Origin of the sequence: Psychrobacter sp. UBA5136 (assembly GCF_002414005.1) — a bacterium.
Taxonomy (GTDB): domain Bacteria; phylum Pseudomonadota; class Gammaproteobacteria; order Pseudomonadales; family Moraxellaceae; genus Psychrobacter.
In genome coordinates this window covers 1-115,343 of record NZ_DHYG01000066.1, presented here as the reverse complement: position 1 = coordinate 115,343, position 115,343 = coordinate 1, and the positions used below count along the sequence as shown (strand labels likewise).

The 115,343-nt window shown below is 45.0% G+C and carries 89 protein-coding genes, 1 tRNA gene and 1 other RNA gene (1 of these 91 running past the window's edge); 37 read left to right on the top strand and 54 right to left on the bottom strand.

Annotated elements, in window-relative coordinates:
* Positions 1-361, top strand: the 3' end of a protein-coding gene (locus B4240_RS11010) for a rhodanese-related sulfurtransferase (RefSeq protein WP_296239195.1). It extends 695 nt beyond the left edge of the window; the window shows 361 of its 1,056 coding nt (coding positions 696-1,056); its start codon lies beyond the left edge, outside the window; its stop codon occupies positions 359-361.
* Positions 362-453: 92 nt separating this feature from the next.
* Here B4240_RS11010 and B4240_RS11005 read toward each other — a convergent pair whose 3' ends face one another.
* Positions 454-987, bottom strand: coding sequence for a DUF488 family protein (locus B4240_RS11005; RefSeq protein WP_296239194.1), 534 nt, complete (start codon positions 985-987; stop codon positions 454-456).
* Between the two features lie 333 nt (positions 988-1,320).
* Positions 1,321-2,547 carry a phosphoglycerate dehydrogenase gene (serA, locus tag B4240_RS11000; protein ID WP_296239192.1) on the bottom strand — a complete coding sequence of 409 codons (1,227 nt, stop codon included), beginning with the start codon at positions 2,545-2,547 and terminating at the stop codon, positions 1,321-1,323.
* A 443-nt stretch (positions 2,548-2,990) separates the two neighbouring features.
* Between serA and B4240_RS10995 the strand changes: the two genes are divergently transcribed.
* The 6 genes from B4240_RS10995 to B4240_RS10970 all read left to right on the top strand — a co-directional run bounded on the left by B4240_RS10995 (position 2,991) and on the right by B4240_RS10970 (position 12,332).
* On the top strand, positions 2,991-4,451 hold the full coding sequence (locus B4240_RS10995) for an FAD-binding oxidoreductase (RefSeq protein ID WP_296239191.1): 1,461 nt from the start codon (positions 2,991-2,993) through the stop codon (positions 4,449-4,451).
* Between the two features lie 706 nt (positions 4,452-5,157).
* Complete coding sequence (locus tag B4240_RS10990; protein WP_296239190.1) at positions 5,158-6,795, top strand: carbon-nitrogen hydrolase family protein; 1,638 nt, start codon at positions 5,158-5,160, stop codon at positions 6,793-6,795.
* Between the two features lie 151 nt (positions 6,796-6,946).
* Complete coding sequence (locus B4240_RS10985; protein ID WP_296239189.1) at positions 6,947-7,516, top strand: protein disulfide oxidoreductase; 570 nt, start codon at positions 6,947-6,949, stop codon at positions 7,514-7,516.
* Positions 7,517-7,946: 430 nt separating this feature from the next.
* A complete protein-coding gene (ileS, locus tag B4240_RS10980; RefSeq protein WP_296239187.1) occupies positions 7,947-10,805 on the top strand; it encodes an isoleucine--tRNA ligase in 2,859 nt (952 codons plus the stop codon).
* Positions 10,798-11,418 (top strand): signal peptidase II, encoded by a 621-nt coding sequence (lspA, locus tag B4240_RS10975; protein ID WP_296239186.1) that lies wholly within the window; start codon positions 10,798-10,800, stop codon positions 11,416-11,418. The genes ileS and lspA overlap by 8 nt, the downstream gene beginning before the upstream one ends.
* A gap of 302 nt (positions 11,419-11,720) precedes the next feature.
* Positions 11,721-12,332 (top strand): O-acetyl-ADP-ribose deacetylase, encoded by a 612-nt coding sequence (locus tag B4240_RS10970; RefSeq protein ID WP_296239185.1) that lies wholly within the window; start codon positions 11,721-11,723, stop codon positions 12,330-12,332.
* A 29-nt stretch (positions 12,333-12,361) separates the two neighbouring features.
* Here B4240_RS10970 and B4240_RS10965 read toward each other — a convergent pair whose 3' ends face one another.
* A complete protein-coding gene (locus B4240_RS10965; protein WP_296239184.1) occupies positions 12,362-13,033 on the bottom strand; it encodes a DUF1294 domain-containing protein in 672 nt (223 codons plus the stop codon).
* A gap of 155 nt (positions 13,034-13,188) precedes the next feature.
* Between B4240_RS10965 and B4240_RS10960 the strand changes: the two genes are divergently transcribed.
* Together B4240_RS10960 and B4240_RS10955 are read left to right on the top strand one after the other, a co-directional pair.
* On the top strand, positions 13,189-13,686 hold the full coding sequence (locus B4240_RS10960) for an FKBP-type peptidyl-prolyl cis-trans isomerase (protein ID WP_296239182.1): 498 nt from the start codon (positions 13,189-13,191) through the stop codon (positions 13,684-13,686).
* 41 nt (positions 13,687-13,727) lie between these two features.
* Positions 13,728-14,768, top strand: coding sequence for an aldo/keto reductase (locus B4240_RS10955; protein WP_296239181.1), 1,041 nt, complete (start codon positions 13,728-13,730; stop codon positions 14,766-14,768).
* A gap of 157 nt (positions 14,769-14,925) precedes the next feature.
* Here B4240_RS10955 and B4240_RS10950 read toward each other — a convergent pair whose 3' ends face one another.
* Positions 14,926-15,726, bottom strand: a complete 801-nt coding sequence (locus tag B4240_RS10950) for a lysophospholipid acyltransferase family protein (protein WP_296239179.1) — start codon at positions 15,724-15,726, stop codon at positions 14,926-14,928.
* 421 nt (positions 15,727-16,147) lie between these two features.
* On the opposite strand from B4240_RS10950, the gene hflX reads away from it, so the two are divergent.
* The 4 genes from hflX (at position 16,148) to B4240_RS10930 (ending at position 20,319) form a co-directional block, all read left to right on the top strand.
* The gene (gene hflX, locus B4240_RS10945; protein ID WP_296239178.1) at positions 16,148-17,593 is read left to right on the top strand and encodes a ribosome rescue GTPase HflX; all 1,446 of its coding nucleotides are present in this window, start codon (positions 16,148-16,150) and stop codon (positions 17,591-17,593) included.
* A 307-nt stretch (positions 17,594-17,900) separates the two neighbouring features.
* A complete protein-coding gene (locus B4240_RS10940; protein WP_296239176.1) occupies positions 17,901-18,353 on the top strand; it encodes a CidA/LrgA family protein in 453 nt (150 codons plus the stop codon).
* Between the two features lie 22 nt (positions 18,354-18,375).
* On the top strand, positions 18,376-19,065 hold the full coding sequence (locus B4240_RS10935; RefSeq protein ID WP_296239174.1) for an LrgB family protein: 690 nt from the start codon (positions 18,376-18,378) through the stop codon (positions 19,063-19,065).
* 444 nt (positions 19,066-19,509) lie between these two features.
* The gene (locus B4240_RS10930; protein ID WP_296239172.1) at positions 19,510-20,319 is read left to right on the top strand and encodes a lytic transglycosylase domain-containing protein; all 810 of its coding nucleotides are present in this window, start codon (positions 19,510-19,512) and stop codon (positions 20,317-20,319) included.
* Between the two features lie 129 nt (positions 20,320-20,448).
* Here B4240_RS10930 and tsf read toward each other — a convergent pair whose 3' ends face one another.
* The 5 genes from tsf to B4240_RS10905 all read right to left on the bottom strand — a co-directional run bounded on the left by tsf (position 20,449) and on the right by B4240_RS10905 (position 28,673).
* Positions 20,449-21,330, bottom strand: coding sequence for a translation elongation factor Ts (gene tsf, locus B4240_RS10925; protein WP_296239170.1), 882 nt, complete (start codon positions 21,328-21,330; stop codon positions 20,449-20,451).
* Positions 21,331-21,579: 249 nt separating this feature from the next.
* Positions 21,580-22,392: a 30S ribosomal protein S2 gene (gene rpsB, locus B4240_RS10920; protein ID WP_296239168.1), complete on the bottom strand. Its 813-nt coding sequence runs from the start codon at positions 22,390-22,392 to the stop codon at positions 21,580-21,582.
* A gap of 314 nt (positions 22,393-22,706) precedes the next feature.
* Complete coding sequence (locus tag B4240_RS10915) at positions 22,707-23,966, bottom strand: multidrug effflux MFS transporter (protein ID WP_296239167.1); 1,260 nt, start codon at positions 23,964-23,966, stop codon at positions 22,707-22,709.
* Positions 23,967-24,236: 270 nt separating this feature from the next.
* The gene (locus B4240_RS10910) at positions 24,237-25,049 is read right to left on the bottom strand and encodes a crotonase/enoyl-CoA hydratase family protein (RefSeq protein ID WP_296239165.1); all 813 of its coding nucleotides are present in this window, start codon (positions 25,047-25,049) and stop codon (positions 24,237-24,239) included.
* Positions 25,050-25,199: 150 nt separating this feature from the next.
* Positions 25,200-28,673, bottom strand: coding sequence for an ATP-binding protein (locus B4240_RS10905; RefSeq protein ID WP_296239163.1), 3,474 nt, complete (start codon positions 28,671-28,673; stop codon positions 25,200-25,202).
* Between the two features lie 525 nt (positions 28,674-29,198).
* On the opposite strand from B4240_RS10905, the gene cysM reads away from it, so the two are divergent.
* From cysM to B4240_RS10875, 6 genes are all read left to right on the top strand, one after another.
* Positions 29,199-30,167 carry a cysteine synthase CysM gene (gene cysM / locus B4240_RS10900; protein ID WP_296239161.1) on the top strand — a complete coding sequence of 323 codons (969 nt, stop codon included), beginning with the start codon at positions 29,199-29,201 and terminating at the stop codon, positions 30,165-30,167.
* Positions 30,168-30,191: 24 nt separating this feature from the next.
* Positions 30,192-31,016: a 3'-5' exonuclease gene (locus B4240_RS10895; RefSeq protein WP_296239159.1), complete on the top strand. Its 825-nt coding sequence runs from the start codon at positions 30,192-30,194 to the stop codon at positions 31,014-31,016.
* 70 nt (positions 31,017-31,086) lie between these two features.
* The gene (gene rlmD / locus B4240_RS10890; RefSeq protein ID WP_296239157.1) at positions 31,087-32,628 is read left to right on the top strand and encodes a 23S rRNA (uracil(1939)-C(5))-methyltransferase RlmD; all 1,542 of its coding nucleotides are present in this window, start codon (positions 31,087-31,089) and stop codon (positions 32,626-32,628) included.
* Between the two features lie 390 nt (positions 32,629-33,018).
* Positions 33,019-35,571 (top strand): RelA/SpoT family protein, encoded by a 2,553-nt coding sequence (locus B4240_RS10885; protein ID WP_296239154.1) that lies wholly within the window; start codon positions 33,019-33,021, stop codon positions 35,569-35,571.
* A gap of 62 nt (positions 35,572-35,633) precedes the next feature.
* The gene (gene mutM, locus B4240_RS10880) at positions 35,634-36,572 is read left to right on the top strand and encodes a bifunctional DNA-formamidopyrimidine glycosylase/DNA-(apurinic or apyrimidinic site) lyase (RefSeq protein ID WP_296239153.1); all 939 of its coding nucleotides are present in this window, start codon (positions 35,634-35,636) and stop codon (positions 36,570-36,572) included.
* A gap of 326 nt (positions 36,573-36,898) precedes the next feature.
* Positions 36,899-37,339 carry a hypothetical protein gene (locus tag B4240_RS10875; RefSeq protein ID WP_296239152.1) on the top strand — a complete coding sequence of 147 codons (441 nt, stop codon included), beginning with the start codon at positions 36,899-36,901 and terminating at the stop codon, positions 37,337-37,339.
* A 310-nt stretch (positions 37,340-37,649) separates the two neighbouring features.
* Here B4240_RS10875 and typA read toward each other — a convergent pair whose 3' ends face one another.
* Together typA and B4240_RS10865 are read right to left on the bottom strand one after the other, a co-directional pair.
* Complete coding sequence (gene typA / locus B4240_RS10870; protein WP_296239150.1) at positions 37,650-39,497, bottom strand: translational GTPase TypA; 1,848 nt, start codon at positions 39,495-39,497, stop codon at positions 37,650-37,652.
* Positions 39,498-39,843: 346 nt separating this feature from the next.
* Positions 39,844-41,025 carry an OmpA family protein gene (locus B4240_RS10865; protein WP_296239148.1) on the bottom strand — a complete coding sequence of 394 codons (1,182 nt, stop codon included), beginning with the start codon at positions 41,023-41,025 and terminating at the stop codon, positions 39,844-39,846.
* 598 nt (positions 41,026-41,623) lie between these two features.
* Between B4240_RS10865 and B4240_RS10860 the strand changes: the two genes are divergently transcribed.
* Positions 41,624-42,211: a pilus assembly FimT family protein gene (locus B4240_RS10860; RefSeq protein WP_296239146.1), complete on the top strand. Its 588-nt coding sequence runs from the start codon at positions 41,624-41,626 to the stop codon at positions 42,209-42,211.
* A 19-nt stretch (positions 42,212-42,230) separates the two neighbouring features.
* On the opposite strand, the gene B4240_RS10855 is transcribed toward B4240_RS10860, so the two are convergent.
* The 13 genes from B4240_RS10855 to coaD form a co-directional block, all read right to left on the bottom strand.
* Positions 42,231-43,028, bottom strand: a complete 798-nt coding sequence (locus B4240_RS10855; RefSeq protein WP_296239145.1) for a pyridoxine 5'-phosphate synthase — start codon at positions 43,026-43,028, stop codon at positions 42,231-42,233.
* Positions 43,029-43,099: 71 nt separating this feature from the next.
* A complete protein-coding gene (gene recO, locus B4240_RS10850; RefSeq protein ID WP_296239143.1) occupies positions 43,100-43,888 on the bottom strand; it encodes a DNA repair protein RecO in 789 nt (262 codons plus the stop codon).
* 74 nt (positions 43,889-43,962) lie between these two features.
* A complete protein-coding gene (gene era / locus B4240_RS10845; protein ID WP_296239141.1) occupies positions 43,963-45,171 on the bottom strand; it encodes a GTPase Era in 1,209 nt (402 codons plus the stop codon).
* A 170-nt stretch (positions 45,172-45,341) separates the two neighbouring features.
* Positions 45,342-46,139, bottom strand: a complete 798-nt coding sequence (gene rnc, locus B4240_RS10840; protein WP_296239139.1) for a ribonuclease III — start codon at positions 46,137-46,139, stop codon at positions 45,342-45,344.
* A gap of 134 nt (positions 46,140-46,273) precedes the next feature.
* Positions 46,274-46,669, bottom strand: a complete 396-nt coding sequence (locus tag B4240_RS10835; RefSeq protein WP_296239137.1) for a DUF4845 domain-containing protein — start codon at positions 46,667-46,669, stop codon at positions 46,274-46,276.
* Between the two features lie 234 nt (positions 46,670-46,903).
* Positions 46,904-47,806, bottom strand: a complete 903-nt coding sequence (lepB, locus tag B4240_RS10830) for a signal peptidase I (RefSeq protein ID WP_296239135.1) — start codon at positions 47,804-47,806, stop codon at positions 46,904-46,906.
* A gap of 117 nt (positions 47,807-47,923) precedes the next feature.
* Positions 47,924-49,723 carry a translation elongation factor 4 gene (gene lepA, locus B4240_RS10825; RefSeq protein WP_296239133.1) on the bottom strand — a complete coding sequence of 600 codons (1,800 nt, stop codon included), beginning with the start codon at positions 49,721-49,723 and terminating at the stop codon, positions 47,924-47,926.
* A gap of 462 nt (positions 49,724-50,185) precedes the next feature.
* A tRNA-Met gene (locus B4240_RS10820) sits at positions 50,186-50,262 on the bottom strand.
* 133 nt (positions 50,263-50,395) lie between these two features.
* Positions 50,396-50,753, bottom strand: an RNA gene (rnpB, locus tag B4240_RS10815) — RNase P RNA component class A.
* A gap of 49 nt (positions 50,754-50,802) precedes the next feature.
* Positions 50,803-51,537, bottom strand: coding sequence for a dethiobiotin synthase (bioD, locus tag B4240_RS10810; protein WP_296239131.1), 735 nt, complete (start codon positions 51,535-51,537; stop codon positions 50,803-50,805).
* Positions 51,538-51,557: 20 nt separating this feature from the next.
* Complete coding sequence (gene bioA, locus B4240_RS10805; protein ID WP_296239130.1) at positions 51,558-52,880, bottom strand: adenosylmethionine--8-amino-7-oxononanoate transaminase; 1,323 nt, start codon at positions 52,878-52,880, stop codon at positions 51,558-51,560.
* 3 nt (positions 52,881-52,883) lie between these two features.
* Complete coding sequence (locus B4240_RS10800; RefSeq protein WP_296239129.1) at positions 52,884-53,132, bottom strand: YfhL family 4Fe-4S dicluster ferredoxin; 249 nt, start codon at positions 53,130-53,132, stop codon at positions 52,884-52,886.
* Between the two features lie 83 nt (positions 53,133-53,215).
* Positions 53,216-53,725: a pantetheine-phosphate adenylyltransferase gene (gene coaD / locus B4240_RS10795; RefSeq protein WP_296239127.1), complete on the bottom strand. Its 510-nt coding sequence runs from the start codon at positions 53,723-53,725 to the stop codon at positions 53,216-53,218.
* A gap of 247 nt (positions 53,726-53,972) precedes the next feature.
* Between coaD and smpB the strand changes: the two genes are divergently transcribed.
* Positions 53,973-54,449 carry an SsrA-binding protein SmpB gene (smpB, locus tag B4240_RS10790; protein WP_296239124.1) on the top strand — a complete coding sequence of 159 codons (477 nt, stop codon included), beginning with the start codon at positions 53,973-53,975 and terminating at the stop codon, positions 54,447-54,449.
* Between the two features lie 117 nt (positions 54,450-54,566).
* On the opposite strand, the gene rarD is transcribed toward smpB, so the two are convergent.
* Positions 54,567-55,589 carry an EamA family transporter RarD gene (rarD, locus tag B4240_RS10785; protein ID WP_296239122.1) on the bottom strand — a complete coding sequence of 341 codons (1,023 nt, stop codon included), beginning with the start codon at positions 55,587-55,589 and terminating at the stop codon, positions 54,567-54,569.
* Between the two features lie 290 nt (positions 55,590-55,879).
* Here rarD and B4240_RS10780 point away from each other — a divergent pair, with 290 nt between their 5' ends.
* The 5 genes from B4240_RS10780 (at position 55,880) to B4240_RS10760 (ending at position 61,335) form a co-directional block, all read left to right on the top strand.
* Positions 55,880-56,347, top strand: a complete 468-nt coding sequence (locus tag B4240_RS10780) for an Lrp/AsnC family transcriptional regulator (protein ID WP_296239120.1) — start codon at positions 55,880-55,882, stop codon at positions 56,345-56,347.
* Between the two features lie 170 nt (positions 56,348-56,517).
* Complete coding sequence (locus tag B4240_RS10775; protein WP_296239119.1) at positions 56,518-59,013, top strand: YgiQ family radical SAM protein; 2,496 nt, start codon at positions 56,518-56,520, stop codon at positions 59,011-59,013.
* A gap of 366 nt (positions 59,014-59,379) precedes the next feature.
* The gene (locus B4240_RS10770) at positions 59,380-59,793 is read left to right on the top strand and encodes a hypothetical protein (RefSeq protein WP_296239117.1); all 414 of its coding nucleotides are present in this window, start codon (positions 59,380-59,382) and stop codon (positions 59,791-59,793) included.
* A 266-nt stretch (positions 59,794-60,059) separates the two neighbouring features.
* Positions 60,060-60,593: a hypothetical protein gene (locus tag B4240_RS10765; protein WP_296239115.1), complete on the top strand. Its 534-nt coding sequence runs from the start codon at positions 60,060-60,062 to the stop codon at positions 60,591-60,593.
* A gap of 34 nt (positions 60,594-60,627) precedes the next feature.
* The gene (locus B4240_RS10760) at positions 60,628-61,335 is read left to right on the top strand and encodes a hypothetical protein (RefSeq protein ID WP_296239113.1); all 708 of its coding nucleotides are present in this window, start codon (positions 60,628-60,630) and stop codon (positions 61,333-61,335) included.
* A 335-nt stretch (positions 61,336-61,670) separates the two neighbouring features.
* Here the strand turns inward: B4240_RS10760 and ligA are convergent, their stop codons facing one another.
* The 3 genes from ligA to B4240_RS10745 form a co-directional block, all read right to left on the bottom strand.
* Positions 61,671-63,764 (bottom strand): NAD-dependent DNA ligase LigA, encoded by a 2,094-nt coding sequence (ligA, locus tag B4240_RS10755; RefSeq protein WP_296239111.1) that lies wholly within the window; start codon positions 63,762-63,764, stop codon positions 61,671-61,673.
* Between the two features lie 187 nt (positions 63,765-63,951).
* A complete protein-coding gene (locus B4240_RS10750) occupies positions 63,952-64,968 on the bottom strand; it encodes a cell division protein ZipA C-terminal FtsZ-binding domain-containing protein (protein ID WP_296239110.1) in 1,017 nt (338 codons plus the stop codon).
* 236 nt (positions 64,969-65,204) lie between these two features.
* Positions 65,205-69,149, bottom strand: a complete 3,945-nt coding sequence (locus tag B4240_RS10745; RefSeq protein WP_296239109.1) for an AAA family ATPase — start codon at positions 69,147-69,149, stop codon at positions 65,205-65,207.
* Between the two features lie 139 nt (positions 69,150-69,288).
* On the opposite strand from B4240_RS10745, the gene B4240_RS10740 reads away from it, so the two are divergent.
* Positions 69,289-69,603, top strand: coding sequence for a DUF4298 domain-containing protein (locus B4240_RS10740; RefSeq protein WP_296239107.1), 315 nt, complete (start codon positions 69,289-69,291; stop codon positions 69,601-69,603).
* Positions 69,604-69,605: 2 nt separating this feature from the next.
* Here the strand turns inward: B4240_RS10740 and B4240_RS10735 are convergent, their stop codons facing one another.
* Positions 69,606-70,409, bottom strand: a complete 804-nt coding sequence (locus B4240_RS10735) for a sulfite exporter TauE/SafE family protein (protein WP_296239214.1) — start codon at positions 70,407-70,409, stop codon at positions 69,606-69,608.
* A 204-nt stretch (positions 70,410-70,613) separates the two neighbouring features.
* On the opposite strand from B4240_RS10735, the gene B4240_RS10730 reads away from it, so the two are divergent.
* Together B4240_RS10730 and B4240_RS10725 are read left to right on the top strand one after the other, a co-directional pair.
* On the top strand, positions 70,614-71,609 hold the full coding sequence (locus B4240_RS10730) for a biotin--[acetyl-CoA-carboxylase] ligase (RefSeq protein WP_414707126.1): 996 nt from the start codon (positions 70,614-70,616) through the stop codon (positions 71,607-71,609).
* 80 nt (positions 71,610-71,689) lie between these two features.
* The gene (locus tag B4240_RS10725; protein ID WP_296239103.1) at positions 71,690-72,421 is read left to right on the top strand and encodes a pantothenate kinase; all 732 of its coding nucleotides are present in this window, start codon (positions 71,690-71,692) and stop codon (positions 72,419-72,421) included.
* 99 nt (positions 72,422-72,520) lie between these two features.
* Here B4240_RS10725 and B4240_RS10720 read toward each other — a convergent pair whose 3' ends face one another.
* From B4240_RS10720 to B4240_RS10670, 11 genes are all read right to left on the bottom strand, one after another.
* Positions 72,521-73,708, bottom strand: coding sequence for an isovaleryl-CoA dehydrogenase (locus B4240_RS10720; protein ID WP_296239102.1), 1,188 nt, complete (start codon positions 73,706-73,708; stop codon positions 72,521-72,523).
* A gap of 210 nt (positions 73,709-73,918) precedes the next feature.
* Positions 73,919-74,839: a hydroxymethylglutaryl-CoA lyase gene (locus tag B4240_RS10715; RefSeq protein WP_296239100.1), complete on the bottom strand. Its 921-nt coding sequence runs from the start codon at positions 74,837-74,839 to the stop codon at positions 73,919-73,921.
* A 52-nt stretch (positions 74,840-74,891) separates the two neighbouring features.
* Positions 74,892-76,994 carry an acetyl-CoA carboxylase biotin carboxylase subunit gene (locus B4240_RS10710; protein ID WP_296239098.1) on the bottom strand — a complete coding sequence of 701 codons (2,103 nt, stop codon included), beginning with the start codon at positions 76,992-76,994 and terminating at the stop codon, positions 74,892-74,894.
* Positions 76,995-77,051: 57 nt separating this feature from the next.
* Positions 77,052-77,870 carry an enoyl-CoA hydratase/isomerase family protein gene (locus tag B4240_RS10705; RefSeq protein ID WP_296239095.1) on the bottom strand — a complete coding sequence of 273 codons (819 nt, stop codon included), beginning with the start codon at positions 77,868-77,870 and terminating at the stop codon, positions 77,052-77,054.
* 45 nt (positions 77,871-77,915) lie between these two features.
* Positions 77,916-79,526 carry a carboxyl transferase domain-containing protein gene (locus B4240_RS10700; protein ID WP_296239093.1) on the bottom strand — a complete coding sequence of 537 codons (1,611 nt, stop codon included), beginning with the start codon at positions 79,524-79,526 and terminating at the stop codon, positions 77,916-77,918.
* A 115-nt stretch (positions 79,527-79,641) separates the two neighbouring features.
* Complete coding sequence (locus B4240_RS10695) at positions 79,642-81,396, bottom strand: AMP-binding protein (protein ID WP_296239091.1); 1,755 nt, start codon at positions 81,394-81,396, stop codon at positions 79,642-79,644.
* A 442-nt stretch (positions 81,397-81,838) separates the two neighbouring features.
* Entirely contained in the window at positions 81,839-83,047 is a 1,209-nt protein-coding gene (locus B4240_RS10690; RefSeq protein WP_296239089.1) for an FAD-dependent oxidoreductase, read from the bottom strand.
* A 210-nt stretch (positions 83,048-83,257) separates the two neighbouring features.
* On the bottom strand, positions 83,258-83,977 hold the full coding sequence (locus B4240_RS10685) for an amino acid ABC transporter ATP-binding protein (RefSeq protein WP_296239212.1): 720 nt from the start codon (positions 83,975-83,977) through the stop codon (positions 83,258-83,260).
* 188 nt (positions 83,978-84,165) lie between these two features.
* Positions 84,166-84,837: an ABC transporter permease subunit gene (locus B4240_RS10680; RefSeq protein ID WP_296239087.1), complete on the bottom strand. Its 672-nt coding sequence runs from the start codon at positions 84,835-84,837 to the stop codon at positions 84,166-84,168.
* Positions 84,834-85,580 (bottom strand): amino acid ABC transporter permease, encoded by a 747-nt coding sequence (locus B4240_RS10675; RefSeq protein ID WP_296239085.1) that lies wholly within the window; start codon positions 85,578-85,580, stop codon positions 84,834-84,836. Before B4240_RS10675 ends, B4240_RS10680 begins: the two co-directional genes overlap by 4 nt.
* Positions 85,581-85,671: 91 nt before the next feature.
* Positions 85,672-86,664: a glutamate/aspartate ABC transporter substrate-binding protein gene (locus B4240_RS10670; protein ID WP_296239083.1), complete on the bottom strand. Its 993-nt coding sequence runs from the start codon at positions 86,662-86,664 to the stop codon at positions 85,672-85,674.
* Between the two features lie 328 nt (positions 86,665-86,992).
* Between B4240_RS10670 and B4240_RS10665 the strand changes: the two genes are divergently transcribed.
* The gene (locus B4240_RS10665; RefSeq protein ID WP_296239081.1) at positions 86,993-87,973 is read left to right on the top strand and encodes an Hsp33 family molecular chaperone HslO; all 981 of its coding nucleotides are present in this window, start codon (positions 86,993-86,995) and stop codon (positions 87,971-87,973) included.
* Between the two features lie 68 nt (positions 87,974-88,041).
* Here the strand turns inward: B4240_RS10665 and B4240_RS10660 are convergent, their stop codons facing one another.
* From B4240_RS10660 to B4240_RS10620, 9 genes are all read right to left on the bottom strand, one after another.
* Entirely contained in the window at positions 88,042-89,526 is a 1,485-nt protein-coding gene (locus B4240_RS10660; RefSeq protein ID WP_296239079.1) for an esterase/lipase family protein, read from the bottom strand.
* 255 nt (positions 89,527-89,781) lie between these two features.
* Complete coding sequence (locus B4240_RS10655; protein ID WP_414707125.1) at positions 89,782-90,411, bottom strand: fumarylacetoacetate hydrolase family protein; 630 nt, start codon at positions 90,409-90,411, stop codon at positions 89,782-89,784.
* A gap of 180 nt (positions 90,412-90,591) precedes the next feature.
* A complete protein-coding gene (locus B4240_RS10650) occupies positions 90,592-91,317 on the bottom strand; it encodes an ABC transporter permease (RefSeq protein ID WP_296239075.1) in 726 nt (241 codons plus the stop codon).
* Positions 91,318-91,329: 12 nt separating this feature from the next.
* On the bottom strand, positions 91,330-92,079 hold the full coding sequence (locus tag B4240_RS10645; RefSeq protein WP_296239073.1) for an ABC transporter permease: 750 nt from the start codon (positions 92,077-92,079) through the stop codon (positions 91,330-91,332).
* Positions 92,080-92,523: 444 nt separating this feature from the next.
* On the bottom strand, positions 92,524-93,483 hold the full coding sequence (locus B4240_RS10640) for an ABC transporter substrate-binding protein (protein ID WP_296239072.1): 960 nt from the start codon (positions 93,481-93,483) through the stop codon (positions 92,524-92,526).
* A gap of 198 nt (positions 93,484-93,681) precedes the next feature.
* Entirely contained in the window at positions 93,682-94,620 is a 939-nt protein-coding gene (locus tag B4240_RS10635; protein ID WP_296239069.1) for a transporter substrate-binding domain-containing protein, read from the bottom strand.
* 138 nt (positions 94,621-94,758) lie between these two features.
* A complete protein-coding gene (locus tag B4240_RS10630; RefSeq protein WP_296239067.1) occupies positions 94,759-95,559 on the bottom strand; it encodes a transporter substrate-binding domain-containing protein in 801 nt (266 codons plus the stop codon).
* Positions 95,560-95,885: 326 nt separating this feature from the next.
* Positions 95,886-96,686: an ABC transporter ATP-binding protein gene (locus B4240_RS10625; protein WP_296239065.1), complete on the bottom strand. Its 801-nt coding sequence runs from the start codon at positions 96,684-96,686 to the stop codon at positions 95,886-95,888.
* Between the two features lie 266 nt (positions 96,687-96,952).
* Positions 96,953-97,357, bottom strand: coding sequence for a hypothetical protein (locus B4240_RS10620; protein WP_296239064.1), 405 nt, complete (start codon positions 97,355-97,357; stop codon positions 96,953-96,955).
* Between the two features lie 424 nt (positions 97,358-97,781).
* On the opposite strand from B4240_RS10620, the gene B4240_RS10615 reads away from it, so the two are divergent.
* Positions 97,782-99,083 (top strand): glutamate-5-semialdehyde dehydrogenase, encoded by a 1,302-nt coding sequence (locus B4240_RS10615; RefSeq protein ID WP_296239062.1) that lies wholly within the window; start codon positions 97,782-97,784, stop codon positions 99,081-99,083.
* Between the two features lie 256 nt (positions 99,084-99,339).
* Positions 99,340-100,611 (top strand): sodium/glutamate symporter, encoded by a 1,272-nt coding sequence (gene gltS / locus B4240_RS10610; RefSeq protein ID WP_296239061.1) that lies wholly within the window; start codon positions 99,340-99,342, stop codon positions 100,609-100,611.
* Positions 100,612-100,702: 91 nt separating this feature from the next.
* On the opposite strand, the gene glyA is transcribed toward gltS, so the two are convergent.
* From glyA to B4240_RS10595, 3 genes are all read right to left on the bottom strand, one after another.
* Positions 100,703-101,959, bottom strand: a complete 1,257-nt coding sequence (gene glyA, locus B4240_RS10605; protein ID WP_296239059.1) for a serine hydroxymethyltransferase — start codon at positions 101,957-101,959, stop codon at positions 100,703-100,705.
* 309 nt (positions 101,960-102,268) lie between these two features.
* Positions 102,269-102,769 carry a chorismate--pyruvate lyase family protein gene (locus tag B4240_RS10600; protein ID WP_296239057.1) on the bottom strand — a complete coding sequence of 167 codons (501 nt, stop codon included), beginning with the start codon at positions 102,767-102,769 and terminating at the stop codon, positions 102,269-102,271.
* Between the two features lie 71 nt (positions 102,770-102,840).
* The gene (locus B4240_RS10595; protein ID WP_296239211.1) at positions 102,841-104,205 is read right to left on the bottom strand and encodes a GNAT family N-acetyltransferase; all 1,365 of its coding nucleotides are present in this window, start codon (positions 104,203-104,205) and stop codon (positions 102,841-102,843) included.
* Between the two features lie 913 nt (positions 104,206-105,118).
* Between B4240_RS10595 and B4240_RS10590 the strand changes: the two genes are divergently transcribed.
* On the top strand, positions 105,119-107,338 hold the full coding sequence (locus tag B4240_RS10590) for an NADP-dependent isocitrate dehydrogenase (RefSeq protein WP_296239055.1): 2,220 nt from the start codon (positions 105,119-105,121) through the stop codon (positions 107,336-107,338).
* Between the two features lie 368 nt (positions 107,339-107,706).
* The gene (locus B4240_RS10585; RefSeq protein WP_296239053.1) at positions 107,707-108,237 is read left to right on the top strand and encodes a potassium channel family protein; all 531 of its coding nucleotides are present in this window, start codon (positions 107,707-107,709) and stop codon (positions 108,235-108,237) included.
* A gap of 100 nt (positions 108,238-108,337) precedes the next feature.
* Here B4240_RS10585 and icd read toward each other — a convergent pair whose 3' ends face one another.
* A complete protein-coding gene (gene icd / locus B4240_RS10580) occupies positions 108,338-109,597 on the bottom strand; it encodes an NADP-dependent isocitrate dehydrogenase (protein WP_296239051.1) in 1,260 nt (419 codons plus the stop codon).
* A 656-nt stretch (positions 109,598-110,253) separates the two neighbouring features.
* On the opposite strand from icd, the gene B4240_RS10575 reads away from it, so the two are divergent.
* Positions 110,254-110,880, top strand: coding sequence for a pseudouridine synthase (locus B4240_RS10575; protein WP_296239049.1), 627 nt, complete (start codon positions 110,254-110,256; stop codon positions 110,878-110,880).
* Positions 110,881-111,143: 263 nt separating this feature from the next.
* Positions 111,144-111,986 (top strand): CopM family metallochaperone, encoded by an 843-nt coding sequence (gene copM, locus B4240_RS10570; RefSeq protein ID WP_296239047.1) that lies wholly within the window; start codon positions 111,144-111,146, stop codon positions 111,984-111,986.
* Positions 111,987-112,110: 124 nt separating this feature from the next.
* Here copM and B4240_RS10565 read toward each other — a convergent pair whose 3' ends face one another.
* Positions 112,111-114,078, bottom strand: a complete 1,968-nt coding sequence (locus B4240_RS10565; RefSeq protein ID WP_296239046.1) for a M61 family metallopeptidase — start codon at positions 114,076-114,078, stop codon at positions 112,111-112,113.
* Between the two features lie 327 nt (positions 114,079-114,405).
* On the opposite strand from B4240_RS10565, the gene B4240_RS10560 reads away from it, so the two are divergent.
* The gene (locus B4240_RS10560; protein WP_296239043.1) at positions 114,406-114,891 is read left to right on the top strand and encodes an FKBP-type peptidyl-prolyl cis-trans isomerase; all 486 of its coding nucleotides are present in this window, start codon (positions 114,406-114,408) and stop codon (positions 114,889-114,891) included.
* The last annotated feature ends 452 nt before the right edge of the window (positions 114,892-115,343 follow it).

Here is a 115,343-nt window from a genome sequence, read left to right as displayed (position 1 = left end):
AATCCCAGCCAGCGAGTCTATGTGGCAGGGCGATTGCTTTGTCTTTGACAACCGTGTGTCAGTCAATCATAACTTAGAAAAAGGCAACTATGAGCAATGCTTTGCTTGCCGTATGCCGATTACTCAAAATGATATGCAAAGCGCCGCCTATGTCAAAGGCGAGTCGTGCCCGCATTGTATCGATAAAGCCAGCGAAGAGCAAAAAGCGCGTTTTCGTGAGCGCGAGCATCAAATGCAGCTAGCCAAGAAACGCGGCGAAGCGCATATTGGTAGCGATGTGATTGACGTGATTGAAAAGCGTAAAGCAGCTAAGATTGAAGCCCGTCGTCAGGCAGAAGCCGCCAATAAAGCCAAAGCTTAACGGCATTGAGATTTATTAAATAAGGCTTATTAAATAAGAATTGTCAAAAAAGAGGTCACTAGCGCCTCTTTTTTTTGTCTCTTTTAATTATATTATACTGCTGGATAAACCACTTGTCCTTGACTATTAAGCTCAGCTCCGGGTGTTGGCTTGGCAGGATCTAAGCGACCAACGCCCATAATATGCTCTACCCTATCGCCTCTCAGCAGTAAATAATCGGTAATGATGCGCCGATGGCAACGCCACCATACTGCTTCAGAACACATAAGGGTAAGACGCTGTTTTTCTCCCAGTTGAATGAGTTGGTCGAGAGCTGCCTGAAAAGTATCACTTAACGCATAATCTGCATAATTATGAAAAGCTTGCACGCGCCATAGATTATTGATGTCTTCATCGACTTGCTTTTGCTTCGGACGTCGCCCGCCAAGGTCGGGGCAGTGCTGATAACTGATGCCAAATTGACTAAGCGCTTCTGGAAAAGTATCGATATTAAAATCAGGGTTGGTACGAGAACGAGGAAAACTGCGCACATCAATGAGCAGTTCGATATTGGCTGCTTGAAGCATCTCAATCAGCTCAGCAAGGCTACGGGTCGAATGTCCAATCGTATAAAATGTGGTGGTCATGAGTTAAGCCGTTATAGAGTTGTCGCATTGTCGCGTTGAGGTTTTGAATTTTATTGTTTTTAAATTTTATTGTTGTCGTCTTATTTTGCATAGTCTGGTCTTAAATTGTTCAATGGTTTTGCTCACTCAATATTAACCAGCTTGAACTTGCTCAATCATTAGGACTTTTGTAGCACTATTATGGTCGAAGGTCGCTAACACAGAAAAATTGATCAAAGCAAAATAATCTAAACCTTTACTACTTATAGTGATACCTAACATAAAAAAATAGCAGACAACCACAAGGATCATCTGCTATCGATAGGCAAATACTTCGTTTTAAATTAGGGATATCTAAAATAAAATACGTACGCGAATGGTTTCTTCAACGTCTTTTAGCTGATCTAAAGCGGCGCGAGAATCGTTATAATCCACATCCATCACCAGGTAACCAACATCACCTTCGGTCATGAGACTCTGCGCTAAAATGTTGATATTTGCTTCAGCGAACAAACGGTTAATCTGTGACAGTACGCCTGGAACGTTTTTGTGGATATGCAGCAGACGATGCGAGCCTTCTTTAAACGGCACAGAAACTTCTGGGAAGTTGACGGCAGTCGCGGTATCACCTTGATCAGAGTAGCGAACAAACTTATCGGCGACTTCAAGACCAATATTGGCCTGCGCTTCTTGCGTAGAACCACCGATATGCGGCGTCAAGATAACGTTGTCAAATTTACGCAGTGGTGATTCAAACTCTTCGTCAGCAGATTTTGGCTCTTTTGGGAACACGTCAATCGCTGCGCCCAAGATTTTACCGGACTCAAGTGCTGCTGCCAAATCATCAATCTCAACGCAGGTACCGCGCGCCGCATTGATAAAGTAGCTGCCATCTTTCATGTGTGCAAATTGTGCCGCGCCCATCATATAGCGAGTGCTTGGCACATCAGGCACATGCAAGGTGACGATATCAGCCGTTGATAGTAGCTCTTCTAAGCTACCGACTTGCACAGCGTTACCCAGTGGCAATTTGGTCACAACATCATGATAAATGACTTTCATGCCGAAGCTTTCCGCCAATACCGACAATTGCGAGCCGATAGAGCCGTAACCGACGATACCAATCGTCTTACCACGAACTTCATGCGAGTTAGTGGCAGATTTGCCCCAGCCGCCGCGATGGACAGTGGCATTTTTTTCAGGGATACCGCGGTATAACATGATAGCTTCGGCCAATACCAGCTCAGCGACCGAGCGGGTGTTTGAATATGGCGCGTTAAAGACAGGAATACCCAAATCACGAGCGGCGTCCAAGTCGACTTGGTTGGTACCGATACAAAAGCAGCCAATACCGATAAGCTTGTGGGCGTGCTCAAGCACTTCACGTGTCAATTGCGTGCGCGAGCGAATACCGATGAAGTGAGCGTCTTTAATCTTTTCGATCAGCTCATCTTGATCTAGGGCGTGACTGATGTTTTCGATGTTATGATAACCCGCCGCTTCCAATACTTTTAACGCATTGTCGTGTAGCCCTTCAAGCAATAAAAACCGGATCTTGTCTTTTTGTAGTGATAACGCCATGTGGGAACTGTCCTATAATTGTCTTATAAAAATCATCAGTGGGATAAGTCTGATGGATGAAACGAAAAACAGTCTGGATATCTTACACAAAATTTGGCGGCGATGTTAGGAGATTAGATGAATTATTGCTTATCAAGCCTGAAAACTTTTTATGCTATAGTGAATCGCTGTACATAGCCTTAGGGTATCAACATTGTACTCAAAACTTTTATGCAAACGTTTTGCCAAAACAGCGTATCCAAACCTTATTAGAGGTTTTTTAATTATTGCTGCTACTTACTCTATAGGTAGGCGCGTGATAGCATATCTCTCTATCATTGCTCCGCGCGCTCACTTATACTTAATATTTATATAAACACAGTTATCATCGCTTAGTTATATCCATTTGGCGATATGATAATCCCTTTTATGCATAGCGCTTACGTTTATACCGAGATTTGACCATGACTTCTTTAGCCAGCCAAAGCAACTCTAACGCCCAAAACAATTCTACAGCCAATACAGACGCCGTTCAAAGCATCTTAAACACCTTGCTTGATGTACATCAGTTTGACGCCAGCCAAATCAAAACCGATAGTGAAAGCCTCGAGCATTGGGGCAAAGACTGGACCAAGCATTTCGCCCCTGCCGCTGCTGCCATCGTCTTTCCAAAGACCACCGAGCAAGTTCAAGCGATTGTCCTCCTTGCCAATGAGCACAATGTGGTTTTAACGCCAAGTGGCGGTCGTACCGGTTTGTCTGCTGGCGCCGTTGCCGCCAATGGCGAGATTGTCGTTAGCATGGATAAAATGAATCATATCGGACAATTTTATCCTGCTGACCGTATGGTTGAGATTGAAGCCGGCGTGGTCACTGAGCAGTTGCAACAATTCGCCGAATCAAAAGACCTTTACTACCCTGTCGACTTTGCTTCAGCAGGTTCCAGTCAAATTGGCGGCAATATCGGCACTAATGCCGGCGGTATTAAAGTCATTCGTTATGGCATGACCCGTCAATGGATTATGGGTTTAACGGTTGTCACGGGTAAAGGTGATATCTTGCAGCTGAACCGCGGCATGATTAAAAACGCCACCGGTTATGATTTGCGCCAATTGTTTATCGGTAGCGAAGGCACGCTTGGCCTTGTCACGCATGCACAAATCAAGCTTGAGCGTCAGCCGCAAGACTTAAACGTTATAGTGCTTGGCATGGACAGCTTTAATGATGTCATGAATGTACTCTCTGCCTTTCAAGCGCAAATCGATTTAACGGCGTTTGAGTTCTTTGATGAGGTGGCCATTGATAAACTCATGGCGCATGGTCAAGTGCAAGAGCCGTTTGAATCGCGTACCAAGTTTTATACCCTACTCGAGTTTGAAGCGCCTTATGAGCCTATCATGGATAAAGCCATGGCAATCTTTGAGCATTGCATGGAGCAAGGCTGGGTGGTTGACGGCGTGATGAGCCAAAGTCTGGCGCAAGCAGAAGAGCTTTGGAAGCTGCGCGAATATATTTCTGAAACCATCTCGGTATTTACCCCTTATAAAAACGATGTTTCGGTACTCATCAGCTACGTACCAGAGTTTATCGCGGAGATTGACCATATCGTTAGCAGCAACTACCCTGACTTTGAGGTTTGCTGGTTTGGTCATATCGGCGATGGCAATTTGCATCTCAACATTTTAAAGCCTGAAAATATGAGTAAAGACGACTTCTTTTCTGAGTGTCAGATTGTTAATAAATACGTCTTTGAAACGGTACAAAAATATGGCGGCTCGGTATCTGCAGAGCACGGCGTTGGCATGACGAAAAAGCCGTATCTAAACTATAGCCGCAGCGAAACTGAGATTGAGTATTTACGCGACATTAAAAAGGTCTTTGACCCAAATAATATTATGAATCGTGGCAAGATTTTTGATATGTGATGGATTATTTATTAAGATAATAGCTGCTCTGCCATAAAAAATGACGCTAAACATTAAATGTTAGCGTCATTTTTATATTGTTGTTTTAACTACATCGACTGGTTTTATCCTAACCGCATGGCTTATAAATATCAGCGTACCAAACTAATAGCCCACTCAAAAAATGTAGCTCGCGACCAAAACCAACTCACAAAAACTTAGCAAAACGTTACGCCGCTTGACTGTGATGGAAAGCTTGGGCTGCTATCATAACCTGCGTATTGCTAAGCCTAGCACTACTAATTGCTCGCGACAGTAAGCCAAAAACAGGCGTCCCAGCTCCGCGCCATTTAAAAATAAGCACTTGTAAATAGCCTCAGACCCCTCATTAAAACAAATGACAGCAGAGACTATGCTTAAGAAACCATGCTTAAGAGATTATGCTTAAGAAACTATACTTAAGAGACTGTGCTTAAGAAACTATGCTTATAATTTACTTATAACTTATTGTAAAAGCAAAGGACAATGATCGTAGTCAATCTTAAATAAGGTGGGACAAAACGCTGCGCTGGCGTTTACCTTTAGTCATGTTTACCTTTAGCCATTGTTTCATTGCAGACATTCATATCACAAGCTTTTACCATCTTCTTATTAGCAGAAATTTATCAGCAAATTTTATAACTAACTTTATTAACAGCCGTATATTTTAGCGACAGACAGGTACTTTATGAGCAAGATAGAAAAATTAGACGACTTTCACCTAACCATTGCCGAGATTAAGAAAAAAGATTACCCGCAACTCAAAGCCTTGATGGACCGCGTTTATGTCAATTTAGGCGGCGCATGGTCAAAGAACACCATTCATACCTTGATTGACGCCTTTCCTGAAGGGCAGATTGCCTTATTTGACCATGACCAGCTGATTGGTATGGTACTGTCCATGCGGGTTGACTATGCCAAATTTTCTAACCCGCACACCTATGATGATTTGATTGGTCACAAAGAAATCATCAAAGACAACCCTGAGGGTGACGCTATTTATGGGCTTGATGCGCTGATTGATCCCGATTATCGCGGTTATCGTTTAGGTCGCAGGCTCTATGATGCACGTAAAGAGCTGTGTCGCCAGTTAAACTTCCGCGCTATTTTGGCTGGTGGTCGTATCCCCAATTATCACAATCACCAAGATTTGACCCCTGGTGAATATATCGAAGCCGTTGAATCGCGTGAAATTCACGATCCCGCGCTGTCGTTTCAGTTATCAAATGGCTTTATCGTAAAGCGTATCTTGACCGCCTATTTGCCTGATGATGCCCAGTCAAAAGGTTTTGCGACCTTGCTTGAGTGGGCAAACATTTATTACGAGCCAAAAGAGTACAAACCCAACACCCGCAAATCTGAGGTACGCATCGGCGGTATTCAGTGGCAAATGCGTGAAGTAGAATCGCCTGAAGAGCTGTTACAGCAGGTCGAGTTTTTTGTCGATATCATGGCCGATTACAACTCTGATTTTGCTTGCTTGCCAGAGTTTTTTAATGCGCCGCTGATGGGTCTGTGTGAATCAACCGATCAAAACGTTGCCATCCGTTTCTTGGCGGATTATACCGAGTGGTTTAAAAACGAGATATCGCACTTGGCGGTCAGTTATAACGTCAACGTCATCACAGGCTCAATGCCATTATTAGACGAGGATGATACCCTCTATAACGTCAGCTATTTGTGCCGTCGCGATGGAACGGTCGAAGAGCAGCGCAAAATCCATATTACCCCGCATGAGCGTAGCGCGTGGGTGATTGAAGGCGGCGATGAGGTCAAAGTGTTTGACACCGACGCTGGTCGAATCGGTATTTTGATCTGCTACGACGTTGAGTTCCCAGAGCTTGCACGCTTAATGGCGCTTGATGACATGGATATTTTATTCGTTCCATTTTGGACAGATACACAAAACGGCTATCTGCGCGTACGCCACTGTGCGCATGCGCGGGCGATTGAAAACGAGTGTTATGTGATGATTTGCGGCTCAGTTGGTAACTTGCCGCAAGTAGAAAGCTTAGATATTCAATACGCGCAGTCGTCTATTTTCTCGCCATCAGATTTTGCCTTCCCGCACGATGCAATTATGGCAGAAACGACAGCCAATACCGAAATGGTATTTTTCTCTGATGTAAACTTAGATAAGCTCACTCACGTGCGTCACGAAGGCTCGGTACATAATCTGCTTGACCGCCGCGATGATTTATTTAGCTTAAAATGGAAGAGAAAAGCCAAAGTGCCCGCGAGTAAATTATCGGACGCCGAGCGCCGTGAAAACTCAGGCAGCGTGCTTATTGGTGATCCACTGCAAGACCGTGCCAAAAAACCTTAAGCGCTTATAGGCAGTTCGAAATAAAACCGCTACGTGAATAGCGGCGTGCGATTTTTTAAAAGTATCCTAAAGAATTTATGAATAGTACGGCTGACCATTCAGCCGTTTATTTTTATCTATTAAAAATTTGAGAGCAAGAAAAGCAGCCATTATGACGACTGATACTGATAAAAGTACTGAGAGCAATCAGACAATTGCGAAACCAAAAAAAACCACGCAGCAAAAAGTGCTGTCTGTCGTCAAAATGGTGCTTATATATGGATTGATATTTGCGGTCATTTATACGGCTGTTAATTGGTGGCGCCAGCCAATTATGCCTGCCAATCCGCAATTACAATTGACCGATTATCAAGGGCAAAGCGTTGACTTAGCAGCACTGAGCCAAGACAAACCAACGCTGGTATATTTTTGGGGCACCTGGTGTCCGGTTTGTCGGGTGACCTCGCCGACGATAGACAAGCTTGCCGCTGCAAATGATTATCCTGTCGTCACCATTGCCATTAAATCAGGCTCTAATCAAGAATTGCGTCGCTATCTTGGTGAAAATAACTACCGTTTTACCGCGGTTAATGACCAAGAAGGTGAGATATTCGCCGACTGGCAAGGACAAGTAACACCGTCTTATGTTGTTTTAAAAGATGGTGAGATGATGCAAGGCTTGACCGGTATTCAGCCGCTTTGGTCGCTTAGATTGCGTTTGTGGTTGTCAGAAATTTTTTGACAGCCAGTTAATTTTATAAAATCTAATAAATAGGCAATCAAACATGCCAGACCTATGATTTAATAGGCGACGTATTGCTGATATAAACGATGGGTTATGGTCAAAAATAGGACGATACTGGTCAGCTCTTTTTACCCTACCCATTTTGTCATATAATAGCTGCCGTTATCTTCGCCACTATTCTAATTACTCTGCTGTCTGTTAAAGATATTTTGGGTTGCAATCGTCTCATTAGTATTTATTATTGACGTAACCATTTATAAGTGAGTTAAATGAGTTATAAGCAGCCTATTTTGTGCCATGTGTTCTAAGCCAATTTTTCTAAGTAAAAACTAGTATCGATTATCCAATATTTGACCCCATATTATATTTAATGTTAAGCCTAAATCTTAAACGCAACTTCTAACCCCCATTTAATAAGACACCTTCTATGACTGATAAAAGCACCGATACGCCAAGCCACGATTATAAAGACACTCTTAACCTTGCCGATACGCCATTTGCGATGCGTGCAAACCTTGCCAAACGTGAGCCAGATTGGCTGGCGGCTTGGGAAGCGGACGACGTGTACGGCAAAATTCGGCAGGCGCGTGCGGGCGCGACCAAATATATTTTGCACGACGGCCCTCCATACGCCAACGGGCAGATTCATTTGGGTCACGCGGTCAATAAAGTGTTGAAAGACATTATTGTGAAGTCAAAAACCTTGTCAGGCTTTGATGCGCCCTATGTGCCAGGCTGGGACTGTCATGGTCTGCCTATCGAGCAAAAGGTCGAAGCCAAAGTTGGTAAAGTTGGGCAAAAAGTCTCGGCAACTGAATTTCGTGGCCTGTGCCGCGAATATGCAAGTACCCAGATTGAGCTACAAAAGGCTGACTTTAAACGTCTGGGCGTGTTTGGTGATTGGGACAACCCTTATCTCACCATGAATTTTCATCAGGAAGCCAACATCGTACGCGCGCTTGCCAAGATTTATGACAACGGCCATGTGACCCGCGGTATGAAGCCTGTGAACTGGTGCTTGGACTGTAGCTCTGCGCTAGCTGAAGCCGAAGTTGAATACCAAGATAAAGTTTCAGACGCCATTTATGTGAGCTTTGATATTTTAGACACCGACAAGGTTGCAGCATTAAATAACATCGAAGGTAATATCGCTGCTGTTATCTGGACGACGACGCCTTGGACCTTGCCTGCGAACCAAGCCATCTCGGTACATCCTGAGCATGATTATAGTGTGGTGGCAACTGCTAAAGGTAATTTCTTATTAGCCACGGACTTGGTTGAAAGCGCATTAAGCGAGTTTAAATTGAGTAATGATGGCATCCTAGCTACCGTTTCAGGATGCGAACTTGAAGGTTTGCGTGTCCAGCATCCATTGATTAACGATCGTCAAGTGCCGCTTATCCTAGGTGAGCACGTGACCACTGATAGCGGTACGGGCCTCGTCCATACGGCGCCCGGTCACGGTCTTGATGATTATATCGTTGGTCTTAAATATAATCTGCCCGTTGAAAACCCCGTCAGTGGCACGGGCGTTTATTTGGACAGCGCGGCGGTATTTGCCGGTGAGCACATTTATAAAGCCAATCCACAAATCATTGCTGCCTTGCATGATAACAGCCATTTAATCAGCCATACCAAAATTGAGCACAGCTATCCGCATTGCTGGCGTCATAAGTCGCCGATTATTTTCCGCGCCACGCCGCAGTGGTTTATCAATATGGAAGTCAAGGGCTTACGGGAGCGTGCGCTTGCCGATATTCCTTCGGTTAATTGGACGCCTGCTTGGGGGCAAAACCGTATTGAAGCCATGATGACAGGTCGCCCCGATTGGTGTATCTCACGCCAGCGTACATGGGGCGTGCCAATTACCTTTTTCACTCATAAAGAAACCGGCGAGCTGCATCCAAACACGCTAGAATTAATGGAAGTGGCAGCGCAAAAAATCGCTGCAGGCGGCGTTGAAGCTTGGTTTGATGCCAGCTGTGAAGACTTTTTAGGGGCAGAAGCTGCTGATTATGATAAAGCGACCGATACCTTAGACGTTTGGTTTGACTCAGGAACGACGCATTTTACCGTTCTTGAGCAGCGCGATGAATTGACCAATCCCGCTGATATGTATTTAGAAGGCTCGGATCAACACCGCGGTTGGTTCCAGACTTCTCTGCTAACGTCAGAGGCAATGTACGAGCGCCCACCGTTTAAGCAAGTATTAACCCATGGTTTTGTGGTTGATGAAAACGGTCGCAAGATGAGTAAGTCACTTGGCAATATCATCACGCCGCAGGACGAGATTAATAAAACCGGCGCGGACATGCTGCGTCTGTGGATTGCCTCAAGCGATTATCGCTACGAGATGAGCGCGGGTAAAACGGTGTTTAAAGGCGCCATCGATATGTACCGCCGTATTCGTAACACCTTACGCTTCTTACTTGCTAATACCGATGACTTTGATCCAGCAACCAACAGCGTGGACATTAATGAGCTGGTTAGCCTTGATAAATTTATCATTGAACGCGCCCAAAGCGTACAAGCGCAAATCATCAGCGCTTATGATGCGATGGACTTTCACCAAGTCACCCAGCATGTTACCGCGTTTTGCTCGCAGGACTTGGGCAGTTTTTATTTAGATATTATTAAAGACCGTCAGTACACCACCCAAACTGATGGACAGCCGCGCCGCTCAGCGCAAACGGCGATTTATCATATCGCTCATGCGCTGATTCGCTGGATTACGCCGATTTTATCATTCACCGCGCAAGAAGCGTGGGAAGTATTGGAAGGTAAAAACGGCAAGGATGCAGGCTACGTGTTTACCCAAGAGTGGTATGAATTCCCAGCGTTTGAGCTTAGCGCCATCACCAGCGACGACTGGCAACGTATCATGCAAGCAAAAGATAGCGTCAATAAGCATATCGAAACCGCGCGCGGTGAAAAAATCATCAATGCTAACTTGTCTGCAGGCGTTGATTTATATGCCGATGGCGCGATGTATGACAGCTTAGCGAAACTTGGCGAAGAGCTGCGTTTTGTTTTAATTACCAGCAGCGCGACATTACAGCCGATGAGTAAAGCACCTACTGATAAAGCCAATGTAAAAGCGCAAACTGACAATAGTGCGGATGAATCAGGTGAGTTAGTCGTTGATGTCAGTGCGGCGACTGGCACCAAATGCGTACGCTGCTGGCATATCCGTGATGATATCGGTACAGATGCGGCGCATCCTGAATTATGCGCACGCTGCGTGACCAACGTCAGCGGCGATGGCGAGGTGCGCCATTATGCCTAACTCACCTGAAAATAAGCAGTCGCAGGTTGAGGTCGATCATTCGCCCAAACCTGCGCACGCGACCACGGGTAGCTCAACCACGCCTAAAGGTCGTCTGAGTAAGACACCAAAAATGGTGACTAATGGCAGCCACGCCTTTATGTGGTACTTGCTGTCGCTTGCTGTGCTTATTATTGATCAGTGGACGAAATGGTTGGCGCAAACCAAGCTAAATTTCCTTGAGCCTGTGTCCGTCATTGAGCCTGTTTTAAATTGGACGCTTGCTTATAACTATGGCGCGGCGTTTAGTTTTTTGGCAGACCAGGCGGGTTGGCAAAAATGGTTTTTTGCGGGATTGGCGCTCGTAATGTCGCTATTTTTAATCGGCTATCTGGTCAAAGCGCCGCGTAAAGCCAAGCTATTATCCTTTGGCTTAGCTCTGGTGCTTGGCGGTGCTCTTGGTAACCTGATTGACCGCTTGTTACATGGTCACGTGATTGACTTTATTCATGTACATTATGCCGACGTTTGGCATTATCCCATTTTTAACATTGCCGATATTGCTATTTGTATTGGCGTGGCGCTGATTGTGATTGATATGCTGTTTTTAGAAAAGAAGCGCACGTTTAAATAATACTTACAGAATGACTTTGCAAATAGGCTACCAAATGGATAGCCTATTTTTTTGCGTCTTTATTAAGAGTTAACATATAGTGGAGCCACTTTAAAACAGTTACAGTGAGACTGGGATAAATTTTTCGTAGCCTCTGTGATAGCAGCAAGCAAGAAAAATTTATCCCAGTCGCGCACAACTATTAACGTATCGATTTTATCTTGAACTGATTATACTAAAGCTTAGCGATAACGTAAGCCACATAGTTGATTTACCTTAAAAGCGCTAAAGTATCATTGGTTCAATATAAAAAGGGTGCTGCTATGTCTCATAATCAAAGGTCTAATAATCAAATAAAACCTATTGCTCAAAAGCAAATTTCTGCTGCTAATGATAACAATAAGCACGTTGTTACTTTGTCAGTACTACAAGCCGATATCACCACGTTAAATGTCGATGCCATTGTCAATGCTGCCAACTCAAGCTTACTTGGTGGTGGCGGCGTTGATGGTGCGATTCATCGAGCGGCGGGACCTGAGTTACTTGAGTACTGCCGTACACTAAACGGTTGCCAAACAGGCGATGCTAAAATCAGTCCAGCATTTAAGCTACCCTGCCAGCACGTCATTCATACGGTCGGTCCTGTTTGGCATGGTGGCAATCGTCATGAGCCAGAGCTACTCGCCAGCTGTTATAAAAAATCACTGGATTTAGCGGTTCAACATAGTATAAGTAGCATTGCTTTTCCGTCCATTAGCACAGGGGTTTATGGTTATCCAATCGAAAAAGCGGCGCAAATTGCTATCAATACGGTGCAAGATTATCTACAAAACAGTTTAGAGCAAACGGCTGAGCTCTCAATTCATGAAGTCATTTTTTGCTGTTTTTCGGCTGCCGATGCGGCGATTTATAAGCGCATGTTAGAGCAGAATTAAGAACAGGAGAAAAGAGGAACAAAGCGTGCTTATAATAATCCTTTTAATCCAGTTAACCCATCCCCTACCATAATAAATAACAACCCTGCTAAATTAATAATAACGGTTAAATAATAGGTAATACGAAATTCAGGCTTTTGTGATTTATGCCGCAAATAGGTCTGTGCGACCATTGCACCGACCCAACCACCCAGCGCGCTTAACAGATGCAAGGTTGATTCAGGCGTGCGCCAGTCGCCATTTTGAGCAGCGGCTTTGTCTTTAGCATACATACTGTAGGTGATGACGCCTAATAGCGCATACCAAGCAACCACTAACCAGCTTAGCTTGTCGGTTAGCGCCAATAAAATTAAAACGCCATAAAAGCCAATGCCAAGAAATAAACGTTTCTTTTGGCCTGCTTCAAATTCTGCTTGGGCGCTGCGTTTATGATTGCGCCGCCGTATTTGGCTGTTTTTTTGCGCCATTTTTTGTTGCACAAAGCTGAGTTCTTGCACCTCTCTTGCTTGCAAGCGCCCCTGATTGTCTTTCGCCACGGTAAAAACCACGTGCTCGCCAACTTCAGGACGGCGCTGGGCTTTAAACGCGCTGACATGAAAAAATACCGACTCGCCCGCAGCAGTTTCAATAAAACCAAAACCTTTATCGTTCTGCCATTTTTTAATGTGACCTTGCTGTTTATGTGCCATCGGTTTTGCCATAAATAATGCGCTCTCTCTTAGATTCGTCAAATATATTACACTATTTGCGTTACACTATTTAGGCTTACAACCTATCCCAGATGACTTATCATTTCTGACATTATTTTTAACCATATTTATAATTACTTTATAACTCGCAATAGGTGGCTTTTACCATGACCGACTCCCAATTTATCACTCCCAATGAAGACACACGTATCACTCACGGCAGCCTTGTGAAGCTGCATTTTGAAGTATCGCTAGAAAACGGTACCGTGATTGATTCAACCTTTAACCGCGACGAACCAGTGACGCTGACCGTTGGCGATGAGAGCTTTTTACCGGGTTTTGAGCAAGTACTGATGAATCTACGCGCTGGCGATACGCGCACGGCTCACCTTGAGCCTGAGCAAGCGTTTGGCGAGTGGAACCCTGATAACATTCAGCATTTTAGCCGAACCCAATTTGCCTTGGTCGCTGACAATCCTGAAATCGGTATGTTGGTCGAGTTTGAAGACAAAGGCAAAAACACCTTACCCGGTACCATTAGCGCCATTGATGACGACGAAGTAGAAGTCGATTTTAACCATCCGCTTGCCGGTCAACCCGTGCTATTTAAAGTGCAGATATTTCAAGTCACCCCGCCGGGCGTCGCGGGAATCAAGATTATTTAGGATAAAAATAACTCTATATTAAAATAAAAAAGGATAAACAGATGCAATATCAAACACTGCCGCAGCTCAATGAAAAAGTCTCAAAAATTTGCTTAGGGACGATGACGTGGGGACAGCAAAATAGCGAAAGCGATGCCCATGCACAGATGGATTTGGCGCTTAGCAACGGGGTGAACTTTTGGGATACCGCTGAGATGTATCCGTCGCCGCCTGACAAAGACAAGCAAGGTGACACCGAACGCTTTATGGGCACGTGGTTTCATAAGACCAAACAGCGCGACAAGGTCATTCTTGCCAGCAAAATGTCGCCGATGGATTTTTTACGCGATGGGCAGACGCGTTATACCGCTGAGCACATCAGCAGCGCTATCGATGGCAATCTTGAGCGTTTGCAGACTGATTATATCGATATTTATCAGCTGCATTGGCCTGAGCGGCAAGCGAACTTTTTTAGTCAGCGTGGTTATAGCGAAGAGATGGCAGCGCAGTCGCTTGAGGATTTAACGCCGTTTTTAGAAACCATCCAAGCACTAAATGACGAGATTAAAAAAGGCCGTATTCGTGCTTATGGACTATCAAATGAAACCGCTTGGGGCCTGATGCGCTATCTGTGGGAAGCAGATAAAAATGGCTTAATTGCCCCTATCACGGTGCAAAATCCTTATAGTTTGCTCAACCGCTTATATGAAGTTGGCATGGCAGAGATTGCCCATCGTGAAAATATCGGTTTACTGGCCTACTCGCCGCTTGGCTTTGGCGTTTTGTCTGGTAAATACCTTGACGGCAAACGTCCTGCGGGCGCGCGCCTGACGATGTATGACCGCTTTGCCCGTTATACTAATGAAGAAGCAAAAGCCGCCACCGCTCAATACGCCAAAATTGCTGCCGATGCGGGTTTGGATATGGCACAAATGGCACTGGCCTTTGTCAATTCGCGCTCGTTTGTGACCAGTAATATCATTGGCGCAACCACCACTGAGCAGCTACAATCGAACATTGATAGCATTAACTTAACCTTAAGCGCTGATGTCCTAGAAGCGATTGAGGCGGTACATACCCAGCATCCCAATCCGTCGCCATAACTTTACGGCGTGACAGATGTTTTTCAGATTTAATATACTGAACTGCCAGTATTTGATAACAATAAAAAAGGCGCAAATCGTTAGTATGACTACTAAGATTTGCGCCTTTTTTATTGAGCTTTTTATGGTTGTTAATTTGAAACCGTTTTATGCCTACTTATGCTTTAGCTGCTTTTGTTAAAACCCGCGAATGCAGTTCAGCCAAGCCTTCTTGCATATGCGCTTGTAACAAATCGGTCAGCTGACTTTTGCTCAAGCCTTTAGGATCTATCGGCTCAAGCGGTAAGACAAAAGCCGTCACGTCTTTGCTATCAAGCACCTTTTTTAGGCTATCTTTCATCGTCATTTTGCCATAGTAAGGTAGCGCTTCACTTAAAGTGCCGTCTTTATTGACATAAGCAATCACTAGCGGGCGTATCGGTACATCAGCATCTATCGCCGCTTGCAGCAAAGTTCCGTGGATACGTTTGATTTTTTTGCCATCGGTGGTGGTCGCTTCTGGGAAAAAGATAACCGAAAAGCCTTTGGTTAAAAAATTGGCAATTTGCGTTGCGACCGTGCCAGCATCACCGGAACCGCGCTCGATAAATACCGTACCTGCCGCATGAGCAAGCTTACCAAAGACTGGCCAGTCGCCGATTTCAGCTTTTGATAAGAAAAAGGCTGGGCTCAGCGTCCCCACTACCGGAATATCCATCCACGACACATGGTTAGAAACCCACAGACCGTGGTGCTGCTCGACCCGCTCGACCGCCACCACCTGTACGCCAAACGAGCCGGCCATTTTGCGGCAAAAGGCTTGAATATAGCGTGGCAATTTTTCGCGCGGTGGCTGTTTAAATGCGCCAATACGCTGGGCGGCGCGCAGTCCGCCAGCGATGGTGGTGGTCATGCCAGCGATTTGTTTACCGCGGCCTAACTGCTGTTTGAGTGAAAAGCCTGACTTAGATTGGCTCATCTTTGTCCCTCGTGGTTAAAAACTTATGGGTTAAAAAATTCTTTATTAAAAGCTTAGTGTTTTAAAAACTTAATGATTTAAAAGCTTAGTGGTGAAAAAATCATTGGTCAAAGAGAGTGCTGCTTAAAAAACGTATGATTATATCTCGTAAACAAGCGCCATGAGTATAACAAAATTTATTTAGTCAGTGACGACTTGTGCACTGAATTATGAGTGGCTTTTGTTAATAAAGTCAGCTCGAAATCTTTACCGCTAAATGTTATTTACCAATAAACGCTGTAACATAAAGACATGGCTAATTTCTTTCATACGCTTTAATATCAAGTGATAAGACCACATATAGAAGGTTATATAAAGCTATATCAACGGACATTAACCCGATAATAGCGATTTATCTACTTTAATAAATAGGTGATACTCTTTGGAATATTTTGAAAGACACGAAGGTGGCGAGCGCGCCATTATCGTCCATTTAGACATCCGCCAAATTCAAGATCCCGATGATCTAAATGAATTTGAGCTACTTGCAGACTCAGCAGGCGCTAACCGCTTGGCACTGGTTACAGGCTCGCGTGCGCGTCCTGATGCTAAGTATTTCGTTGGTAGTGGCAAAGCTGAGGAAATAGCAGAATTGGTGCGCGAATACGACGCTGATATCGTCCTTTTCAATCACAATTTATCGCCATCGCAAGAGCGTAATATCGAAGCTTTGGTACAATGCCGCGTGCTTGACCGTACGGGCTTAATTTTGGATATTTTTGCCCAGCGCGCCCGTACTTACGAAGGTAAGCTACAGGTTGAGCTTGCGCAGCTAAACCACTTGTCAACGCGATTGGTGCGAGGTTGGACGCATTTGGAGCGCCAAAAAGGCGGTATCGGTCTGCGTGGACCCGGTGAAACTCAGCTGGAAACGGATCGCCGCTTATTACAAGTGCGTGTGACTCAGCTGAAAAACAAACTGGAGAAAGTACGCCAAACCCGCGCCCAAGGTCGAGCACGTCGGCAAAAATCAGACGTCCCGACCATCTCACTGGTCGGTTATACCAACGCTGGTAAGTCTACCCTATTTAATCGCTTGGTCGATGAAAATATTTACGCGGCTGACCAGTTATTTGCTACGCTCGACCCGACACTGCGCCGCCTTGATTGGCAAGGGGTTGGTCGCGTGGTGTTGGTCGATACCGTTGGTTTCGTCCGTCATTTGCCGCATGAATTGGTTGAGTCGTTTCATGCAACCCTAGAAGAGACGTTAGAAGCAGATTTATTGCTACACGTTATCGACTCTTCCAGTGAAGACATGCACGAACAGATTCAAGCGGTCAAAAACGTTTTGGCAGAGATTGATAACGATGTGCCTGTGCTCAATGTTTATAATAAGATAGACTTGACCGATGAGCCTGTGCACATTGGCTATGCGAGTGAAGGACAGCCAAACCGCGTTTATGTTTCTTCACGTGAAAACTTAGGCATGGAAGAGCTAACACTTGCCGTCCAGCAGCTATTAACGGGCACTTTGACCACCTTTAATTTAACCCTACCTTATAATGCGGGGCAATTTAAAAATACCCTGTACGAGCTTGGCGTGATTTTAGAAGAAAGCTATGATGATAATGGTCATGAATGCTTAACCATTCGCCTGCCAAGTGACAGACTCAAGCAGCTACTGGGTCAAGCCAATCTAAAGCCATTAGATGTGTTGCCGTTGGCACAAGCAACGTTGCTAATGCCGATTCTTGAACCGTTTGAACAGAGCGACGAAGAGGAGAGTATTGATGAAGCCGCTTCTTTAACGCCAGAGGAAGAAAATGCTTTTGCTGAGTTTGAAGCAATAAATTCTGCGACAGAAGCATCTGATTCGCAGAGTTAAATAAAATTGCTCTTAACCATTTACACTCAACCATTTCAGAACAGGACGCTATCAAATGATGGCGTCCTTTTTATATGGCCTACGCTTAGCATTTTTAGGTGTAATGGACATTTTTATATAAACCATTTAAAAAATACACCGTATTCTTTTCGCATCCGCAGTCCATAGCTAGACTTTATTAGTTTGCCTACTCTCTATATAATCAGCCTCTATGCTTGCGTTAAAATGCATCCGTTACAACATCTTCGTTAAAGTGCGTCTCTTTTTATATCTGATCGTTTTATATCTGACTTGGCTAGGTTTTCTTATGAGGTCTACTTCTACCTCCAACACACCCTTATGGATGGCGCTCATATTAACGCTGATAATGGTCGTGGTGGTTCGTGAGTCCGCAGTCGTTGTTTGCCAATGGGCGGGAATCGAAAAAGCGGCCAACATCGTCGGCCTCTTAACGATGTTTGTTATTTTGATGGTTTGGCGAGTTATAAAAGGGCTGCCCCACTGGCTAACCCAAGCAAGCAATACGTTACTGGTCGATAGTGGTTTTGCCTTTTTGCCCGTTTCTGCTGGAGCAGGTTTATTGCTATTTGCGTTAGGTGATGAGTTTTGGGGTGTGATGCTAACTATGATTATCAGTACACTTATCCCGCTTTGGGGCCTGGCCATCCTAGCCAATCGCTCCTTAAGTAACGGCAATGAGACAAATAACATCGTTACCGACAATGTAAAAAAGAACAATAAGCAAAGGGAACAGCATTAAGCTGTAGAAACAAGGCAACGTTATGAGTTTTAATAGTGTGTTTACAGCGACCCTTGCTGCGATATTATTGACCTTGGCCGCTCACGTTATCGCCCGCATTCTTGCGCGCAAGCTGTCGTGGTTGCCGATGGTCATCACCGCTTTGGTCTTAGTACTGCTGTTTTTGTTTATATTGCAGTGGGATTACAACCATTATTACAGCGTAGCAAAACCTGTGTTTGACCACTTGCTAGGCTATGTGACGGTATTGCTGGCGGTGCCATTGGCCGCGATGAACTTTAAAGGTTTGCCAGTTAAAAAGCTGACCATGATTGTGGCGTTGGCAAGCGTGGTTGGTGCTTTGCTACCCATGTCATTGGCCTATTTATTTTCCCTTAGTCACGAGACCATTTTGGCATTTGCCACCCGTTCAGTAACCACGCCGATTGGTCTTAGCGTGGCAGGTTTGATTAAAGCGCCGCTGGCCTTAGCAAACTTAATCATTATTGTTTCAGGCCTGATTGGCGGTACCTTAGCACGTTTTTTATTTCGCGGTATTGATGATGACCGCGCCAAAGGCCTCGCGCTTGGCCTTGCGGCGCATGCGTTTGGCACCGTAGAAGCGTGGCAAATGAGCCATACTGCTGGACGCTATGCCGCCTTTGGTTTAGCCGTCAACGGTTTGGTCACCGCCGTCTGGGTACCCATTTTTATTAGTGCTTTATCGGCATAAAATGATTTAAGTTAATTGTACACACCTTAAAGCCTATCTCCTTGATGGGCTTTATTTTTCTCCTAAATCCATTTCATTTGTTAGAATTTCTAACAGCCGCTCTTACTTAATTTTACCTCAAAGATAAAGGTAAAAACCTTGCTGTTATAAGCTGCTCAATAACTCTGGCTCTATTACCATATTGATTTTGTTCAGCTTTTTTACAAAATAAAAGGGCTTTTTCGGGCGCGTGCACGCATTCAGATATGGCAAAAACTTATTTTGTGTTATAGTAAGCAACTATTATTTTTTGTAGCTTTTGCAAGTGGTTTTGTTAGACGTGTATGGGTAGCGCCACATTGGCTCGCTATAAAATCCTACAGACGCGATAACCGCTTTGACGCGCGGCCTCATGCGCTTATCAGCAAAGCAATTTGCTCTTACTCGATAAAAAGTGATAACCCTATGATAAATATTGCTCCTTTACTGACGCGCTACTTGTCACCCATTTTACTCTCTGCCGTTGCTTTAACTAGCCTACCTATCGCCGCTCAAGCGGGAAACATGTATATCTACAAAGATAAAAGCGGACAAGTACTGCTCACCAACGTCAATCCTAGCGGTAATTTTGATAAATTTAATAAAAAAGTAAAAACTACCTACTATAAAGATTCAAGCGCCTACAATGCTGGTAGCAATTATAGCTATGATTACGGTAGCAGTGCGGCAAGTAGTAGCGGCAGTCGTAATTCTTATGACAGTTATATCCGTGCCTCAGCCGCCCGTCATGGTGTCGATCCAGCGCTGATGAAAGCCATGATGCACACAGAATCGGCGTTTAATCCTAATGCGCGCTCACCTGTTGGTGCCCAAGGTTTGATGCAGCTGATGCCAGCAACGGCGCGCCGCTTTGATGTCAGTAATCCGTGGAATCCTGCTGATAATATCGAAGGCTCTGCCAAATACATTGCTTGGCTGATGCGCCGCTTTAATAACAATGTTGAGTTTGCGGTAGCGGGTTATAACGCGGGCGAAGGTAACGTTGATAAATACAACGGCATCCCGCCGTTTAAAGAAACGCGCAATTACGTCAAAAACGTCATGAGTCGCTATCACAGCTTATATAAAAATGATGCAGCTCTATTGGGTAATAGCATGAACGCCAATAATTCTAGTGGCACTACGAATGGTGGTCTGCAAAACGTCAGTTATGGCACCAGTAATAATAGCAACAGTGCCAGCTATGCTAACTCCGCTTATTTAGCCCTACGCTAATACCTGCGTTTGACTTCAAAATAAATAGCTCATCTTTTAAATTTTTAAAATGCACAGACATAAAAAAGCCCGTTAAATGAATAACGGGCTTTTTAATATCTATACTATGTGCTTTATATGATTTAAAGCTTACTTGTTCGCCGCTTGCGTGGCAGCAACTTCAGCAGCAAAGTCTTCTTGCTTCTTCTCGATGCCTTCACCAACTTCAAGGCGTTTAAAACCAAGCACTTTTACGCCCTCAGCTTTTAATACGTCACCAACTTTTTTCTCATTGTCCATGACATATGGCTGACGTAGTAACGTTACTTCGTCTAGGTATTTACGTAAGCCACCTTCGATCATTTTTTCAACGATGTTGTCAGGCTTGCCAGACTCTTTTGCTTTGGCTTCGATGATGTCTTTTTCGCGTGCTAGTACGTCAGCCGCTACGTCTTCGTCATCTACTGCAACAGGGTTGAACGCTGCAATGTGCATTGCAAGGTTTTTGCCCGTCTCTTCGCTGCCGCCTTCATAAGATACGACCACACCGATACGTAGACCGTGACGGTATGAAGCGATGTTTGCGCCTTCAAGTACTTCAACGCGGCGAATTTGGATGTTTTCACCGATTTTTTGTACCAAAGATACGCGTGCTTCTTCAACGGTTTGACCATCGCCATAAGGCAATTCAGAGATAGCAGCAACGTCAGTGACGTTGTTTTCTAGCGCAAGATTGGCCACTTTTTCTGCAAATGCCGTGAAGCTTTCATCTTTTGCAACGAAGTCAGTTTGGCAGTTTACTTCTAACAAGAATGCTTTGTTGTCACCTTGAGCGATGATGATAGCGCCGTCAGCTGCGATGTTACCCGCTTTTTTAGCCGCTTTCGCTTGACCAGATTTACGTAGGTTATCAATAGCAACTTCAACATCGCCGTTTGCTTCTTCTAACGCTTTTTTACATTCCATCATGCCAAGACCAGTACGGTCACGCAATTCTTTTACCATTTTGGCAGATATTTTTACTTCTGACATAAGAGTTACCTTTTATTATGTAGGTGAGTATTGTTATGTATGGGGGTGCACGATAGCTAAACGCGCTCACATTTTATCAAATAAGTCAGTGATGCTCGGCGCGTTAATAATAAGGCATGACGAGTAAAACTACATCATGCCTATTATAAACTTTACGTATAAACTTTATGTGATTAATAACTTTATATGGCTGCTCATAGATAAACTATCAAGGCAACCTTACAAAGTGAAACCTAATCACTCAGCGATTTACTCTGCTGGCGTAGCAGTTTCTTCAGTTTTAGTATCGGCTGCTTCTTCAGTAGCAGGTGCTTGCTCTGCGTCTTGTGCTTGGTCAGCAGCTTTACCGCCTGCTTGAGTTTGTGCGTACTCTTTACCAGCGATAATCGCATCAGCAATAGAAGTCACATACAAATTCACAGCACGGATAGCATCATCGTTTGCTGGAATGATGTAATCAACGTTATCTGGGTTTGAGTTGGTATCAACGATACCGATAACTGGGATACCTAGATTTTTAGCTTCTTTGATAGCGATTGCTTCGTGATCAACGTCTACAACGAAGATAGCGTCGGGTAGGCCGCCCATGTCTTTGATACCGCCTAGTGAGCGCTCAAGTTTTTCCATATCACGAGTACGCTCTAATGCTTCACGCTTAGTCAGCTTAGCAAAAGTACCGTCTTCAGATTGTTTTTCAAGCTCTTTTAGGCGAATGATTGACTGGCGTAAGGTTTTCCAGTTAGTCAACATACCACCTAACCAGCGATGGTCAACGTATGGCATGCCAGCGCGTTGTGCTTGCTCGCGGATAACGCCGCTTGCTGCGCGCTTAGTACCGACAAATAATACTTTGTTTTTCTTAGCAGCTAGGCCGTTTACGTAAGTCAATGCTTCGTTAAACGCTTTTACTGTGTGCTCTAAGTTGATGATATGAATCTTGTTACGGGCGCCAAAGATGTATGGACCCATTTTTGGATTCCAAAAACGTGTTTGGTGACCAAAGTGAGCGCCGGCTTGTAATAAGTCGCGCATTTCGATTTTGGTTGGATTGTTTGAAGCCATGTGAAATTCCTATTGGTTGGGTTATGCCTCCACATCACAAAAACTGCCTATCTAGCAACACGCATTTGCTAACCGTTAATGTTTAACGTTTATTGAAACGGCACTAACTTCTTTGCAAATTAATCAAGTCGCCAAACACCCAGCAATTTTTTGCCATGATGTGTGTGTCATTGTTTGATGGGTTGGTTTAAAAATTGAGCTAAACTTTAAATTTAAACAACATGCCTAAACCTAAATGATAAAAATAGCTGCGCTGTATTTTACCATATAACGCTTAGCGACTGCTAGCGCTATTATGCACAGCTCCTGCTTAATCACTCCGCAGTATCCAAATCCAAATTACGATCTATTTGCCAAATTAAATAAGCGCCAAGGCTCATCAGTACAAAGAGCGCAATGCCCATTTTCAGGACTGGATTGAGGGGAAATAAGTTTAATAATAAACCGCCAAAAATACCCACCGAAAACATCAACGAGCCTTGTAAAGCACTGGCCATACCCGCACGACGTTTTTGAAAAGCGAGTGCAATCGCCGACGCGTTCGGCTGCGTCAGACCCAAGCCAGCAATACAAAAGAAAATACACGCCAAAACCAGCGGCAACCAAGCATCCGTACCAAAAATAATACCGGTTGCAAACAGCGCCGCAGCCGAGATGACCTGCATCATCGCGCCAAATCGTAGAATGCTTAAGATACGAAAACGATTGGTCAACCATTGATTCAGCTGCGTTAATCCTACAAATCCTGCCGCATTCATGCCAAATAGCCAACCAAAATGGGTGGCTGACACGCCATAGGTATCCATGATCAATTCAGAAGCGGAGCTGATATAGACAAACATGGCGCCCATTAATAAGCCGCCACCAATCGCTGGATAATTAAAGGTTGGGTCTTTTAATAAATCCCAATATTGGCTGAGCACTTCTTTGGCTGGACGGACGTTACGATTTTCTTCAGTCAGGGTTTCAAAGAAAAAAAACTTTGTCAGTAATAAATTCAGCGCTCCAAAAGCCGCTAAGAACCAAAAGATAGAATGCCAGCTAAAGAATTGTAAAAACATAGCACCAAGTGATGGCGCCAATATCGGCGCTAAACCCATGACCAATATCATAATCGAAAAGGCTTTGGCGGTTTGCTTGGCCGTTAGGCGATCACGTATTGCCGCACGGGTGACAACCGCCCCAACGCACGCGCCCAGCGCTTGAAAGGTACGACCGACAAACAATACGTATTCATTATCGGTCGTCGCGCAAACAATCGAGGCAATCACATATAAAGTCATGCCCATATATAACGGTTTGACGCGACCGACGCGATCACTAAAGGGGCCGTAAAATAGCTGACCAAACACCAAACCAAGAAAATACGCTGGTACAGAGTTGGCCATAAACGCAGTCGATACGCCGAAATCCTCTGCCATCGAGGGCAATGCGGGCAGATACATATCAATAGATAGGGGCCCTACCGCCACGATAAGCCCGAGCATCATAATCCATGCAACAGGCAAATCAGCAGAACGCACTCGGTCAGCAGCGACCGGTTTATTGGGCAGAGAGGATTTTGGAGCAGACATAGTTAGACCATTTTATAGAGTGATGATTATTTTATTATTGCTGCGCTGTTTGTTTTGTCATTTTAATAAGCTTTTATTTAAAATGAACTTTTATTTAAAAAAAATCCTACAAACAATCATGCATCCTTATAGGCAGCGACGCAAGCAGTCTAGGTAAACAGACAATGCTATATTGCACTATCTGCTTGTAATTCAATAGACGCTTGCTGTGAATAAAATAAACGGCTCAAATAAAACAATCCAACGAACTAACCACGTAGGGTGAATTGTCTAACGGAACTGACGTTTACCAAAAGCAGTACTGGCTTGCTTGGCTTTTCTAAGCGCCAGTTTACGGTTGCGACCAAACATCATTTTTAGTTGCCAGAGTTTTTCTTTATATAAGGTGGTGGCTGGCTGCTCGAACATGGCATTGATAACGCGCTTACTGGCCAGTACCGCATCGGGTGAACGCTCAGCAAACTCGGCGGCAAGCTTTTGCGCCTGCTCAAGTGGCGTCTCACTACAATGGCTGACCAAGCCGAGCGCTTTGCCTTCTTCGGCATCCACAGTACGAGCGGTCATTGCCAGCTCTTTTAAAATATCAGCGCGTACCACGCCAAACCCTGATTGGGTTAAACCCATATCGGGTACCAGCCCCCACTTGGCTTCCATAATCGACAATTTACAATCAGGACGACTGATACGAACATCGCACGCCAGCGCCAGTTGTAAGCCTGCGCCAATACAGTAGCCTTCTAAAACCGCAATCACTGGCACGGGCACATCACGCCAAACCAAGCAGACGCGTTGAAAGAGACTCTGCCAAGGCTTGATAAGCTCCCACAGCACAAACGCTTGGTTTTTAGGATGGTTTAAATCGCCCAAATCGATACCGGCACAAAACGTGCCTTCAGCGCCATTAAGAATCACCGCACGAATGGTTTTATCTTTACTAATGCGCCCTGCTACCGCAATCAACTCTTCGACCACTTTAAAACTCATGGCGTTCTTTTTTTCCGGTCGATTGATGGTCACCGTAACTATATGGTCGGTCGCGCTGATTTGTAATGTCTCATACTGATAAGTGGCAATAGCGTGCATAATCATCCTTAATAATAAATAAAACAAACCGAGTGGTTGGTGCTCAGTATAATCTTAACAGCCTTACACTACCCCTTCCTTATCAATAACTGACTGTAAGGGTAGCGTTTATCGTCAGCCATTTTATAATTATTGGTATCGTTATTGGCGTTAAATCATTTTCCACGTCATATCATTTTCACTCAGGCGATGATAATTAAGCTGAGGATAAGTCGATAAATCGAGCGTTTGTAAATTATTTAAGGCGGTCAACAGCGCTTCATAATAAGGCTCAAGCATGGCAAATTGCGCAGGCGTGGTATGCTGGATATTTAATAAGCATTTATCCTCTAAATCTTGGCTTGCCTGACGCAATTGCGGCACGCCAGTATAACGACTGCCGCCCAATATACGATGGGCAATTTGCGCAAGCGCACTGCGGTTTCGGCTCTCCCATGCCTGCATCAATGCTTGCTTTTCATCATTGATGGTATCGAGCATCATAATGATGAGCTTGGCAGCCAAATCTGGCTTATTGGCTGAGCGCGTCAAAGCATCTTGCCAATTTAAAATCTCCGAAGCGTTAAGCTGATTAGCGCTTAAGTCCGTACTATTTTGCAATGGGGCGGTATTCTCTGTTTTCTCATCTTTAGCGCTGTCTATCGTTTGATACGGCGGATAAACCAGCGGCGCTTGGCTTTGATAGCGCAAATTCTCGTAGCGCGGCTGGGTTTCGCGCGGTGTCTCGCGCCTGTAATCTTCACGCGGCTGACTATCGCGCAAATAGTCATCACGAATTTTCTTCAATGATAAAGGTCGGGTGATTTTTGCCGGACTTTTCACTTTAGCAACAGAATCAGTAAGGCGATTATCCTCATTATCTTTGACCAATGGATAATTTGGCATGGTCAGATCTAAGGGCGCCGCTGAGGTGTTTGAGGCGTTTTGAGCCAATACATTTTGCAAATTAGAGCTGTCTACATCGCGATTTTCTAACTCTAAGCTTTGTAAATCATCACTATGAATAGTGGTCAATGGCGGCACCGAATCGGTACGCCCAAGCCATTTTTGTAGAACTTGTAGCAACTGCGGCTGACTAATAGGTTTGCCCACATAATCATTGATGCCACTTGCAATCAGCTTATCGCGCTCATCGGCTAGGCCATGGGCGGTTAAGGCGATAATCGGAATATGATGATCAGGCGTTTCGATATTACGGATTTGGCGCGCTGCTTCATGCCCTGACATACGCGGCATTTGAATATCCATAAAGATCAAATCAATACTGTTTTTATGCGCCGCTCCATTTTTATCTTCTGTCGGGCTATCGTCAAGATGTAGCGAGTTAACCGCCGATTTACTGACATCGTCACGGGCTTCGGCTTTAGATATCTGGGTCTTTTTCGCCAAACTTCGTTTTTCAGCTTGAGCGGCTTTGATATGCTTGGTTTGCTGTTTACTGATAATTTCGATGGCGTCAAAACCACTACTAGCAGTAATCACATGGATACCAAGCTCGCTTAACAGCGCGTCAAGCACCAGCAGGTTTGGCAGATGGTCATCGACGGCTAAGACGGTAACGCCTTTCCAGCGCGGCTCTTGGATGCCGCTCGGTGCACTGCGCTTTTGCGTATCCAGCATGGCATAGAGCTGCCGTTTATCTAATGGCTCATACAATATATTGGCATGATAGCGATTGAGCAGCGCTTGATCAGCGGCAACTTGATAGCCAAATACCGCCAGCTTACCTTGATAATGCAGGCGAATTTGTTTAAGCAGCGCCATCATATCGTCTTGCGTATCATCATCAACGATGACCCAATCCCAATAATTGCCGCGCTCTTTAAGCGACTCAAGCACGCCTGGCAAGGAGTTGGCTTGGGTCAGGGTAATCGGTAAATGTTGCAGGCTGGCTTTGAGCACCTGTATCGAAGCGGTATGATTGATCCAAACCAGTACATTAAACTCGTCAGTGTCACTGGCAAGCGGCGCAAGCACGGGCAGTTCAATGGTTTGTCCGGTCGCCGCTTCTAGGACATCAACATGGGCTGGCATTCGAAACCAAAACGTCGCCCCTTGATTGGAGATGTTTTCTTGCACGTTATCGTAAAAACCAATATCGCCGCCCATCAGCCGCGTTAATTGCTTGGAGATAACCAGACCCAAACCGGTGCCGCCATATTGCCGCGTAATCGATGGATCACCCTGACTAAAGCTTTGAAAGAGCGTTTTTTGGTCAGATAACGAAATCCCTTTACCGCTATCTTGCACACTAATCATTAAATAATTATCGCGATGATCGTCTAGGCTGACGCGCACGACCACATCGCCGCTATCGGTGAATTTAATGGCATTACCAACGATATTGGTCAATACTTGCTTGAGGCGCAGGGCATCGCCGTTGATGCGCATCGGCACGTCGTTATAAAACAGCACCGCCATACGCAGGCCTTTTTCAGCAGCAACCGGCGATAGCATATCCACCACGTCATAAATGGTGTCATAAAGGTCAAACTCGTGACGGTCGAGCACCAATTTACCCGCTTCGATTTTAGAAAAATCTAATACGTCATTGACTAAAGCCAACAGATGCGCCGACGACTTACGGATGGTTTGTACGTACAAATCTTGCTCGGGATTAAGCTCGCCATGACGCGCGAGTAAATTAATAAAACCATCGATACTGTTTAACGGAGTACGCAGCTCATGGCTGATATTGGCCAAAAACGCCGATTTTGCTTGACTGGTCGAAATTGCCGCATCGCGCGCGTTACGGATAGAGATGTTTTGCATTTCCATCTCATCAAATGCCAAACGCAAATCGTCTTCGGTTTGCTCGGCATGATCTTTTAAATCTTGAAAGCTGGCATGCAAACGGCGCAGCGTCCTGACCAAATCTTGCTGTAATAAATTTAGCTCGCCGTTTGATTCGACCGGAATAGGCTGATAAAGATTATCGACATGGGTACGTTGCAGTTGCAAGCGCAGCTCATAAATCGGCGCAATCCAACGTTTTGAATAGATGTTTAAGCTTAATAACAAAATTAAAATGGTAAATAAGCCAGTAATCGCCAGTGCCATCGCGATACGATAACGGGCGATATAAAGCGGCTCGTTATCCATATCGACCAATAACCACAATTGCTGCCCGTCAAACTCACCCAGCGTGCTACCATAAGCCGTGCCAATGGGCGTTGATTTTTGCGACAAAAAACGTTTTGATGCGTCTATCTGCGGCCATTCTTCATCGATACCGTAACCAACGCTTGCTAGTACTTCATTGTTCTCATTAATAATGGCAATACGCTGCACATGCTGCTCGGATTGCATGCGGCCCAGCCTATCTTGAATACCTTCTAGCTTGGTAATAACGGTTTGCGTCGACTCGTCGGCGCTGTCACTACTTGCTTGTTTTGCTTGTTGCTCCTTATGCTCTAGCAGCTCTGGAATCAATTCAGCAATCGCAGGCGTATAACGAATCAGCACCGCCTCTGCCAACGCTTCTTGCTCTGAATTACTCGCGCGCATGGTTTCATAAAACACCAAAATGCCGCCGACCGCTGCCAATAAACAAATCGGCAAAAATACCAAGACAATCAGCTGACCATAAGCGCTACTGGTATCGAAACGTTTTTTGTATGCCATGCTGATTTTTTTCTCCGCTGATATTTTTTTAGCTTCATTTAAACAAGGTACGCGACTGCTGGGATATTTGCGACTGAAATACAGGTTGCGCAGCTTTTGGCGCCTTTTATTTGATTTACCTCACTGCAAGCGCGGCAAATCAAACCCGCAGAATGCTATTTAAGATAGCGGGTTTAAATTGAGATTATCTTAACAGGATTTTATGAGAGGCGGTTAGCCATTCATAAAGGAATCTCATCGATTGACGCTCATTGCCGCCCAGCGTTGCTTGCTAAAAAAGCCAACCTTAGCATTTGATTTATAAATAAATATAAATAAACTACTCTATCACCAATAACACTTGATGCATTAAGCGCAGCTGAAAACAAAATGATATAATGACGCAACTTTTTATTAACCACAATAAATACCTGACAGTTATAAGGTACTGACCTATTATTGATAAGGTTTTAATAGCTATCATTTAAACAGGTTCAATTCATAAACAGTACCAATTAAAAAACTAATCATCGATAAGGATTCCTTATGTCCGCTACGGCCCAGTCAAACGCCAATTTTATTACGCAAATCACTGACCTTGCCGACTGCGTGGGTCAGACACCATTGGTCAAATTGAAGCGCCTGCCTGAGCAAGAGCAGATTGCTAATGGCGCGGTATTGCTTGCCAAGCTTGAAGGCAATAATCCTGCTGGTTCAGTAAAAGACCGTCCTGCCTTTAATATGATTTATCAAGCGGAGCAGCGCGGCGACATCAAACCGGGCGACATGCTCATTGAAGCGACCAGCGGCAATACGGGCATTGCTTTAGCGATGGTGGCGGCGATGCGCGGTTATCCAATCACTTTATTTATGCCGACCAACTCGACCCAAGAGCGTAAAGACGCGATGGCCGCTTATGGCGCGACGCTTGTCGAAGTCGATGAAGGTATAGAAGCCGCGCGCGATATGGCGCTGCAAATGCAAGCGGACGGAAAAGGCATTGTGCTCGATCAGTTTAATAACCCTGATAATAAACAGGCGCATTATCTAACCACTGGTCCTGAATTATGGCAACAAACAAACGGTAAAATCACCCACTTTATCAGCTCGATGGGCACCACTGGCACCATTACTGGCGTCGCGCAATACCTAAAAGAGCAAAACCCTGACGTTAAAGTTATCGGTCTGCAACCAGACGAAGAAGCGTCTATTGCTGGTATTCGCCGCTGGCCTGCAGCCTATATGCCAGGTATTTTTGAGGCAGACTTGGTTGACGATATCATGGATGTTGACCAGCGGGTTGCCGAAGTTTATATGCGTAAATTGGCCAAAACCGAAGGTATTTTTGCGGGTGTTTCTTCAGGCGCAGCAGCATGGGCCGCAGCAGAAGTTGCCAAAGAAAACCCCAATGCAGTCGTTGCCTTTATCGTTTGCGATCGCGGCGATCGTTATTTATCGACGGGCTTATACAATGCTAACGACGCTGACGACAGCACTGATAACGCCACCCCATAAGCTTATAAACAGTCAGGATTATTTATGTCAAATGCCCTTTCGTCCAAACCAGTCTTGGTTTTTGATATTGAGACCGTCGCCGATACCGACGCTGCCCGCCGTATCTATCCGCAGTTGGCTGAGCTTAATGACGCCGATGCGTTGAGCGCGCTGACGGCGCTACGTGTTCAAGAAGCGGGGCATGACTTTATGCGTTTACCGCTGCAGCGCATTGTTTGTATCTCTGCGCTCTATATTAAAGACGGTAAATTCTCCTTGTTTTCTTTGACTGCCGATAAGTTTAGCGAAAAAGACATCCTGAGCAAATTTTTTCGCGCCTTTAGTGATCTTGAAAAATTGCCACAATTGATCAGCTGGAACGGCTCAGGCTTTGATATTCCGGTGCTTATTTATCGCGCCATGCAGTATGACTTATCCGCGCCGTGGCTGTTTGAAGAAGGCGAGCGCATCAAAAACATGCGTTTTGATAATTATGTCAATCGTTTTCACAGCCGTCATCTTGACTTGATGGACAGATTTAGCCAATACGGTGCCAGTCGCCGCGAAGCCATGGATGTCGTTGCCAGTCTTTACGGCTTACCCGGAAAAACGGACGTCGATGGCAGTATGGTTGGCGAGCTGGTCAGCAATAATGATTGGCAAACGCTGTCGATATATTGTGAATCTGATGTGATGAATACTTGGCTGATATATCTGCGCTGGCTGCGGTTAACCGGGCAATTATCTTCACCAGATTTTGAGGCATGGCAGCAGCAAAGCCGTGATTATTTAGCGAATTATACTCAAGCGGATGGCAGTCCACGTCATCATGAGTTTATTGCTGATTGGTCATCCGCGCCCGCTCCATAGCAGACATTTCTACTCCCTATTTTTAATTATTTATTGTTTATCATTTATTACTTTTATTTAAGGCAGGTTTATGCAGCCCACCGATTCCAAAACCTCTACCACACTAAACGCCAGCCAGCAACCTAACGAGACTCAGACCATTACTATGCCGCCAAGTAAGAAAAAATCCAAGCCTTCGTCAAAAACCCGCCGCCGTTTAAAAGACGCTGAGCCATTACCCTTTAAAATAGATGGCTTGTCGCATGATGGTCGCGGTGTTGCTATTTATGGCAATGGTTTCGGTGAAGCCGACGGTCATATCAAAGACAAACACGGCAAAAAGATTTTTGTCAGCTTTGCGCTACCGGGTGAAAGTGCTTTGGTTAAAATCACCAACAGCCGTAGCAGTTTTGAAGAAGGCGATGCTGAGAGTATTACGGCCAATCCAAACCCTGAGCGCGCTGTACCGCCCTGCCCGCATTTTGTCGTCTGCGGCGGCTGTAGTTTGCAACATTGGCAACCCGATGGTCAAATTAACTTTAAGCAATCGGTGCTTGCCGAAAAGCTGATTCATCAAGCCAATGTCGAGCCTGATCAGTGGCTTGCGCCTGTGGTTGGCGATCGCTTAGGTTACCGTACCAAAGCGCGGCTCGGCGTGCGTTATGTCGCCAAAAAAGAAACGGCCTTAGTTGGTTTCCGTGAGCGCTCGAGTAACTTTTTAGCAGAGTTAAATGAATGTCATATCTTAGACCCACGTATTGGCTTTGAGATTGAAAATTTAAAAGCGCTTATCAGTACCCTAGAGAGCCGTGATAAGATTGCTCAGCTTGAATTAGCAATGGGTGAAGCGCTGCCAGAGCTACCCGATGGCGATCAGCCCGTTGCCCTTATCGTGCGTCATTTAGCGCCATTATCTGATGCTGATGTTGAAAAATTAAAGGCGTTTTTTGCGGCGCGCAATTGGCAGTTATATCTGCAGTCAAAAGGTGCCGATAGCATTGAGCGTATAGCCTTGACGGCCAACGATGATATGAGTGAGCAGTTTGGGCGCTTATATTATCAGTTGCCGGAGTATGATTTGACGTTTGAATTTATCCCAACGGACTTTACTCAGGTTAATTTATCGGTAAACCGTCAGATGACCAAGCTTGCTTGTGATTTATTAGACCTAAAAGCAGGCGAACGCGTACTGGATTTGTTCAGTGGTTTGGGCAACTTTAGCTTACCGCTAGCGCGCTTAGTTGGCGAGACGGGCTCGGTGGTTGGCGTTGAAGGCAGCGAAGCCATGACCGCGCGCGCCGCCGATAACGCCCGCCGCAACGGGATTAATAATACGGAGTTTTATAGCCAAGATTTAACCCAAGACTGCACCGATAAACCTTGGGCCAATCAAGGCTTTGATGCCCTACTTATCGATCCACCGCGTTCGGGCGCGTGGGAGATTATGCAGTATTTGCCAAAATTTAATGCCGAGCGTATTGTCTATGTTTCTTGTAACCCAGCTACCCTCGCGCGTGATACCAGAGCGTTATTAGAGCAAGGTTATCGTTTAACCCATGCCGGCGTTATGGATATGTTTTGTCATACCGGACACGTTGAGTCTATCGCGCGCTTTGAGAAAGTGGCAGCTTAGCGCCTGACATTTTAACCCGTGATAACAACCCTTTAACCCGTAATAACGTCCCTTTTTAACTCTATCGTTTTATACAAAAGGGGTTTGAACGGTAGGGCTAAACAGGCGCGATGTTATCGAAAGCGACATTATCATTACAGAGCCTTGCTTGATTTGTCATTGTGACATGAGATAATAACAGCCAATATATTTAGGCTTTCTTCAGCAAGATATCGTGAGTATCCTAACTCACTGCTTGATATATTATCTATATCTGTCATTTTATAGCTGCTAAAAAAGGATTTTTTAGCGGCTGAATTGATTTATAGCTGGCACTTTACCCATCGAGATTTAAGGTGTGCACGGTAAATGCGCTTTTAATCAATTTAGAATAGCTAAGAGGAGTGGGCTATGGTAAAAATTCGTGAAGGATTACCGCTGGTAGATGGACAAACCACGCAAGCCGATAGCGCAACATTGGCGGCACAACTGGTCGCGAGTCAACGCTCTCATCAGTCTGCCAATAGCTATGCCCAAATTCCGCATGACATCAAATATCAGCTGTCCACTCATAAATTGCACACCACCTTTGATCGCTCTGCCCAGTATGCTTATCAGGATCATGACCCAAAGCTTAAAGAGGAGTATTTGGACAATCAGCTGCTTAATGACGCCTCTACGTTGGCAGAAAAAGAGCTAGAAGCGATTGATTTAGATCAAATAAATATCGACGTTCCTACGTGGCTCGATAATGTCGCCAAGCGTATTGGTCAAGAGTCTGTACCGAATCTGGCTACTGCTTGCGAGTTTATCCGCAGTCATATGAATACCAGTGAATCTGAGCGTTCAGGCGCGTATGTCACGGGTATTGCGATGACCGATATCTTAACTTACCTTTATCAGGATGAAAACGCACTCGTTGCGGCGATGCTCTATCGCAGCGCGCGTAAAGCGATTATTAGCTTAGCGGAAATTGAAAAAAAATTCGGCGCCGATATCTCAACCTTGGTCAAAGATACGTTGGCGATGGGTAAACTGTCTGAGATTATCGAAAGCAATAAGCGCCTAGAAGACCACTTCGTTAATAATCAGCGCGATCAGCTCTCCAATATTTATAGCATGCTCATCTCCGTCACCAACGATGTGCGCGTGGTGCTCATCAAGCTGGCTGAACGTACCTTTGCCATGCGTGAGCTGACCTTTTCTAGCGAAGAGCGCCAACATCGGGTCGCACGTGAGGTCATGACCATTTATGCGCCACTGGCCCACCGATTGGGTATCGCTCAGTTAAAATGGGAGCTTGAAGACTTAGCGTTTCGCTATCTCGCGCCCGAGCGTTATAAAGAAATCGCCAAGCTGTTATCAGAAAAACGTAGCGAGCGTGAATCTTATATCCAGCGCGTGCAAGATAAGCTCAATGAAGCTTTGGCGGAAGCGGGTATCGAGGGCGAAGTTTCAGGACGCGTAAAGCACATTTACTCTATTTATCGAAAAATGAAGCTCAAAGGTTTGTCCTTTGATCAGCTTTATGACATTCGTGCACTCCGAGTTTTGGTCACCAGCCCCTCAGACTGCTATCACGTTTTGGGGTTGGTACACGGTTTATGGCGCTATATTCCCGAGCAATTTGACGATTATATTACCAATCCAAAATCGAACGGTTATCGCTCGCTACATACCGCCGTCATTGCCGAAAACAAATCACTAGAAGTTCAAATTCGCACCCAAGAAATGCACTTTGAAGCCGAGCTTGGCATGTGCGCGCACGTTAATTACAAAGAAGGCTTAAAAAATAAAAAGGACAATTATCTTAACCAAAGAATCAGCTCATTAAGACAACTGCTCTCTATTAATAATGAAACGCGCAATCAGCCGCGCTCAGCATTGTTAACAGGCGAAGAATTAGAAGAAATCGAGTTTGACGAAGAAGAGCAATTGGTTGATTTTGATGAGCTTGAGCGGATTTATATCTTTAGCCGTGATGGCGATATTACTGAGCTGCCAAAAGGCGCAACGGTACTGGATTTCGCCTATTATGTACATACGCAAGTCGGTAATCGTGCGCAAGCGGCGCGCGTCAATCAGCGCTATGTGCCGCTGACTTATCAGCTCAAAACTGGCGAACAAGTTGAAATTATCACCAAAGCCTCACGTGAACCTAACCGCGATTGGCTGGTTGCCTCACTTGGTTATATTCATACCAACCGCGCCCGCTCAAAACTGCGCCAATGGTTTAATAAACAAGACCGCGATAAAAACATCGAGATCGGTCGCCAAATGCTCAGTAAAGAGCTTGAGCGCTTATCGGTACATCCAAACAGTATCGATTTAAATGATTATATTCAGCATTTTAACGTCAATAACACCGATGATATTGTGGTAGGTTTAGTGACGGGTGATATCAGTCTCAACCAGTTGACCAGTCATATCTCTCGTCAGCTGGATCTAGAGCCTGAAAAACCTGAGGAAGACTTTACCCCGAGTATTGATACCAGAAATGCCGGGAAACTTGATGCTTACAAAATCCGTATCGATGGCTTGGACAATATCGAGATTAACCTAGCGGGCTGCTGTCACCCTGTCCACGGTGAGCCAATCGCCGGCTACATAACCTTGTCGCGCGGCGTCAGCGTACATAATCGCGGCTGCCCCGAATATCTACGCTTAATTGAGCGCGATCCTGAGCGCGGAATTGACGCTGCTTGGACGGTTAAAGCGGGCCGTTATCAGCCGGTAGATATCCATGTAGAAGCCTATGACAGGCGCGGGTTACTACGTGATTTGACCCAAATTATTGATAAAGAAAACGTCAATATCCGTCAGGTTGAGACGCTAAGCAATGATGACAATATTGCCTTTTTAAAGTTTCATGTAGAAGTTTCAGGGCTGGCGCACTTGTCTAAACTACTCGCTAAGCTCGAACAGCAGCATGGTATTTTGCATGCGCGCCGTGCGGTTGTTTGATCATTAAAACTTGAACTTTTCGACAATGCCCTTTATTCATAATAGCTCTTATAAGAAATACTATGCCTGAGTTGCCCGAAGTAGAAACCACCAAAACCAGCCTTGAACCCTTGTTAGGTCAACAAGTGGTCAATGTCAAAGTTTTTCAACCAAAACTACGCTGGTCGATGCCCGATGATTTGGATCAACTGGTTGATTACACGTTAGATAGCGTCGAGCGCCGAGCAAAATATTTAATCCTAAATTTTATACCGCTCATTTCTGCTGACACTCGCACTCCTATCCAGTCAAGTACCTTAGCTCCGCGCCAACTTTTGATTCATCTGGGTATGTCAGGCAGCCTACAGCAGCACAGCTATGGTACGGATAAACGTAAACATGACCATCTGGTGGTGACCTTTAACGGCGCTGATAATATGCAAACTCAGCTCCATTATTACGATCCGAGGCGTTTTGGATCGGTGTTATGGCTTGAGGACTATGGTCATAAGCTCTTAGATCATTTGGGCCCTGAACCGTTATCAGAAGCGTTTACCGCTGATTATTTATACCAGTTAATCCAGCGCTCAAGTAATCCAAATCGAACCTCTCGTGATAACGTAGCTAATAAAACTGCTAGTAAGCAGCCTATCAAACGCGCTATTAAATCAGTCATCATGGAACAGCAAGTCGTTGTTGGCGTTGGTAATATATACGCGACAGAAAGTCTTTTTTTATCCGGCATCAATCCTGCAACGCCCGCTCATGAAGTCTCGTATGAGCAAATGGTTACGCTAGTTGAGCATATTAAGGCAATCTTGAAAAAAGCGATAACCCTTGGCGGCTCCACATTGCGCGATTTTACCGTCGCTAGCGGTCAAACGGGTTATTTTCAACAGACTCTAAATGTTTATGGCAGACAAGGCGAATCTTGTCCGCATTGTGACACGCTATTAGAAAACATTAAGCTGAATGGACGTGCTAGTGTCTATTGTCCTAACTGTCAACCAATCAATGCCTAACAAAGCTTTATAACAATGGCTTTAAAAAAACTCTGAAGACTTTAAGCGACCCAACAAGTACAAATTATCAAGTTTTTAATCAACGCGCTCAAGCAACACACTCGTGCTAAAAAATGTCTTTCAAATAAAGATAAGCTGCGCATTTTTGTTGCTTATTAGCATACATCTTGCTTTAATAGTGCTAATATTCTATAAATAATGCAGTGCATTTATCTATAATATTTAAAATAGCTATCGTTGTCGCATTGTTCCTATAGAGAAATTGACTCTGTGTGGAAATAGCCGCAGCTATTAATCATACCTCTTATGAGTTTTAGGATATCATTATGAGCGCTCCAGCTAAAATGAAACGCACAGTCAAATATAAACTACTGACCATGATAGCAAGCACAAGCTTGATTTTTGCTAGCATACAACCAGCTTTAGCAGCGATAGAAATCGATGAAACGGATTTCGGTCCCTCTTATGAGACCATGATGGTTGATACTGTTGTCGGCAAACCATTACAGTTAGTAACCGCTGTGGCGGGTACCGCCGCTTATCTTGTGAGTCTGCCCTTCTCTCTTATCGGTGGCAATGCCGACCAAGCACAGCAAAAATTGTTCGTTGAGCCATGGGATGCAATGGGTCGCTGCCTGGGTTGTACGGTTGCCGAAGACAACTATTATAAATCGCAAGTCGCTGATAACAATATTGTCCGTATCGTTGTCGATCAGCCCTCAGAGATTATAATTAACACAAATGATTATGTGGTAGTTAGACCTTAGGTTAAAAAATAAGAAAATAAACGTCGAGCTTACCAGTTCTTGGGTTAAAATAAAAAAAGGCTAACTTCTTGTTAGCCTTTTTTGTGTTTTATATCCTGTCTTGCAAGCGTCAACTTCTTTTAGGAGGAAGTAGTTTTTAGGAGAAAGCAGTATACGAAAATTAAGTGTAAAAAAAGCAATGTAAAGTGAACCTTATTTAGCTCACTCTACACTGCTAATTGTCTGTCTCAATACCAATGAAGAGTTACTAGCAATGATATTTTCGTTCAATACCGAAAACATCAACTACTAAGTAAACCTTATTTAGATATTAAGCACCTTTCTTACGACCATGACGCTTACGCTCACTTTCAGTCAGATAACGCTTACGTAGGCGAATAGCTTTTGGCGTTACTTCTACAAGCTCATCATCCTGAATGAATTCAAGCGCTTGCTCAAGGGTAAACTTAACGGCTGGCGTCAAAGTCAACGCTTCATCAGTACCACTGGCACGGACGTTGGTTAGCTGTTTAGCAGTTGTTGGATTCACGGCCATGTCATCGCTACGAGAGTTCAGACCAACGATCATACCTTCATAAACTTCAAGCTGTGGCTCAGCGAACAATTTACCACGTTTTTGTAGGTTAAATAGAGCGAAACCTAAGCAAACACCATTTGCCATAGAAACCAATACGCCGTTAGAGCGTCCGCCAACATCACCAATCTTTTGTGGACCGTAATGTGAGAAGCTTGAGGTCATGATACCAGTACCCGACGTCAGTGTCAGAAACTCTGAGCGGAAACCAATCAAACCACGAGCAGGCATTGTCGCTTCGATACGCATACGACCTTTACCGTCAAGTTCCATATTGGTCATCTCGCCTTTACGCAAGCCGACCTGCTCCATAATTGCGCCTTGATGCTCATCTTCAATATCAAAAACAACGTTTTCATACGGTTCTTGGAGTTTACCATCGACTTCTTTAACGATAACCTCTGGACCTGATACGCCAAGCTCAAAACCTTCACGGCGCATATTTTCGATCAATACCGATAAATGTAGCTCACCGCGGCCTGAAACTTTAAATTTATCAGGAGACTCGGTATCTTCTACACGCAATGCCACGTTATGAATCAATTCACGCTCAAGACGCTCACGAATATTTCGTGAAGTCACAAATTTACCTTCACGGCCAGCGAATGGTGAGTTATTTACTTGGAAGTTCATCGATACCGTTGGTTCATCGACAGTCAATGCTGGCAACGCTTCAACGTGGTTAGGATCACAAATAGTATCCGAGATGTTTAGAGCATCGATACCAGTGATACAAACGATATCACCTGCCTGTGCGTCTTCGACATCAATGCGATCAAGACCATGATAGCCCATAATTTTTAAAATACGGCCATTACGCGTGTTGCCATTTTTGTCAATAACGGTTACTTGAGTATTGGTTTTTACTTTGCCGCGCTGAATACGACCAACACCGATAACACCAACGAAGCTGTTATAGTCAAGGCTTGAGATTTGCATACGGAATGGTGCATCTGCATCGACTTGTGGCGGCTGTACAACATCCACAATAGTTTTAAACAACGGCGTCATATCATCCGCTAAGTTGTCTGCTTCCAGACCAGCTATACCGTTTAGAGCTGATGCATAAACAACTGGGAAATCTAACTGCTCATCAGTTGCTCCCAGATTGTCAAACAAATCAAATATTTGATCCATTACCCAATCAGGACGCGCACCTGGACGGTCAATTTTGTTAATAACCACAATCGGTTTTAGACCTTGCTCAAACGCCTTTTGAGTTACAAAACGGGTTTGAGGCATTGGACCGTCAACAGCATCAACGACTAGCAGTACGCAGTCAACCATCGACATGACACGCTCAACTTCACCACCAAAGTCGGCGTGACCCGGGGTGTCAACAATATTAATACGGTATTCTGTACCATCAGTATCATCTGTCCAGCGGATAGCGGTATTTTTCGCCAAGATAGTAATACCACGCTCTTGCTCAATATCACCTGAATCCATTGCACGTTCAGCAATGTTTGCACGATCACCAAAAGTGCCAGATTGATGTAATAGCTTATCAACCAAAGTTGTTTTACCGTGGTCAACGTGGGCAATAATTGCAATGTTACGCAGGTGTTTGATATCGTTCGCCATATAAAATGCTCGTTTCGTCTTAAAAAAATGCAGTAGCAGTAAGCAACGCTGGATAAACTGTTGCCATCAACCAGATAGACATGATTATTTTATGATTAAATGATTGTGCAATAGGCCGATTAATTAACTTAGTAAAATCAAATACCTATGCTGATAAATCCATCGTACAGATAGCTATGCTAATATACACCTTGTCAATTTACAAAGTGTTTGGGTCGCTAGTATAACATTATTGCATCATCAATTTATGCATTAACTCACTTTTCTCACCACATAAATAAAAAAAAGCCACCCAAAGGGTGGCTTTTTTTGTAACTAATTACGTCAACACATAATTAGTAGCTACTTACTGAACAACCATATCTTTAGTTTGTTCAACAGTCATAGTTTTGTCACCAGTGATGATGGCATATACACGACGGTTCATAGCGCGACCTTCTTCAGTGTTGTTGTCAGCGATTGGTTGGTCATAACCATAACCAACGGTTGATAGACGGTTTGGCTCGATACCAAATTCGTTAGTCAACATAGATTTCACAGCAACAGCACGAGCTTCAGATAGACGTTGGTTGTAACGTGCTGAAGGGCCAGTTTTAGAAGCATGACCTTCAATACGAGCGGTAGAGTTAGGATACTCGCGCATCTTCTCTGCTACTTTAGCGATTTCAGGTTTGTATTGGTTCTTGATAGTTGACTTATCATTATCAAAGAATACGCGAAGCTCCATTTTTAGCTCATCAGTGATGTCTACTGGTACTGGGCAACCGCGCTCATCAACCACTACGTTCATTGGAGTGCCTGGGCATGCATCGATGCTATCAGGTACGCCATCACCGTCAGAATCAAGATCAGACTCAACCACTACTACTGGCGCAGTATCAACCAATGGCTCTTGCATTGGTGGTACAGCAACGGTAGGCGCTAGGTGACCACCTAGTACGACTTCTAGGCCAGCCAGAGCCATACCTTCCCACCAGTTGTTATCAAAGTTGTGAATCGCACGAGCTTCACCACGTAGGCTTAACGCGTCGTTGATACGATACATAGCACCTAAACCTAGGTTACCGATAGTATCTTTTGAACCAGTAATGAAATCACCTGATGCGTTTTCAACTTCAATCTTAGAACGGCCAGCACCAACCAAGACATATGGTTTGAATGCATTGTCAGTATAACCGCTGAATTCTTCAAAACCGATCAAGAAGTTACCAGAAATCATTTCTTGTTCAGCATCAGTATCATTGTTGTTACCGTTTTGATCGATGGCATCAGTATTTGACACACCATACTCAACTTGGAACTGAGTAGAAGGCGTTAACTCAATACCTAGGGCTGCACCCGTGTACAAACCATTTTCTTTGTAATAGCTATTTCCATCTGTAGCGCCCATAACTTCTAATTGCTCATCATCAGCACCTTCACTGTAATGATAACCAAGTAATAGTGGACTAATTGTTACACCAGCATTAGCTGCTAGTGGAGCCGCTGTCATGGCAAACAATGCCAAAGCAATTTTATTTAATTTCATGAACTTCCTCCAAAGGATAATTTTAGTAATGCGTTAAGCAAAACCGCATCTCAAGATGCCTAAAAGCAGACATCATTTACGAATTTGAAATTACAAAGCAAAACCAATTAAGAAGTAGCTTAGCGATTATCAATTCAGTTTACAACTTTTTTCGTTAACCAGCTACACATTATTACACGATAATGTCATAACTAAAACACATTAGCCAGCTCGGATTACTGACAACTAACACACTTTACACTTTTTATCTTTTGTGTGTTAGGTCGCAATAGATGATGAAACGAATTCTATCTATTGTTTCAAGATATTTTAATACAGATCGTTAATTATCTCTATTGCTAAAACTCCCAATTCACGAATTGAAACATTCTTTGACAGTAGACATATATTTAGTTTATATTTATCAGGCTGAACATAATTTCACTTTCAGGTTAAATAGTTAAAGTTTAATAAAACTCTGTATTTCTAATCGTTGGTTGCAACGACAAGATTAAATAATTATAACAAAGCCCGCTTTTAATATTTTCCATGTAGTTAAAACCGTTCAATTAGACACATTCTTATATCACCATACCTCTTATATAGGTAGCAGTCTCTCATGATTGAATTATATAAAGTATCGTTAGGTCGGCAAGCGCCCGTTCAAGCACGGGATAAATATGGCTTTACCTTAGTAGAGCTTATAGTTACCGTTGCGGTATTGGCGATCATAGCTACGATTGCCACGCCTTTTATTCTAACGCAACTGGCTCGCATGGAAGCAACACGTATCGAGAGTCAAATTGAGAACACGCTAAAGTTGGCCAAAGCTGAAAGCTATATCAGAAGGCAAGATTTATTGGTTTGTCTCTCTAACAATGGCGGCGTATGCGATAGAGACAGTTATAAAAAATTGTTGTTATTTTTAGATACAAACAATAATCACAATTTTGATTTAGGGGTCGACGATTTACTAGAAGAACAAGCGCTAAATCCTAAATACAGTACATTGTATTTGCGAGTAGGAGATAAGCGTCATTACACAAAATTTTGGGGTGACAGCGGTAGCCCTCGTGGGCATTTTGGTCATTTTAAATATTGTCCTACCTCAAGCTACAATCACACTATGTATCAAATCTCATTTAATCAAGGCGGAGGCATTACTTATAAACCTAATGCGAGCCACCCTACTGAATGCGGACAATAAAAACCATAAAATTAATAACTTAAATGCCTTGATGCATAGCAGATTTCATCATCATAACTGCCTGTTCTAATCCAACAAAGACGGCATCAGCAATGAGCGCATGGCCAATATTTAACTCATATATGCCATCAATTTGGGCAATAGCGTGGACATTATCACGTGTCAAACCATGGCCAGCGTTAATCAAAAGCTTGTCATTAGCACGTTGAGCTGCTTGTACGGCTTGTTTAATCCGCGTAAGCTCATCTTTCATTCTCTCGGCATTACCAGCCAAACCCGCCTCAGCATAAGCTCCTGTGTGTAGCTCAATCGCATCAGCACCGCAGCTCACCGCAGCAGCAATCTGCTTGTCTTCGGGATCAATAAACAAAGAAACTTTGATACCTGCTGCTTGTAGCTTGCTGACATACTCTGTCAACCAAGGCATTTGCCCTGCAACGTCAAGACCGCCTTCTGTCGTTAATTCGGCGCGTTTTTCAGGTACTAAACATACCCAAAACGGCTTAACCTTACGAGCAATCTCTAGCATTTCGGCCGTTGCTGCTATCTCTAAATTCATTCTAGTCGTCAGCTGCTCAGCAATCTCATAAACGTCAGCGTCTTGAATGTGACGTCGGTCTTCACGCAAATGAATCGTGATGCCATCGGCGCCGGCTTGCTCACATAAAAGAGCGGCGGCTAACGGACTTGGATAACTGACACCGCGCGCTTGGCGTAATGTCGCTACGTGGTCAATATTTACCCCTAGTAGCGGCTTTTTTAGAGTGTTTTTTGAAGTTTGTGCTAAGTTGGCTGTCTTTACTGCTGTACTAGTCATAAAAAATCCTTTTACTCATATTTAGATGAGTTACTAAAAAATAGTTTATAAAATCTCGGTAAAGTTAACGTTTAAGACGAAGACTGATAACGCTGTTGCTGCTGCCAGAGTAAGCGGCTTTGTAATGGCTGATAATCGAGCAAATGGTCAATCAATTGTCGGTGCAAACGCGACCAGGCATTAAGGGTTGCTGCCGATATACCCTGCTCTACCATCATCAAAATCTCACTACCTTTAAAAATGGTTTGCGTCACAGCTCTTTCATTATCCTCATCATAAACAGTAGGCACCAAACCCACATCAGGTAAGAAACGATAAATGGCGTCGGATTCAATAGGTTGGTCAAGGCTGTCATGCTTTAACGTTAAGGCAAAGCCCAACTCGTTAAACAAATACGCTTCAAACTGGCGCAAACACAAGCGCAGCTCGTCAGCAGTTAAAGGCTGCTTAAGCTGCTGTAAGCTATTTTGATAGTGTTGCCATAATAGTGGCATGGGATCTTCAGTGGGTAATAGTCGCCACAATATTTCATTTAAATATAGGGCAGCATACTGATGTTGGCCGCTGATACTTTCATGATGGCGCGCCTCTGATAAATTGGCGTTACTGTCTTTTAGCGCTAAAGGACTTTCTGCTATAGATTCTTGAATCGAGCTTAATGGCGCAATATTAATTTGAGTGAACGTTTTTAAATCACGTTTACCGCTGGCAAAGAGTTGCAGCGGCGTAAAAAGCGGCGCGCCTTTTTTGCCAACGCCATGGGTGACGCCATGTTGCTGAGAAAACAGATAGTATAAGGCGCGCTTTTCTTGGTAGGGGCGCTGATGTAATAAATAACCGATTAACGCTTCATTACGCATAGATTATTACCTCAGCAGTGGTGATATAAATGCATGGCGCTAAACATCTGCGCGCCGTGCTTTTTTAATTGCTATTAATATCCTAAGCTGGTCAAAGCACGCTCGTCATCAGACCAACCGCGTTTTACTTTTACCCACAACGTTAGCATAATTTTCTTATCAAACAGCTGTTCCATGTCTTTACGCGCATCCATGCCAACTTGCTTGATACGCTGACCTTTATCGCCAATGACGATAGCTTTTTGCCCACTGCGCTCGACATAAATGGTCGCATCGATAAAGGTACAAGCTTTGCGCCGACGACCTGTTTTTGGGTCAGTATGGGCGGCTTCGTCTTTAAAACCATCAATTTGTACCGTTAAGTCGTATGGCACTTCGTCGCCGGCACTACGCATGATTTTTTCGCGGATGATTTCACTGGCTAAAAAGCGCTCTGAGCGATCGGTGATTTGCTCGCTATCATAAATAGGGTCAGCGATTGGCAAATGCGATGCGATCACCTCTTGCAAGCGATCTAGGTTTTGGTTTTTTAACGCCGACACAGGGACGATATCAGCAAAATCAAAGCTTTCGTTAAACGTTTCAATCAGCGGTAACATGCTACCTTTATCTTTTAAGGTATCGGCTTTATTAATTACCAATACTACGGTCAGATTGGTATCGCTAAGTTTTTGCAGGGTTAATAAGTCATCATCGCGCCACTGGTCAGAATCAACGACAAATAGCACCAAATCAACATCGACCAGCGCCGAGATGGCAGCTTTATTCATGCGCTCATTGATAGCGCGCACTTCCTTGCGGTGAATGCCTGGGGTATCAACGAAAACTGCCTGCATCTCGTCATTAGACAAAATGCCGTGGATACGGTGACGAGTGGTTTGCGGTTTGCGCGACGTGATAGATAGTTTTTGACCCAACAAGTGGTTCATTAAGGTTGATTTGCCCACATTTGGACGACCAACAATGGCAACATAGCCCGCTCTAAAGTCATCAACGATAGGCTTACTGTTATTTGGTGAAAAGAATTCTTCGATGGTCAAATCATTTTCTAATGTATCGTTTTCTAAAGCTTGGTTTTCTAAAGTTTCCTCTTCCAAGCCAGCAACGTTTAGCTTATCAACAGTTAGCTTAGAATCATTTAATCTAGCGTTATTTTTCTTAACGTTATCTTGTGCAACATCATTTGCTTCAGCCATATTTTGGCTTGAATTCATGTCTGTGTTTTCGGTCATATTTTTGGCATTATCTTCATTATTTAATGACAAGTCATTGTGATTGCTCATGGGTTAATCCTATGGAGGTTGTCATCAGTCATGGCGCTTGATAGTCGTTGAAATAAAAGCGGCATAAGACTGATCATGTTAAAAGTATGAGTTATTTCAAAAAACGACTCATTGAAATCATCGAATTTGTTATTAGGGAAAATGTTTTTTTAAAAATTAACTTTAAAAAACTAGGTACGTCTTTTTGGCTGCCCTGGCAATTTATGCAGCTGATTAATCATCAGTTCCGCCGCTTTTTGCTCAGCGATACGGCGACTTTCGCCAGATTCAATAATATCAGGGCAATTATTAATATTGACCTGACAGCGTACCACAAAAATTTGATGCGGGGCGTTACCGCGAGTTTCCATCAGTTCATAATGCGGCAAATCAAACTGCTTGGACTGCAGCCATTCTTGTAGACGGCTCTTGGCATCTTTTAGCGCTTTTTGATCACTCACGTTGTCTATGAGATCACCATACCACGATAGCACGCAAGCGCGGGTAATATCCATATCTTGGCTGTCTAAATAAATGGCGCCAATCAACGACTCTACAGCATCTGCCAAGATAGAGGCACGATTGCGCCCGCCGCCTTTGCGCTCACCAACGCCTAGTATCAATTGATTAGAAAGCTCTAGATTTTGTGCAATAATAACCAACGATTCTTGCCGTACTAAAGTCGCCCGCATGCGCGTTAAGCGGCCTTCGTTTTGCGCCGGATAACGATGATACAAAGCTTCACCGATTATCATGCCTAATAGCGCATCGCCCAAAAACTCCAAGCGCTCATAGTTTTTCTTACTATCAAAGGAGCGATGAGTAAGCGCAAGCTTCGGCAAACTTAAATCATTAAACACATAACCCAACTTGCGCGACAATACCGCTAACCGTTGAATAAATTCTGAGCTAATAATAAGCGCGTCATCAGACACGCTATTTTTATGGGGATTAGGTACCGTCTGAGGATACTGCGAAGTTGGTTTCATGCGTGGTTTGTGATTATCCCTTTTGTTTCATTAATAAATATACGAAATGATGGTGTTTTAAAACAGCTTTAAAAAAGCTCTAAAAAATTGATGCCAAGGAACAGACTTTACTTTTCTATGATTTAAAAAGTGAATCATTCGGCGGTGGTTGGATCAATGTCGCCTTCAAAGCGATTAACGATATCAATATTACTAAAAAAGTTATTGGTAGTTTCATACTGTTTATGGATAGCCAGCTGACCTGGTTTTTTATCGGTAAAGGTAAACACTTCTTCTGCTTTCGTATCGTAATCAGCGTTAATGGACAGCTGCTTATTCACGCGCTCCACAAACTGCTTGGCCGTTTCTTTATTGGCATTGGATTCTTTAAGCTGTGCACTTAAAGTTTTCGTCAGCTGATAGTCGCCAATTTGCGCAGGAACTATCGCAACTATCAATTTAGCCGCCACACCCAAAACAATAATGATAAAAACGACACTAGTCACACTAGCGCCGCGCTGCGAAGACAGACCAGATAACTGTTGTACCATAAGACCTCTCAAGGGGTAGTTTGCTATAGGTAAACCGCGACATTTTTAACCACTATCTTTTTAATAACACTTGATATCATTTAATATCAAGTTTTTTATTTGATATGTATAAACTAGCTGGCGGTTTATTGAATAGCCATAATATTAGCACAAACTATTATCGGTAAATCAATCTTTAGCACATCGATTATACTAGGCTGTGTCCTCATCTCAATCGGTGGACATCTAAATGGGCTAATCAATACTACCATTGCGTTTAAAGGTCGGTAATTTCAGACCTGGTGGTTTATGCATCCAAATATAGACCGCCTTCCCTGCTAAATTATCATCAGGAACAAAGCCCCAAAAACGTCCATCGGCACTGCGATCGCGGTTATCGCCCATCACAAAATAATGACCTTCTGGCACACTGATACGCCATGCCGTTCCTTCAGAGCTGACCACTTCTGGTGATTCTTGCTGTAAAAATGGTGCGTACTGCGAGCTGTTCATATCAGCCAAGTAGCGAACCAAGTGTTTATTATCCCCTTGCCTCTCTTCAAAGTACTTTGCTTGGCCTTCTTCTTGTTGTCCCATTTGGATAGCATGATCTTCAGTCAATACTTGACCTGGTGCCACTTGCCCTGCTGGATATAGCTGTGACGTTAGCTCGGCATCGGCATCAAAATTTACCGCTTTGGTAGGAACCGGTACATCATTGATTGCAAGCATCCCTTGATTATAACTAACCGTATCACCCGGCAGACCAATCACACGCTTGATATAATAAATACTTGGGTTTTCAGGGTAGCGAAAAACCGCCACATCGCCATGCTCAGGCGCGCCTGTATCCAGCACCTTATTATAAGTCAGCGGCAAACGCACGCCATAAGCATACTTATTCACCGCGATAAAGTCGCCCGTGTATAACGTTGGTACCATCGATGATGAGGGAATATTAAACGGCTCAATCAAAAATGAGCGTACAATTAACACCACCGCCAATACGGGGAAAAAATCATATGCCCAACGTACCAGCAGGCTTTCTTTACCGCGACCTCTTGTTTTACGCTGTTTGAGCGTCAGCTTATCTAATAGCCAAATAATACCTAAGCCGATGGTTAATGGCACTAAAATTAAATTAAAATCAAAATCCATACGAATTTGCCTATTAACGAGCTGATAATCAAACTACTTTTGCGTTAAAGCTATCTATGTTAAATATTGCTGGGATAAATATTGCTGTTTTTTTACCTTTTACAAGATAAGGAGCGTCTAATTATCGACCTGCAAGACGGCTAAGAAGGCTTCTTGAGGAATCTCTACGTTACCTACTTGCTTCATGCGTTTTTTACCGGCTTTTTGTTTCGAGAGTAGCTTTTTCTTCCGCGAAACGTCGCCGCCATAACACTTGGCTAGGACGTCTTTACGCATGGCTTTCACCGTACTACGACCGATAATCTGACTGCCAATCGCCGCTTGAATTGCTACGTCAAACATCTGACGTGGAATCAGCTCTTTCATTTTAGTGACCAGCTGATTGCCACGGAAGCGCGCTTGATCTTGGTGCACAATCATTGCTAAGGCATCCACTTTATCACCGTTAATGAGCACGTCAACCTTGACCAATTTATCGACTTGATAACGCTCAAAGTTATAATCAAGCGATGCAAATCCGCGTGAGACGGACTTTAAGCGGTCAAAGAAGTCCATGACCACCTCGCCCATCGGAATATCAAAAATCAGCTGCACTTGTTTGCCCATAAAGCGCATATCGACCTGTACGCCGCGGCGCTCGATACACAGCGTCATGACGTTACCTAAGTAATCTTGCGGCACCAAAATCTGACAGCGCGCGATCGGCTCACGGAACTCTTCAATGTTATTTGGCTCAGGCAATCTTGACGGATTATCCACATAGATTATCTCGCCATTTTTCTTTTCAATCTCGTAGATAACCGACGGCGCGGTGGTGATGAGATCCAAGTCATATTCGCGCTCTAAACGCTCTTGGATAATCTCCATGTGCAGCATACCCAAAAAGCCGCAGCGAAAACCAAAGCCGAGCGCGTCAGAGGTATCAGGCTCGAAGTATAGGGACGCATCATTAATTTGTAGCTTTTGTAGCGCTTCACGGAATTTTTCAAAGTCGTTGGCATCGACTGGGAACATACCTGCATAAACCTGCGGCGTAACCTGTTTAAAACCAGGGATGCGGTCCACGTCAGGCGTTTTGGCATGGGTAATCGTATCGCCCACTGGCGCGCCCGCGATGTCTTTAATACCAGCAATGATAAAGCCCACTTCACCGGCTTCTAAAATTCCCGTTTCTAAAGGTTTTGGCGTAAAGACACCAATCGAGCTGACCAAATGGGCTTCTTTGGTCGATTTGATATAAATTTTATCACCCTTTTTCACTGTCCCTTCACAGACACGCACGAGTGAGACCACGCCCAAATAACTGTCAAACCATGAATCAATAATCAACGCTTGTAGCGGACCATCGCGGTCGCCCGTTGGCGCTGGAATAAATTCAACCAAGGCTTCTAGCAATTTATCAACGCCAAGACCAGATTTTGCCGAGACGCGCGGCGCATCAACGGCATCAATCCCAATAATGTCTTCAATCTCCTGAATCACACGCTCAGGCTCGACTTGTGGCAAATCAATTTTATTTAAGACCGCCATCACCTCTAGGCCTTGGTCAACGGCGGTATAACAGTTGGCAACCGACTGTGCTTCCACGCCTTGCGCCGCATCAACGACCAATAGCGCGCCCTCACAAGCCGCTAATGATCGCGATACTTCGTAGGAAAAATCGACGTGGCCGGGCGTATCAATGAAGTTTAGCTGATAACGCTCGCCATTAGGATGATCGTAAAATAAGGTTACGGACTGGGCTTTAATGGTGATGCCACGCTCACGTTCAATGTCCATCGAATCAAGTACTTGCGCCTGCATCTCACGATCTTGCAAGGCGCCGCACATCTGAATAAAACGATCGGCAAGGGTCGACTTGCCATGATCAATGTGGGCAATAATAGAAAAGTTACGAATATTGGCTAATGCAGTCACAAAGCGCCTACTAAATAATGGAGGATTGAATAACGAAAATATATGCTGTTAGTAAATACTATACTGTCAGGTAGAATCAATAGAATGCTCACTTATACGTTACATCAGCCAATACACCGATATCTGAGTCATAAGTGACGAGATTATCGTATCTCGTTAAAAGTCATGGCGCTTATCCTGTTTATTAACTCAATGCTTCTTAACCCAAACAGTGAGCTTATAAATAGGCGCAGGCATGTGAGAGTATTCTAGCAGTTTTCCGCGCTAAAGTAAGGCGATTTTATTAGCAAGATGTTGCTTAGTGCATGATGTGAATCAAGCGCGATAAAATTACCAAAATATTTGCTCGCTAAGGGACAAGATAAAGTGCGCAGACAGCGATAGATAATGGATAAAAATTAGGCAAAAAAAAACCAATCAAATAATGATTGGCATTTTTAATACTGCTGGTCTTACTAAATATGGTGGCGATGAAGAGACTTGAACTCTTGACCTCACGATTATGAGTCGTGCGCTCTAACCAGCTGAGCTACATCGCCATTTAAGGCTCGGTATAATACCGATAGAGATGACTATCGTCAACCCCTAATTATTGTTTTTTGCAAAAAATGCGAATTTTATTCAAATTCCTAGCAAATATTCGCTCAATTAACGATAAAAACGAACCATAAAAAAGTTGGTAGACCGATAAGCCGGGTTCTGTCGTGGACGATCATTCCTCTAGGCGCATCATCGCTGATACGCTCAAGCAACCTACCCGCATCGAACGCGGGCCGCGCCATGCCGATGCCTATTTGGTCTTGCTACGCGTGGAGTTTACCATGCCGTGAACTGTTACCAGCCACGCGGTGCGCTCTTACCGCACCCTTTCACCCTTACCTCGCTTACGCGGGGCGGTCTTCTCTCTGCTGCACTGGTCGTCAAGTTACCCTGCCCAGCCGTTAGCTGGCACGCTGCCCTATGTAGCCCGGACTTTCCTCCCCTGCGCCAACTGTTGCCAGTGTGCAGCGGCGATCGCCTAGTCTACCAAGCGCGCTAGTATAACAAAATTAGTATAAGGTGTGGAAAGTGTTTTCGGCTTATTTTTGCCAGCATGAAACAAAGTTTTTAGGAAGGCTGAAATCTCTACTCTTAGAACCATTCTCTTCTTGCACAGGTAACGTTAACCAGTGGGTATTTGGATAATGTTGTGCTAAATAATTTTGTAAAAAATCAATCGTGCTATTAGCGATCTCAGCATCCGTCTGAGCAGCATGATCATGTATATGGTTATAAATCACACTATGCAGCGTTAAACCACGTGCCCTAATCGCCTCTAAACTTAGCAAGGTATGATTGATACTACCAAGTCGCCCTGAGGTGACCAAAATAACTTGATAGCCTTCTTGAGCAATATACTCTAAGGTTAATAATTGCTCGGTCATTGGCACCAGTAATCCGCCTGCGCCTTCTAATAGCACCGCGTCGTAGTTTTGTTGCAATTGCTGTGTAGACTTAGTAATGACGTCAGGCTCTAAAACGCTGCTAGCAAGCTTAGCCGCTAAATGCGGCGATGCGGGCTTCTCATAACGATACGGACAAGTGGTAAAGTCAAAATCACAAGGTTGTAGCGAAATACCCATCAATCGACGATGAACAATAATATCGTCAGCAATATTCATCTCGCCATTGTCTGAATTGACACTAACGCCTGTTTGTACCAGCTTTTGGGTGATGACATTCACGCCTTGCTGCATGAGCGCCTTTGCCAACATACCCGTCGCATAAGTTTTGCCAATGTCGGTATCAATACCTGAAATAAATAACACGCTCATGAGTTAATTTATCCTTGTTTTTAACCTTGCTCTTGCATGGTTAAATACGTGCGCACCACGTCTAAAAGCGCTTGGCATAACGTCGACAGCTCGTCATCGCTAATCACATAAGGCGGCATGATATAAACCAGTTTTCCAAACGGTCGCACCCAAATGCTATTTTCAATGAGCAATGTTTGAAAAGTCGGCATATCAACCGCTTCATCCAATTCAATCACAGCAACGGCGCCCAAACAACGTACCTCTTTTACACCAGCCAACATCGCTGCAGGCGCAAGCTGCGTCTCCATGATAGCTTGCATATTTGCTGTATGTGCTTCGATGTCGTAGGACAAAATTAAATCAATCGATGCACAAGCAACCGCGCACGCTAAAGGATTGCCCATAAAAGTGGGACCATGCATAAGCGCCGGATACTTGCTGTGGTGAATGGTATCGGCGACCTTGCGCGTACACAAGGTCGCGGCAAAGGTCATATAGCCACCCGTCAGTGCTTTGCCAATGGTCATAATATCAGGGCTGATACCAGCATGCTCGCAAGCAAACAGTTTGCCGCTACGCCCAAAGCCAGTGGCGATTTCATCGGCAATCAATAGCACGTTATGCTCATCACACAATTGCCGTAATAGCTGCAAATATTCCGGACTATAAAAGCGCATCCCGCCTGCGCCTTGAATAATCGGCTCAATAATAAATCCGGCAAGCTTATGGCTATATTTAGCAAAAAATGCCGTTAATTCTTCACGTACGCTTTGGGTAATCTCGCGCTCAAATCCCAACGGCGGCGCAGAGACGAAATGCTGCGTCGGCAATTGCTGACCATAGAGGCTATGCATGCCCGTAACGGGATCACAGACGCTCATGGCGTGCCATGTATCGCCGTAATAGCCTGATTGCGTTGAAGCAAACTGATTTTTTTGTGCAAACCCCGCCGCGATTTGATATTGCAGCGCCATTTTTAGCGCCACTTCGACGGCAATGCTACCGCTGTCGGCATAAAATATGGCCTCAAGGCCTTTTGGTACGATAGCAAGCAGTTTTTTACCCAAATCTATCGCCGGCTGATGGGTTAAGCCGCCAAACATCACATGCGCCATTTTGCCCAATTGTGCCATCATCGCTGCATTGAGCGTTGGGTGATTATAGCCATGCACGCTTGCCCACCATGACGACATCCCATCAATCAGGCGCGTACCATCTTCGGTGAAGATATAAACGCCTTCGGCATGGTCAATCACGATATTTGGATAAGTAGGCGGCAAGCTGGCATAGGGATGCCAAAGGTGCTGTTGGTCAAAGTCGTTCGCTGGAAGATTGCTCGTTAAAGATTGCGTTATCGTCATGTTTTATTTACCAGTGATGCGCTTGTATTTTTCTAATAAATCGCTCTCAGTTTCGATATGATTTGGGTCATGCGGAATACAGTCGACAGGACAAATCACCACGCACTGCGGCTCATCAAAGTGGCCGACACACTCGGTGCATAAATTTGGATCGATGACATAAATATCATCGCCCTCTGAGATGGCTTCGTTTGGGCAAGCAGGCTCGCAGACATCACAATTGATGCATTCATCCGTAATTAATAACGCCATAAACTGCTCCTTATTTGCTAGCAGCTGATAATAAGTGAGTACGTCTGTTATTCACCATTAAATTGAATATTAGTTACTGTATATTACTTACCAAGTTTTTGTATAAAGGCTTCTGAGACGCAAGGTGGTACAAATTTTGTCACGTCACCGCCAAGCTTGGCAATTTCGCGAATCATGGTTGACGAGATAAACGAATAATTTTGCGACGGGGTTAAAAACACTGCTTCAAAGTTTTCATCAAGCTCGCGGTTCATATTGGCAAGCTGAAACTCATATTCAAAGTCTGACATCGCGCGCAAACCACGTAACACCGCCGTGGCGTTTTTTTCGCGCATAAAATCGACCAGCAAGCCTTCAAAACCAATGACCGACACTTGCGGTAAATCAGTAAATACCGTTTCGACCAAATGCACGCGCTCTTCGAAATCAAACAGTGGCTTTTTATGATGGCCAGAGGCAACGGCAATCACCACCTCATCGAATAATTTTGTGGCGCGTTTAACCAAGTCGACATGACCGTTGGTAATGGGATCAAAGGTGCCAGGATATAAAATCTTGGTATGCAATTTTGAAGAAGTAGCAGAAGTGCTCATAACAAGGCTAATAAGGTTGCTGATAATGACCCATATGCTAGCAAATTTTGCTCAAACTTCCTACTTATCTGCTACATTTGTCCTAACAGCCGATTTACCTTTTCGCCGTGCGCTTTGCTACAATAGTCGGTTCGACTCATCCCTCTTCATAGGCAAAAAATATCTGTATTAAAGGGCTAGGATGAGGAACAGTTAGACAGGGACAAGTTATACAAACCACGTATATAAAAGTCCTTATGGAGAAATTATGTCAAAAAAATCAAAAAAACCCGATAATCAAATCTGTGCCAATAAAAAGGCGCGTCACGAGTATTTTATTGAAGAAACCTTTGAGGCAGGGCTTGAGCTACAAGGGTGGGAAGTTAAAGCCATTCGTGCCGGCAAAATGACCATTACCGAAGCGTATATTATTTTTCGTAATAACGAGGCTTTTTTGTTTGGCGCGCATATTCAGCCGCTACTTTCAAGCTCAACGCATGTCAGTCCAGATAGCATCCGTACCCGTAAGCTGCTGCTCAATCGCCGCGAAATCGAAAAACTCATGGGCGCGGTTAATCAAAAAGGCTATGCCTGCGTGCCATTATCTTGCTACTGGAAACATTCATTGGTGAAATGCCAGATTGCGCTTGCCGTCGGTAAAAAACAGCACGATAAGCGTAAAACGTTAAAAGACCGCGACTGGGAACGTGATAAGCAGCGCGGCTTTAAGCAGCATTTGGATTAAAAGGTATTGTAAGCAATTGATTTTGATCTAACGCAAAAAGGACGATTCAGCATAATGTTGAAGCGTCCTTTTTTATGTGGTTGTTAAATTGAACTTATTAATTTAGCGCAGCAACGTTTAAAGCGTTTGAGCTGTTTCTTTAATTTGCGTCTTTTTATGCGCGCGGCGTAATTGACGGACCCCATGGACAATTAGGCAAGCAATTCCTAGCCAAATCAAACCATAGCTATAAACCATCGCCGATTCAAACGGATTGCCCAAGACGGTGATTGCTAAGATAAACAATAACGCTGGCTCTAAGTAACTCATCATGCCATAGACATTCACGGGCAGCATTTGACTGGCATCAACATTGGTTTTCATCGCTAGCACGCTAAGTACGCCTAAACCTGCCAGCATCATGATAAAAAAGCCAGAGCCGCCAACCAATCCTAAACTGCTCGGCGCAAACAAAAATAAATAAGCTACTGCAAAGGGAGCAAAGATGGTCAAATCCACCAACAATCCTGTAATCGCGTCGATACCTTGCAGGCGGCGTAAAATATAATAAATAGGATACATTCCGCAAACCCACAACGTCGCCCAAGACACACTTTGTGTGCGCACAATCTCACTTCCCACGCCGACAGCAGCAAAGGCAACGGCTAACCACTGGAGACGGCTTAATTTTTCGCCAAATAAGACGCAGCCAAAAACCACCATCATCAATGGAAATAAAAAATATCCCATCGCCGTTTGCACGCCTTGACCATTGACGGGCGCCCACATAAACAGCCAAAACTGACTGAGAAATATCGGCGTTGGTAATAACAACCATGCCCGCTGTTTCACCGTTTGCAGTGCTTTTAACTTACCAATGTGTAAACCTAAGCGCCCACTGATGAGCAAATAGCCAATGAGTGCTACCCACATCGCTAAGATGCGCCAGATAAAAACTTGCGTGCCAGATAGCGGCGCTAAAAAACTGCTATAGGCATAAAGCACACCAAACAATACGTTTGATAATATTGCCAAGGCCACGCCCATGATAAATGTACGTTGCTGCGCGCTACCTGCCGTCCAAACAGCAGGCAACGGCAAGCGCGAAACTGTAGCTGCGAGCATATTAGTAGAGAAATTAGATAGCGTTGAATTAGACATAATAAGTACCGTAAATATAAATAGACGTTAGAAGGTTTAGCGATTATTTTTTTATTTTTACTAGCTGGATTTATTAGTAAGCTTTCGTTGCTAGGTTTTGATTGCTAAGCTTTAATTAATAGCGTCTATTTTACTGAGGTGTTATGAAATATTATTTCTATACAAAAAGATTCTTGAATAAATTTATCAAAATAATTTCCATTATCTAATTATTTTCTTATTATTAAGTTAAATGCGGTAATATTTATAATAATGTTTAAACCGCTGTGATTCTTTAGGGATGGGATACTGTGAGCTATATCTTAGATGATACCGATAAAGCCATTTTAAATTTGCTACAGGACGATGCGACGTTGCCGTTAAAAACGGTGGCAGAACACGTACATGTTTCCATTGCCACCGCCCAGCGCCGTATTCAAGCATTAATAGACAACGGTGTGATTACCAAACAAGTCGCTATCGTCGATCCAAACAAGGTCGGCTACGGGCTTACGGCGGTGGTGATGATAGAGATGTCACGCTCGAATACCTCAATGCAGCATCGATTTGAACGCTTGATGCACGATCAGGCGCGGGTAATGAGCTGCTATGAAGTATCAGGCGATGCCGATTTTATGCTTATGGTTAATGCCAAAAACATGAATGATTATCATGAGTTTACGCGCAAGCTGCTCACCTACGAAAATAACGTGCGCAGCTTTAAAAGCCAGTTTGTGATGAATTTTACCAAGAGTGGCACAAAAATTTTGCTCGATTAAATCAGATATTTTACCTTACGCTATCAATAACTTATCGTAAATCCTTTCTCAGCGTTTATCACATCCTGAGCGCAATTCATGTTAAAATGAGCGCTTTTAAATCAGCCGTTGTTAATAAATGACAATAACGGCTATTTTTTAGCGCCATTTTCTTATTAACAGGTCCGCTCATGTCTGCCGATACCATCGCTCGCACCGCCTTTAAACAGGGCACCAAACCACTTTATGACTACGACAAACATTGGGCGAGCTGCTATGAGCCTGCGCCTTATTTGCCAATGAGCCGCAAAGAGATGGACGATTTGGGCTGGGACGCCTGTGATGTCATCATCATCTCAGGCGATGCCTATGTCGACCATCCAAGCTTTGGCATGGCGATTATCGGCCGCTTATTAGAAGCGCAAGGCTTTCGCGTCGGTATCATTGCCCAGCCTGATTGGAAAAGTAAAGACGCCTTTATGGAACTTGGTAAACCTGTCTATGCGTATGGCGTGACCGCCGGCAACATGGATAGTATGATTAACCGCTATACTGCTGACCGAAAAATCCGTAGCGATGACGCGTACTCGCCGGGTAACGTGGCGGACAAACGTCCTGACCGCGCCGCCATCGTTTATAGCCAGCGTTGCCGCGAAGCCTATCCCGATGTGCCGATTATTTTGGGCGGCATTGAGGGCAGCTTGCGCCGTATTGCTCATTATGATTATTGGTCGGATAAAGTCCGCCGTAGTATTTTGATGGACGCCCGCGCCGACGTTTTACTCTATGGAAATGCCGAGCGCGCCATCGTCGATGTGGTGCATGGTTTGTCAAAAGGTTACACCTTTGAGCAAATGAGCAGTTTGCGCGGTACAGCGTATTTACTGACCCCGACCCGTCGCCATTGGCAAGCGGGCATGACCGAGGTTGCCAGTAATGATGTCGATACCGTTGGCCGTGTTGATCCGATTATCAACCCGTATGTAATGACGGAAGATGTTGATCAGTGCTCAATCGAGCAAGATAAGACTAGCGCTTCACCCGTTGGGCAAGGCATGTCAGCGCAATATGCGAAACAATATCAAGGTTTTGTCGCCGAACCTGTAACCAATAAAGTCTTAAATGCTGACCAAGTCGATGAAGACACACAAGTGGTGCAATTGCGCGGTTTTGACAAGATAAAAACAGACAAACCGATGACCGCGCGTAAGCATAAACTAAAAATGCCGCCGCGCGAACAAACAGTGATTCGCCTGCCAGATTATGAGCACGTCAAAGCTGACCCAGTGTTGTACGCTCATGCCAACCGTATCTTGCATCTTGAAACCAATCCCGGTAACGCGCGCGCTTTGGTGCAGCGTCATAGTAGCGGCGCTGGCAACTCGCACACCTCGATTGACGTTTGGCTCAATCCACCACCGATTCCGCTTTCGACCGAAGAGATGGATTACGTTTTTGATTTGCCGTACGCGCGTCTGCCGCATCCAAGCTATGGCGACGCGCGCATCCCTGCTTATGATATGATTAAATTTTCGGTCAATATCATGCGCGGCTGTTTTGGCGGCTGTACGTTTTGCTCCATCACCGAGCACGAAGGCCGCATTATTCAAAACCGCTCAGAAGATTCTATCTTGCGTGAAGTCGAAGCGATTCGTGATACCGCGCCAAACTTTACCGGCGTTATCTCCGACCTTGGCGGTCCAACGGCCAATATGTATCGCCTCAACTGTAAAGATGAAACCATTGAAAAAAACTGCCGTAAGCCATCTTGTGTCTATCCTGACGTCTGCGACAACTTGATTACCGACCACAGCAATTTGACCCAGCTATATCGTAAAGCGCGTGATATTAAAGGCGTGAAAAAAATCCTCATTGCCTCAGGTTTGCGTTATGACTTGGCGGTAAAAGACCCTGAATATGTCAAAGAGTTGGTCAGCCATCATGTCGGTGGCTATCTAAAGATTGCCCCTGAGCATTCTGAAGAAGCGGTTTTGTCAAAAATGATGAAGCCTGGCATGGGCTCATACGATAAGTTTAAAGCCATGTTTGAGCAGTACAGCTTTGAGGCGGGCAAAGAGCAATATCTGATTCCATACTTTATCGCTGCCCACCCCGGTACCAGAGATGAAGACATGATGAACCTCGCGCTGTGGCTAAAAAGTCATGGTTATCGCGCTGACCAAGTGCAGGCGTTTTATCCAAGCCCAATGGCGACTGCGACCACCATGTATCATACTCATAAAGACCCACTGCACAAGGTCAGCCGCGAGGGCGGCGACATGGATATCGTCAAATCTGGTAAACAGCGTAAACTACATAAAGCTTTCTTGCGCTACCATGATCCAAAAAACTGGGGCTTGCTACGTAAAGCGCTGCAAGATATGGGACGCAGTGATTTGATTGGTAAAGGTCGCGGCTGCTTAATTCCGCCATTTAACGCCAGTTTAGAAGGTCGCGACGCGGCGCAAGACAGCTATCAATCGGCGCGTAAAAAGAATAGCCGCCTCGGTAATGACTCGGTCAAACGTAGCAAAAATAGTGCCAGCGCGGCAAAGAATACCTCGGGCAAAAATACGTCGGGTAAAAATACGTCGGGTAAAAATACGTCGGGTAAAAATGGCGAGCGAGTCAGTAAAGGTAACTTCCAAACTCAGCATACGGGCTTACCGCCGCGTAAGACTAAATAGTTAAATAGTTAATTTCTGGTAAATTGGCATATCTTAACTAAGCCTACATTCAAAAAGGCGCCTATCGACTAATAAGTGGATAGGCGCTTTTTTATATCTTTTTTAAGAAATAGACTGATCTCTTCGTACATCAATCATTTGGATTATCTAGGCTTAGCTATTTTACAAAAGCTGTTAAGGAAAACGTTACATTAGACAGCGTTTACGTAACTTGGCGAACAGGTAACAAACAATTTCTAACATTCTCGAGAAAGGCTTTTCGTTAATATAGGCGCTATATGCATAAGGCGTCGTTAAAAAGCGCATGATTAGAAAAAGCATAGCTAAAAAAAATACATGAGAATTTTTACATTTTTGGAGAATGCCATGAATACCCTAACTAAAGTTGCTGTTGCCCTACCTGCTCTAGCGCTCCTTAGCGCGTGTGCGACTACCGCCCCTGCTACGCCAAACAAAACCCCTGCTTCAGAAAGCGTCACCGATGCAGCTTATGACCGTATGGCACCGGCGCCTTATACCTGTACCGATAACGGCAAAATCTTGGCAAAACAATCTATCAATAAAAAACAAGTCATGCTAAATGCGACTCTACCTAAAGTAAACTGGGCCGACCAGCCAATCATTTTAAATGGCGGCGTCCAAGGCGCTACGGCAAGCTATGTCAATGAATCAAACCCAGAAGTGGTCTATGCGTGGCACATGAAAGGCGACAAAGGTATCCTTGCTATGAAATGGGCGAATGGCAAAGAATATCAAGTAAACTGTCAGGTAGGGAGATAATGATTTTGTTTTAATCGTTCACTGGTAATGATAAATCTATCATTGTTAAACTTAGCACTTTGATAAACAGTATAAACAGTCATCTTATGATGGCTGTTTTTTTATGCGTGCTGGTTTGGAGGGTTTTATAGAAAGCACGTGCGTCATTTATATTCTTAAAATAAGAAAAGGTATTTTGCTTCATTTCGCTAGAGAAGCCAAAAGAAAGCTGTCAAAATAGCGCTGATAGCAACTAAATGATAATCAATAATAAAAAGGATACGTCGATGGTTAAGCGCCTAATGAGTATGATGATAATGGCCAGTGTAGGCTTGGCGGCACTAACGAGCTGCGATAATAGCGCTGACAATTCTGATAGCGCCGATAAATCCGCTGCAACCGCAACGTCTGATGCGGCAGACGTCCATACTATCGACTGGTCAGCAGTCGATAGCGGTGAAAAACCTGCCAACCTTGCAGAGTATAATTATCCATTTGCAATCGATAGCCAAAACGTGCGTGATTATGCAGAGTATTTCGGCGTGGATAATGCCACCGCGCAGCACAATCTGACCGTGAGCATGGCAAGCAATGAAGCGCTGTCAAAAGTGCTCGATCAGCTTAGCGAGCACTACACCTCGCACGAGCTGACCGATGACAAAGAGATGAAACTTATCATTCATACCACGCCTGATGTCGCTGCCAGTCGCTATGATTATGTGCTGGCCGATGACTTTGCTAAAGGACTGGTATTACCTATCGTGATTCAGCCGGATAGTAAGAAGGGTGAGGTTAAGGCGCATGGGAAGGTGGCGGAGTAGAAGGGTAATTAATCTTATAAAATAAGGCAATTAAATGACTGAGAATATGCAAGAAAGATGTACTATAGACCTTTCAAATCCTTTTTGGCTACATTACCTATCTTTAGAGAAATCTCTCAAGGACATAAGTGAATATATAGCTATCAATGAAGATAATTCTCAAAGTTACTCATTTAAAAATATGCAATTATATTTTGCAATTTGTACTGAAATAGATAGTATATTTAAGCATATAAGAGATAATTTGCATCTAAAGAAAATCGAAAGGCCTAACATAGGTCATCACATAAAGATGATTAAAGACTATTTCCCCAAAATCGAAGAAACCATTCTAACGCTTAATATCAGCGGATTTGACTTAGACTTTCAACCTTTTCGAATCTTATTTGACAATGCTAACACAGAAAAAAGTAATGAAGACGTAGAAAAAAATTCAAACTATGAAGGTTGGTGGAAAGACTATAATTCAGTCAAGCACCAAAGACTTGAAAACTTCAAAAAGGCTAATTTAGATAACCTACTAAACTCATTTGCAGCTCTACATATATTAAACTTAGTTTATGCTATCAGTTTGAAAGAAAAACTAGTACTTATATATGATACAGTATTAATTCAAGCAAATGCTTTACGAGACTATCCTTTTTTTCAAGTTAGAGGAAGTGAAGTTATACGATATGTTGGTGGCGGTGGCGACTATTACGGTTGTTATTTGAGTAATAAGCATATCTATTCAGCAGATTAAAATAGATATAACGTCTTGAACTTAAAATGATGTGGGTTGCACTATTGCTAACTCACTCTACTATACTATTCAAGGGTGTAGGGCGCACCCTACTCAAATGTATGCAAAGTTCTCGCTCTTGCGCGAGGGACGAGCGCCGAGTGAACCATTAAAGAAAGACGGCTCATGACCCGCATATTTGCCCACTATTAAAGCAAGCGATGCTGAGGCCATGTTTTTTAATCTTTATCTTTTGCTCTTGTATAAATACCGAGTGCGTTATCAAAGATAAGCCTACCTAGAAAATTCCCTTTAAGGAATTTCCTCTTGCGAACCTAACAAAGCAGTGCTTTGTTTTAACGGTTCTCACCAACCAACGCCAAAAACTCTTCCTCACCCATTATCTTAACGCCCAATTTTTCCGCTTTGGTGAGCTTCGAGCCAGCCTTATCCCCTGCCAGTAGCGCCGTGGTTTTTGCCGAGATACTACCTGAGACTTTGGCTCCGAGGGCCTGCAGTTTGGCTTTGGCCTCATCGCGCGCCATGCTATCGAGTGCGCCTGTGATGACCCACGTTTGCCCATCGAGCGGCAGTCCCGCTGACGCTACTTGCTCAACCTTGTCCCAGTGCACGCCCGCTTCGCGCAGGGCGGTAATGACTTCGATATTATGCGGTGCGCGAAAAAACTCATGGATAAGCTCAGCGGTGATTGCGCCGACGTCAGGCGTTTGTAAGAGTTTATCAATATCTGCTGCCATTAAGCTATCAAGGTGGCCAAATTGCTGAGCAAGATTTTGCGCGGTCGTTTCACCAACGCCGCGAATACCAAGCGCATAAATAAAGCGCGCAAGCGTCGTCTGTTTACTGGCTTCGATGGCATTAATGATATTTTGTACCGACTTTTCGCCCAATTTTTCAAAATTAATCAGCTCATCCGTATGCTTATGCAACTGATAAATGTCGGCGACGGTCTTAACCAAACCATGCTCAAAAAAGCTAATCAGCCAACTGGCGCCCAAACCATCGATATCCATCGCCCGGCGCGAAACGAAGTGAATCAGCGCTTCGGTCTGCTGGGCGGGACAAAACAGGCCGCCTGTACAACGCGCCAAGGCTTCACCTTCGGGCAGCACCACAGGCGAGTCGCAGACGGGGCAGGACGCTGGCAGTTCAACAGGATTTGAATCTGTTGGTCGCTGATCAACCCAGACGCGGGTGACTTTGGGGATGACATCGCCTGCACGGTGGACACTGACCATATCACCTGCGCGCACATCTAAGCGCTGAATTTCACCAAAGTTATGCAAGGTGACATTGCTGACGGTGACGCCGCCGACTTTGACTGGTTCTAATTTACCAACTGGGGTAATTTGTCCGGTGCGTCCAACTTGCCATTCGATATCGTTTAAGCGCGTCATCACCGTTTCAGCGGGGAATTTATAGGCGGTTGCCCAGCGCGGCTCCCGTGATAAAAAGCCAAGCTGCTGCTGCAAGGCCAAATTATTTACCTTAATCACCATGCCATCAATCTCAAATGGCAGCTGACTACGGGTTTCAATCATCGACTCATAATAGGCTTGGGCTGCGCGCGGGTTTTGCACAATCTCGACCGCACTCACCGTAAAACCGATATTTGTTAGCCATGCTAGCGCGGCAGATTGAGTTTCGATAGTTTCAGGTAAACCTTGATTGACTGAGTAGCAATAGAAAGCTAACGGACGGCTAGCGGCAATGGCGGGGTCAAGCTGACGTAAACTGCCAGCGGCAGCGTTGCGCGGATTGGCAAAAGTTTTATCGCCTTTTTCTTCCGCTAAGCGGTTTAAACGCTCAAAGCCTGCTTTTGGCATCAGCACTTCACCGCGCACTTCTAACAGCTCAATATCAGCCGCAGCAGCTACCCAAAGCGGCAGATTGCGAATAGTCTTAGCATTTTGGGTAATATCCTCGCCCGTTTGCCCATCACCGCGCGTTACCGCTTGCACAAATTTACCATACTCGTACTTGATTGACACCGCCAAACCATCTAGCTTTAACTCCATCTCGTACTCAGGGTTTTTCTGCGCCTCATTAAGACGATCATTGACGCGGCGCATAAAACCATGCAGCTCGTCATAATCAAAGACGTTGCCAAGCGAGAGCATGGGAGCATCATGCCTGACTTGGGTAAAGGCAGATAGCGGCGTATCGCCAACTTGGTTAATTGGGCTGTCTGGCTGCACCAAATCTGGATATTCTTCTTCAAGCTCCAATAAAGAGCGCCGCAATTGATCATATTCGCTGTCTTCTAAGATAGGATTGTCGAGCACGTAATAGGCATAATTGTGCTTTTTAAGAGCCTCGATAAGCGTGCGCATTTGGGTGACGATAGCAGCATCATTTTCTGCAGGTTTTGCAGTACTGATGTTTTTATTGGTGTCTTTAGAGCTAAGCGGTGAAGTAGAATCAGTCATAATCGGCGTCTTTTTTTGCAATTCAAGATGCCGATATCATAACAAGTTTGCAAGAAGGCCGGATAAAATTTTATAGGAAATTGGGTTAATGAAATGTCATAAACCAAAAACTAAAAAGGCAAATAACGGTAAGCGCTATTTGCCTTTAGCATATTTATCACCACTTTTAAGCGATAATTTTTAACCTTTAACCTTCATAATCACGAACTTGATTACGCAATTGCTGTTTGTACTCTGGGGTAATGGGGTCGTTTTCTTCATCAAGCATAACAGCGTCCAAATCGCTTGCCATCATATACGCAATGCTCATCATGCTATCGAAGCTACGCAGCGCTTGCGGATGCGGCAGCGATAAAAATAGCACCACGCCATTATAACTATTGGTCGCCACGCTATGCGGGTCAAAAGGCGCGATACCATTATCCGTAATGCCCATCATACTAAACCATAGCATGCCGGTGCCGTCTTTTTGCTCATAGCGATGGAACATATTCATCGCCCCATAACGCAAGCCATATTTATCAACCAGCGCCAATAAATCACGCCCCCGAATCACCGCTGCTGGACGGTCGCGGTATTGGTGCGGCAAGATGGTGATATTGATATTGTCTTTGGCATTGATTAACGGACCGTTTTGCGCTTCGTCAACCGGCTCTGATAAATGTTGGTCAAGTATCGGGCTATTATTATCAAAGCTTGGCTCGTCTGCCGTATCAATGACTGGCATCAGACTGTCGGTTGCTGACATGAGGCTTGAAAAGGCGTCCGGCTCTTGCTCGATATGCATCTGCTCAGCCACTTCTGCAAACTCGCTATCATCCGCACGCTGCTGCTCTTCTTGCCAGCGCGCATAGTCAGCGCCATCTAGCGTATGGCTATTATCTTCGCGCGCTTCACTACTTTTAGCTGTTGGCTGCGCATCATTATTGGCATGGGCTTGGGTCAACGGCTCGTCTTCAACGACGGCATTGAGATAACTGCGGTCAGGGGCGATACTGGTTTCGCCTGCCACCGTATCGTCCAAGTCTGGCTGCTCGACGATATTGCGCTCATGACGCGGAATGATAGGGATACCGTTTTTATCATAATTGACCGCGGCAGCCTCAGCAGTTTTGCGCCGTTTAAAGCTGCGAATGACCATAAACAGCCCTGCAAGCACGATAAATGCGGCAATGGCGATCAAGATAAACTGGATAGCGGTCATGAGAAATACATCCTAATATCTGACAAAAGGGAAGGCACAAGTATGAAGAAATGGCAATAGTCTAGCACGGCTAATGCATATCGTCACCATATAGTCAGCGTTTATCATGGGTCCCGAAGCCTTCATTAACTACTTGCCCGGCTACTTGCGTGACTTTATGTCCAGCAAATCCAGCCCTAACTATACCACTGACCATTGCTAGCCGTTATCACTATTTTTGCTATACAGCGCTGCTCTTAATCAGCAAGGTAACGTGCTGCTTCATCAAGTGAGACACTGACCAAAGTAGAAATACCCGCGCTTGGCATGGTGACGCCTTTTAACTCATCCGCAATTTGCATCGTCAGCTTATTATGGCTGATAAAAATAAACTGCAAATCATCTGCTAGCTCATTTATTAAGCTGGTAAAACGAGCGACGTTGGCATCGTCAAGCGGCGCATCGACTTCATCCAGCACACAAAACGGCGCGGGATGCTGCTTAAAGATGGCAAAAATTAAGCTTAGCGCGGTGAGCGTTTTTTCACCACCTGACAGTACCGCAAGACGGCTATTGCGCTTACCCTTTGGCTGTGCCATCAACGTCAGCCCTGCCCGCCATTGTTCTGATTTTGGCGCATTAGCAGGCATATCTTCTAAATTTAACGTTAAGCTTGCTTGCCCGCCGCCAAAGACTTTGGCAAATAAACTAGCAAGCTCGTTATTGACCGCCTCTAACGTCTGCATAAATAGCGTCTTGGTGGTTTCATCAATTGAAGCAATCGCCTCCGTCAGCGTCTCCATACTCGCAGCAATATCGGCTGTTTGCTGCGCAAGTGGCTCCAAGCGCTCATTCACCTCCGCCAATTCTGCCACGGCGGCAAGATTGACCGCGCCAATTTTGCTTAGTTGCTGCTCAAGCTTCGCACATTCAGATTCTAATTCTGCAATTTTATCGGGACGTATACGGCGATCATGAGCGATAAAGTCCGCTAATAAGTTTGATACGTTCATTACTTGTTGCTGATGCTGGGACTGCTGCGACATCTCCGATGGCGCTTGATATTTATGGCTGATTTTATCATAAGCATTTAGCGCTTCTTGCGTATGGCTTTTGGCATCGTCTAAACGCGCGGCGCTGAGTGCCAATTCTGTCGCAAGATGGGCAAGCTCGCTTTGCTGCGTTTGCAAGGTATTTTGCAAGCTATCTAGCTCGCCCTGCTGCTGATTATATTCCTCTTTAAGCGCCGTTAGTGCTGTTTCGCATTCTATTAACACCGCCTGCTGTTTATCGCGCGCTGTTTGTGCGGTTTGTAAGGCTGCTTGCAGCGCTGGCAGTTTGTTTTGCTGCTGCTCAAGACGCGCCTTTAAGCTCTGCTCGCTTTGTAGCGATTTATCATATTGCTCGCTTTCCCGTGCAAGACCACTCACGCTATGCTCTAAGCGCATCTCGCTTTGCTGCATACGCAGCTGCAATGCCTGCCAAGCATCATCATCCGCCTGCCTCGTACGAGCGAACTCACTACGCTCGGACTGCAATTGCTGACTTAATGTACGCGCATCGGCTATTTGCGGTGCCAACGCTGCTATCTTATTTTGTATCTGTTGCTGCTCAAGATTTAGCGCTTGCTGCTCTTGTTCTAGCTCTTGCTGCTCTTGTTCAAGGGCTACTTTGTCAGCATTTAGGCGCTGACTGTCTGCTTGTAGACGCTCCGCATTGGCGCGCTCGGTAATGAGCTGTTGCTGATAGGTGTGTTTATCGCGGGTCAATTGCTCAGCTTGCGCGCGCGTTTCTTCTAAGCTGACGGTCAGTGCATCATAGCTGCGTTGGTTATCAGCAATCGCCTTTTGCTGATGTTGTATTTTAGTCTCGAACTCATCAAGCAAGTCTTCTAATGCTTGCAGACGATTACGCTGCTGCAAACGCTGGCTTAAGAATTGGCTATCATTTTGTCCGTTTTGTCCGCCAGCAAATTTACTAAGATTTATCGTACCCTGACGACTGATAATCCAGCCGTCCGAGGTCAGTAAAATAGCGGATGATGGCAATATTTTTAAAGTATTGGTGAGCGCTTCAAAATTTTGTTTGTTAGTGTTTTTAGGCTCTGCAATGTATAAATAGCAGTGCTGCCAAAGCGCTAAGTTAGGTGCGCTAATAAGCTCTGATAAAGGCAGCAATTTATCAATTAAGTTATCTGGCAAATTGCCGATAAATGGCTTTGAATTTTTAACATTTTGCTTAGCAGGTAGCCATAAGCTATGACCTGTTTCTATCTGCGATTTATTTTCTTTATTGGTAAGCGTATTTTGCGTAGTCTGATAAATAAATAAATCTTTTAATTCAGCCTCAAGTACTTGCCATAAACTATCGATCTTTTGAAAGTTATCATTACGCTTTTCAGTGTTTGATTGGCTAGAAAATAACACATGGCTATCGAGCCATAACGCTAATACGACATCCAATAACTCTGCGTATTGTTGCCCTTTTGCGCTTAGCTCAATTTGTTCGCGCAAGGTTGTCATGGCCAATTCATGATAACTATTGACAGAGCCATTGACGTGGCTACTTTCTACCTCAGTTTTTGCATGCATAAGCGGTTGCGGTTGTGGCTTAAATGTCGGCTTCGGATGCAGTATTTGATGCAAGGTGTCATACTCACCTGCCAATACCGCATGACGTTTTTCATCCTCGCTCAACTCACGCTGCTGCTTGTGCAAACGTTGCTGCAACTCATGCGCTTGCGGTTGTAACTCTGCTAATCGCTCATCAATACTGTCTTGTTGACGTTCAATCTGCTGCAACTGTTTATTAAGCTCAGACACTTGCGTATTTAATGTGTGCTGTAAATTACTTGCATCAATTTTTTGGCGTCCATCAGCACTTTTAACTGGTGATAGTGACTGTTGTAGTTGCTGCCACAAATTCTGCCAGTTTTGCTGGCGGCGCTGCCATTTTTCATGGTTTTGCTGCTGGCGTTTTTGCGCTTGGTTGTTAATCGCTTGCTGCTGCTCAAGCGCACGTTCTTTTTCTTGTAGTCGTGATAGCTTATTTTGCGCGTCATGGTAGGCGCGCTGCAATGGTTGCTCGCTGCGTTTATGCGAATCGCGTTTACTGCTCAGCTCATCAAGCTGCGGGCGCAATGCATCTAGGACATTTTGCTGCTCGGCTTGCTCAGCTTTTAAGCGTCCAATCTCGCTCACTGCTTGATTACGCTGCTGCTCTAAACTTGCTAATTGCTGTTCAATGACGTTTAATTGTGATTTAGCATCGCCTAATTGATGCTCGGCTCGTTGATAGCTTAGTTGCTGCTGATAGTGGCTGCTTTGCGCATCGTCTTTGAGCCATTGTTCTTGATTGATATGGGCAACAAGCTTATCTTGTTTGGCTTTTAGCGTGTCATAACTGGCTTGCAATATGGCAACTTCATTAGCGCTGCGCTCATGGGCAACTTTTTGCTGCTGCTGATTATGCTTTGCTTGATATAACTGTTGAATAGCAAGCTGCTGCTTGATATCAGCAAGCGTTAATGCCAGCTCTTCATAACGCTCGGCACTGGCCGCTTGCTTAGACAAGCGCTTTTGTTGACTGACCAGCTCGCTTTGCATGTCGTGCAGACGGGTCAAATTATCCTGCGTCTTCTCAAGCTTCTTTTGCGTCTCTTCACGGCGCGCTTGATAGCGCGAAACGCCAGCCGCCTCTTCGATAAATTCACGCAACTGCAGCGGGCTAGATTCAACAATACGCCCAATCATACCCTGCTCGATGACCGCATAACTGCGTGCGCCAAGCCCTGTACCTAAGAACACATCGACCACATCACGGCGACGACAACGCGTGCCATTGATAAAATAGTCCGAGCGGCCATCCAAATTTACTTGTCGGCGGACAGACAGCTCGTGATAGAGATTAAACTCATGACGAATCCCCGTCTGCTCATCTTGCGTATGCTCAAAGGTCAGCTCAACGCTGGCGACACTTTTGGCGGCTTTATCTTGCGTGCCCGCAAAGATGACATCGCTCATCGCCCCGCCGCGGAGCTGCTTGGCGGACGTTTCGCCCAGCACCCAGCGAATGGCATCAATGACGTTGGATTTGCCGCAGCCGTTTGGCCCGACAATGGCGGTAATACCGTGGCGAAAGGTAAAAGTCGTAGGATTGGCAAAGGATTTAAAGCCTGCCAGCTTGAGAGATTTTAGGCGCATGAAATATCGATAAACTTAGCAAAAACAGGCGGCTATTCTACCTCAAATTGTGCTAGGTTTTTAGGGTTTGTGAGGGATGCTATAATAGGGCTGAAAATTTATCTCATTCATCTACATAATAACAATTAAGGACACTCAAATGACTGAAGACAATTTTGATAAATACGATCCGCAAGAGCTACAACAAAAATATGAAGAATGGTGTGAGCTGTATCGTAAGCAGCTTGAGGCGCAGCAGCAGTTTTTGCGCGCTGAAGCCTTGCAAAATGAGTTAAAAGATTATTATCTCAATCCGCAATGGATGACAGACCGTGAGGCGGATTTGCCCATTGAGCACTCGGGTAAAGCGCACTCAATCTTTAGTGAAGATGCGCTATGGAGCATGCTCAGCGACCATGATGAGCTAGCGAGAAAATGGATGCGTTTGGGGCTTGATGCGATTGATAGGAAATAAAATTAAATCACCCCAATCCCACTTAATAATAACTGACCGCCTGCAAATAACAATAGCACGCCAAAAGCGCGTTTCAGCGTCAGCGCGGGCAGCACGTGGGCAAGTTTGGCACCGACTTTTGCCATAATAAAGCTAGCGACGGAAATACATAAAAAGCCTGTGATATGGACAAAGCCTATCGTACCTTCAGGCAGATTGACCACATCCTGGCCAAACCACGCAAAGCCTACCGCGCCAGCGACGGCAATTGGCAAACCGCAAGCGGCAGACGTGCCGACCGATTGTTTCATCGGTAGACCTGCCCAATTTAAAAACGGCACGGTCAAACTACCGCCGCCAATCCCAAAAATTGACGACGCCAGACCGATACCCGTCCCTGCCCCAAATTGTACGCCAGCTGATGGCAAAGGTTTGCCCAATTGTTCTTTATTGGATAAAAACAGCATTTTTAAGGCGACCAATAACGCACCGACACCGATGATGGCTTGCAGTACCTTACCGTCAATCATATCGGCAATACCAGCACCAATCAAACTACCGATGACCAAGCCCAATGCCATTTTGCGCCATACTTCCCAGCGCACGCCGCCGCGTTTATTGTGCGCTGTGAGCGAGCTGATAGAGGTTACAATGATGGTCGCAAGTGAGGTGCCAATCGCCAAGTGCGTGACCACTTCTGGCGAAAAATGATAAGCGGTAAAAATCCAAACTAACGCTGGTACGATAATCATACCGCCGCCAACGCCAAATAAGCCCGCGCTCACGCCAGCAAACGCCCCTGCAATCACAAACCACACATATAACATCATCAAATCAGCCTTTTGTCGTACTTATTTTTATAAAAATCATTTAGCTTTATAATTGCTTGGATACACACTCTCAAACGCATTTGCCAAATCATAATCCGACCTTTATGCTGTCTATTTTGTACTGGGAGTTAGCAACCAGCGCTCAGTATAGCAAAGTTTATCCACGCCACATTAAACACATCGACGAAACTTATGCCGCCATTGAATCCCTTATTTGACTCACTGCCTGACTGCCAACCCGAATCATTAACGCTCGCCCATTTGCCCGAACTGAACCATCGCCACCTTATTAGTAGCGGCTCGACCAATAGCGAGCTGATAGCAGCGGTGCAAGATGGCACGCTAGACGCCACTGATATGCATCTACTTACCGCTGAAACCCAAAGCGCTGGTCGCGGGCAACACGGGCGCTCATGGCAATCGCCGCGTGGCAATGTGTATTTGTCGTTATATCATCCGTTGCATCTGCCGATTAGTGGTTTGCTGTCGTTAATTATCGGCGTTGAATTGGCAAAAATGCCCGTAATTCAAACACTAAATGAACAATTACGCGCGCAAAAACTGACGCCAATCGGAGTAAAATGGGCCAATGATTTGGGTTTTTATGCGCAGCAGCATCAGCAGCGCCATAACCAAGCTGACCTAGATAACTCTATTTTGCAAGTGACTAAATTAGACGAGCAAACGCTGCCCTTTCATAAGCTTGCTGGCATCTTAATAGAGCCCGTCACAAGATTAGGAAAATTGGTCGGCGTGGTCATGGGCGTGGGCCTTAATGTGCAAGAAACGCCGACGCTCACCGCGCAAACCAGCGAGGGCATGAGCTATCAGGCGATTAGCTTACAAGATATTTATCAAAGCTTAGCAAGCGAGACTATGCCATTACCAAGCCTAAAAACGCTTTATTGGCAAATGAGTAAAGCCTTAATGGCAGCAATGACGCGCTTTGAGCATTTAGGGTTAGAAAAGCCTACTGGCCAGACGTACAATTTAGACAGCTTTTTAAAACAGTTTGACGCGCTGGACGCCTTGGCTGGTTTGCGTTTGCGCGTCACCCAAGAGCATAACGGCGATATCGAGACGCTCACCGGTTATGCGTGCGGGCTTGATACACACGGATGTTTGCAATTGCGCCAAGATAACGGTAATATTTCTGCGCTTTTTACCGGACGCATCGACGTTATTCAACGAGTTTAAACCACTTATTTAACGAGCACTAAAAGTGTAAAAATTATCAAGACGGTTGGTAATTGGGCACTATTTATAAAAGGATTTTTATGCTCTGGCTTGATCTTGGCAACACCCGCCTTAAGTACTGGCTCACCGATGATATCGGGCAGATAGTGGCGCATGATGCCAAGCAGCATTTGCAAGCGCCAGCCGAACTGCTCATGGGCCTAACCGATCGCTTTGAGCGTTATGCGCCTGATTTTATCGGTATATCTTCGGTATTGGGCAATGATTTGAATGGTAAAGTATCTGAAACCCTAAGCCGCTTGAATATTCCGTTTGAGTTTGTGCACGTCGATGCAGCGCACGCCTTGATGAAAAGCGCTTATAATGACGAACAGCTTGGCTGCGACCGCTGGCTACAAATGCTTGGTGCCGTCGATAAGAAAAAACGCCAGTGCGTGATTGGCTGCGGTACGGCCGTAACGATTGATTTGATTGACCACGCTGAGCATTTAGGCGGTTATATTTTTCCCAGTATCTATCTGCAGCGCGAGTCGTTATTTTCTGGTACCAAGCAAATTACCATCTCTAACGGCACTTTTGATAGCGTCAGTCAGGGCATCACCACCCAAGACGCGGTGCATCGCGGTATCTTATTGTCCATTGTTGGTGCGATAAACGAAATCAGCAATCGTCATCCAAACTTTGAGCTCATCATGACCGGCGGCGATGCGCACATCATCGCGCAACATATCAATCGTTCCGTGCGCCTGCGCGATGATTTATTGTTAAATGGTTTGGCGCGTTATTTTGACCATATTAAACAATCATCCTAATTAAACAATCATCCTAGTTTTAGTGACGGTATAAAATACGAATAAAAAAGCAGGGCGTTTTAAGCGACCTGCTTTTTTGCTACTAAACCTCCACTGCTGTTATTTAGTCTCGTTAAATAACTCGCGGCCAATCAGCATACGGCGAATCTCACTGGTGCCCGCGCCAATCTCATACAGCTTGGCATCACGCCACAAACGGCCGAGAGGATATTCGTTGGTATAGCCATTACCGCCAAAGATTTGAATGCCCTCGCCCGCCATCCACGTGGCTTTTTCGGCACACCACAAAATCACACTGGCGCAATCTTTACGTACTTCGCGGCTATGACCAGCGCCGCGCTGATCGAGCATATCGAGGTTTTTACCGACTGTATATAAGAAGCTGCGTCCCGCTTGCAGGATGGTATACATATCAGCGACTTTACCTTGGATAAGCTGAAATTCGCCAATCGCTTGTCCAAACTGCTTACGGTCGTGGATATAAGGGACGACGTTATCCATCACCGCTTGCATGATGCCGATGGGCCCTGCGGCGAGTACCGCGCGCTCGTAATCAAGACCGCTCATCAGTACCTTGACGCCATTACCAACGCCGCCTAAGACATTTTCTTTAGGAACTTCAACATTATTAAAGGTCATCTCGCCCGTATGGCTACCGCGCATGCCGAGTTTATCGAGCTTTTGCGCCGTGCCAAAGCCAGCCATGCCTTTTTCAACGATAAACGCCGTCATGCCTTTAGCGCCCAGCTCCGGATTGGTCTTTGCATAAACCACCATCACGTCCGCATCGGGACCATTGGTGATCCACATCTTGCTGCCGTTTAGCACATAATGACCGTCTTTTTCTTCGGCTTTTAGCTTCATACTAACGACATCGGAGCCAGCACCCGTTTCGCTCATCGCTAAAGAACCAATGAATTCACCGCTAATCAGCTTAGGCAGATATTTTTGTTTTTGCGCCTCGTTGCCGTTGCGTTTGATTTGGTTGATACATAGGTTTGAATGCGCACCATAACTTAGCGCTACAGAAGCAGACGCGCGGCTAATCTCTTCCATCGCCACCATGTGCGCGACGTAGCCCATATCAGAGCCGCCGTATTCTTCAGGAACGGTAATGCCATGAAGGCCAAGCTCACCCATTTTTTGCCATAAATCCATTGGGAACTCGTCGCTACTATCGATTTCCGCCGCACGCGGGGCGATTTCTTTTGCCGCAAACTGCTGTACCACATCACGCAGGGCATCGATGTCTTCGCCAAGCTGAAAATTTAATCCGGGTAAACTCATAACCATTCCTTGTATTTCGATGTTTAATTGCTTAAAGATTTAGGTCAATTTAAAGAGAGCTCATATAGCTGGTACAAATTTTTAGCGCTTGCTGTGCGACTTCGTCACTCCAGAGGCTTCAAAAAATTTATACCAGCTATCAATCTATATATTTATTCATTTGGATTGTATGATTTAAATCATAATCGGCGGTAGTTCTAATCCTATTGGCTAAGGCTGACGTTTGTTAATCAAAGCGCGCGCCACGCTTGAGCCGTTGCGGCGCCCGAGAAATTCGCTGATACGCTCGCCTGCTGCAACCAATTTATCCAAATCAATGCCAGTATTGATGCCCATGCCATGCAGCATATAAACCACGTCTTCGGTTGCGACATTGCCCGTGGCGCCTTTGGCATACGGACAACCGCCAAGCCCAGCTACTGAGGTATCGAATTCACTAACGCCCATCTGTAAAGCAGCTAAAGTGTTACTGACGGCTTGACCATACGTATCATGGAAATGCCCTGATAGCTTGCTGATGTCGGCGTACTCTAGGGCAGCTTGCAGCGCGCGCTGAACTTTTAGCGGTGTACCAACACCAATCGTGTCGGCAATACCAATTTGTTCAGCGCCAATCTCAACCAAACGCTTGGTCACATACGCGACTTGGCTTGGATCAATCTCACCTTCATAAGGGCAACCGACCGTGCAAGAAATAACGCCGCGTACTTTAATACCCTGCTCTTTTGCCGCAGCGGCAACAGGTGCAAAACGCTCAATGCTTTCATCGATGCTGCAATTGATATTTTTTTGGCTAAAGGTTTCACTCGCTGAGCCAAAGATGACGATTTCATCAGGGCGGTGCGCAATGGCATTTTCAAAACCGCGCATATTTGGCACCAGTACCGAGTAACAAACATCGGCATGGCGCGCGGGCGCGAGTGCTTCAAGTAGCTCGCTGTTATCACCCATTTGCGGCACCCATTTGGGCGAGACAAAACTGGTCGCTTCAAGTTTTTTCACGCCTGCTGCAATTAAGTCCTCGATAAGCGCTTGCTTAACCGCAGTTGGTACGGTCATGGACTCATTTTGTAAGCCATCGCGCGGGCTGACATCGACGATGGTGACGTGGTCTGGATAGGAGATATTCATGCTAATTGTCCTTTTTTAACTAGTCGCCCTGTTCTTATTTATCTCTCAGCTATCAACTTTCACTATCGATGCGTAACAACTCATCACCGTCAGCAACCAAATCGCCTGCCGCAAATAACAATTCTGCCACCACGCCATCGGTTGGAGCGCTAATGGTATGTTCGATTTTCATTGCTTCGATAACAGCAAGGGGCTCGCCTTTGTTCACACTATCGCCAACCGCTACTTTAAACGCCACGACTTGCCCCGGCATCGGTGACTTTAAGCTGCCGACCGCCGCGCTATCTTCGCCAACATGCGCCATGATATCGATCAGCGTAATCTCATCACGGCCGCTATCAGTAAACACATAAACGGTTTCATTACTTGTCCAACTTTGCGCGTTGATACGCGCGCCATCTAACCATAAGGTATGATTGTGCGCATCACTGCTGGCGTAGCTCACCTCACCTTCATAAACCGTTTCGGTTTGCGCGGCGACATTGGCATTGCTATTATCTTCAGTGCTTGCGATTTCTTTTTCAATGATAAGCGTAAAGCGACTGAGAGTATCACCCCCTTTTTTGCTGTTAGTATAATCGGCATTATGCCAGTTGCTAAGACGCGCTTGGTACGCTTGCTCATCATAAATCAAGCTAAACGAGCGGGTGTAATTGCTATAAGCGCGGAAGCCCGTAGGCTTACTAAATGGATCGGTGTCTTGCCCTTGCCTCGCGCTTTCACGGGCAAGCTGCTGCGTAATAGCCGTCACAACCAGCGTCGATAAATCAAGCCGATGCTGATTAAATAACTCGTCCGCTTCGCGTTCAATCAATGCCGTATCGAGATTGGCTCGACTAAACGACTCCGTATTTAAGATATAACGCAAAAACGCCACGTTATTTGGTAAACCAACGATGCGCGTCTGGGCCAATGCGCGATCAAGCTTTGCCAATGCTTGCTCGCGCGTGGGCGCATGCACGATAAGCTTGGCAATCATAGAATCATAAAACGGGCTAATCACATCTCCTTCGCGGACGCCATCATCGATACGCACGTCAGCAATGTTAAAGGTGCTGTGCTCAGGTTTTTGATAGGTAAATAGCGTTCCTGTCGCTGGTAAAAAACCATTATCAGGGTTTTCAGCACAGATACGCGCTTCAATCGCATGACCATTGATGACCAGCTCATTTTGCTGTTTGGGTAACGGCTGACCCGCTGCGACCAATAGTTGCCATTCGACCAAATCGACGCCCGAGATGGCTTCACTGACCGGATGCTCAACTTGCAGACGCGTATTCATTTCCATAAAATAAAAGTTCATGGCGCCTTCGCGCTGCTCAACGATAAACTCAACCGTGCCCGCGCCGACATAATTGACCGCACGCGCCGCTTCAATCGCCGCGGTGCCCATCGCTTCTCGCATTGCTGCGTCAACACCTGGCGCAGGGGCTTCTTCTAACACCTTTTGATGGCGACGCTGTACCGAGCAATCACGCTCAAATAAATGCACATAGTTGCCATGCGTATCACCAAACACTTGGATTTCGATATGACGTGGTTTTAGCGCGTATTTTTCGATGAGTACCTGATCATTACCAAAGCTAGTAATCGCTTCACGACGGCATGAGTCTAGTAGGTCAACAAAATCGCTGCTTTGCTCGACGATACGCATACCTTTACCGCCACCGCCCGCACTTGCTTTAATCAAGACAGGATAGCCAATGCTATCGGCTTGCTGCTGCAAAAACTCGGCATTTTGATTGTCACCATGATAACCCGGTATCAATGGCACGCCAGCCGCTTCCATCAAGCGCTTAGATTCAGATTTACCTCCCATCGCGCGAATCGCAGCAGCGGATGGGCCAATAAATACCAGACCTGCATCCTGACAGGCTTGCGCAAAGTCCGCATTTTCGCTTAAAAAGCCATAGCCTGGATGAATTGCTTGCGCGCCAGTCTTTTTAGCAATGGCAATAATCGCATCGCCTTTTAGATAGCTGTCTTTTGGCGCCGAACCACCCAAATAAACTGCTTCGTCACAGACGGCGACATGCTTGGCCTCGCGGTCAGCATCAGAATAAACAGCAACGGTACGAATGCCCATGCGCTTGGCGGTCGCGGCAACTCGGCAAGCAATTTCACCACGGTTGGCGATTAAAATTTTAGAAAACATAACTATCCCTGTAACTTATCGTTTTTATTTATCGTCTTGACTATCGTTTTTTTGCTACTAGTCTGCCGTTAACCAATTTGGCTTACGCTTTTGCAAAAATGCTTGCACGCCTTCCTTTCCTTGCTCAGATGAGCGGATATCAGCGATACCTTTGACGGTATCGGCAATCAACTCATCGGTAATGTCTGCACCCGCTATGTCGTGCAATAAACGCTTGCAGGTTTTGACCGCCTCGGGGCTATTGTTAACTATTTTGGCGCATAACGCTGCAACCGTATCGTTAAGTGACTCTTCACTGACGCGCTCATGAATAAAGCCAAGCTGCCGTGCTTTTTTGGCGTCAAACACTTCTGCACTTAAAAAGTAGCGATGCGACGCTCTAGCCCCTAATGCTCTTACGACATACGGACTAATGGTGGCAGGCGCTAATCCCAGACGTACTTCACTTAAGCAAAAATTGGCAATTTTAACGGCAATGGCCACATCACAAACGGCAACCAAGCCCATTCCACCTGCATAAACGTCGCCTTGGATGGCAGCAACGGTTGGTTTTGGGCACTCGTAAATGGTCTTTAGCATTTGCGCCAGTTTATCGGCGTCTGCTAGGTTTTCTTCATAGCTATAATCGGCCATGGCACGCATCCAATTAAGATCCGCTCCCGCGCAAAACGCTTTGCCAGCCGCCGCTAAGACGATGACGCGCACATTATCATCAGCGCCTAGCGTAGTAAAAGCTTCTGTCAGCTCGGCAATCATGTCATCGTTAAAGGCATTTCTTATCTCGGGACGATTTAATGTCACCGTTGCAACGTGCTGTTCTACTTTTACTAATAGGTTTTTATAATTTTCAAAAGTTCTATCAAGGTTTTTTTGCATGATTTTCTCTATTTTTCTAGATTCTGAATCGTATTTTCAGTTAACTTACATTCTAAACACGCCAAACGTCGTCTCTTCAATTGGGGCGTTATAGGCGGCGCTTAGTCCTAATGTCAACACATGACGCGTATCAGCAGGATCAATCACACCATCATCCCACAGCCGCGCGGTGGCATAGTATGGATGGCCTTGCTCTTCGTACATCTCGCGAATCGGCGCTTTAAAGGCGGCTTCATCTTCATCACTCCACGTCTCGCCTTTACGCGCAAAATTATCGCGCTTAACCGTCGCCAGTACCGAAGCTGCTTGCTCGCCGCCCATGACTGAGATACGCGCATTTGGCCACATCCATAAAAAACGCGGGCTATAAGCACGGCCGCACATACCGTAGTTGCCAGCGCCGAATGAGCCGCCAACGATGACGGTAAATTTAGGCACTTTGGCGTTGGCAACTGCCATGACCATCTTGGCACCATGACGAGCAATGCCTTCGTTTTCGTATTTGCGCCCAACCATAAAGCCGGTGATATTTTGCAAAAACACCAAAGGAATTTTACGCTTACAGCATAGCTCGATAAAGTGGGTGCCTTTTTGCGCCGACTCACTAAATAAAATACCGTTATTAGCGATAATACCAACTGGCATGCCTTCGATATGGGCAAAACCGCACACCAGCGTCGTGCCAAAGCGCGCTTTAAATTCGTCAAACGCGCTGTCATCAACGATACGGGCAATGATTTCTTTGATATCAAAGGGTTTGCGCTTATCGGTTGGAATGATGCCGTATAGCTCTTTGGCATCATAGCGCGGTGGACGCGGGGCTATTTGATTAGGAATATGTTTGACAGGACGGTTTAAGTGGCTAACGATATTGCGCGCAATCGATAACGCATGGGTATCGCTTTGCGCCAAATGATCGACCACGCCTGACAGACGCGTGTGCACATCACCGCCGCCCAAGTCTTCGGCGCTGACCTCCTCGCCTGTCGCCGCTTTGACCAGTGGCGGACCACCCAAAAAGATGGTGCCTTGTTCTTTGACAATGATAGATTCATCGCTCATGGCTGGCACATAAGCACCGCCAGCGGTACAGCTGCCCATAACTACGGCAATTTGCGGAATACCGGCAGCACTCAGGTTGGCTTGATTAAAAAAGATACGGCCAAAGTCATCTTTATCAGGGAAGACTTCATCTTGATTGGGCAAGTTTGCGCCGCCTGAGTCCACCAAATACACGCAAGGTAAGTTATTTTCTTGCGCGATTTCTTGCGCGCGTAAATGCTTTTTGACCGTCATCGGATAGTAGGTGCCGCCCTTTACCGTGGCATCATTACAGACAATCATACACTCGGTGCCGTTAATGCGGCCAATCCCCGCAATCACGCCCGCCGCCGGAATATCTTCGCCATACATACCGTGCGCTGCCATTGGTGCCACTTCCAAAAACGGCGTGCCAACATCGAGCAAGCGCTCGACACGCTCGCGCGGCAGTAGCTTACCGCGTGCTAAATGCTTGGCACGCGCCCGCTCTGAACCGCCCTGAGCAACTTTTCGCAGGTGTACATATAAGTCGTCGACTATTTCTTGCATGGCGGCACGATTTTGCTGAAAATCGCTGGCGTTTGGACTCAGTTTACTGGTTATGATAGCGCTCATGATATCCCTTTTCTTTGATGCGTCAATGCGCATAACTTTTTATTATAACGGTTGAATGTTTTAGTTTTTACTCACATAAATGATTTATAAAATAACGGCTAAGATTAGTTTACTCTTACAGGCCTAGCTCTTCTTTCATCTGCTCGATAATCTTATACTTTTGGATTTTACCGGTGATGGTCATCGGGTATTCGGTCACAAAGCGATAGTAAGTCGGCACTTTATAATGGGCGATGTGCTCGCTACAGAATTGGCGCACGTCCTCTTCGGTCAAGCAGCCCGGCTCTTTAGGAATAATCCAAGCAGCCAGCACTTCGCCATACCGCTTATCTGGCACACCGACAATTTGTACATCGCGTATTTTTGGATGGCGATACAGGTAGTTTTCAATCTCGACAGGATAAATATTCTCGCCGCCGCGAATGACCATATCTTTACTGCGACCAACGATTTTGACATAGCCGTCTTCATCCATCGTCGCCAAATCGCCAGTATGCATCCAGCCATCTTGTATCGCTTCACGGGTTTTAAAGCGGCTACCCCAATAACCTTTCATCACTGAATAACCACGCGTCAAAAGCTCGCCCGTTTCCCCTAAGGGGACAATCTCGCCCGTTTCGGTATCGACGACTTTGACTTCAAGCGCAGGCTGCACCAAACCAACGGTCGATACTTGCTTCTCAAGCGGCGTATGCTCATTGGTCTGGCAAGAAACCGGACTGGTTTCGGTCATGCCGTAAGCAATGGTCACCTCTTTCATGTGCATTTTATCAATAACGCGGCGCATGACTTCAATCGGGCAGCTGGAGCCTGCCATAATGCCAGTGCGCAAGGTCGATAAATCAAAGTTTTCAAATTCAGGATGGTCAAGCTCGGCGATAAACATCGTTGGTACGCCATGCAAAGCGGTACATTTCTCTTCTTCAACCGCCTGCAAGACGGACAATGGCTCAAAACCATCATTCGGATAAACGATACAACCGCCATGCGTCAAAATCGCTAAATTGCCGAGCACCATACCGAAGCAATGGTATAAAGGTACTGGAATGCACAGTCTATCCTCAAAGGTGAGATTCATGGCCTCACCGATAAAATAACCGTTATTTAGAATATTACGATGGCTTAGTGTCGCGCCTTTTGGCGTGCCTGTCGTGCCGCTGGTGAATTGCACGTTAATAGCGTCGGTGTTTTTAAGCTGCGCCTGACGCTCGGCAACGCGTGGATCGTTGGCATCACCCTCCGCCATCCAAGCAGAGAATTTTTGCATAAAACCAAACTCTTCATCAGAGTCCGGCTCATCAATCCAAATAATACGCTCGATGGTTGGAATCTCGACCAAATCAAGCTGGGTATAGTCTTTATGATAAATCTCAGGACAGAGCTCACGGATTAACTGCGCATAATCACTGCTTTTAAAATGGCGCATAAGGACAAGCGCTGAACAACCCAATTTATTGAGTGCATATTGCAGCTCAAAGGTGCGGTAAGCAGGATTGATATTGACAAGGATAACGCCAACTTTTGCCGTTGCTAATTGCATCAAAAGCCACTCGGCGTTGTTGTGCGACCAGATACCGATGCGATCGCCAATCTCAAGCCCCATCTCAATCATGCTACTAGCGAGCTGGTTGACTTGCTGTTGCAACTCGCGATACGTCCAGCGGATATTTTGATGACGCACGACCAGCGCTTCTCGCTCAGGATATTTGGACACAATGGCATCAAAGAAGTCACCGATGGTCGCCTCAATCAGCGGCACATCAGGGCCTTTGTCATAACTTTGGCTGAGCGGCGCATTTGCTGAGCGTGCGCCCATATTAACGGTGGGTATGTTGTTTAAAATGCTATCGAAGTCAATAGTTCGCGTCATAACGAGTCCTTTCGTTTTACTTTTTATGGTGCTGATTTTTCGCTTGTCGTCTATTCTTTCTTCCTTGAATAGGCCTTGACGAGCGTTAGCTACTATACCGCCTTAAATCGAAGGCTGTCAATAATAGCAATACAATATGTATCATTTAAATTAATTGCTAAAGATACTAGTTTAGTAAAAGATAGCATAAAATACGGCGTGCTTGAATATAAGCGTTTCTCTTTAGAATCGATCCAGACTTGATAACGTGCTACTGGGATGAATTTTTCGCCGCCTCTGTTTAGCAGCAAGCAAGGAAAATTTATACCAGTAGCACGTGGTTATTAACCGGACGACTTTATTTTGCACTGTCTATATAAAAAGCCAGTCATGCATTGCTACGCAGCTGGCTTTTTGGCAGAAATTAAGACAAAATTAAGGTTAAGAGTTAACCCTGCAACGATTAAGCTTTAACCGTTGGCGGCGCTTTAATCGTCACCGTTGCGCTGATAACCTTGTTCTCATCAAGTAAGTTCATGACCAGCTCATCATCCGTTTCAGTAGCTACTTGCCAATTGCCAGCAGCTTGCGGTACGCCAGTTACCATCACCGAAATGGCTTTATTTTTTAAGCGAATCATCGGCGGCTTATGATCATAGCCGCTGTGCTCGTGACCCAAGATATCATCAGCAATTGTCGCTGCCTGCGCACGTAGTGGCGCCACATAACGGCAAGCAACGCCATTGATCGACATACAATCGCCAATCGCGTAAACATTGGACGCATGAGTGCGTAGCGTTGAGGCATCAACCACAATGCCCGTGCGCCGGTTAAACTCAACCCCTGCCGCGGTTGGCAATTTATCATCAACCGTCAAGCCCGTACTAGCAATGACATGGTCAACGATTAACGGTTCAGGCTGCTGCGCCGCATCACTGTCAGTAGCTGCTACTGGCGCATAGCTGACTTGTAGTTTGCCGTCACTATGACGCGTGACATTCGATACTTGATAACCGCCTAAAAAGTGAATCCCTTGTGACTGTACTGCTTTGGCAATACGGGCGGTCGCTTTTGCTGGTAGCATTTGCGAGAGCGGCGCATCGTTTAAATCGATCAGCGTGACTTCATGACCCGCTTTTAATAAATCCTCAGCAATCTCCGTCCCAACCATGCCAGCACCAACGATAGCAACGCGTTGACTGCCAGCGGCAAGCTTTTCTTGCAGCTGCCCAAAACGCTCGATATGGTTAACATGCCAAACCAAATCTTCGGGCAGGCTTTTTGGAAAAATAGGGTGCGCGCCCATCGCCAGTACCAGCTTGTCATAGCTGATAGTCGCATAATTGGTATAAACAGGGTCGGAGCGCAGCGCTGAGATAAGTTGCAAGGTTTGGCTGTCAGGGTCAATATCGGTCACTTGCGTATTGGCAAGTAACGTCACTTGCGCCGCCTCTGCGGCATCGCTACCAGTCGCCCGTACCAAGTCCGAGGCATTTTTTTGTTGGCTAATTGCCATCGTTAGCATCGGCTTATGATAACGATCGCCATTATCAGCCGTGATTAGGGTAATGGGAATATCTTTATCTTTTGTGCGAATGGCGTCAACAACGTGCCATCCTGCCAAGCCTGCGCCAATAATGACAATACCTGCCGATTGATTTTCTACACTCATATTTACTCCAATATCGTTTATGAATTATTTTAATTCTTAACATATTGACCGCTATTGTATCAGTAAACAGCCATGCACTCACCTATTCGCGCGCCGAGCCAGTCATCTTCATATTACGCCTGTCTAAAACAATTTATCGGCATTTTACTGCATAAAAAAAAGCGCCTATAAAAGACGCTTTGCCAGACACTTAAATCACAGTACTGAATTTTAATGATTGAGAATCTTTGATAAGAACAGTTGCGCGCGATCGCTTTTTGCGCCCTCAAAAAACTCATCTTTGCTACAGTTTTCAACGATATGCCCTTCATCCATAAAGATAATGCGATTGGCAACCTGACTGGCAAAGCCCATCTCATGGGTTACACACATCATAGTCATACCATCGCGGGTCAGCTCAACCATCACATCGAGCACCTCTTGAATCATTTCTGGATCAAGGGCGGAGGTTGGCTCGTCAAACAGCATCGCTACTGGATCCATCGCTAGCGCGCGCGCAATTGCCACGCGCTGCTGCTGACCGCCAGACAGTTCTGCTGGATACTTTGCTGCTTGCACCGTCAGCCCAACACGGTCTAGATACGCCATGCCTTTTTGCTTAGCCTCATCTTCTTTACGGCCTAGCACTTTGATTTGCGCGACCGTTAAGTTATCAATAATGGTCAGATGCGGAAACAGCTCAAAATGCTGAAATACCATCCCAACACTGCTACGAAGTTTGGGCAAGTTGGTTTTTGCCGCGCCAACTGAGATACCATTAACCATGATATCGCCTTTTTGAAAAGGCTCAAGACCATTAACGGTTTTAATAAGCGTCGACTTACCACTACCCGATGGACCACAAACCACCACCACATCGCCTTTATGCACGTGAGCGGTACAGTCCGTTAGCACCTGAAAGTCGCCGTACCATTTACTGACGTCAGTCATTTTGATGACGATCTCAGCGCTTGCATGACCATTGTCGGTGACCAGTCCGCCAAATTCATTTATATATGTGTCAGCATTGTTTATCACTGGCTCATTTATCACTGACTCATTCATCACTGGCTCCTAATCACTTTTTTTCATAATTATTAAATTACATCTTAATAGTAAAATACTGCGCCAAATTTACCTTAAAACCTTAAACGTTTTTGCAATTGCTGCACGCCGATAGAGGCACTTAAGCTGATAATAAAATAAATAGCCCCCGCGCCTAAAATATAAGGCGTCAGTAAGCCCATCAGCTCTCCACGGACGTAAGCGGCGCGGAAAAAATCCGTCAACCCAATGGCGAAAACCAGCGTCGTATCTTGAAATAAAATAATACATTGCTGCAAAATCAGCGGCAGCATTTTGCGAAACGCTTGCGGCAAAATAACCAAACGCATGGTTTGTCCATAGGTCATGCCAAGTGCCTTTGCGGCATTGACCTGCCCGCTACCAATCGATTGGATACCCGCGCGCACTACCTCTGAGAAGTACGCTGCTTCAAACATCATAAAGGCGACCACACACGAGGTAAACGCGGTATCGAGTTGTAGATATTTACCCGCTAGCCAAAAATATATCATCGGCACGGCAAAATAAAACCACAGTAGCACCAGTAGTAATGGCACAGAACGAAAATAATTGACGTATAGTTTTGCGGGGACTTCTAGCGCTTTGATGCCAGACAAACGCATTAAAGCCAATACCGTGCCTAAGCTGATACCCCCTAAGATAGCAAGAAATAGCACCTTTAAAGTGGTCAGCATACCGCCCATTAAGCCTGGGTACGCTGTTGCAAGTTCGGTCATCATGTTCATTTTTGACTCCCTGCAATCAGCCCAGGTACACGCAGTTTACGCTCAATCAGTCCCATAATGGCAATTAACGATAGATTGAAGACCAGATAGATAATAGTCGCATAAGTATAAATCTCGAGGCTGTTTTGGGTATATTCACTGATGGTTTTGGTTTGGCTAATCAGCTCCATCACGCCAACGAGCGACGCCACCGAAGCGTTTTTAAAGCAGTTGGTCAGCTCAGAGCTGAGCGGCGGCAAGATGATCCGAAACGCCTGCGGCAGTAGCACCTCTTTATACGCTTGCGGAATCGTAAAACCGAGCGCATAAGCGGCATTAACTTGTCCTTCAGGTAAGGACTCGATGCCGGTTCGCACCTGCTCAACGATACGCGCGGCGGTAAATAAACCCAAACCAATACTGGCAGACAGCATGGCTGAGGTGTTGGGCGATAAATCTTTATACCACCAGTCTTGTAGCGCGGGCGTCAGCCAACCGGGGGCAATATAAAACCAAAAGAATAATTGTACGAGAAGAGGAATATTACGAAAAAAAGTCACATAAGCGGTGCCAATGCTACGAGCGGCTTTATTGGGCAGGGTACGCATGATGCCCAAAACAGTACCAATCACCATGGCAATCGCCCAGGCGATACTGCCAATCAACAGCAGCCAGCCAAGTCCGGTCACCATCCAATGCAAGTAAAGCTCGTTACCGATACCGGTTTGCTCAAAGAGCACACCCCAGTTCCAGCTATAATTCATGATTGTCTCTCCAAGCCATGAGTAAAAAGCCAACGCGCCAGAGTGATATATCAGTCCAAGCGCGCCAGCAAGCTATGTTGAGGGACTATCATTACTGGGCAGTTGCTTCTTTTGGCTGCGCGCTATCGTGCGGATTGGCAATCAAGGCTTTTAAGTTATCTGACATCTCAAAGTTTAGATTGACATTTTTTGGTGGGATTGGGTTCATAAACCATTTGTCATAAATGCCATTAATCTCACCTGAGCTAAAGACATTGGCAAGCGCCTCATCGACTACGGCTTTGAATTCAGGGTCATCTTTACGCATCATACAACCATAAATCTCAAACGATTGCGGCGTGCCAACAATCACCCAGTCATCAGGATTTTTGGCTTTGGCTTTTTCGCCCGCTAGCAGGACATCATCCATCATAAAGGCATCGGCACGGCCATTTTCTAACATAAGGAAGGCTTCGCCATGGTCTTTTGCCGAGATGACATTGATGTCCATTTTATTTTTGTCGTTGTATTCACGGATATAACGTTCTGAGGTCGTTCCAGCGGTAGTGACCAAGGTTTTACCTTTTAAGTCTTCAAAATCTTGAATGCCTGAGTCTTTTTTGGTCAGTAAACGCGTGCCAATTTCAAAGAAACCGTTTGAGAAGGCGACTTGTTTTTGGCGCTCTTCATTATTGGTGGTCGAGCCACATTCAAAATCAACGGTACCGTTTTGCACAAGAGGAATACGGGTTTGTGAGGTGATAAGGTTGTAACGGACGTTTAAATCTGGCATGTTGAGCTTTTGCTTAACCGCATCAACCACTTTCATTTCTAAATCGTGCGCATAGCCAATCGGCTGGTTTGGATCGTCAGCAATGTAAGAAAATGGAATAGAAGAATCACGGTGCCCGACTACGATCGTACCTGATTCTTTGATTTTTTGTAGCGTGCCGTTAGCATTTCCTGTCTGTTCAGTGGTCTCAGTCGTAGCAGGCCCATCTGCTGGCGCCGCTTCGGTGTTGGTTTGATTGCTATTATTACAGCCCGCCAAGCCCAAGGCCATAAAAGCAACCAGCGTCAAGGGTTTAGAGATTAAGTAGGTCATGAGATACATCCTTTTATCACATTTTCACAGAATTGAGAGGGGACTTTGGCGCTGTTTAAGCCACTATTTGACTTTATTTAAGCCTATCTAAGCCGTTGGTTAACTTTGCCGCCATGCATCCATGCTGTTGCAGTTATTTATCACTATGCAACTTAATGTTACTGTACAACAATTTGCGCAGTGGGGGTAAACTTTTTTTAATGAGGCTGATATTTTAAAGCGTCCACTTATAAATTATTGAAATTAAGCCAATAATCTAACCGCTATGATTGATAAATCCTAATGAATCCCCATAAAGCTAACAACTTCTTAATACTAGTTATGACCTATGACACAAGATACCCAAGTCCCAAATACCGACCGCCAAGCGCCCAGCAGCCACCGCGATAACGACGTACGCCAACGCTTTTTTATCGAAGACTCACCGGTGCGCGGTGACGTGGTGCGCCTATCGCGCAGCTATGCGCAGACGATTGCGCAAAAACCTTATCCTGAAGCCATTAAGCGCTTGTTGGGTGAAATGCTGACAGCTGCAAGTTTGCTGATCAGTACCGTTAAAATTAATGGTCGCTTATCGATTCAATTACAATCATCAGACAGCGACAGCCTACTCAATTGGGCAATGGCAGAATGCGACCAAGATGGTATCATCCGTGCCCTTGCCAGCTGGAAAAGCGACACCGACGAACAAGTGCAAGCGTGGGACAATATGATCCATGCCAAAGACGCTTTTGCTGAGCTCGGCGCGGCTGGTCAAGGCGTGTTGTTTATCAATATCCAGCCTGATGGCGGCGAGCCGTATCAAGGTATCGTTGAGCGCAGCCATGACAACTTGGCCGACTGCTTAGCGCATTATCAAAAACAATCGGCGCAAATTCCAACGCTGATTAATTTGGCCTCTGATGGTCTGCAAGCGGGTGGTATCTTGGTACAAATGCTGCCTCGTACCGCTGCAGAAACTTATGAAGTCGAGCAAAACCAAGACGCTGGTATTGATGATGATTTATGGACGCGCTTAAGTGTGCTGACGCGCACGCTAAAAGCAGAAGAGCTGACCACGCTTGATGCCAATGAGATTCTATACCGCTTGTACAACGAGGAAAAAGTCGTTGCCCCTGAGCCAGTGCCGCTTTCCTTTGGTTGTACGTGCTCACGCGAGAAGTGCGAAATGGCGATTGAGCAAATCGGCGAAACCGAAGCCTTGGATATCGTCGACGAGCAAGGTGGTACGTTTGAGATGGACTGCGGCTTTTGCGGTGAAATCTATAAATTTAATAAAGACGATGTAGCGGCAATTTTTGCTGAGTAGCCTATAACTTATTTAAATATTTAATAAACCCTCAAGTGTGATGCTTGAGGGTTTATTGTTTTTAACGCTTAAATCTCGACCTCAAAATCTTGTGGATAAGAATAGATACGACTATCAAGCGCATATTTGGCGTCATGAGCATCGCCTAGTTGATTGGCCAATAACCAATCAGTCACTTGCTCATGTACCCTATCGTTATAGATTAAGTTCATGTGATTGACGCCGTAAAATATCGCTTTATGACCCTCTGGCACGCTCAGCGTATGCTCTTCGGAGTATTCGCCGAGCGCCGATTCCACGGAAACCAATCCATCACCCAATAAACTGGAGGTTTTATTTTCATAATGGGTTTCAAGCAAAGCTGCCGCGACCAAATAGGTATTTACATGCAAAGGCAGACGCGCCGGATGGCGAAACTCTGCCGGTAGCACGCTGCGCTCCTCTAAAAATTTCCAGTCTGCGTCGCGAATACTGCCATAACGTAGGTCAATAATACCAGCGCTACGTAAGTCGCCCAATTTCGCCAACGAACCCGCAAAAGGCAGCTTCGCGATTTTGTATTGCACAAAATTACCAATTCGCTCCAAGCTTGCACCATGATGCGGCGTGCCCAAAGTAACCAGATTGCCCACGCGCTTAACCCAGCTAAAACCCTGCTCTTTACCATAAAACAGCGCGCTACGACTTAATAAACCGCCCATGCTATGCCCGATTAAATCAAGCTGAGTAATGTCTGGATTTTCTTCAACCAAATCTTGCAAAACCTTGGCAAACCTACGCCCGTTACTGGAGATACGCCGACCGGTATTGTAGTTTACATATAAAACCGTGGTGTTTGGCAGCGTGCTGACCAGCGTTGTGCCCAGATTGTTTTCGCCCGCTACCTGCCAGCTTAAGTGACTCATACAAAGCCCGTGACATAACACAATCACCCGCCCTGCTAGCGCGCCATTTTGCACACGGTTGTCTTTATCGTATAGCACCATCGACACTGCCAATGGGTTATGATGGGTGATAAGGTGATCGCCCATGACGCCATTTAAGATATTCACCACGCGGCGCAAGTTTAAAGGCAAGGGCTGTATCTTTTTGGGTTTTAACATCGTGTTATACAGACGCAGCCCTATGGCGAGATTATTGCCGACCAACTGCATCGTTTGGCGTACCGTGCCATAAATGCGTCCCGTGATACCGCGCTGCCAATGCTCAAGATTGTCTTTATCAAGCTTGCCTTTATTAAACCGTCCTAACGGTCGCAGCAGAATCTCACGGTGGATAGCTTCGACAATATCCGTGACTTCAACCACGCCCATGGTGGCAAGCTGCGCCAAGCCTTCAAAGAAATCAACTAACGAGAGGGACTGATGCGGTTTTGTATCGCTGTCAGCGACATTTTCGGCGGTCAGCTCATCGACATAAATATATTCAAGTTTCGCCAACGCTTCATAAACATCGCCTTGAAAGTCTGTATCAGTACCCGATTCATCATCAAATGGACGCCGAGACGCCGCAAATAAATCGTGTTTGGTGTCTAAAGATTTTGGACTGGGCATAATTTGGCTACATTAAGCGATTAAGGATATTTGCCATACTAGCCTGTAAATGGCATAAACAGAAGAAAATGATTGAACTGTCAGGTATTTTTATGGTTAGAATGGTTGCAAGCAAGCAAAGTACTGTTTTTTATAAATGTATTTCTAATGCGGGTACAGTATTGCTGCGAAAAACTTATCAATAAAAAAACCTCAGATTTACTCTGAGGTTTTTTTATTTATCAAAATAGCTAGATTAAACAGACAATCAAAAATTTATTTAACCTGTGCTTGCCATTCATGAGCGCCTAATTTTAAAGTCAACGCATCACCTGCTTGTAATACGCCAACGCCGCTTGGCGTCCCTGTCATGATGACGTCGCCTGCTTGCAAACTAAAGGCGTGACTGATATTGACCAATAACTCGTAAACGGGAAATAGCATCAAGGCGCTATCGCCGTCTTGCTTGAGCGCATCATTGATAAACAGCTGATAATGCACGTTTTTAAAATCGCCAAACGTTTGCGGGTCGAGCCAGTCAGCAAGTACGCAAGCGCCATCGAAGCACTTAGCGCGCTCCCACGGATGGCCTTTTGCTTTTAGCTCAGTTTGTAGCTCACGCAAGGTCAAATCAAGCCCCAAGGTTACGCCGCCAATGGCTTGCTTGGCCTCTGCAAGCGTGGCTTTTGATAAGTCTGCTGCTAGCTGAATACACAGCTCAGTTTCGTAATGGGTTTCACCATACATAGCAGGATTTGGCCGCTCAATGTCATGACGGATGGACACTACCGAAGAGGCAGGCTTCATAAATAGCATCGGGGCGTTAGGCACTTCATTGCCCAATTCCTGCGCATGGGCGGCATAGTTACGGCCAACGCAGACGACTTTACCAATAGAAGCGCGCAGACGTTCGCTATTATTAATGCTAGTATCACTATTAGTATTATTGGCGCTATCAGTATCTTGCACGCTACCAATAATAGCGTTGGCGATGGACATATGGGGCGATGAGCTCATACTGTTTCCTTACGGCATGTTTTTGGAATTTATGATAACTATAGCTTTTTTATCTTGCCTTGCCTACTTTTAAGGAATGGTATTGGTGACCACATCTGGTGGCACGTAGCTGGCATGACGATTCATGCGTTTTTCAAACAATCTAAAGCTAAATAAAATCACCCACGACAGCAGCAGATAAACGATACCAGCAGCAAAGAACAATTCCATTAGGGTATAAGTGCGCGCACTAATCGTACGGGCGACGCCAGTGATATCCATCAAAGCAATGGTTGATGCCAGCGCACTACCTTTAAGCATAAAGATGACTTCATTACTGTAGGCAGGTATCACAATGCCAAAAGCACGCGGTAAGGTGATGCGCGTTAACTTCTGCCATTTGGACATACCAATGGCATCAGCGGCTTCAAGCTCGCCCACCGGAATATTTTGAATCGCACCGCGAATAATCTCTGCCAAATAAGCACTGGTATTAAGGGTAAAGGCGATGATGGCACACCAGTAAGCTTGGCTTAAAACTGGCTCCCATAAGAATGAGTTACGCACCGCTTCAAACTGCCCAAGACCATAATAAATCAAAAATATCTGTACCAGTAGCGGCGTGCCACGGAAAAAGAAGATATATAAAAATGGTAAGACTTGCACCAACCAATTTTTAGACAGGCGCAGTAATGCCAAAATCAAACCAAAAAATAACCCGATAATACCCGAGAACACCACGAGCTGGACGGTCAATACCGCGCCGCCCATTAAATCAGGGATATGGTCAAAAATGACCTGCCAATTCCAATCCATAGTATCTCTCCTCTACCCTATGGTCGATTGACTTTGAGTGGTTTGATGATGGCTGGTTTGACGGCTGAGCTTTTTAGCATAACGCGCCGCCGGATTGGCGCGCCACTCAAGCCACATCATAAAGCCAGTAATCAACATGGTCAGACCCAAATAAATAATCGCCGCTGCCATATAAAAGGTAAACGGCTGCTGTGTTGACTGCGCCGCGCGCGACGACTGATACATGATGTCCTTTAGACCGACGACCGACACCAAGGCCGTATCTTTGAGCAATACCAAAAACAAATTGCCCAGACCGGGCAAAGCAATTTGCCAAACCTGCGGCAAGGTAATACGATAAAAGGTTTGCAATGGTCGCATGCCAATCGCTTGCGCCGCTTCTCGTTGCCCTACCGGAATCTCTTGAATGGACATGCGAAAAATTTCGGTCGCATAAGCACCAAAAGCAATCGATAACGCCATCACCCCGCCCCAAAATGCGCTAATCTCGATATAGTCGTTATAGCCGAACTTTTTGAGGATGCTCATGAGCAATATGGAGCCGCCGTAATAAATAAACAGCACCAGTAGCAGCTCAGGGATACCGCGCATCGTGGCGGTATAAACCGTCGCAAGCTTACGCAGCAGCCAGATATTGGACATCTTTGCGGTCGCGCCAAGCAAGCCTAACGCCATGCCGATGACCAGACTGGTCAACGCAAGCTTTATCGTGACGGTAGCGCCGCTTAGTAATAGCGCGCCAAATCCTTGTAAATCAAACACAATTATCCACTCAGTCTCTTTATATTAGCAAATTGCACAATATGAGTTAAAAGAATCAGCATCAATAGCTGAGCGCTGCTGATAAACGTATTATGAACCAAATAGATTGGCCCTTTGCGTCATAGATTGACGTGATATTCATACGATTATAGCCACGGAAATTGACACAGTAGAAATGAGCGCTGATTTTATCATATTCGCTAGCCGCTATGTTAATACTCACGCGTAAAAGCGCTGTCTAAATAGCCACTTATCAGGATAAATAGTCAATAAATCAGCCAGATTTGATAAAAGTTGGCACTTAATGATGGACAAAAAGCGCGATAAGTCGTTATAAAAGCAAAAAAGACATAACCATAATGGTAATGCCCTTATGCTTACATAGCGTCACGTTTACCATTAAATAGGGAAAACCATGATTAATATAGCGATGACAATAAGCGCTTATTGCGCTGCATTCTCTGCCGCTGGTTCGGTTGATGCTGTCTCAGTGGTGGTCGCATTAGCTGGCACGGCAAAATATTTTTGATTGATTTTATCATACGTGCCGTTGGACTTTATATTGGCCAATGCTTGATTGATTTTGGCTTGCAGCGCTTCATCGTTAGGACGCACGGCAATCGCAAAGTTATCGTTGATATCAATCTCATCGCCTTTTATTGCATAGTTGCTACCTGACGGTGAGCCAAGCCACTCTAGCGCCGGCAATTTGTCAGAAATCATGGCATCGACGCGACCAGAACCTAAATCCAAAAACGCATTGCTTAAGGTATCATAGAGCTTCATATTGGCTTTTGGATAGGCGTTTTCTAACCACTGCGAGGAGATGGTCGAGCGCTGGGCGGCAATAGAATGCGCATTGATATCGCTGCTATTGGCGGGGTCAAAGCTGCTGTCTTTTTTGGCTAAAAACACCAAGGTATTACTAAAGTAAGGATCGGTAAAGGCCACTTGCTTCGCGCGCTCAGGCGTCACCGACATCGCCGCAACGATAGCGTCATATTTTCCTGCTTTAAGACCAGGAATGATGCCATCCCAATCTTGCGCCATGATTTCACAGGTCATCTGCAAATCAGCACAAATAGCATTGGCAATCTCAACATCGAAGCCGCCAAGCGTGCCATCAGCATTGGTATAGTTAAAGGGTGCATAAGCGCCTTCGGTACCGATACGTAGTACGTTATCATCATCAGACGCAGCAGTATCATTTTCAGCCGTTTCTGACGCTTTAGTCGCATCCGAGCTGGCGCTTTCGTTAGCTTCATTTTGACCATTGCTACAACCTGCCAACGCCAACAGTGCAGCCATGACTAGCATTGATTTTGGTTTTAAAAAACGTTTGCTGGATGACGAAATGATAGCAGACGGGCTAAATACATTGGCGGGGACAAGATGGTTGCTCATAATCATCCTTGATATTGTTACTTAAGTATTGTTACTTTGAATCGTGGCTTAAAATACTGTTACTGAAAATTGTGACTTGAAATTATTAATCAGTATTTTCACTGAGTAAAATACTATAAACGGGTGAAAGCACGCTTTGGTTAAAACGTGCTTTATTAAAATCGGCGCTTATCTCATAGACTATTATAGAAAACGCTATTAATTAGTAGCCGCTTCTGCTTGCTCTTCGTTTGCGATCACTGCATTGGCATCGACATTCCCATCGTCAACGACCACGACTTCTTTGACACCGTCGGTAGCTGCTGCTTGTTGCGCCGCTGCCGTCGAGCTGGTACCAAAGTAGCTACCGGTAATTTGATCATAAGTGCCATTGTCTTTTAGCTCAGCCAAGGCTTTATTAAACTTGGCAACCAATGGATCGCCTTTACGAAAAGCAATACCCATGGCATCATTGCTGGTGCTGATTTCTTGTCCTTTGACTTCATAGTCTTTACCAGCATCGGTTTTTAGCCAATCGATACCGGTTACTTTATCAGACATCATGGCACGCACGCGGCCTGAGGTTAGGTCTAAGTAAGCGTTGTCCTGAGTGTCATAAAGTTTGATGTCAGAGTCGGCATGTTTTTCTTGCAGATATTGTGAGGCAACCGTTGAGCGCTGTGACGCAATCGGCTGACCTTTTAGATTATCTACCGTAATATCATCGCCTTTTTTACCGATTAAGATAATACCGGTATAAAAGTAAGGGTCGCTAAATTCTACGACTTCTTGGCGCTCAGGCGTAATGGTCATGCCAGCGATGGCCGCGTCAAACTTCTTCGCATTGAGTCCTGGAATGAGGCCGTCCCAATCCTGCGAGATGACTTCGCACTCAGCTTTCATTTGCGCACATAGCGCATCGACCAGCTCAATCTCATAGCCGATTAATTTGCCATCGGCGTCGGTATAGCTAAAAGGCTTATAGCTTGATTCTGTGGCGATTTTTATGTGTAACGGCGCGTCACTAGCCGCAGCCGTATCCGCGCTGTCTGCTGGCGTGGAGCTGTTGTTACAAGCAGAAAGCATCAGCACCGCCGCACTAAGGGGCGCAAGCCATAGCGCTTTTTTGCTCATTGATGAGGTCATTGAAGTAATCATAGGGGTTTTCCTTAATATATTTACCAGCTATTTATTAGTCCGCAATGGATGAACCAGTTATTTATGGCTTAACGCTTATCGAAACCGCCTATTGATTGCACGATTGGTGAAAGACTATCTCAAAGCGCATCAAGCCCATTACTGATCGAAGTTTTCCTGTTCAAGACGGGCAAGCTCACCGTTACTACGGATTTCGCTCAGCGCTTTATTAAAGTCGTCTTTGATTGGATCGCCTTTACGGACAGCAATGGCAATATTATCGTCATTATCAATCTCATCACCCACGATACCAAAACCTTCAGGGTTGTCTGCTAGCCATGATTTGGCAGAAACTTTTTCAGCAAGCACCGCATCACTACGACCAGATTTTAGGTCCAAGTAGGCATTGTCATAATTGTCATAGAGCTTAACGGTGTTGCCGTCTTTGCCTTCATAATTGTCTTGTAAGTAAGCGCCAGGTGTCGTTGAGCGCTGACCACCAAGGGTTAGGTTTTTAATGGCTTTGGGGTCAAACTTGCCGTTGGTATCGGTTAGCCACACCATGGTATTGGCAAAGTAAGGCTCGCTAAAATCGACCTTTTCTTTACGCTCATCAGTGATAGACATACCAGCGATGACGGCATCATATTTTTGCGCCAATAGGCCTGGGATAATCCCGTCCCAATCTTGGGCGACAATCTCACATTTGGCTTGCATCTGCGCACATAACGCATTGGCGACGTCGATATCAAAACCCGCCAAGCTGCCGTCGGCATTGGTATAGTTAAAAGGAGGGTAAGCGCCCTCGGTGGCGATACGAATGGTCTTGCCAGCCGTTTCTGTAGCAGAGGCATCAGCGTTGGTATCAGCGGCGTCATCGGCAGGCTGACTACAAGCGCCAAGCATAAGCGCGGCGGTGACGGTCAGCGATGACCACAATAGGCGAGAATTCGACATCATACATTCCTTAAATTCTGATGGGGTTTTTAATATAGGGTTCTGATATTTTGTTCTCTGACGTCCCTGCCAGATAAGCAAGTCAATGAACAGAAGACACAAGCAGGCGTCACTCACGCCTACCTGTAAACCTTTTGATAATACCTGACTCAAATATCAAAAACAAACGTTTTGCATACTGTCTGTGATTATTGAGTAATAAAAACCCTAAGAAAGTTACCGAGGCTTCATTTTGGCGTTTTAAACCTTTTAACTATCTTTAAAGGAAACAAATAATAGTAAACGAAGGTATTTAAAGGCTCACTTACACTGAAGTCATTAAAAACTGTTTATGCGTTTTGACGATGGGATGCCATAAAGTCTTTGACGCGCTCAGATGTCGGATTGTCAAAAACTTGCTCAGGCGTACCAATCTCTTCAATCACGCCTTGATGCAGGAACACCACCTTGCTTGATACTTCACGGGCAAAACGCATCTCGTGGGTGACGATAAGCATGGTGCGCCCTTCTGCTGCCAGCTCGCGCATGACGGCAAGCACTTCATTGACCAGCTCAGGATCGAGTGCTGAGGTCGGCTCATCAAACAATAACACCTGCGGCTGCATGGCAAGGGCGCGCGCTATCGCCACACGCTGACGCTGTCCGCCCGACAAATTCGCCGGATAAGCGTCTTTTTTATCGAGTAAACCGACTTTATCGAGCAGTTTTTCTGCATCGCTAATCGCCTGGTCTTTCTTAATTTTTAAGACTTGCGTTGGCCCCTCGATGATGTTTTGCAAAATGGTCTTGTGCGGCCAAAGATTAAAGTTTTGAAAAACAAAACCCACGCGCGCGCGTAAGCTTTCTAACTGCTTAATATCTGCCGCCTGCAATTCGCCTGATTTGGCAGGCTTTAACATCAGCTCGTCATTACCGATGATGATACGGCCCTGATTGGGCTTTTCGAGCAGATTAATACAGCGCAATAAGGTTGACTTACCGGAGCCAGACGAGCCTAAGATAGAGATAACATCGCCATCATAAGCGGTGAGCGACACCCCTTTTAGCACGGCCAGCGAGCCGTAGCTTTTATGGACGTCTTGTAAATCTAAGGCGATAGGCCGAGTCGGATTCTTTGCAGTATCAAGCATGGTTTAGCAGACTTCCAATAAATATGAATAAAAAAGCATGAATAAAAAAGTGCGCCATTGTCGCCTATAATGCAACAAAAAGGCAAACCCTGCCTTTTTACTGGTTAGGTATCGACTAAAAAATAAGGCCCATAACGCACAATCAGTTATGGACCTCATTTTATCATCTTAACACCATCAGCGCTGTTTTATCTGCTGACTTAATCGGTCGATGCTAGCGATATAAAACTAGCTCTGTCTAATCCTATAAAGCGAGCAGATGAAAACTAGTAAGTCGAGATATGCTCTTCGCTTTCAGTACCATCAAGTACCTCTGCATCATCAGCTGTTGCTACCCCAACATCATCATTTTCACCAACCGCCATACCATCAGTAGCATTGCTATTGGCATTAGTAGTGTTAGTATCGTTGGTTACATTGCCTGTTACGGTAGCTGGTTCATTCGCGCTAGCAACGCCAACATCATCGGTGCCGCCCGCAGTAGCAACGCCATCGGTGCTGTTCGCCGTAGCGACGCCAGTAGCATCATTTTCTACCGCTGTTTGCGCGTCGGCTGCTGGCTCAGCGTCCATCGGCGCATCGTCTTTTTTACCGCACGCGCTGACGCTTAGAGCTGCTGCCACCAAGCCTACCGTCAACCAGTTTTTATACGCTTTATTTTTAATAGCCATTTTATTCTCCATCATGAGTCATTAATCTATTAATCTATTAATCTTTTTAACATTTATCACTTTACTACACGAATCAATTGCTATGCTATTACGATAGCTTATTGATCCACTTTCTTAGCACCCACTATACTCACGATTTATAGTGACTACCTTAGCAGTTACAGCGCAGTTCTGTTAAAAACACGTAACAGCAAACTATTTTTTGACGGTTGATGACTTATTAAATACCGTAAAAGTTAGAAACAAGAAAAGTTAGTAACCTTAAAATAAAGTTAAAAAAACTCTGCCGTGCTTGATAAACGGTCTGTGTTCACAAAATCGACTTTACTATCGCCCCCATCTCCTCTATGTTAAATAGCAGAGTGCCATCAGGGCGCTAAACAACAGTTTTTTGTAATTCTTGATGATATAAGGACGTTAATTTATGACGCAATCGAATACCACAGATGTTACCGCTTATATGCAGATGGTCGGCAAGCAAGCACGTGCAGCATCGCGAGCGCTTGCTGCTGCCAATACGGGGGATAAAAATTCAGCGTTAATGGCGATTTATGATGCATTAAAAAATGCCAAAGCAGACATCTTGGCAGCCAACAAAATCGACATGGATAACGGACAAAAAAACGACTTAGACGCCGCCTTGCTCGACCGCCTAGAGTTAAATGACGCGCGCTTCGACGGTATGCTACAAGGTTTAAAAGATGTCGCCGCCCTACCCGATCCTATTGGTGAAGTCACCGATATGACTTATCGACCATCGGGTATTCATTTGGGTAAAATGCGCGTGCCGCTTGGCGTGGTCGGTATGATTTATGAGTCGCGTCCCAATGTCACTTTAGAGGCCGCCTCGCTGGCGCTAAAATCTGGTAACGCTATCATCTTACGCGGTGGCTCTGAAGCCTTTGAGTCCAATCAAGCAATTGCAAAATGTATTTTACAAGGTTTAAAAAAGGTCGGTCTGTCCGAGCATAGCGTGCAAGTATTAGAAACTACCGACCGCGCGGCCGTTGGCGAGCTCATCACCATGACAGACTATGTCGATGTCATCGTGCCACGCGGCGGTAAAGGCTTGATTGAACGTATCAGCCGCGATGCGCGCGTCCCTGTGATTAAGCATTTGGATGGTAATTGTCATACCTTTATCGATAGCGACGCCGATGCAGAAACGGCGATTAAAGTCAGCGTCAATGCCAAAACCCATCGCTACGGCACCTGTAATACTATGGAGACACTGTTAGTAGATGAGGCAGTCGCCAGTGAGTTATTGCCAAAAATTGCTGAAGCCATCGTAAAAGCCGATGATGCCATGCAACTGCGCCTTGATGATAAGTCGCAGGCTATCTTAAAGGATAATGCGGTTCTTCAAGGCCATTTATCAGCGGCGACTAGCGAAGATTGGGATACCGAATATCTTGCGCCCATTTTAGCGGTGAAAGTCGTATCTGGCATTGACGAGGCGATTGAGCATATCAATACCCACGGCAGTCATCATACCGACGTGATCATTACCGATAATTATACCAAGTCGCAACGCTTTATCCGCGAAGTCGATTCAGCAAGCGTTATGATTAACGCCTCTAGCCGTTTCGCCGATGGGTTTGAATACGGACTTGGTGCCGAAATCGGTATTTCAACCGATAAGATTCATGCTCGCGGACCGGTTGGGCTCGAAGGCTTAACTTCACAAAAGTGGATTGTCTACGGTCACGGCGAAACGCGCGCCTAACGCATTACTTCTTCACTACAATTTATTACTCAACCTCGAGTATAATTTATAAAAAACGTCAGCTTAATTGCTGACGTTTTTTTATTACGAATAAATATGTTATATATGCCATATAAAAATTATTTTGCTTAATAATAGGCTCGTTATAAAAAGCCGTGCCAATGCAAAATGGCAAGACGACCAGAACCTAAATTCGAGATAAAACCAGCTTTATCCCGAATTTAGGTGAATTTATATTTATAGAAAGGATTAACATATGGAAATCACCCTAAACGGCTACTATACCTTGATATTAGCCACATTAGTGCTGTTGCTTGGACGCTTTTTAGTCAAACGGATTAAGTTTTTAGAAGATTTCAATATTCCTGAGCCAGTAGCCGGTGGTTTGGTCGCAGCGATTGTCGTCTATATTCTTAATATCATTTGGGGCTATAGCTTTAACTTCCATCAAGGACTGCAAACCGCAACCATGCTGATGTTTTTTGCCTCTATCGGGCTGAGCGCCGACTTTGGTAGGTTAAAAGCAGGCGGCTCCCCATTATTGATTTTTACCGTCGTGGTATCAGTGTTTATCATTTTACAAGACGCCGTGGGCATGGCAATGGCGAGCGTGCTTGGACTTGACCCGCTGCTAGGTCTAGTGACAGGTTCAATCGCTCTGACCGGTGGCCACGGTACCGCAGGCGCTTGGGGTATTACCCTAGAAGAGCAGTATGGCGTGGTTGGTGCCACGACCCTTGGTATCGCGGTCGCCACTTATGGTTTGGTTGCAGGCGGCGTCATTGGCGGTCCGGTTGCACGCCGTTTGATTCAAAAACTGGGTTTAAAACCAGCGGCGGTTAATCCAAATCCAAGTGACGTTGAACGACTTGCCAGCGAGCAATCACTATATAGCACCAAGCACAACGAAGAAGAAGTACACGGCAATAAAGAGATGTTTGAAAAGCCGGATAATATTCGTCTGATCACCGCCTCCTCTACCATTGAATCGTTGGCATTGTTTGCTGCCGCCTTGGCTTTTGCTGACATTATGACGTTGGTGGCGGAGGATACGTGGTTTGAGCTGCCGACTTTCGTATGGGCACTGGCCGGCGGTGTGATTTTGCGTAATACCTTAACCATGGTGTTTAATTTTGATATGTTTGACCGTGCTATCGACGTCATTGGTAACGCTTCTTTGAGTCTGTTCTTAGCGATGGCGTTATTGTCATTAAAACTTTGGCAGTTGACTGACTTAGCAGGGCCGGTATTAATTATCTTACTGGTGCAAACAATGCTGATGATTGCCTACGCTTACTTTATTACCTTTAAAGTCATGGGTAAAGACTATGACGCCGCGGTGTTATCAGCAGGGCATTGCGGTTTTGGTATGGGCGCAACGCCGACGGCAATTGCCAATATGCAGGCGGTTACCGATCGCTATTTGCCATCACACAAGGCATTTTTGATTGTACCAATGGTTGGGGCGTTCTTTGTCGATATCGTTAACGCCACCATCTTGCAGATATTTACCAAGTTGCCGTTTTAATCTTCTACATTATTGTCTAGACAATAAAAAACCGCCTAGCAAAGCTAAGCGGTTTTTTTCTCTCTAAATTTTGAAACTCACCAAATAAAAATTACTGGTTTTTTTCGTAAACTGGTAGCTCTTTACAGATGGCTTCTACTTTAGCGCGTACTTCAGCAGCGACTTTCTCGTCACCGCGGCTGTCTAGCACGTCACAAATCCAGCCTGCCAACTCGCCCGCTTGTGCTTCGTTAAAGCCGCGCGTGGTAATTGCTGGCGTACCGATACGGATACCAGAGGTGACAAATGGCGATTTTGGATCGTTTGGCACAGCGTTTTTATTGACCGTGATGTGCGCGTCACCAAGCCATTTGTCGGCTTCTTTACCGGTCATCTCTTGCTTAACCAAGCTGATAAGCATCAGATGGTTTTCAGTGCCGCCAGAGATGATTTCATAGCCGCGTTCTTGAATCACTTTTGCCATTGCTTTGGCGTTTTTAACCACTTGCTGCTGATAAGTTTTGAAGTTATCTTCTAGCGCTTCTTTAAAGCAAACCGCTTTTGCCGCGATGACGTGCATCAATGGACCACCTTGATTGCCTGGGAATACACCAGAGTTTAGCTTTTTCGCCAGTTTTTCATCACGCGCTAAAATCATTCCTGAGCGCGGGCCACGTAGCGTTTTGTGCGTCGTCGTTGTAACCACATCGGCAAATGGGACTGGGTTTGGATAAACACCACCAGCGACCAACCCTGCAACGTGCGCCATATCTACTAACAGGTAAGCGCCAACTTCGTCAGCGATTTTACGGAAACGCGCCCAATCGATCACTTGTGAATACGCTGAAAAACCAGCAATAATCATTTTAGGTTTGTGCTCTTTTGCCAAACGCTCAACTTCGTCATAATCGATCAGGCCCGTTTCTTCAACCAAACCATACTGTACCGCGTTGTAATTCAAACCTGAAAAGTTGATATGCGCGCCGTGCGTCAAGTGACCACCCGCGTCTAGGCTCATACCAAGTACCGTATCGTTCGCTTCAAGTAGTGCTAAAAATACCGCCGAGTTTGCTTGACTGCCCGAGTGCGGCTGGACGTTGGCGTACTCAGCGCCAAACAATTCTTTGGCACGGTCAATAGCCAATTGCTCAACCACGTCGACATGTTCACAGCCACCATAATAACGCTTGCCAGGATAGCCTTCAGCGTATTTATTGGTCAGGTCGGTGCCTTGTGCTTCCATCACTGCTTGCGAGCAGTAGTTTTCTGATGCAATAAGCTCAATGTGATTTTCTTGACGAACGCTTTCAGCAGCCATGGCTTCAGCAAGTACTGGATCAAATTCTTTGAGAGAAATATCTTTAAACATAGTGAGGTCCTAAGTAGTGACTGTCGTTAGTGGTGACTTTCATTGAAAAGAAGTGAGTAGCAAAAGAAGCTTGAAGTAGACAAACAAAGGCAATCGACCTGTTAAGAGCTTGTCTGGTTTGGCAATAAATTCGATATATAAAGGCATCGATATCATCGCTATGGATTAAGTGTAGCATGAAACTTTGGCCTGTGAGCGCAAAAAAGCCTCACTGTAAGCTGAAGAATTTAAATGGCGCTGTTAGGAAAATAAATGCGCAATAAAATAAACGACTTACTGATTTTATATATCAACCTTCATTGTAACTATTTAACCCTCATTAGCTAAAAACGCTGCTAGGAAAGTCTCACTAATCAGTATTTTTCGCCCGTACCAATCATACAGCGTCTGCCGTTGCCAGCCATCTGCCGTCTGTTCGATAGCACGTCGATTGGGCAAAGTGCGGCTACGCTTAAATAACACATAGCCAATCGGTGTGCTTTTTAGCTGCTGTAAACGGCGGGCGCACCCTTTTAAACTGATCAAAGGAAAAATACTTTGAGCTTGCACCCACGGCTGCTCACTATTGCCATACAACTGCGACTCACGTACCCACGCCAACAATGGATGGTTTAACGCCGCACCTTGCATACCCAACTGCTTTTTTTGCGCCAAGGATAATAACCGATAGCCCTCAAAACTGCGCTCGACACGTAACGGCTGCCCTGCTCTTACTTCCAGCATGGCCGTCAGCGACCCTTCGGTATTGAGAAAATCGACTAGCTCAGCAGGAGCGGATAACGGGGCAGAACGAGGAAAATGAGGAGTCATAGTTTACAGCTGATAGAAAAGTATTAGGTAGGAAGACATTGGACAAAGATTAGCAAAAAAACTATCGAGGTTTAATCAGTATTATCAAACATCGGCATATTATCAATATTAAACGGCAAGGCTTCAAAGGCCTGCTTGCAATACTGCGCCATATGCATGCGGTCTTTTACGCAAAAATTGCTAATCGCTGGGATAAAACGCCCATCATAAATACGATGCAACGAGTGAGTTTTGGTCGGCATAAAGCCGCGAACTAGCTTGTGCTCACCTTGGGTGCCCGGATCAAAATACGTCAATCCTTGCTCAATCGCAAACTCGATACCTTGATAATAACACAGCTCAAAGTGCAAACTATCATACTCACCCAGCGCGCCCCAATAACGGCCATAAAGCGTGGCATTTTTACTATTCGGTTTATCGTAGAAAAACAAACTGCTGGCGATAATCTCACTATTGGCATCAAGCGCTTGCGCGAGCATTAAATGCTCAGGTATGCTAGCCGCTAATTTTTTAAAAAAATCTAGCGTTAAATAAGGCTGCTGCCCACGTACCGCGTAGGTCATCACATAACAATGATAAAACGTCTGCCAATCTTCTGCAGTGATAGCGTTACCGCATTTACGTTGACAGCTGATGCCTTGCTCAGCGACTTTACGCCGCTCAGCGCGCACGGTTTTGCGTTTTTTGGCTCGAAAGGTTGCCAAAAAAGCATCAAAGTCGGAAAATTTCTCGTTATTTTGACCAAGATTTTTATTTTGCCATAAAAACTGGCAGCCTTGTCGCTCAAGTATTGGTAATTTAATCAGCTCTGCCGCCACACCATTTTCTCGACTATGAAGCGCCATTTCTATATCGATATCGGTTGGCATTGACGCGTTAGCAATAGCCGCCAGCTCAGGCGTCACAAATAAACCATGCCAGCCAGAGGCGTCGACTTGCTGAGCAATGTCATCTACCCCTGCGATAGCTGTTTTTAAAATATCTGCATTTAGCGCCTCACCTTCTGCCAGCCACAAGCGCTGGCCAGTCACGGGAGTATACGGCGCGCTGGTCACCAAACGCGGATAATAATCAAGGCCATATTGCGCGTACGCTTGTGCCCACGCATGGTCAAACACAAACTCTCCTTGATGATGACCTTTGATAAAAACCGGCATGACCGCAACAGGCTGCCCTATTTGTGCTGAAGAAAGCGTTGGCTGCGCTGGACTACTATCATTAATATCATCAGCATTACTGTCGTCAATATCATCATTTGTCTTATTTGGACGATAGATTAAGACGTAAATCGGTAACCAGCCCGCTTTTTCGCCGATAGCCTCTGTATCATTAAGCGCCTGCCAAAACTCAAATGTCATAAAAGGCGTGTCTGGCGTTTGCCAGTGAGCCATTGCTTGCCAGCTATTATCATTAAGTAATGCGTATTGTAAAGTCATCATCACCACACTGTTTTTTTAGAATTTTTCTTTAATTCATTGATCTTTATGATTTACCCTATCAAATTTCAACGTTTTTGCTGTCACAATTTGCAAAAATTCAAATTGCAAAAAATACAGAGAATTATCGCATGCTGAAAATGCTTTTATTAAGCACGCATACAGTTAGGTTCTTCTAAAAGTGGCACAGCGAGACTGGTAGCTTAACTGGTCGTTTTATTTATAGAGCGTAGAGGTAGCTTTCGTTGAAATTAGCGTTGTAGAAACAGATAATGTGAAGAATAAACATCTTGATAAGCGCATCGACAAGCGCATCATTTAACAAACAAGCCCACAAAGGCAAAAAATAGGACTAAAAGCGCGCTAATTGCACGCAAAAGATGATATTGGCGCTGAGGACTGGTAGAATAAGGCTATTATTAGCTTAATATAATTCAGATACATAAGGTATGAGCGAAAATAGTATACTTAGTTCAATATACAAGATTGACATCGTATCGTATTTATAGTGGATCAACTATAATATCGCGTCAGCCATTCGCTCTTAGATTGTTGCCACTTGGGCGCACTAAGTAGATGGTCAGCATGAATTTTTAGTAATAACTTTTTATTAATAACTTATTAGTAATAGCCTTTTGATTGTGAGCCTTTGATAGCCACCTCTAATAAAGATGGCGCTTGATAAGGCAAATTATTACTAAAGGCAAATAAAAGCAGATGACTGCCAACAAAATATTTTTCTAGCAGTCAGACCCGCTCAAGAATGGCGATAAAAGACGCCTGTGTATTTGGATCTCGATTGAACCTCGAACCAACCCCGTAGCCCATTATGGTATAAAGGCTGGGTAGCGCTATTAACTGTTTCCCCAGCCTTATTGACCTCATTAATGACAACAAGGAATAACCTACTAATATGTCAAAAATTATTTATACAAAAACTGACGAAGCCCCAGCGCTTGCAACCTTATCATTTTTGCCTATTGTAAAAGCCTTTACGCAAACAGCAGGCATCGACGTTGAAACCAGTGATATCTCTGTTGCTGCGCGTGTGTTGGCTGAATTTCCAGAATACTTAACCGAAGAGCAGCGCGTCCCTAATAGCCTCGCTGAGCTGGGTGAATTGACCCAAGATCCAAACGCCAATATCATCAAATTGCCGAATATCAGTGCCTCTGTACAGCAGCTAAAAGCAGCTATCAAAGAGCTACAAGGTAAGGGCTACGCGATTCCTGATTTTCCAGATGAGCCAAAAACTGAGGAAGAAGAAGAAATCCGTCGTCGTTATGGCAAAAGCCTCGGCAGCTCGGTAAATCCAGTATTACGTGAAGGGAACTCAGACCGCCGCGCGCCAAAAGCAGTTAAAAACTACGCGCGCAAGCATCCGCATTCGATGGGCGAATGGAAACAGTGGTCACAAACCCACGTGTCGCACATGCACAGCGGCGACTTTTATGATGGTGAGCAATCACTGACCTTAGATAAAGCGCGTACCGTTCGTATGGAGCTGTTGCTCGAAGATGGTACGACCAAGGTGTTAAAACCAAAAATTGAGTTGCTTGATAAAGAAGTCATCGACTTGATGTTTATGAGCAAAAAAGCGCTGCTCGAATTTTATGAGCGTGAAATGGAAGATTGCCGCGAAGCCGGTATTTTATTTTCCCTACACGTAAAAGCCACCATGATGAAGGTATCGCATCCTATCGTCTTTGGTCACGCGGTGCGCATTTATTATAAAGACGCCTTCCAAAAACATGGCGCGTTATTTGACGAGCTGGGTATTAACGTCAATAACGGTATGGCAAGCTTGTACGAAAAAATCGCCGAATTGCCAGCCAGCTTGCGTGAAGAGATTGAGCGCGACTTACATGCCTGCCAAGTGCATCGTCCACGCCTAGCGATGGTTGATTCATCAAAAGGCATCACCAACTTCCATTCTCCAAGTGATGTGATTGTCGATGCGTCTATGCCAGCGATGATTCGTAATGGCGGTAAAATGTGGGGCGCTGATGGCAAATTATATGACTGTAAAGCGGTCATGCCAGAATCAACCTTTGCGCGTATTTACCAAGAGATGATTAACTTCTGTAAATGGCATGGTAACTTTGACCCAACCACGATGGGTACGGTGCCAAACGTTGGCCTGATGGCGCAAAAAGCAGAAGAATACGGCTCGCACGATAAAACCTTTGAATCTAGCGACACGGGTGTGGCGCGTATTGTCGATGTTGACTCAGGTGAAGTCTTGCTTGAGCAGCGTGTTGAAAAGGGCGATATCTGGCGCATGTGTCAGACCAAAGATGCCCCTATCCAAGATTGGGTGAAGCTTGCCGTACGCCGCGCCCGCGAATCAAATACCCCTGTCGTCTTTTGGCTCGACCCATACCGTCCACATGAAAATGAGCTGATTAAAAAGGTGAGAACCTATTTAAAAGATCACAATACCGACGGTCTGCACATTGAAATCATGTCGCAAGTTCGCGCCATGCGTTATACCTTAGAGCGTGTTGCTCGCGGTCTAGATACGATTTCGGCGACTGGTAATATCTTGCGTGATTACCTAACCGATTTGTTCCCAATTTTAGAATTGGGTACCAGTGCTAAAATGCTGTCGGTTGTACCGTTAATGAAAGGCGGCGGTTTGTTTGAAACAGGTGCAGGCGGTTCAGCACCAAAACACGTACAACAGCTACTTGAAGAAAACCATCTACGTTGGGACTCTCTCGGTGAGTTCTTAGCTTTAACCGAATCTTTAGAGCATTTGGCTAAGAACGATGGTAACGCTAAGGCGCAAGTATTGGCAGATGCGCTCGATAGAGCCACTGAAAAGCTGCTGTTAAATGACAAATCGCCATCACGTAAAACGGGCGAGCTGGATAACCGTGGTAGCCATTTCTATCTGGCAAAATACTGGGCTGAAGAATTAGCTGCACAAGATGAAAATAGCGAGCTAAAAGCACAGTTTGCGCCGCTAGCTCAAACACTTGAAGACAATGAAGCCGCGATCGTTGAGCAGCTTAATGCAGTTCAGGGTCAGCCGATGGATCTAAAAGGCTATTACTTTGCCGATGAAGCGTTAGCTGAAAAAGCCATGCGTCCAAGTACTTTGTTTAACGAGGCCATTGCTTCTTTGTAATAGATGCTTCGTTGCAGTCGCTACGACTGAAACTAAGCTGACTTCACAAACTTTGCTAAAGTTAGCTTAAAGCAAGCGCCCCAATAGACCTAGGCTATTGGGGCGTTTTTATGGTTGCTGTGCGGCGCAAAGTTGTCAAGATAACCCACTTATAGTCAGTTCAAGATAAAATCAATACACTAGTAATGATGTGCGACTGGTATAAATTTTAAAGTGCATCCACCAACCATACAACCATGCCCAATGTAAAAAAGTCCTGACCCCTATTGTTACCTCTATTGTTAAATAGCGTCCAATGTTAAAATCAATCTTGAGCTATTGATAAGCGTAATTAAGCGTAACATTAAATACATGGATGAGGCCCTATCATGCTAGAAAAAATAACCACAGCTAGAGGCACTCTCTTTATTTTTGTCCTCGTTGGTAGCTTATGGTACTTACTGACGCGCTTTTTACCTGATAATATTTGGCGCGATGCAATCACCATTGGCCTTGCCTTCCCATTTTGTGCTATTTTTATGTGGTCACTGTTTAGTACATTGCAGCGCATCTATGGCAATGATGGCAACTTATGGAAAGAGCTTGCGATGACAACGCTCAACGTCTTTTTATTTTTGCTCACCTTCTCAGCGCTTTACTATGAAGTTGGCATCGTGGACACCACACTCGATGGTAATCCCATTACGCAAGATTTTTGGGCCTGCTGCTACTATGCCGTCGTCACTTTTACCTCGACAGGCTACGGAGATTTTCGGCCGCAGGGTATCAGCCGGGTATTGGCAAGCTTACATGCGTTAATCGGCTATTTAGTGCTGGGTTTGCTGGCTTCAACTAGCCTGTCGGTCGTCAAGTGGACGGCGAATGGCAGCGGTAAAAATCGCGGTAAAAAGGACAACTAAGTTTATCATTCAATAAAAAGTATAAAAAACCATAAGCACAAAAAAACCACCTATAAAAATATAGATGGTTTATTATTTGCTCTACAAGTAAGAAAAGCGTTTAAGCATCCATGTGCTTAATAATGGCTTTACCAAACTCCGAGCTACTGAGCAAGATAGCGTCCGGCATTAAGCGCTCAAAGTCATAAGTCACGGTTTTGTTTTTAATCGCCCCTTTGATACCTGCGATAACCAGGTCAGCGGCTTCCGTCCAGCCCATATCACGTAACATCATTTCTGCGGACAAAATTAGGGAACCCGGATTGACTTTATCTTGACCGGCATATTTAGGCGCTGTGCCGTGAGTGGCCTCATAAACAGCGATTGAGCCGCCTTTATTGGCACCCGGCGCAATACCGATACCGCCAACTTCAGCCGCTAGCGCATCAGAGATATAATCACCGTTTAAGTTTAACGTCGCGACAACCGAATATTCAGCAGGACGCATAAGGATTTGTTGCAAAAAAGCATCAGCGATGACGTCTTTGATAATAATGTCATTACCCGTTTTTGGGTTTTTCATCGTCATCCAAGGGCCACCATCGAGCAATTCAGCACCAAAACGCTCAGCGGCAAGCTCGTAGCCCCACTCTTTAAACGCGCCTTCGGTAAATTTCATGATATTACCTTTGTGTACGAGGGTGACACTGGGTAAATCATTGTCGACGGCATGCTGAATGGCTTTACGGACGAGGCGCTGCGAGCCTTCTTTTGATACGGGTTTGATGCCGATACCGCAGTCCTCTGAAAAGCGGATTTTGGTCACGCCCATTTCTTCTTTTAGAAATTTGATGACTTTTTTGGCATCATCACTGCCCGCTTTCCACTCGATACCGGCATAAATATCTTCTGAGTTTTCGCGGAAAATAACCATGTCGGTCAGCTCTGGGCTATTGACAGGACTTGGCACGCCCTCAAACCAACGCACTGGACGCTGACAGACATAGAGGTCAAGCTCTTGACGTAAAGCCACATTTAATGAGCGCATACCACCGCCAACTGGCGTGGTTAATGGACCTTTAATGCTTATGACATACTCGCGTAAAATCTCAAGCGTTTCGGTTGGCATGTACTCGCCATCGTAAATTTTAGCAGCCTTTTCACCGCAATAGACTTCCATCCAAACAATAGATTTTTTGCCTTTATAGGCTTTTGACACGGCCGCATCGACCACCTTAATCATGACAGGCGTGATATCCACACCGATGCCATCACCTTCGATAAAGGGAGTAATGGGATGGTTGGGTACATTTAGCGACAAATCAGCGTTGACGGTTATTTTTTCGCCGTCTCTTGGTACGATAACCTTATCATATGGCATAGGATCAGACTCCTTGATAGTATTATTTATTTAGTATTTATATATTTGTTAGCGCAAGCATCCTTGACATTCTTTATGCTAACTATGATATTTTGGCTTTAATAGGACAGTATTGTAGCGGTATAAACGCCATCAATTTATGTAAAAATGCAGATAAACCAGTGTGCTTAAAAAATGATGTATAGTCGTTCTAAGAATAAACCATAAAGATGGTTTATATAGTATTGTTAATATTTATATAAAATAAAATTAACAGACGGCAAATTCATTTAGCCATTTGCCCGCAAAATAAAACATCATTGTAGAAAGTAAAATTACAAAAATAATTTAATTAAAATTCATCATTCCTATAGATGCCATAAGTTAAGTAATAGGTAAATTTCACCATTTATCTTAAATATTGTACTAAGATTAAAGTCTGGCTGATAATTTTTCTTTTGCATACGCGGTTTTTACCTATCAATATGATAAATACCACAATAATAATAAGGTTATATCAAGCAGCGTTTATTACTTATAAAACGTGCGCTTAGCTTTATTATTTGAGCTTCTTCATCTTTTAATAACATCCTGCTTTTTAATGTTAGCCTTAACTTCCTTAGATTGCTGAACGCACCAGCTGTTTTAAACATTTTATTTTTGGGAATTGCTATTTTATGCCGACCTCTAGCCTGATTTTATTTAACAAACCTTACGGCGTCCAAAGTCAGTTTCGTGATGACAGCAATAATGACCACACCACCCTATCGCAGTATTTCACCGATAAATCGCTGCGCGTTGCCGGTCGACTCGATGCAACCTCAGAAGGCTTGTTGATTTTGACCAGTGACGGACGGGTGAATAAAGCCATTACCCAGCCGCCATCAGCTAAGAATTTCGCGCAAAACAAGCAAAAGCAAGGTAAAACCTATTTGGTACAAGTAGAAGGTTTAGTAAGTGATGCTCAATTAAAGGAGTTGGCTGCGGGAGTCCATTTAAAAGATGGCAAAACCTTGCCAGCTATTGCGCGGCTGGTCGATGAAGCCGATTTGCCGATTGCGTTATGGCAGCGCGATCCGCCCATCCGTGAGCGTAAAAGCGTGCCAACGTCATGGCTGATGTTGACCATTTATGAAGGCAAAAATCGCCAAGTAAGGCGCATGACGGCTCATGTAGGACTGCCTTGTTTGCGTCTTATCCGTTGGTCGGTAGCGGGATTCGAGCTTGGGGCGCTTGGCGCTGGTGAATTTGTGCGTATTCACTTAAATAGCGAGCGCTGTCGGCAGTTAGGAATTATCGATTAGGTTGTTAGCGTCATAACTTAAACCTTGTTAGCTGCTTTAAACCTTGTCAGCTTCTATTATTGGACTTTGCTCTTATTAAAGAGATTACGTCTTATTAAACGTAGCGTCTCGAACGAGCAAGGTTTATCTGTTAAGATTCAAAACTGCGCTAACTTTGCTAACCGCGCGCTATTTGCACGTTTTATATTTATCATAATTTGCCTATTTTTATCTTGCTTCTTGTTTAGCTTATTTCCTGTTTTATTTGATAGTAAGGATATGTCATGATTGCCTCTCGTCGTTTTACTTTGTTTGCTACCAGCCTTGCTGCTGTCATGCTGCTAAGTGCTTGCCAGCCAACAACCGATGATAGCGAGGTGATACCGATAGAGGAAGCCACACAGACCACGCCTGAGACGCCTGAAAATACTGATGAAATGGATGTCCATGGCGGCCACGATATGAGCGAAAGCGGTGATGCGACAGACAAAGCAGAAATGACGGACATGCTCAAAGACTATACGAAGGCGATGACCAGTATGCATAATGAGATGATGGTTGGTATGGGTTATAACGATCCTGATACCGCTTTTGCCAAAGGCATGCTCGGGCATCATCGCGGCGCGATAGACATGGCAAAGATTGAGCTAAAATACGGTACTGATGAGGCGATGCGCAAGCTTGCGCAAGACATCATCGACGCGCAGCAAGTTGAAATCGATATCATGAATAAATGGCTAGCCAGCCATCCCGATGTGCCCAAACCCAAACCCAATACCGAAGCCATGCAAGCGGCGTATGCAAAAGGAATGAATACCATGCACAGTGACATGATGCTTGGTATTGCAGAGCCGGTAGCCGATATGGCATTTGCGCGCGGTATGCTGCCGCATCATATTGGCGCAGTCGACATGGCAAAGGTACAGCTTCAATACGGTACGGATGAAGAGATGCGCAAATTAGCACAGGACATTATCGATGCCCAGCAGCCTGAGATTGAGCTGATGCAAAGCTGGATTGCCGCTCATATGAGTAAAGATAATAATGCAGCGGTTACTGATGACGCTGTTATTGGAGATAAAGAAGCGGTTAAAGAAGAAACGGTTAAAGAGAAAGTTAAATCTTAAAGTTAAATGGTTGTAACGGCATCCTCTTTGCCTGTAAACCTCTAAGCATTAGATATGTAAACCCTTGCTAAGCCGCGTACTTGGCAAGGGTTTTTTACTGTCTAATGCTTTTTAATATTTTTATCTATGAATTCTGATAGCGCGCTATTGCACTCAGCCAAGTGTTTTCAGTATTGGCATACTCTGCAGCATCAACGTCGTCTTCGCAGTCGCTACTCGCCCTTGCCAAACGTAAGCTGACACCATGTGGAAATGCGTTTTCAATATCGTTCTGCGCATCTTTAGCGCTCAAATCCTTAGGTAAAACTTCAACCATCATCAACTCATCACGGCGAAATAAATGACATTGCACAGGGCGCATGACATTACTGAGCGTTACTAATTGCTTGGTATCTGCTTTAATACCGTCAATGGCGACGATGACATCATGCGCTGAGATGCCTGCTTTGGCAGCGGCACTGTCACGGCTTACGCGATTAACCTTGAGACCAAGCGATGTCTCATTACAGCGCATACCCCATGGTATATTTTTGTCCGCTGTTTCTTTAGTGTTGGTATGCATTTTAATACCATTGGCCGCGAGCAGCGACTCAATGGGCAACTCTTCTACGCCATTGACATAACGGCGCTCAAACTCCTCCCAATCCGCTCGTGGCATAAATTGCCCGATAACAGTCCCCATATCAGCACTACTGATACCGATACGTTTATTGTTATTTTGCTTAGCTTGGCTATAAAAGGCTTCGACGACATCAAACAGCCGATGACGACCACCACTTTTTGCCAGCAAGGTTAAATCTAAGCATAATGCCACCAATGCGCCTTTATTATAGTAGCTGATACCCGCATTGCCGGTGTTTTCATCAGCGCGATACAGCTTAATCCACGCATCAAAGCTCGACTCGGCAACGCTTTGATGCGCGCGCCCTGGGGTTTGATAATAGCGATTGATTTGTTCGGCGAGCAATTTTAGATAGCTTGCCTTATCAATGACGCCTGATGCTTGCAACATAAAATCATCGATATAAGAGGTAAAGCCTTCAAATATCCAGAGCAATGGCGTAAAGGCCTCCTTTCGTAGATCAACATTTAGCATCACATCTGGCCGCACGGTTTTTACCCACCAGGCATGAAAATACTCGTGGCTGCATAAGCCCAAAAAGCGCTGATAATCGCTACTTGGCACTGTTGGCTCATCAGCACTGGGTAAATCGCGACGCGGGGTAATCAAACTGGTCGAATTGATGTGTTCAAGACCGCCGTAATCCTGCCCACTAGCAAAAGTCATAAAGGTATAGTCGTTAAATGGCGCATCGCCAAGCCAATCTAGATAGGTCTGACAGATTTGGGTGACGTCTTGCTGCAAGCGGCCCATATTGGCGCTATGCTTGCCCGATAGATAAAAATGATGACTGAGCGTCTGGTGCTTCTCATCTTGAATAATAAAATCAAAGCTATTTTGTTCGGCAATCTCAAACGGATAATCGATCAGCTCGTGATAGCTATCCGCTTGCAGCTTATATATTTGTTGCCCATTATCCTGTGATGGCGTGGTTTTTAGTCCACACGCCAAACGCACACGGCTAGCATCTTTGTCTGCTAAAAATGCCGCTGGCACGATTAAATCAACTGCTACTGCTTTTTGTTCTTGTCCCTCAATCGCTAAGGCAAGCGAAGTAAAATTACCATAAAACCGCTGCTGGTCGACATACGCAGTACGCACAGATAAATCATAACAATACACTTCATAATGGACGCGTACGCTTTGTCCTGCCTGCACTTGTGGTAGCTGCCAGGTATTTTTATCAGTTTTTTGTGCACGATAAGTCTCTGTTTTTTTATCACTGTCCGCACTTTGGCTATCTAAAATCTCATAGTGCAGCGCGGTAATATTACGGGCAAATTCGCGCATCAAATAGCTACCCGGTATCCAAGCAGGCAGCCACAAACTTGGCGCGTCAGTACCCGCGGCAAAGGTGAGCGATACATCGACCAAATGCTCTAAAAAGCGCGCAAAATTAAACTGGTAATAAATGCCAGACGTTTGCAGATTTGCAGTATAAGAAGGCAAAGTTTGAGAAGAGGAAGTCATAATATGTCTTATCCTTATGTTTATGCCTATGGTAGAAGTCATTATGCAAAAACGCAACTGGCAAACTTTACCCGCTAACCTTTACCAATAGTAAAAACTGCAAAAATCATATTTATTTACATTAATTCGCCGAATAATTGCTATTTTTTCAGATTTTAACCTTGAAACCACTGGCAGGCATCGCAATTAAAGATGCTAACTGCTAAAGTTACCTTAATAAACTGATGATAATTAACTAATGACGTGGCTATTTGGCTGGCTGATTGGCTTTTTTAGGTTTATTGCAACCGTATTTAAATTTCAATAACGACATATTTAGGATAATTTATGACTACTATCGCAAAAGACACTGCCGTCAAGTTTAACTACACCCTAAAAGACGACGAAGGCAATATCCTTGACCAGTCTCCAGAAGGTCAACCGCTTGCGTATTTGCATGGCCATAGCAACATCATCCCAGGTCTTGAGCAACAACTAGAAGGCAAATCTGCTGGCGAAAGAGTCAATGCCGTTGTAGAGCCTGCTGACGGCTACGGTGAATACCAAGAACAAGCGGTACAACGTGTACCACGTGAAAACTTCCAAGGCGTTGATGATATCCAGCCTGGTATGCAATTTCAGTCAGAAGCTGGCGGTCAAGTCATGCTCGTTACCGTTACTGATGTAAACGACAAAGAAGTAACGGTTGATGCAAACCATCCTTTAGCTGGTAAGCGTTTGACGTTTGATGTAGAAATCCAAGAAGTACGCGCAGCCACTGAAGACGAACTAAACCACGGTCATATCCATGGCGCTGGTGGCGTTGAGCACTAATCTTTTTTAAGATTAGCGTAAGACGTATAAGTGTAAAATATATGCTAGTTAGGCGAAGAACAACGGTTTATGGCCGATAATATTTTCGCCTAATTAAAAAGGTCAGTAGCGCAAACTACTGACCTTTTTTTTGGATTGATTTTAATAAAGTTTTTGGATTAAAAGCTATTGCAGACGTAACAAAGCCGCATAACGACAAGCATTATGCGGCTTTTATCACTAACCATCCATGTTAATGTTATCAGATACTTAATCCCGGAGCATCTTATAACGTTCAGGCATCCAGCCTTATCATCCCTAATCAACAAACCACCTATCCCTGATGCGACCTTTAAAGTACCAATCCCTAGTACCTATGAACCGTTTCGTTCAATCGAGCCGTACAAGTATAATCGCAGATTGACCCTAGGTTAGTAAGAGGTTCAAACGTCAATGCGTGTAAGCATATGCTT

What these genes read in the sequence shown, in the direction of transcription:
- smpB (WP_296239124.1), top strand. Translation starts at nt 53,973, where the DNA reads ATGTCAAAAAAATCAAAAAAACCCGATAATCAAATCTGTGCCAATAAA.
- B4240_RS10970 (WP_296239185.1), top strand. Translation starts at nt 11,721, where the DNA reads ATGTCTCATAATCAAAGGTCTAATAATCAAATAAAACCTATTGCTCAA.
- B4240_RS10950 (WP_296239179.1), bottom strand. Translation starts at nt 15,726, where the DNA reads ATGAGCCAATCTAAGTCAGGCTTTTCACTCAAACAGCAGTTAGGCCGC.
- rarD (WP_296239122.1), bottom strand. Translation starts at nt 55,589, where the DNA reads ATGTCTAATTCAACGCTATCTAATTTCTCTACTAATATGCTCGCAGCT.
- B4240_RS10675 (WP_296239085.1), bottom strand. Translation starts at nt 85,580, where the DNA reads ATGAATTATAGCTGGAACTGGGGTGTGCTCTTTGAGCAAACCGGTATC.
- copM (WP_296239047.1), top strand. Translation starts at nt 111,144, where the DNA reads ATGATTGCCTCTCGTCGTTTTACTTTGTTTGCTACCAGCCTTGCTGCT.
- B4240_RS10705 (WP_296239095.1), bottom strand. Translation starts at nt 77,870, where the DNA reads ATGCAAAAAAACCTTGATAGAACTTTTGAAAATTATAAAAACCTATTA.
- B4240_RS10630 (WP_296239067.1), bottom strand. Translation starts at nt 95,559, where the DNA reads ATGATGTCGAATTCTCGCCTATTGTGGTCATCGCTGACCGTCACCGCC.
- gltS (WP_296239061.1), top strand. Translation starts at nt 99,340, where the DNA reads ATGGAAATCACCCTAAACGGCTACTATACCTTGATATTAGCCACATTA.
- B4240_RS10775 (WP_296239119.1), top strand. Translation starts at nt 56,518, where the DNA reads ATGTCTGCCGATACCATCGCTCGCACCGCCTTTAAACAGGGCACCAAA.
- B4240_RS10670 (WP_296239083.1), bottom strand. Translation starts at nt 86,664, where the DNA reads ATGACCTACTTAATCTCTAAACCCTTGACGCTGGTTGCTTTTATGGCC.
- rnc (WP_296239139.1), bottom strand. Translation starts at nt 46,139, where the DNA reads ATGAAACCAACTTCGCAGTATCCTCAGACGGTACCTAATCCCCATAAA.
- B4240_RS10635 (WP_296239069.1), bottom strand. Translation starts at nt 94,620, where the DNA reads ATGATTACTTCAATGACCTCATCAATGAGCAAAAAAGCGCTATGGCTT.
- B4240_RS10765 (WP_296239115.1), top strand. Translation starts at nt 60,060, where the DNA reads ATGGTTAAGCGCCTAATGAGTATGATGATAATGGCCAGTGTAGGCTTG.
- B4240_RS10965 (WP_296239184.1), bottom strand. Translation starts at nt 13,033, where the DNA reads ATGGCAAAACCGATGGCACATAAACAGCAAGGTCACATTAAAAAATGG.
- B4240_RS10585 (WP_296239053.1), top strand. Translation starts at nt 107,707, where the DNA reads ATGCTAGAAAAAATAACCACAGCTAGAGGCACTCTCTTTATTTTTGTC.
- B4240_RS10990 (WP_296239190.1), top strand. Translation starts at nt 5,158, where the DNA reads ATGAGCAAGATAGAAAAATTAGACGACTTTCACCTAACCATTGCCGAG.
- B4240_RS10760 (WP_296239113.1), top strand. Translation starts at nt 60,628, where the DNA reads ATGACTGAGAATATGCAAGAAAGATGTACTATAGACCTTTCAAATCCT.
- B4240_RS10590 (WP_296239055.1), top strand. Translation starts at nt 105,119, where the DNA reads ATGTCAAAAATTATTTATACAAAAACTGACGAAGCCCCAGCGCTTGCA.
- B4240_RS10735 (WP_296239214.1), bottom strand. Translation starts at nt 70,409, where the DNA reads ATGTTATATGTGTGGTTTGTGATTGCAGGGGCGTTTGCTGGCGTGAGC.
- coaD (WP_296239127.1), bottom strand. Translation starts at nt 53,725, where the DNA reads ATGAGCACTTCTGCTACTTCTTCAAAATTGCATACCAAGATTTTATAT.
- B4240_RS10905 (WP_296239163.1), bottom strand. Translation starts at nt 28,673, where the DNA reads ATGGCATACAAAAAACGTTTCGATACCAGTAGCGCTTATGGTCAGCTG.
- icd (WP_296239051.1), bottom strand. Translation starts at nt 109,597, where the DNA reads ATGCCATATGATAAGGTTATCGTACCAAGAGACGGCGAAAAAATAACC.
- B4240_RS10895 (WP_296239159.1), top strand. Translation starts at nt 30,192, where the DNA reads ATGTCAAATGCCCTTTCGTCCAAACCAGTCTTGGTTTTTGATATTGAG.
- B4240_RS10710 (WP_296239098.1), bottom strand. Translation starts at nt 76,994, where the DNA reads ATGTTTTCTAAAATTTTAATCGCCAACCGTGGTGAAATTGCTTGCCGA.
- glyA (WP_296239059.1), bottom strand. Translation starts at nt 101,959, where the DNA reads ATGTTTAAAGATATTTCTCTCAAAGAATTTGATCCAGTACTTGCTGAA.
- B4240_RS10995 (WP_296239191.1), top strand. Translation starts at nt 2,991, where the DNA reads ATGACTTCTTTAGCCAGCCAAAGCAACTCTAACGCCCAAAACAATTCT.
- B4240_RS10560 (WP_296239043.1), top strand. Translation starts at nt 114,406, where the DNA reads ATGACTACTATCGCAAAAGACACTGCCGTCAAGTTTAACTACACCCTA.
- B4240_RS10660 (WP_296239079.1), bottom strand. Translation starts at nt 89,526, where the DNA reads ATGCCCAGTCCAAAATCTTTAGACACCAAACACGATTTATTTGCGGCG.
- rlmD (WP_296239157.1), top strand. Translation starts at nt 31,087, where the DNA reads ATGCAGCCCACCGATTCCAAAACCTCTACCACACTAAACGCCAGCCAG.
- B4240_RS10700 (WP_296239093.1), bottom strand. Translation starts at nt 79,526, where the DNA reads ATGAGCGCTATCATAACCAGTAAACTGAGTCCAAACGCCAGCGATTTT.
- ligA (WP_296239111.1), bottom strand. Translation starts at nt 63,764, where the DNA reads ATGACTGATTCTACTTCACCGCTTAGCTCTAAAGACACCAATAAAAAC.
- B4240_RS10800 (WP_296239129.1), bottom strand. Translation starts at nt 53,132, where the DNA reads ATGGCGTTATTAATTACGGATGAATGCATCAATTGTGATGTCTGCGAG.
- B4240_RS10770 (WP_296239117.1), top strand. Translation starts at nt 59,380, where the DNA reads ATGAATACCCTAACTAAAGTTGCTGTTGCCCTACCTGCTCTAGCGCTC.
- B4240_RS11005 (WP_296239194.1), bottom strand. Translation starts at nt 987, where the DNA reads ATGACCACCACATTTTATACGATTGGACATTCGACCCGTAGCCTTGCT.
- B4240_RS10985 (WP_296239189.1), top strand. Translation starts at nt 6,947, where the DNA reads ATGACGACTGATACTGATAAAAGTACTGAGAGCAATCAGACAATTGCG.
- B4240_RS10835 (WP_296239137.1), bottom strand. Translation starts at nt 46,669, where the DNA reads ATGGTACAACAGTTATCTGGTCTGTCTTCGCAGCGCGGCGCTAGTGTG.
- B4240_RS10960 (WP_296239182.1), top strand. Translation starts at nt 13,189, where the DNA reads ATGACCGACTCCCAATTTATCACTCCCAATGAAGACACACGTATCACT.
- B4240_RS10695 (WP_296239091.1), bottom strand. Translation starts at nt 81,396, where the DNA reads ATGACGCGAACTATTGACTTCGATAGCATTTTAAACAACATACCCACC.
- B4240_RS10740 (WP_296239107.1), top strand. Translation starts at nt 69,289, where the DNA reads ATGACTGAAGACAATTTTGATAAATACGATCCGCAAGAGCTACAACAA.
- B4240_RS10865 (WP_296239148.1), bottom strand. Translation starts at nt 41,025, where the DNA reads ATGAAATTAAATAAAATTGCTTTGGCATTGTTTGCCATGACAGCGGCT.
- B4240_RS10650 (WP_296239075.1), bottom strand. Translation starts at nt 91,317, where the DNA reads ATGGATTGGAATTGGCAGGTCATTTTTGACCATATCCCTGATTTAATG.
- B4240_RS10750 (WP_296239110.1), bottom strand. Translation starts at nt 64,968, where the DNA reads ATGACCGCTATCCAGTTTATCTTGATCGCCATTGCCGCATTTATCGTG.
- tsf (WP_296239170.1), bottom strand. Translation starts at nt 21,330, where the DNA reads ATGTCAGAAGTAAAAATATCTGCCAAAATGGTAAAAGAATTGCGTGAC.
- B4240_RS10860 (WP_296239146.1), top strand. Translation starts at nt 41,624, where the DNA reads ATGATTGAATTATATAAAGTATCGTTAGGTCGGCAAGCGCCCGTTCAA.
- B4240_RS10665 (WP_296239081.1), top strand. Translation starts at nt 86,993, where the DNA reads ATGACACAAGATACCCAAGTCCCAAATACCGACCGCCAAGCGCCCAGC.
- B4240_RS10640 (WP_296239072.1), bottom strand. Translation starts at nt 93,483, where the DNA reads ATGAGCAACCATCTTGTCCCCGCCAATGTATTTAGCCCGTCTGCTATC.
- B4240_RS10930 (WP_296239172.1), top strand. Translation starts at nt 19,510, where the DNA reads ATGATAAATATTGCTCCTTTACTGACGCGCTACTTGTCACCCATTTTA.
- bioA (WP_296239130.1), bottom strand. Translation starts at nt 52,880, where the DNA reads ATGACGATAACGCAATCTTTAACGAGCAATCTTCCAGCGAACGACTTT.
- B4240_RS10955 (WP_296239181.1), top strand. Translation starts at nt 13,728, where the DNA reads ATGCAATATCAAACACTGCCGCAGCTCAATGAAAAAGTCTCAAAAATT.
- B4240_RS10620 (WP_296239064.1), bottom strand. Translation starts at nt 97,357, where the DNA reads ATGGCTATTAAAAATAAAGCGTATAAAAACTGGTTGACGGTAGGCTTG.
- B4240_RS10910 (WP_296239165.1), bottom strand. Translation starts at nt 25,049, where the DNA reads ATGCACGCTATTGCCACTTATCAGTATGAGACATTACAAATCAGCGCG.
- mutM (WP_296239153.1), top strand. Translation starts at nt 35,634, where the DNA reads ATGCCTGAGTTGCCCGAAGTAGAAACCACCAAAACCAGCCTTGAACCC.
- B4240_RS10725 (WP_296239103.1), top strand. Translation starts at nt 71,690, where the DNA reads ATGCTCTGGCTTGATCTTGGCAACACCCGCCTTAAGTACTGGCTCACC.
- B4240_RS10885 (WP_296239154.1), top strand. Translation starts at nt 33,019, where the DNA reads ATGGTAAAAATTCGTGAAGGATTACCGCTGGTAGATGGACAAACCACG.
- B4240_RS10720 (WP_296239102.1), bottom strand. Translation starts at nt 73,708, where the DNA reads ATGAGTTTACCCGGATTAAATTTTCAGCTTGGCGAAGACATCGATGCC.
- B4240_RS10680 (WP_296239087.1), bottom strand. Translation starts at nt 84,837, where the DNA reads ATGAACATGATGACCGAACTTGCAACAGCGTACCCAGGCTTAATGGGC.
- B4240_RS10875 (WP_296239152.1), top strand. Translation starts at nt 36,899, where the DNA reads ATGAGCGCTCCAGCTAAAATGAAACGCACAGTCAAATATAAACTACTG.
- rpsB (WP_296239168.1), bottom strand. Translation starts at nt 22,392, where the DNA reads ATGGCTTCAAACAATCCAACCAAAATCGAAATGCGCGACTTATTACAA.
- B4240_RS10685 (WP_296239212.1), bottom strand. Translation starts at nt 83,977, where the DNA reads ATGACTGACGTCAGTAAATGGTACGGCGACTTTCAGGTGCTAACGGAC.
- B4240_RS10935 (WP_296239174.1), top strand. Translation starts at nt 18,376, where the DNA reads ATGAGTTTTAATAGTGTGTTTACAGCGACCCTTGCTGCGATATTATTG.
- B4240_RS10615 (WP_296239062.1), top strand. Translation starts at nt 97,782, where the DNA reads ATGACGCAATCGAATACCACAGATGTTACCGCTTATATGCAGATGGTC.
- B4240_RS10595 (WP_296239211.1), bottom strand. Translation starts at nt 104,205, where the DNA reads ATGACTTTACAATACGCATTACTTAATGATAATAGCTGGCAAGCAATG.
- B4240_RS10745 (WP_296239109.1), bottom strand. Translation starts at nt 69,149, where the DNA reads ATGCGCCTAAAATCTCTCAAGCTGGCAGGCTTTAAATCCTTTGCCAAT.
- bioD (WP_296239131.1), bottom strand. Translation starts at nt 51,537, where the DNA reads ATGAGCGTGTTATTTATTTCAGGTATTGATACCGACATTGGCAAAACT.
- era (WP_296239141.1), bottom strand. Translation starts at nt 45,171, where the DNA reads ATGAGCAATCACAATGACTTGTCATTAAATAATGAAGATAATGCCAAA.
- B4240_RS10625 (WP_296239065.1), bottom strand. Translation starts at nt 96,686, where the DNA reads ATGCTTGATACTGCAAAGAATCCGACTCGGCCTATCGCCTTAGATTTA.
- B4240_RS10565 (WP_296239046.1), bottom strand. Translation starts at nt 114,078, where the DNA reads ATGACTTCCTCTTCTCAAACTTTGCCTTCTTATACTGCAAATCTGCAA.
- B4240_RS10940 (WP_296239176.1), top strand. Translation starts at nt 17,901, where the DNA reads ATGAGGTCTACTTCTACCTCCAACACACCCTTATGGATGGCGCTCATA.
- B4240_RS10715 (WP_296239100.1), bottom strand. Translation starts at nt 74,839, where the DNA reads ATGAATATCTCCTATCCAGACCACGTCACCATCGTCGATGTCAGCCCG.
- recO (WP_296239143.1), bottom strand. Translation starts at nt 43,888, where the DNA reads ATGCGTAATGAAGCGTTAATCGGTTATTTATTACATCAGCGCCCCTAC.
- lepB (WP_296239135.1), bottom strand. Translation starts at nt 47,806, where the DNA reads ATGGATTTTGATTTTAATTTAATTTTAGTGCCATTAACCATCGGCTTA.
- lspA (WP_296239186.1), top strand. Translation starts at nt 10,798, where the DNA reads ATGCCTAACTCACCTGAAAATAAGCAGTCGCAGGTTGAGGTCGATCAT.
- cysM (WP_296239161.1), top strand. Translation starts at nt 29,199, where the DNA reads ATGTCCGCTACGGCCCAGTCAAACGCCAATTTTATTACGCAAATCACT.
- B4240_RS10690 (WP_296239089.1), bottom strand. Translation starts at nt 83,047, where the DNA reads ATGAGTGTAGAAAATCAATCGGCAGGTATTGTCATTATTGGCGCAGGC.
- B4240_RS10600 (WP_296239057.1), bottom strand. Translation starts at nt 102,769, where the DNA reads ATGACTCCTCATTTTCCTCGTTCTGCCCCGTTATCCGCTCCTGCTGAG.
- ileS (WP_296239187.1), top strand. Translation starts at nt 7,947, where the DNA reads ATGACTGATAAAAGCACCGATACGCCAAGCCACGATTATAAAGACACT.
- B4240_RS10915 (WP_296239167.1), bottom strand. Translation starts at nt 23,966, where the DNA reads ATGTCTGCTCCAAAATCCTCTCTGCCCAATAAACCGGTCGCTGCTGAC.
- typA (WP_296239150.1), bottom strand. Translation starts at nt 39,497, where the DNA reads ATGGCGAACGATATCAAACACCTGCGTAACATTGCAATTATTGCCCAC.
- B4240_RS10855 (WP_296239145.1), bottom strand. Translation starts at nt 43,028, where the DNA reads ATGACTAGTACAGCAGTAAAGACAGCCAACTTAGCACAAACTTCAAAA.
- serA (WP_296239192.1), bottom strand. Translation starts at nt 2,547, where the DNA reads ATGGCGTTATCACTACAAAAAGACAAGATCCGGTTTTTATTGCTTGAA.
- B4240_RS10575 (WP_296239049.1), top strand. Translation starts at nt 110,254, where the DNA reads ATGCCGACCTCTAGCCTGATTTTATTTAACAAACCTTACGGCGTCCAA.